The organism is Nocardia sp. NPDC005978 (assembly GCF_040614455.1).
In the GTDB taxonomy this organism is placed as follows: Bacteria; Actinomycetota; Actinomycetes; order Mycobacteriales; family Mycobacteriaceae; genus Nocardia.
This window is the reverse complement of sequence record NZ_JBEXUS010000009.1, coordinates 1-113,628: the sequence shown is the minus strand read 5'-3', so window position 1 is coordinate 113,628 and position 113,628 is coordinate 1. Positions and strand designations below refer to the sequence as shown.

Sequence of the window (113,628 nt, the reverse complement as noted above, 5' to 3'; positions counted from 1 at the left end):
CGCCGCACCCGCGGACAGACTGGCCAGACCGGCGGTGACGGCCGCGAGCTGCTCGCCGCGATCGGAGGGCAGATGCGGGCTGGTCGCCTGCAGCAGACCGTCGGCCGAGACCAGCACGGCGTGCGAGACGCCCGGCACCTCTCGGGTGAAGCGGGTGACCAGCCAGTTCAGATTCTCATCGGTCTGGGTGCGCTGGGTGTCGGTCATGCATGCCCTCCGTCGTTGTACTGCGAGTCGGCTCGCCCGGAGCGGACGCCGCTGAGATGCCTGGTCAGGCTGTTGCGGATCTCGTCGGGGTTACGCGCGCCGCCCTCGTCCTCTTGCGCCGCGGCGCCGGGCACCAGCTGTGCGCCGGGCCGCCGGATCGGCAGACCACCCTGGGTCTTGGAGCTGCTGGTGGGGTTCGCGGCCTCTTCCGCCGCGGCCCAGCCGGCATCGGCGTTGGATGACCATTCGGTGCTCATCGGGGACTGCCCGCCCGCAGCGGGCTCGACCAGCCACTCCGAGACCATCCGCTGGTAGATCGGACTGCCGCCGCCGTTGCCCCCACCGGCACTACCGATGGGCTTGCGGTCCGCCGCGGGGTTGCCCGCGGTGAGAGTGCCGCCGGGGTTCGCGACCGTGTTCGCACCATTGCCACCTGCTCCGACGCTGTTCGCGCCATTGCCGTTGGATCCGTTGCTCTTGCCGTTGGCGCCGTTCGCATTGGCGCCGTTGCCAATACCCGCGCCGTTCTTGCCGTTGGCGTCGGCTCCCGCGGGAGCGGGCTCGGGCGCATTGCCGAAACCGCTGTAATCACTGGAGAAGAAGCCGCCGTCGTTGTCCGCGGGACCGCTGCCGCTGCCGCCGCCGAAACCGCCGCCTGCGCCACCGAAACCGCCGGTACCGCCGCCGCCGAAGCCGCCGGGTGCACCGAAACCGCTGCCGCCGGCGGAGACCGGCTGTACCGGTTCGGGCCGCTGCGGCGCCTCGGGCGCGGGCGCCTCACCCCAGAAATCGACCTGCCGGGCCTGCGGCGCCACCGGTTCGGGCCGCTGGGCCGCGAAGGCGTCGGAGAAGCTGTCCTGGGACGGCTCGGCCGGGTAGCCACCGCCGAACACCGGCTGTTCACCGGTGTCGAGGCCGGGCGTGCGGCGTTGCGGCAGACCGGTACTGGTCACCCCGAAGCGCGCGGGCGGATCGGCCGGCGGATTCGGGACCGGCGTGAGCCGCGGCGGGGTGATGACCGGCTGCGGTGCCGAGATCGGCGCGAACGGCGTGGCCGGGGCCAGTGGCGGCACCGGGGTCAGCGCCGCCGGAGCGGAGGCCATGACCAGCGGCGCGCCGTGCTGCGGCGCGACCGGCAGCGCGGCGGTCACCGGGAACTGCCCGGTGTCGCTGCCGTTGTTGCGCTCGGGAGCGGGCGAGACCAGGGTGCCCGGCAGGTGCACGCTGGCGGTGATGCCCGGCTGCTGCACCATGGCCGAGGTCCGGCGCAGGCTCACGGTGATGTTGTGGCGCTTGGCCAGTCGGCCGACCACGAACAGGCCCATGCGGCGTGCGGTCTCGACGTTGACCTCGCCGCCGGAGGCGAGGCGATCGTTGATGGACTGCAGGTCTTCGGCATTCATGCCCAGGCCGCGGTCGGTGATCTCGATGAGGTAGCCCCCGTCCACGGCGCGTGCCACCGAGACCGCCACGGGCGTGGACGGCGGCGAATACCGCAGTGCGTTGTCGATGAGCTCGGCCAGCAGATGTTCGATGTCGACCGCGGGTTCGCCCGCGACGATGCCGTCGGGCACGGTGCCGATCTCGACGCGCTGGTAGTCCTCCACCTGCGAGACCGAGGACCACAGCATGTCCGAGAGCGGAACCGGCGCGAGGTGGCCGCGGCGCAGCGCCGTTCCGGCCAGCACCAGCAGGTTGTCACCGTTGCGGCGCATGCGCGTCGCGAGGTGGTCGAGGCGGAACAGGCTCTGCAGCCGTTCGGAGTCGTCCTCGTCGCGCTCGAGTTCCTCGATCAGGCTGAGCTGCTGCTCCACCAGCGATTGGCTACGCCGCGAGAGGGTTTCGAACATGTTGCCGATCTGCAGTCGCAGCCGGGCCTGTTCGGCGGCCAGGTGCAGCGCCTGGGTGTGGATGTCGTCGACGGCTCGGGCGAGCTGGCCGATCTCCTCGGTGGTGTGCACGTCGACCGGGGTGATCTCGGGGATCGCGCCGCCCGAGCGCACGACGTCGAGCTCGGCGGGCAGGTCGATGTGCGCGACCTGCAGGGCGTCCCGGCGCAGGCGGCGCACGGGGACGACCAGGGTGCGCGCCACGACCAGCGCGAGCGCCAGGCCCGCGAGCAGCATCCCGATGACGACGGATGTGTCACGCAGCACCGTGTTGCGGGCTTCGGTGGTGAGCTCGGCGAGCTTGTTGGTCAGCGCGGCCTCGATGGCCTCGCTCTCCAGCCGGTAGGCCTCGATGCTGGTGGCGATGGAGGCCTGCATGGGCGGCAGACTCGCCGGGTCCGGCGCGCCGGACGCGAGGATGCCGATGCGCGCGCCCGCGGCGTCCTTGAGCGTGGCGTAGTTCTGCGCCTCGGTCGGCAGGATGCCCTTGTACACCTCGATCATGGTGATCTCGGCGCCGATCGCGGTGAGCAGCCGGATCTTCATCGCCGGGTTGGTGTCGATCGTGGGGTCGATCAGCAGGGTGCGCTCCTGCGTGAGCAGGCGGGTCGAGGTCATGACCGTACCCAGCTGCAGGAACAGCTGCTGCACTCGCAGATCGCTGAGCGACTGCGAATTGGTCAGCGCGCCCTGGATCTTGGCGGACACCGCCGAAGCCTGCTCGGCGACGGTCGCGACCGAGCCGTTGCGCAGACTGTTGCGCATGGTCTTGCCGATCGCGATGGCCTCGTTCATCCCCTGGATGACGTCGGCCTCGACCTTGGACGCGCGCAGCAGCGTCTCGAGATCGGCAACCGTCTGATCGAATTTCATCGTCGCGGTGTCCAGCGCCGCGTCGCGGTCGGGGTTGCCCCAACCGGAGATTGCGGAAATCGCGAGTTCCTGTGTGGCGCTCTCGTACCTGATTGTGGGGCCCATGACGGCGGCCTGTTCGGAACCGGCGCTCAGGTTGTTGATCGTCTGCAGCTCCGAGTTGATGCGCAGGACCGCGAAGGTCGACGCGAGCAACACCGGGAGCACCAGGACGATGCCGACCTTGCGTGTGACGGGCCAGTTGGACAGGCTGAATTGCCAGGACCGGGGTGTCGCTTCCATCCCGCTTCCGTCGCCTCCGCTTTCAAGAGTTGACCCCGGGTCTTATGCGGTTGTACGGCGTTGGGGCCTGAACCCGCGCAGAACCAACTAGAGGTCTTTTTGTACGGCCTGCAACATACCGCGTGAGCTGGGTAACGGCAATTCGAGCAACTCGTTGTACATGACTCCGAATGCAGCCGCGCGCAACGTCTTTCGCATATCGAAATGAGCGGGTAGGGTGGCCGCGCGTAAGCTGTTTCTGAAAATCGCTGGTCACCCGCTCGGGTCGTCCGGCGTGTCGAAGGCGGCCTTCTCAGTCGCCTCTCAGTCGCTGTGGGCAGACTGGAGCCCATGCGCATTCTGGTAGTCGACGACGACCGCGCGGTCCGGGAATCGCTGCGTCGTTCATTGACCTTCAACGGCTACACCGTCGAGCTCGCCGTCGACGGGCTCGACGCCCTCGAGAAGACCGCCAGTCAGCGCCCCGACGCTCTGGTCCTGGACGTGATGATGCCGCGGATGGACGGCCTCGAGGTGTGCCGCCGGCTCCGCAGCACCGGCGACGATCTGCCGATTCTGGTACTCACAGCACGGGATTCGGTCTCCGAGCGCGTCGCGGGCCTGGACGCCGGGGCCGACGACTATCTGCCCAAGCCGTTCGCGCTCGAGGAATTGCTCGCCCGTTTGCGCGCGCTGCTGCGCCGCACCACGGTCGACAATTCCGAGGCCTCGGAGATGATGAGCTTCGCGGATCTGTCCCTGGATCCGGTGACGCGCGAAGTGTTGCGCGGCGATCGGCAGATCAGCCTGACGCGCACCGAATTCTCGCTCCTGGAAATGCTGATGGCCAATCCGCGCCGCGTGCTCACCCGCAGTCGCATTCTGGAAGAGGTGTGGGGCTACGACTTTCCGACCTCCGGCAACGCGCTCGAGGTGTACATCGGCTATCTGCGCCGCAAGACCGAGGCCGAAGGTGAGCCGCGACTCATCCACACCGTGCGCGGCGTCGGGTACGTGCTGCGCGAGACCCCGCCGTAGGAGCCGGATCCGTGGCTAGATCAGTGCCGCGGCGGCCCGTGGTCGCCGGACTCGCGCAACGGCCGGACGCCGACATGCGCCCACCGACCCCGCTCACGCGGTCGGTGTCGCTGCGCTGGCGGGTGACCCTGCTGGCCGCGTCCGTGGTGGCCGTGGCCGTCGCCTTCACCTCCATCGCCGCCTACGCGATGGTGGCCCGTTCGCTGTACGCGGATGTGGATTCGCAGCTGCGCGCCCGCGCGTCGCTGATGATCGACAACAACTTCGACAGCCTCGGCTTCCAGTCGATCGTGCTGGCGGGCCTCTACTCCAGCGACGTCGGCGTGGCGCTCATCTTCCCGGACCTGTCGCCGTACGTGCCGCCGCAGACCACCAATCCGCCCGTGGGCAGCCAGGAATTGGCGGTCGCGCGCGGGGAGATCGGCTTCTCGCTGCGCACCGTCGACAACCAGCGCGTGCTGGCCCGGCGCACGCATTCCGGTTCCACCCTGGTGGTCTCGCAGCGCCTGCAGCCCACCCGCGAGGTGCTGGACCGGCTGGCGTGGCTGCTGTTCGTGGTCGGCGGCTGCGGCGTCATGCTGGCCGCCGCGGCCGGAACAGCCGTGGGCCGCACCGGATTGCGGCCCATCGCCAGGCTCACCGCGGCCACCGAACGGGTGGCCCGCACCGACGACCTGACACCCATTCCGGTGACCGGTGACGACGAACTCGCCAGGCTCACCGAGAGTTTCAACACCATGCTGCGCGCGCTGGCCGAATCGCGGGAGCGTCAGCGGCGGCTGGTGGCCGACGCGGGCCACGAACTCAAGACCCCGCTCACCTCGCTGCGCACCAACATGGAACTGCTCATCGCCTCCTCCCGGCCCGGCGCCCCGCGCATCCCGGACGAGGACATGGCCGAACTGCGCTCGGACGTCATGGCGCAGATCGAGGAGTTGTCCACCCTGGTGGGCGATCTGGTGGATCTGGCGCGCGAGGACGCCCCCGACACCGTCTACGAACAGGTCGACATCGGTGAGGTGGTCGAGCGGGCGCTGGAACGGGCCCGGCGGCGGCGCAGCGGCATCGAATTCGACGCCCAGCTGCGGCCCTGGTTCGTCTACGGCCACGAGGCCGGACTCGAACGCGCCATCCTCAACGTGCTCGACAACGCCGCCAAATGGAGCCCGGCCGGCAGCAGCGTGCAGGTGGCCATGCGCGAGAACGGCCGCGGCCTGCTCGAGCTCACCGTGGACGACGCCGGTTCCGGCATCCCGCCGAACGAGCGCGAACTGGTCTTCGAGCGTTTCTATCGCACCACCGCCTCGCGGTCCATGCCCGGCTCCGGCCTGGGCCTGGCCATCGTGAAGCAGGTGGTCACCAAGCACGGCGGCACCATCACCATCGACTCGTCCGAACGCGGCGGCGCTCTGATCCGTATCGTGCTACCCGGAGAAAGCGCACCGTTCGTGGGTACCGAAACCTAGCTCGCCGGCCGCGCGACCGGCATCTCCCGGAAAGCTCCGGAAAAAGCAAGCACGGTCTCAGTCCGCTCTCAGTCGTCACCGCCACGCTTGGCTACGAGACTCGAGGAGAAACGAGAAACATGACCGAGGATTCGCAGGACCCGCGGGGCACCGAGCCCACCTCCGGCGCGGACGCCGTGCCGAACTCCGGCGCGCAGGCCGTGCCGAACCCCGGCGCGCCGGGCGCGCACGATCCCGCCGGGCCCGCCGCGCCGCAGCCCGATCGGGCCGGTTTCGGCGGACAGGCGTCCTCGGCTCACGGCGGCGCCCCGGCGCCCGGTTCGGCCGAACCCGCCGGATCCGTTCCACCGCGCGACCCCTACGCCCGCCCCGTCGAGGGCGGGCACGACCGCTCGCAGCCGGGATACGCACCCGGCGGCCCCGCGGCCTCCGGCTACGCCGGGCACGGCTTCGGCGGCCCCGGAACCGGGCCGGGACAGCACGGCGGCACAGTCGGCCAGTCGGGAGGCGTTGCGGGACATACCGGTTCGTTCGCGGCCTACCCGAACGCGCCGCACGGCGCGCAGCCCTACACCGGCGCCGGATACACGGCGGCGGCGAACGGCCCTGCCACCGAACAACTTCCGGCCGGCGGCTACGGCCCGGCATATGCGGCGTCGGGGGCCGGATACGGTCCGGCCGGATCGCACACCGAGCCGATGTTCGGCGGCCCCGGCGGCCCGATCGGCCCCGGCGGTCCCGGACAGCCCGGCGGGTATCCGGGCGGCCCGGCTCCCAAGCGGTCCGCGCGCACCGGCCTGGTGGCGGGCGCGGTCGCGCTGGCCCTGTTCAGCGGCGGCATCGGCGGTGCGGTCGGCGCGCTCGCCACCCGCTCGGACAACGGCGGCACCACGATCACCAATGCACTGGACGCCCCGCGTCAGGTCAACGAGGTGGCCAATGCCCCGGCCGGTTCGGTCCAGGCGGTGGCGCAGAAAGTGCTGCCCAGCGTGGTCATGATCCGCGTCCAGGGCAATCAGGCCGAGGGCGAGGGCTCGGGCGTGGTCCTGTCCACCGACGGCAAGATCCTCACCAACAACCACGTGGTCAGCGGTGCGGGCCCGAACGCGCGCATGGAGGTCGCCTTCAGCGACGGCAGCACCGCGCCCGCGACGCTCATCGGCGCGGACCCGGTCTCGGATCTGGCGGTCATCAAGGTGACGGACAAGAAGGGCCTGGTGCCCATCGAATTGGGCGCGTCGTCGAACCTGCAGGTCGGACAGTCCGTGGTGGCGATCGGCTCGCCGCTGGGCCTGGCGGGCACGGTGACCACCGGTATCGTCTCCGCGCTCAACCGGCCGGTGTCCACCAGCGGTGAGGCCAACTCGCAGGGCGCGGTCATCAACGCCGTGCAGACCGACGCGGCCATCAACCCCGGCAACTCCGGTGGCGCGCTGGTCGACATGAACGGCAAGCTGATCGGCATCAACACCGCCATCGCCACCCTGGGTGTCTCGGAGTCCGCGGGCGGCCAGAGTGGTTCCATCGGACTCGGATTCGCCATTCCGGTGGATCAGGCGCGGCGGGTGGCCGACGAGCTGATCAAGAACGGCCGCGCGACCTACGCCCAGATCGGCGTGAAGGTGCGCGGACAGGACGACGTCAACGGCGCACGGGTGCTCGAGGTGACCCCCGACGGCCCGGCGGCCAAGGCGGGTCTGCCCAACGGGGCCATCGTCACCAAACTCGATGACCAGGTGATCGATTCGGGCAACGCGCTCATCGCGGCGGTGCGGTCGCACCGGCCCGGCGACAAGGTCAAGGTGACGTACACCGACGAGCAGGGCAACAACCAGAAGACAGTCGAGCTCACCCTCGGCGAAGCAGCTGCGGAGGGCGGCCGATGATGCGACGTACAGACAACAAGAAATCCACCCCCGCGATCCGGGTGACACCCGACGGCGGCTGGGAGGTGTTGTCCGGCAATGGCGCAGTGCTCGATCGGGTGGCGGTGCTCGAGGGTGCGGCCCTGCTCGAAGGTGAGATGAACAAGACCGCGGCGATGTCCGTCCGGGGCGCTACGGTGAGCAGCATGGAAATCGATGCCGCTGTTGCGGGCCGTGCTCTTGTCGTGGTCGTCGACGACCGAACCGCACACGGCGGAGTGGATTCGCTGGGTCCGCTGGTGACCGAACTACTCACCGAGGCCGGGTTTCTGGTGGACGCCTCGGTCTCGGTGCAGGCCGACGAGGTCGACATCCGCAATGCGCTCAACACGGCCGTCATCGGCGGCGTCGACCTGGTGATCTCCGTCGGCGGCACGGGCATGTCGCCGCGCGATGTGACCCCGGAGGCGACCGAGGAGGTGCTGGATCGGGTGCTGCCCGGTATCAGTGAGGCACTGCGCGCCTCGGGCCTGTCCTCGGGCTCGCTGGACGCGGGTCTCTCGCGTGGGCTGGCCGGTGTGTCGGGCAGCACGCTGGTGGTGAACCTGCCGGGCTCGCGGGCCGCGATCCGCGACGGCATGGCGACCCTGGGCCCGCTGGCGAGCCGGGTCATCGATGAGCTCTCCGGTCTGGCGGAATGAGTTCGACGCCCGACAGCAATTCCGACGAACCCCGTCCGGCCGCGCGCCGGGCGGGGTCTCGCCGTCTGACGGCCGCCGATCGCGAGAAGCTGGCCCGCGTTTTCGGTGACGCCTTGCCCGCGACCACCAATGACGAACGCGCGCCGGAGCCCGAATCCGGTTCCTCCGGTGACGATTGGCTGCGCTCGCAGGTACCCCCGCACCACGGGTAATTCGTTTTTCGCATAACTCCGGGAATTGGAGTTCGAGAGCACTTCGCGACCGTGCTCACTCGCGAGCGACCGCACTCATAATTCCTCGTCCGCCGCTCGGCGGGCCCGAATCACGGTGTCCGTGATTCATTCCGTATTCGCATTAATCGATGCCGTTGCCACTCGATTGCTGTTGTGGCTATCGTCCCCGGCAATTTTAGAAAGTCGCTTGTCCAACACGTTTTCTCCAGCTGCTCGAGTTTTGCCCGGTTCGCCGTGTGCGCGGGTGGCCGGCTGCATCGCCGGCCGCCGGGGCGACATCGGTGGCGGCGCCGACGGTGCGGGTGGCGCGGAGGTCGGCAGCCGGCAAGCTCTCGGGCGCGCCCGCGCCGACGGTGGCAACTCTGACGTCGGACCCGGGGCGGGGCAGGGTCTTCCGCCTGCTCGATCGGGAAGCCGCACCGCGGTCACCCGCTGGGGGGCAGCCCTTCGGCCTCGGCTGATTCGTCCCGGCAAGCGGAACCCGAAGAGGCTCGGCGCGATTAGCGCCGGGCCTCTTTTGCTATTCATAGCCTTCCCGACATATGTGCGGGAAGGCCTGCATGTTGCACCGGATCCTCTTCTCTCACACCTCAAAGGCCAGAGCGGTGATGTAAAGTGCCCTGCGTCGCATCACATTAAGAATTTGTTAGCAGTAACACAGCGGCAACAATGTGGCGACAAACTTACCTGGGTTCGCGAGGACCCAATTCAGCCTCGGTGGTCGAGGCTGACGCTAGAAACCTGATGAGGGGAAGTATGAGCGAGAACCGGACCAACGGTCTTCGTCGCGGTGCCCGTATTGCGGGTGCAGGCGCGGCGGCGGCCGTGGCCATGGGACTTTTTTCCACTGGCGCCGCAAATGCCGATACCTTCGTACCGTTGCCGGACGGTCAGAAGGTCGCTCCGAGTGGAGCTGTCACCATCACCCGTACGGGCGAGCGCGCCATCATTTCGCCGTCGCTGTCCGCCAATGGCGCGGGCCGCGTCGTGTGGGTCAGCGGCAATGCGACCGCTGAAGTCACCGTCACTCCCGAAGGCGAAGTCGGCCCGAACAATGGACCCGCCAACGGGAATGGGTCCAACAACTCTTCCACCCACGGCGCGTCGCAGCTGAGCACCGGCTACATCGTCGGCTGCCAGGTCAGCATCGGCGAGGATGCCATCTCCGCGGGCGTGTCCGCCGGCGTCTCGCTGAGCGACGGCTCCATCGGTGGGTCCATCGGCATCAACCTCGGCCCGGGTGAAGTCAAGTTCGTGCAGATCGATTACAAGGACATCCTCAAGGCGGGCACCTACTCCGTCGAGTACCAGGATGCCGAGATCGGTATCGAAGGTTGCGCGGGTTACGCCCAGGCGCGGGCGTACACCGTCGTCGAGGTCATCGGCGACCACTACTCGAAGACCACCCTCTACGGTCAGCCGTTCAGCCTCGGCTGATAGTGGTCCTCCCCGCCAAATACTTTCTCGCGCAAGCGAACTCATACCCTGAGGGAAAAAGAGCATGAACCTCCGTAAGACCGTGGCACGGATGGCCGCGACCGGCGCTGTCGCGACCGCCGCCCTGGGCCTGTTCTCCACCGGCGCCGCCAACGCCGATACCTTCGTTCCGCTGCCGGGCGGCGAAATCGTCAAGACCCTGTCCGACGGCACCGTCGTCACCGTGAAGCTGGTCGGCGAGTCCGCCAACATCTCCGGTTCGATGGGCGCCACCCCCGTCCACCGCAACGCCTGGGTGTCGGCCTCGGCGCAGGTCGAGATCTCCGGCAACAACACCGATGTCGGCGGCAAGATCTTCCCCGGCTACCAGGTCGGTTGCCAGGTCAACATCGCCGGTGGCGGCGTGAGCGGCGACGCGTCGGCCGGTGTCACCTGGGAAGACGGCAGCCCGAGCGCGTCCGGTGGCGGCGGCGGCAACCTGACCCTGGGCCCCGGCCAGGCGAAGTCCTTCTACATCCTGGACATCGAAGAGGCCGACGACTTCGGTTCCGAGGCGCACAAGGTCCGCAACAAGTTCAGCGGTTCGAACGGTTCGGTCACCTGGGCCGACTCGACCATCGGCCTCAGCGGTTGCGGTGGCTACGCCCAGGCGCGTGCCTTCGTGAGCGTCGAGATCGAGACCGAGAACGTGGTCACCTGGATCACCCTGTGGGGCCAGCCTTTCAGCCTCGGCTGATCGGTCACCTCTGATCCGCGTTTTCATCAGCTGAACGGGCCCGGCGCATTTCGCGCCGGGCCCGTTCGCCGTCTCTATCCGGAATTCGAGAATGCTTGCCGGCGATCAGCTTTCGTGCCGGCCGCCGCCGGGGCCGTTCGCGCGATCCTCGGCGAGCAGATCCCGAATCTGATGCAGCAGATCGATTTCGGTGAGTGCGTCATCGGCATTGCCCCAGCGTGCCTTGGCCCGGGTGGCCGGAACCACCAGCACGAAGTACAACAGCGTCGCGATGATCAGGAAGTTGAGCCCCGCGGTGATGATGGGGCCGATCGCCACGAAGGTCGCCGGTTTGTCGGCGATCAATTGGAATCCGAGCCCGATGGGGTTGGTACCGCCGAACATCGCCAGCAGCGGATTGATCACGCCCTCGCTGAATGCGGTGACGATGGCGACGAATGCGGTGCCGAGCACCACCGCCACCGCCAGGTCGACGACATTGCCGCGTAGCAGAAACTCCTTGAAACCCTTGAGCATTGCCGAAAACTCCTCTGCGTGATGGGCGCGTGCGGCGGCCCGGTTAGCGAGTGTCGGACGGCTGGTCCGGGTGATGCGGGATGGGGTATTGCGGTATCGGAATGCTAGTTCACCCTGGGTCCGCGACCCCGGAAGCGAAGCGCCCAGGCGGGTCAGCGCACGACCACGGTGAGGGCGGTGCGCAGTGAGGCCGCGGCGATGACGGTGGCGTGCCGGGCGTCCAGGGCCACCAGCACCAGCGGCTCGTTACGCCCGCGCGCGCTCGGCCCGCCCCCGGCGGATCCGCCGGACACGAGCACGACCGCGGCGTCGGACGCCAGCAGCCGGGCGGGGCGGCCCGCGCCGCCGTTGTCCGCGGCGGCCACCACGTCGACCCGGTCGCCCGGGCGCAGTACCTCGGCAACGCCGTTGTCCGCCAAACGAATCGGAACGATGCGAGCATCGGGGGAACGGGCGGCCACCGTGGCCAGCCGGGGGCCGAGCACGCGCAGTTCGGTGAGAATCTCACCCGTCGTGACGCCGCCGCCGAGCGTGGATCCCACGAGCGCGCCCGGGTCGCGCAGCGTCCCCGCCGGCAGTCCGGCCGAATCGCGTGGCGCCCGCACCACGTCGTCCGCGCCGAGCACGTGGCCCGGCGGCAGTTCGCGGGCCGCGACCACGACCTCGGTGTGCCGCCCGCCGGGATCGGCCCGCAGGGCGAGTGCCGCGGCGAGCGCGAACAGTGCCGCCGCCGCGATCCGGCGGATCAGCACCCCGTCCGCCCACAGGGGGAGCCCGAGCTCGCCCGGCCATCCCGCGCGCAATCGATGCATGGCGAAAAGCCTAGGGGCGCCGGTGGTTACGGCCGCTCGTCCGAGGGCGTGCTGTGGATAACCGGGAGCCTGTGGACAACCTGTCCCGGAACCAGAAATCCCCGGCCGTCAGGGGCCGGGGATTCGGGAGAGCGCGGTGCGGTTCAGGCCGCGGAAGTGCTCGACGGGGTGCTGGGGGCGGCGGCGGTGCTCGCCGGGGCGCTGGGGGCGCTCGCCGTGCTCGAGCCACCGTCGGTGCTGGTCGAGGGCTTGGCGGGCTCGCTCGACGTGCTGCCGTTGCGGCTGTCGGTGCGGTAGAAGCCGCTGCCCTTGAAGACGATGCCGACCGAATTGAAGAGCTTGCGCAGCTTTCCGTTGCAGCGATCGCAAGTGGTCAGCGCGTCATCGGAGAAAGACTGCACGATGTCGAACTTGTTGTCGCACTCGGTACACGCATACGAGTAAGTTGGCATCGCAAATCCTCCACGGTCTCCGTCGGTCCAGCACTCTACAGACGACAGTGCCAACACTGCCAATCGGGTGTCAATTCCCGCCCGTGTCGCCCAGCCGCCGCAGCCCGCCGAACGGCGTGAGCGCCCAGCCCATGCGGTGGTCGTGCGCCTCTTCCGGCAGTTCGGCGACCACCTCGTCGTCGCGCACCACGGCCACGAGTCGCACGTCGGCCCGGCACGCGCCGAGGCTCCGATCGTAGTAACCGGCTCCCCGCCCCAGCCGCACCCCGCGCCGGTCCACCGCCACCGCGGGCACGAGCACGACCCGCGCCAGTCCGATCGCGTCCGGGATTCGGTCACCATTCGGCTCGCGCAACCCGAAACGCCCCCGGACCAGCCCCGCCGCCCCGGTGTATTCGGCCCACTCCAATGCCCCGGGATCCCCGGTGACCGGCAACAACACTCGCGCCCCGCCCGCTCGCAGCGCGTCCAGCATCGCCGCCGACCCCGGCTCCCCGCCCACCGGAACGTACGCGCAGATCCACGGGTCATCGGACCCCGCGCTGTTCCCGGCGATGGTGCCGCCGGCCGGCGCCGGTGGGATGGACGTGCTCGTCGATGTATTCCGGGCCGAGTCCCGGGGATCGGCTGCGCTCGGTGCCGCGACCGGCCCACTCGCGCCTCGGCACGCCAGCTCGAGCACCGCACCCATGCTCGCCGCGAGCCCGGCGGCCTCCCGATCCCGCTCGTCCGCCGCCACCCGCGCTCGCCGTCCGAGGATCTCCGCCCGCCACTCCTTCTTTCCCCACGCCCGCGCATCCACGCCCCCACGATAGGTGCGTGAACGAGGCGGTCGTCAACGTCTCGGCCACGGAAGGCGTGTTCGGCCGCGCGCAACGGCACCCCCTGCACCCGCTACACGCCACCGCCCGCCAGACGTGTCCGTGGCGGACACCGGCTGGGCGCACGCACCCCGGATGTCACCCGTCTCGTGTGTGGAGGGGTGGTGCCGTGTCCGGCGGTGCGACGGCTGGGAACGTGCCGCTGCCGCGGATACCGGTCCGGGCGTTCACGCGCCGGGGTGTCGCGAAGTGGGTCGTGTCCGGCGGACCACGTGCTGAGACCTGCGCCACTGCTTCGGAACTCGGCGGCCTTCACGATCCCGGGGTGGCATCGGGGCAGGTCGTGGCGTCGAGTGTTCGTGCGTCGGCGTGAGTTCGGAGGCGGCCGGCGCGGATCGGCGGCGGGATCCTCGGCATTCGGTCAATTGACGCGGCTCCGGGCGGGCGGGCATCCGCGGTGCGGATGGTGCCGAATCCCTGTCGACGGGCCGCGGCTGAAATCGGCTGGGAGAGAGCTTTTTCCGTGCGCCGCGTGTGGGGTGTTCGCGTGTTTCGGTGGGGTTGTCGGCCGCGGTGGCGGGCCGGGTCGCGATGCCGTGCCGAATCGGTCGTCCGGTGGGCGACAGAGGCCTTTCTCGTATCTCGACTGTGTCATTTTGCACGGTTTGTGTCATCGTCCAGCGGTTATCGCATGACAAAGGCGTTCGGTGGGCTCGGTTGCTCCGGGACCCTTAGGCTCTCGTGGATATCGGGACGGTTCGTGGCCGCCCCGGTGGGTGAGACGGATGGATAGGGTGAGTTCATGACGGCTATTGGCAGCGGGGCACCGGCGTGCTTCCGCACCGCGGTGGTGCCCGCGGCGGGGCTCGGTACGCGATTCCTGCCGGCGACCAAGACGGTGCCCAAGGAGCTGCTCCCCGTGGTGGACACCCCGGGCATCGAATTGGTCGCCGCGGAGGCCGCCGATTCCGGCGCGAGCCGGCTGGTGATCGTGACCTCGCCCGGAAAAGACGGCGTGGTAGCGCATTTCGTCGAGGATCTGGTGCTGGAGGGCACGCTCGAGGAGCGCGGCAAGTTCCACCTGCTCGAGAAGGTGCGCAAGGCCCCGGGCCTGCTGGACGTGACCTCGGTCGTGCAGGAGGAGCCGCTCGGCCTGGGGCACGCGGTGGCGCAGGCGGAATCGGCTCTGGACGCGGACGAGAGCGCGCTGGCCGTGCTGCTCCCCGATGATCTGGTGCTGCCCAGCGGCGTGCTGACGGTCATGGCACGGGTACGCGAGACCTACGGCGGTTCGGTGCTGTGCGCCATCGATGTGCCCAAGGACCAGGTCAGCGCGTACGGCGTCTTCGACGTCGAGCAGCTGCCCGGCTCGCCCGCCGATGTCCTCAAGGTCAACGGCATGGTGGAGAAGCCGGCCCTGGACGAGGCGCCCTCGACCTACGCGGCCGCCGGCCGATACCTGTTGGACCGGGCCATCTTCGACGCGCTGCGCCGGATCACCCCCGGCGCGGGCGGCGAACTGCAGCTGACCGACGCCATCGCGCTGCTGATCGCGGAGGGTCATCCCGTTCACGTCGTGGTGCACCGTGGGTCGCGGCACGATCTGGGCAACCCGGGCGGTTATCTTCGTGCAGCGGTCGATTTCGCTTTGGAACGAGAGGAATACGGTCCGGCGCTGCGCGAGTGGCTCGAGCATCGGCTCGGACCGGGCTGGAATCCGCAGCTCACCTCGTACGAGTGACAGCAGCCGGGACGGTGTGGGCAGTGCGCGATACCAGGGAAGGGCGGCATGCGCTCGGTTGAGGATCAGCAGATCAAGGTGACCGCGGCGGCTGTCGCGCCGCGGCCCGTCCGGGTCGCGATCTCGGAGGCCCAGGGCCTGCTGTGCGCCGAGGACGTGGTCACCGAGCGTCCGCTGCCCGGGTTCGATCAGGCCGCCATCGACGGTTACGCCGTACGCAGCGTGGATGTCGCCGCCGCGGGCGCGGATATCCGCGGTGAGGACGGCGAGGCCGTCGATCTGATGCTCCCCGTGGTGGGCGAGGTCGCGGCCGGTTCGCGCCAGCCCATTCGGCTGCAACCGCGCCAGACCGTGCGCGTGGACACCGGAGCCCCGCTGCCCACCCTGGCCGACGCGGTGCTGCCGCTCGATTTCACCGACGGCGGCCGCGCCAAGGTGAAGGTCTACGAGCCGGTGCGCTCGGGCGATTACGTGCGCCGCATCGGCGACGATGTGCAGCCCGGCGATCTCGCGGTGCGCGCGGGCACGATCATCGGCCCGGCCCAGGTGGGTCTGCTCGCGGCGGTCGGGCGGGACAAGGTGCTGGTGCATCCGCGCCCGAGACTGTCGGTGCTCTCGGTCGGCGGCGAACTGGTCGACATCGATCGCACGCCGGGTCCCGGTCAGGTCTACGACGTGAATTCCTACGCGCTGGCCGCCGCCGCGCGGGACGCGGGCGCCGATGTGAATCGGGTCGGCATCGTCAGCGGCGATGCCAAGCGGTTGCGCGATGTCGTGGAGGGGCAGCTCGTTCGCTCGGAGGTCGTGGTGATCGCGGGCGCGGTCGGCGGCTGGGCCTCGGAGCAGGTGCGCGAGGCCCTGGAAGGCCTGGGGGAGTTGGAGATCACGAGGGTGGCCATGCACCCGGGGTCGGTGCAGGGTTTCGGCCTGCTCGGCCGCGACGAGGTGCCGACCTTCCTGCTCCCGTCCAATCCCGTTGGCGCGCTTGTGGTTTTCGAGGTCATGGTGCGGCCGTTGATCCGCATCGCGCTGGGCCGCCGCCAGCCCATGCGGCGGGTGGTCCGGGCGCGCACGATTCTGCCGATCGCCTCCATTCCCGGTCGCCGGGGCTATCTGCGCGCGCAGCTCATGCGCGACGAGCAGACCGGCGACTATCTGGTGCAGCCGCTGGGCGGTCCCAACGGCGCGTCCTCGCATCTGCTGGCCACGATGGCCGAGGCCAACAGCCTCATCGTGATCGACCCGGATGTGACCGAGGTGCGCACCGGTGACGAGGTTCGGGTCGCTTTCCTCGCGCAGCGAGGCTGAGGCGTGGACATGAATGTCTTCCGGGCCACCCAGCATCCGGGCTGGCCGGCGCATCTGGGCCCGGTGCGGGTGGCGGCGGGCCAGGTGACGCTGCGGCCCATCCGGTTACGCGATGCCGCGGCGTGGTCGCGGATCCGCACCCGTGATCGCGCGTATCTGGAGCAGTGGGAGCCGACCGGGCGCGGGGCGTGGGAGGCGCGCAATCACGCCGGGAACTGGCCGTCGCTGTGGTCGAGCCTGAAGGCGGAAGCCCGGCGCGGGGCCATGATTCCGCTCGTCATCGAGGTGAACGGCACGTTCAGCGGGCAGTTGACGATCGGCAACATCGTGCGCGGGGCGTTGCGTTCGGCCTGGATCGGTTACTGGGTCGCCAAGGACGTGAGCGGTCAGGGGGTGGCGACCGCCGCGCTGGCGCTGGGGCTCGATCACTGTTTCAGCGAGGTGGGCCTGCACCGGGTGGAGGCGACCGTGCGGCCGGAAAACCTTGCCAGCCAGGCGGTATTGCGCAATGTGGGCTTCCGTCAGGAGGGTCTGCTCGAGCGCTACCTGGATGTGGACGGGGGCTGGCGCGACCATTTGCTGGTGGCGATGACCGTGGAGGAAGTCTCGGGCACGGTGGTGGACAGGCTGATTCGCGCGGGGCGGGTCGCGCAGCAGTAAGTCCGGGGCGCTCCGGCGGGGAAAGCGCGGCCGTGCGCCGGTCGCTCGGGCGTAGCTCGCGGATCCGTACGGCCACTAACTTGTGTGACTACTGTGGCAGGTGTTGACGGCGCGCCTGCGGGCCATTCCTGAGGTGTCGAATTAGCCTACGGACGTCGGTGGTGCGCCTTTGTATCGCCGATAGGTGCCACGGTGCACGTCGAAGGGAAAATGGGCCAGGCGGGGACGGAGGTGAGCGCATGCCGAATTCGATCTTGTGGATCGGGCTGGTCGTGCTCTGGATTTTCGTCGTTTTCCCCATGCTGACCTCCCGGCATCCGCGCATTCGCCAGCACACCGACGCCGCGCTCTCGACGCGGGTGCTGCATCGCGGGGATGCCAAGCCCCTCGCCAGAAAAGGTCCGGCCACCGGGCACGAGACCGATCCGGACTACGTGCCGGTTCGCAGGAAGCATCACCACAGCGATGATCCGGAGGATCGGATGACCAGATCGGACGACAGCACCACAGCTGGATCGGACGACGAGGATTTCGACACCGACCGTGAACGTGACTCCGCGAAAGCGCCTTCGGCGACCGCGGTGACCGAGCCGAGTGGCGATGCCGCCGAAACGGCCGCATCCGAGCAGGATCCGGCAGACAATGACCTCGACGTCGCGGACCAGGAGCACCCGCGCGCCGAAAACGAGCACGAGACAGCGGAATCCGAGGACGTGGCCGCCGAATTCGACGACCGGGACGAGTACGCGGGCGAACGCGCGTCCGAGACGTCCGACGAGTCCGACTACGACGACGCGGAGCCCAGGCCCCGCGGCCGGGCCGACACCATGCGCACCCGGGACGAGACGGCGCGTTCGCGGGTCCCCGCACTGCGTGACGAGGATCTGGATCGGGAAGCCGACGAATCCGATTCCGAGGACTCGGATTTCGTGCCCTCGCGGCGCGGGCGCGGCGGCTACGACCCCGAGGCCGACGCGATCGCCCGCGCCGCCCGCTACACCTTCCGCCAGCGCGCGGTGCTCGGCCTGCTGCTCACCACCCTGGCTCTGGCCGCGGCCGGCGTGGCCGTGTCCTCCGGCCTGTGGGGCCTCGCTGGTCTGTCCGGCGCGGTGCTCGTGGCCTACCTGGCCTACCTGCGCCGCCAGGTGCGGATCGAAGAGGACATCCGCCGCCGCCGCATGTCCCGCCTCGGTGGCCGCACCCGCGACCACGACGAGGAGGAGGAGTTCGACCGCGAGCCCGAACGCCCCCGCCCCGACCGCGATACGACCCGCAGCCAGCTCCGCCGCGCGGTCCTGGTGGAACCCGACGACGAGGACCCCGTCTTCGAGAACCTGGAGCTCTTCGACGCCGCGACGGCCCGCGCGGTCCGCGCCCGCGCCTCCGGCAACCGCGTCCGCCACGCGGCGGTAGGCGAGTAACCGAACGCTTCCGCCCGGCCCCGGTTGGCACGCCAACCGGGGCCGCTCACGTATCCGGCCCGCTTTCCCAACCCGCAATGCCGGTGCGCCCAACCGGATGCCGGTGCGCCCAACTGGACTTGCCCGCCCAACTGGACTTGCCCGCCCAACCGGACTTGCCCGCCCAGCCGGACTTGCCCGCCCAGCTGACCTTGCCCGCCCAGCTGACCTTGCACGCGCAAACGGCTTGCACGTCGCCGGGCATCTGCACCCAAACGGACTTGTATGCCCGGCGGGCCCTTCGCATCCGTCAATGCCCTGCGCGCCCTTCCCTCAGCGCCGCCCCGCCTGCTCGACACGGTCCGGCTGCCACTCGGGGCCGAAGATCTCCCGCTGTTGCACCGCGGAGAGCAGCAGCCCGCTGAACCTGCGCCGAGATATGCCTGTGCGGATGGATGGGAGCGTGCACGCTGATTGCGCGACGGTCGAACATCCCCGGCACGGCGGCTTGCTCGCCCAGACACAAGCGTCCGATTGGTCACTACAGCCGCGAATCCAAATGCCGCCGGAACCACCGCCACAACCCATACGAGTGTGGGTTCTGCGGCGCCGGCGGTGCACCACACAGGCGGTGAGTGCCGTACCGGCGGCCGCCCGTCCGGCTCCGGCGAGCCCGCAGGTCTCCATCCCGGCCAGAGGTCACCGCCTCGGTTCCGAACTAAGGCGAGGTTCGCCAACTATGTTGGGCTGCAACGAATCTCAACGTCGAGCGCTGGCGAGAATGCGAGACGTCATGAATGATAATGAAATCTGCAGGTGGACAACAGTTTTCGCCACCAGTCGAGGGCGGTCAATGCTGCGTCCAGGGGCAGGGCGGGTAGCAACCCAGGCGGTCGACGCGATCGCGCTGCTGTAGGGGTCCGAGTTGCCGAGTACGTCGTACCCGGGTAGGCCCAGGTGGTCGTCAAGTTTCGCTGCGAGCAACGTGCCTCCGCACTCGGGGTGACGTACTCAAAACATCCCGGGGACAAGCGAACACGCGCACGGCGCACACGCGCGAGGACTGCGCGCGGCGGGAGCCCCGGCGGGTCGAGAGGAGCCGGCCGGGGCCTGGGCCGCGCCATGGCGGGAATCCGTCTGTGCTGCTCGGCCGGTGCGATCCGGTCGGCGGTAGTGGCCGGGTCCGTGGGGCTTGGTCGCGCCGGGGCCGGGCGGCTATGGGGGGTGTGCGGGCCGGTCGGATATGGGTGAGGGCCCGGCCGTGGCCGAGCCCTCGGGGTGTGGGGGAATCGCTAGTTGGGTGGCGCGGCGGGGTCGGCCGGGGCGCGGTCGGAGGCGGGGATCTGTTGCTCGATCAGTTCGGCCAGGCCGCGGAGTTTGGCGGCGAAGTCGCGGGCGGCCAGGGGGTCGCGGCTCGAACCCTTGACCAGGCGGCGGGTCAGGACCGCCAGGCGGGTCTCGGCGGTGCTGAAGACGTTCGGGTTGCGGGGCGGCAGGCCGCTCAGGTCGCCGCGGAGCCAGGCCTGCAGGCGTTCGACGGCCTCGATCTCGTCGTAGTGGGCGGGCAGCACGGCGAGGGCTTCGCGGAGCTTGTTCGCGGTGACTTTCACGTCGGCCGCGAGGGTGGTGTAGACGGTGACCGCCGCGTCCTCGCCGTGCGCGACGGCGATGGGCAGCAGCTCCCGGATCTGGCCCTCGTTGATGGACGGCGCCACCGGGTGCAGCCGCGCCGCCAGCGGCCACGCGCGAATCAGCTTGTGCGCGTAGGACCGCTGCATGTCCCAGCGCTTCTCCACGTAGTCGTCGAAATTGGCGTGGTCGGCCCGGTAGAGCCGCCCGTCCCGCACGATCTGCAGCGCCCGCCCGGCGGTCCAGAACGCCACCCGCAACGCGTCGATGGAGCTCTCGCACGCTTCGAGCTGTGCGAGCTCGCCGCTGCTGAGCGGACCGTCCCCGGCCTCGGGTAGCTCCATGCTGAGCACGCTCCCCGCACCGGCCGCGCCGGTCGCATCGACCGTACCGCCCGCGTCGGCCGCATCGACCGCACGGTTCGCGGGTATACGGCCGCGTGATTCACCGCCGCCCGCGCCCTCGCCCGTCGACCGGACGGGTGCGACCGTGCCACCGTAGGTCTCGGCCGCCGTCGGTTGCCCGCCCACCTGCTCGGCCGGCTTGCCACCCGTGGCCGTGGCGGGACCGACCACGATATCGGCGGGCGTGGCCGGACCGACCACGATGTCGGCGCCCGTGGTGTTTCCGGCCGGCTTTCCCAGGGAATCCGCGACCCGCGTCGCGACCTTGGCGGCCTTGGTGCCCGAGAGCGTGGTATTCGCCGGCGGTGTCGTCGCGGGCCGCGCGGTTGTGGAAGTCACCGGAGCCGGTTGTGCGCCCGGCCCGGTCGCGGCATCCGGATCGATCTTCGGGGCCGGGATGCGGGGCTTGATCACCGCCGTGCGCGAATGCGGCGCGGCGGCGCGGGATTTCGCGGCCACCGCGGCCTGCACGGCCTTCGCCGTCTTCGTGGCGCTGGTTTCCGTCGCGCGGGTGGCGGCCGGATCGACCGGGCGGGCCGGGATCGGTTCCATCGGGTGGACGGGCCCGTTCATGCCGCGCCATTGCGCGTCGCGCAGCGGGGACACCGGCGGGGTGTGCTCGGCCTCGTCCGCGAGCGGATTGCGCGCGGGGACGGCGATTCCGCCGCCGATGGTGTTCTTGCGTCGCTGCGGTGGCATCAGGCGGAAACCTCCAGTGCGGTCCGGGTGTTCAGGTCGTCGGTCAGGTACGGCGCGATGAGCTCGTCGCCCACCTGCCGGTATTCGCCGAGATCGGCGAGCGGGTTCTCCGCGCCGTCGCCGACCTCGCCGTCGGCGGCTTCGCGGTACCACTTCCACGCGCTCACACAGGATTCGAAGACGTCGTAGCCCGCGCCTTCGAGATTGCCGCGCTGCGTCCGGTACTCGGTGGAGACGTTCACCCCGTTCTTCATGGTCACCGGAACCTTGGTCATCAGCACCCGCACCCGAATGGCCCGGTCGTTGCCCGCCGCGGCTTCCTCCGCGGCCTTGTAGGTGCTGGGCACGCGCTTGACCTCGGAGGGACTCACGCTGGTGATCAGCACCAGTTCGTCGGTCTCGGGCACCGCGGCCTTGAAGATCTCCGCCGATTCCCCGCCGGCGTCCACGATGATGACGTCGTACTTGGCCGCGTTGTCGGTGATGCAGTCATCGACGTGCCGCGACGGAAAGGCGATGAGCTCGAAGGGAACCGAGATGTTCTCCTTCCGCAGCCGCCGATACCAGGAGTACCCGGTCTGGCTGAGCGGGTCCGCGTCGATCACCAGCACCCGCAGTTCGTACACCGTCGCGAAATAGGCGGCCAGAAAGAAGGCCGAGGTGGTCTTGCCGACGCCGCCCTTGAGATTTCCCAGGGTTACCACGAGGGGCTCGGGAAGGGCGGGCCGCACAATGGATTCGGTCATGAAAGATCCTCCGGTCCAATGGGGAGGGCATGTGTGTACAACGGTCGCACCGTGCGCGTTTCAGTCTCACACGCTGGTGTTTCGGAGTCGCGGAACGCGCCCGCGATTCGCCGAATCGGCATGCGAAAATTACTGTGTCCAATTGGATACAGTTTTCGACGCTACGATTCCGTTGAAATCCAGCCGACCGCTGCCGCGCGATTCGCGAACTCCGCGTACGGAACACCGCCGGCGCCCGACCACAGGTGCTGCGCCATGATGGGCAACCGCGCACGCACCGGTGCGATCAATTCTCCGGGCGTCATCGCGTCGGGGTCATCGCACCACAGGAACACCATGGACCCCCGCAACAATGGCAGATCCGAGTCGGGCAGGCGCTGGCCGTTGACGAAAAGCCCGGGGTCCCAGGCATACAGCAATTCCGGCGGCGCGTTGAGCGCGGCGGAAGGCCCGCCCGAGGCGAAGTACGTGGGCGTGAACGCCGCGTTGAGAATCGGGTGCCCGGCGGCGGTGAGCTGCGCGGGCGTGCGGCCCCCGGGCAGCCACGGCAGCCCGCCGGCGCTCGACGACCAGTACTGCATGACGATGCCGGGGCGGGGCGCGAGCACGCTCGCGTGGTCGAAACCGTCGTTCCAGGCCCGAGCGGTCTTGCCGAAGGATTCGACGATACCGGTGGCCCAGTTCGCGAAGGCGACGATCACGTCGCCGGCCGCCGCGCCGGGACCGATGGCGCGCGTGGCGTATTCGCTCAATTGCGGATAGCGGCTGTAGTCGGCGACGTACTCGTCGCAGCCGATGTGCCAGTACCGCCCGGGGAACATCGGCACGAATTCGCGCAGGATGTCCTCGATCAGCCGGTAGGCGTCCGGGTTGGTCAGGTCGACGCGGCCGCCGACGCCGCCGCCGATGATGCTGTCCTGAATGGCGTCCTGCGGTCCGGTGCGCTGCGGTCGCAATACCAGATCCTGGTGCTCGGCGAGAATGGCGTTCATATGGCTGGGCATATCGATTTCCGGCACGATCTCGATGCCGTAGGAATCCGCGTAGTCCACGATGTCGGCGATGTCGGCGGCGGTGTAGTGCTGCGGCGAGGTGATTTCCGGATGCACCCGGCTGGCGAGCCGGAACCCCTGGGTGTCCGAGAGGTGCAGCTGCACCATATTCATGCGCAGATAGGCGGCGTCGCGAATGCGGGCCTTCACCCAGTCGACGGAGAAGAATTCGCGCCCGGTGTCGAGCATGAGGCCGCGTTCGGCATACCGCGGCCAATCCTGCGCGATACCACCGGGAATGGCGGTGTGCCGGCGCAGCCACTGCAGAACGGTCTGGGCTCCGTGTAGTACACCGAGTCGATCGCGGGCGGCGACGTCCAGCTGCTCGCCGGCCGAAATCCGATAGGACTCCGCGGCTTCGGGTGCGTCGTCCGCGACGCGCAGCACGATATCGCCGGTCCGGGCGCCGCCGCTCGCGACGGGTACGACGCGCCCGGCCCGGGCGAGATCCGCCGAGAGCAGCAGCGCGGCCTCGGACAGTTCGCCCGCGGCGACAATGCGCGACTCCGCACTCAGCGCGAATCCCGTTCCGCCCGGCGTCCATTCTCGAATGCTCGGCACCGTGATCGGAAGTTGTTGTGCCGCAACAGGATTCGCTGCCGCACTCGGTATCGCCCAGGATATCGCGGTCGCCGCGGCAACCAGGATCGCGAAATATCCACCGCGTTTGCCCGCCCCGCGAATTTGCCCGCCGACCGTTGCCGAACCACCGAACACGCTGATCCCTTTCGGTACGGAGTCGCGACCGGCACAAATTACCAGGACGATGGCAGACTGATGCTGCGTCAGCCGATATTCCACTCCAATCCCACTCCATCCGGAACGATTTCGAGGTGCGAAATGACCACATGGCAATCAATGGCCATGGCCGTTGCGACGCTCGCCTTCGCGGGTGTTTCCGTGGCCGCCGCGCCCGCCCAGGCCGCGCCGGTCTGCGCCGGCGCGGGACAGCCCACCTTCACCGTGGCGAACGTGGGCGGCGCGCTCGAGGGGCTGACGGTCGATGCCCGCGGCCGCGCCTTCACCACCGATCTGACGACCGGCCGGGTCTTCCGCATCGACGCCCCGGGCGCACCCGCGGTGCCGATCGCCACGGTCCCCAGCGGTGGCGCGGGCGCGCTGGCCTGGACCCCGGACGGGCGGTTGCTCGTCGGCTACGGCGCGGACGCGCGCGTGGTGGCCGGTGACAGCCTGCGGCACGCCGGCATCGTGACGGTCGATCCCGACACCGGTGCGACCGTCCCCTATGCCTCGGGCCTGAGCGCCGCCAACGGCATGGACGTCTCCCGCGACGGAATCGTATACGCCACCAATGATTTCGCCACCCTGGTGGGCCGGGTGTACCCGGATGGCGTCGTGCAGCCGGATTGGGCCGTACTCCCCAGCGCCAACGGCGCGGTGCTGAGCAGCGACGACGAGTTCCTCTACGTCTCGCGGACTTTCGCCGCTCCCGGGGTGAGCCGGATCCCGGTCGCCGCGCCCTGGGCCCCGCAGTCGCTGCTGGATCTGGGCGGCGCCGACTATTTCGCCGCGCCGGACGGCCTGACCCTGGACGCCGCGGATCGCCCCGTGGTGCCGCTCAATCCGTCCGGCCAGGTGGTGCGGATCGACGCACCCGGGCAGTTCTGCGTGCTCGGCACCGGCGGAGCGCTGACCAGCGTGGTGAGTTACGGCCGTGGCGACCAAGGGTTCTCGGCCGGGCGGCTGTTCGGCGCGACTTTCACCGGGGTGATCTACGAGATTCCCGGCGGGTTCGATCCCGGCGCCCGGACCGCGACCCCGTAAACATTCGTGCCTCGGGCCGGGGATTCGATTTCCGGCCCGGCGTATGTTCGGGAGAGCTCGAACGCTACTTTGCATTCGCAACCGGGCCTATCGCGTAATGCGCACGAAAAGCGGATAACACCAGGTTAATACGAGTGTAAAGGTGACGGTACGGTTCAGCCCCCTACGCGCGGGGCTTCGCTGTGTTGCAATAGGAGAGGCGGTTGCGACGAGCTTTTCCGACGGGCTCCCCCTGGGCGCGTGCCGGCTGCGGCGAGTGTCTCCGCCACCGGCCGCAACCGATGAAGGAGGTGTCCCGATGCCCGGAGGACGACTCACGCCGGACGACCGTCGGCGTATCGCAACAGGTTTGACGCAGGGGCTCGGCTACGCGGAGATCGCACGCAGGCTCGGCCGCCCCACCTCCACGATCAGCCGCGAGGTGACCCGCAACGGCGGGCCCGGCCACTATCGCGCCGACCTGGCGCACGCCGCCACCGTGGTTCGCTCGCGGCGCCGGGTCATCCGGCCCAAGCCGATCGAAAAGCTCACCGGGGCCGACGAATACGGCCGCGATCCCGACGTCGTCGCGGACTTCCGCGATCGCTTCGCGGAATTGTTCGTCCGCTCGGGCATCCCCAAAATGGCGGCGGCCGTGCTCGCCTGCCTGTACGCGGCCGATTCCGGCAGTGTCACCGCCGGTGAGCTGGTGCGCCGGCTGCGGGTGAGCCCGGCGACCATCTCCGCCGCGGTCGGCGACCTCGAAGGCCGCGAACTCATCCGCCGCGAACGTGACGTGGGCACCCGTCGCGACCGCTACTTCATCGACGAATCCGCCTGGTATCGAGCCACTCTCGCAGGTGTGCGAGCCAATGAGCAGCTCGCCGCCACCGCCCGCGCCGGGGCGGGCACGCTCGGCGCGGAGACGCCGGCCGGGGCCAGGCTGCTCGGCATGGGGGAGTACCTGGAGAAAGTTGGGCTGGACGTCACTCGCGCGGCCGATCGCTGGCGGGCTGAACTCACCCGCTGATTCGCGCGTATGTCCTGCTGGAGCGTCGGCCGATACCCCTTCCTTTCGGCCGGCGCTCCACTGTCGTTCGGTGTCCCATAGACATACATACGGTATGTATGTAAAAGTTGACCGGTACCGACCGCATTGGAGACGAACCATGGCAACCAGTACATCCCTCGGACCCGCGCGCGAAGTGGACCTGCCCGGAGGCCGCGTCCGCTACCACGACACCGGTGACGGGCCGCCCGTCGTATTCGTGCACGGCCTGTTGGTCAACGCCGATCTGTGGCGCAAGATCGTGCCCGACATCGCCGCGGCCGGCCACCGCTGCCTGACCCCGGACTGGCCCTTCGGCGCACACGAGATTCCGCTGCCCGCAGCCGATCTCACCCCGGCCGGGATCGCCGATCTGATCGCCGCCTTCCTCGAAGCGCTCGATCTCACCGATGTGACGATCGTGGCCAACGACACCGGCGGCGCCATCACCCAGATTCTGCTGACCCGGGATCGCTCCCGGATCGGCCGGGTGGTGCTGGCCGCCGTGGACAGCTACGGCAACTTCCCGCCGCAGCCGTTCAAGATCCTGCCCTATCTCGCCCGGGTGCCCGGGTCGATTCGCCCGCTCACCGAGGCGCTGCGCTGGCGGGCGCTGCATCGGCTGCCCTTGGTGCTGGGCTGGGTGGCCAAGCGACCGGTGCCGCCCGAGATCGGCGATTCCTATCTGCTGCCCAGCCGCCGGTCGGCGGATATCCGCCGGGACCTGCGGCGCGTGCTCCGGACGCTGAACAAGAGCTACACCCTGGCCGCGGCCGCCGAATTCGCCGAGGTGAAGGTCCCGGTGCTGCTGGTCTGGGCGCGCGAGGACAAGCTCTTCCCGCTCGCCGACGCCGAACATCTGGTCCGTGACCTGCCCGATGCCACCCTCACGGTGATCGACGACTCCTACACCTTCCTGCCCGAGGATCAGCCCGAGTTGCTCACCAGGTCGATCCTGGAGTTCACTCGGCTGCATGCCACGCCGTAGCCAGGAGGATCGCTCGCGCGCCACCCGGGCCGCGCTCGAGGAGGCCGGACGCCGGCTCTTCATCGAGCGCGGCTTCGCGGGCACCTCCGGCGCGGATCTGGTGGCGGCCGCGGGCGTCACCCGCGGCGCGCTGCACCACCACTACGGCGACAAGCGCGGGCTGTTCCTGGCCGTGCTGGAGCAGATCGAGGCCGAGGCCATGGCCGAGATCGAAACCGCCATGGCCGCGGGCGATCCCGCGGATGTGATGGGCGGCATGGCCGTGGGCGTCGGCCTGTTCATGGAGATCTGCACCCGGCCCGCCATGGTGCGGATCGCGCTCATCGACGCCCCGACGGTGCTCGGCTGGCAGGCGTGGCGCGAGTTCGAGAACGCGCACGGGCTGGGCCTGATCACCACGCAGCTCGAACGCGCCCGCGCGGCCGGGCTGATCGGCGACGTCCCCGTCCAGGTCCTGGCGCAACTGCTGCTCAGCGCGCTGAGCGAGGCGTCGCTGATCGTCGCGCACGCGGCGGATCCCGACACCGCGCGGGCACAGGCCCAGCACTCGATCATGCTCTTGATCGCCGGCATCCTGCGCCCCTGAGCGCGGTCGAATCAGGTCGTCGCGTGCCGTCGCAGGAATTCGTGCGCGGCCGTGAACACCGCGTCCGGCGCTTCCAACTGCGGCCAGTGGCCGATGTTCTCGAGGCTCACCACGTCCGGGTCCGGAATCACCTCGCGATAGCGCGCGGCCATGTGCGCACCCGAATTGGGATCCACCGGCCCGTTGATCAGCCGCAGCGGGGCCGGCGTCCGCAACAGCGCCCCGACCCAGCGCTCCCGGAACTGCTTGCGCTCCTCGATGAATCGGCCCACCAGGTGTGAGACGAAGCGCCCGCGGTTGTGGAACAGCACCTCCAGCAGCACCCGCATCTCGTCGTCGGTGGGCTTGGTGTCCGGGCCGAACATCTCGCGGGTGGCCGCGGACACGACGGAATCGGTCATGAGCGGCCCGAGGACGTACCCGAGCGGCGAGGTCAGCAGTCGCTGCACCAGGCGGGGCCGGTAGACCTCGATGAACAGCCCGCCGTTGAGGAAGACGACCGCGTCGATCCCGGCCGCCGGGACCCCTTCGTTCCGGCGGGCCAGGAGTTCCTGCGCCACACTGACTCCCAGATCGTGGGCCAGCAGCAGGGTGTGTTCCACCCCCAGATGCGCGAGCAGCGCGTCGTGCATGTCGGCGTGGTCCAGGACGCTGTACTCGTGCCGGACGGGCTTGTCGGAGAAGCCCATTCCCAGCATGTCCGGCGCGATCACGTCGTAGTGCGCGGTCAGTTCGGGCCAGATGCGGTGCCAGTCATAGGAGTTGTACGGGTATCCGTGCACCAGTAGCAGGGTGGGGCCGCTGCCCTCCCGGATGTAGAAGATCCGGTTGCCGCCGTACTCGAAATACTCGCCGCGCTCGATCCAGTCCACGAGTTCGGGTCTCATACGATCTCCTGCCGCACTGCGAAGCCATCGGACGTTCCGATCCTGCCCGACTCGATGCGGTCACCGCGAGCGCGGGGCGTCGTGAGCGTGCTCGCCGCCGATTTTCAATCAGTGATTGAACCGCCGATTGAAACGTGTTCTACTGGGCGGGTGGTCCGAGTGAACGATGATCTGTCGACGCGGCAGAAACTGCTGGCCGTCGCCGAGCGGCTGCTGCTGGAATCTGGGTACGACGCGGTGTCGGTGCGGGCGGTGAATGCCGCGGCGGGTATGAATCCGGCCTCGGTGCACTACCACTTCGGCTCCAAGGAGGCGCTGGTCGCGGCGCTGCTGGAGGATCGGCTCGCGCCGATCTGGCGGCAGCAGCTCGACGCGGTGAGCGAGCGCCGGGCGCAGGGCTGGATGCCCGCGATCACCGAGCTGGTGGACGTGGTGGTGGACCCACTGGCCGAACTCGCCGACGACCCGGTCGGCAGGCTGCGCCTGCACCTGCTGGCCCGCGTCGTGCTGGGCGGTCGCGAACAGGCGTGGAGCGCCGAATGGTTCGCGCTCGAACCGTGGGCCGATCTGCTCTGCGCCATCCGCCCCGAGCTGTCCCCGCGCGCGGCCGCGGCCCGCTGGGGGCTGGCCTTCACCCTGGTCCTGGAGTACTTCGGCGACCCGCTCTCGGCAGCACCGCGCACCCGTCAGGTCCCCGTGGACTCCCTGAAAACCTTTGTAGTGGCAGGACTTACGCACTGATGACCGAGATCTTCGCACCGGCCCGGCTGGGCCCGGTGCTGCTGCCCAACCGCATCATCAAGGCCGCGACCTTCGAGGGCGCGACCCCGCGCGCACTGGTCACCCCCGAACTCATCGACTTCCACGTCCGGCACGCGCGCGGCGGGGTGGGGATGACCACGGTCGCCTACTGCGCGGTCCTGCCCGAGGGCCGCACCGACCGGCATCAGATCTACATGCGGCCCGAAGCCGTTGCGGGCCTTCGGGAATTGACCGACGCGGTGCACAACGCCGGAGCCGCGGTATCCGCTCAGCTCGGCCACGCCGGACCGGTGGCCAACGCCGCGTCCAACCGGCTGCCCGCGTACGCACCGCATCGAATTCCGAGTCCGCTGGGCATGCGAATGATGCGCCGCGCCAGTGCGTCCGATCTGCAACGCGTGGTCACCGCGCACGCGGACGCGGCGCGGCTGGCGATCGAGTCCGGATTCGACGCGGTGGAAATACATTTCGGGCACAACTATCTGGTGAGTTCGTTCCTGAGCCCGCGTTTGAATCGCCGCCGTGACGAATACGGCGGCTCCGTGCGCAATCGCGCCCGGCTGGCACTGGATATCGCACGCGCGGTGCGTGATTCGGTCGGCGATGCCATCGCGGTCACCGCCAAACTCGGCATGGACGACGGCGTGCCCGGCGGTTTCGCCATCGACGACGCCGTGCAGGTGGCGCAATGGCTGGAGGCCGACGGCAGCGTCGATGCCCTGGAATTGACCGCGGGCAGCTCCCTGCTCAATCCCATGTACATCTTCACCGGCGAGGCGCCGCGCCGGGAATTCGCGGCCGCCTTCCCGCCGCCCATGAGCTGGGGGTTGCGCCTGGCCGGCCGGCAGTTCCTGCGCGAGTACCCCTTTCGGGAGGCGTACCTGCTGGACCGGGCCCGGCGCGTGCGCGCGGAGACGAAACTCCCGCTCATCCTGCTCGGCGGCATCACCCGCCGCGAGACCATCGAACAGGCGCTCGGCGAGGGCTTCTCGTTCGTGGCCATGGCCCGCGCGCTGTTGCGCGAACCCGATCTGCCCAACCGCCTGCGCGCCGAACCGGGCACCGCCTCCCTGTGCATTCACTGCAACAAATGCATGCCCACCATCTACTCGGGGACCCATTGTTTTCTGGCCGCGACGCCGGGGTGAGAACGACACCCCGGGAATCCCGGTTATCGGCGACGGCCGATAACGCGACATAGACTGCTCCACCGGCGGGGTGCTGCTCGAATCCGAATTCGGTTAGTGACGCTGGGAGAATTGCATGGCGCGACGGCGTATTTGGGCTGCTCTCTCCGTATCGATCGCCTGTCTGGCCGGAACGCTCCTCGGCGTCCCGGCCGCGGCGCAACCGCCGGTCGACGATTCACCGGGTTCGCGGCTCGTGCTCGGTGCGGCCCATCTCCCGCCGATGCAGGCGCTGTTGCAGATCTCCCGGCAGCTCTTTCCCGAGGGCGGTCCCTACCTGCCCTGGACCTATCAGCTGCCGCCGGCGCCGATTCCGCACACGCCCGCGCACGGCGTCTGCCCGAGCGGCTCGGATCAGTGCATCGACGACACGATCGCCGAGATGGAAGCCCGTGCCGCGGTCATGCGCCGGGAATGCGACGACAACGCGCCGCTGCTGCTGAGTTATCTGCACACGACCAAGGGGGAGCGGGAAATCGCGAGGGCCAGTGGCGGTTTCCAGTATCCGGCCCATGTGAACGATTGGTCCACCAGCTACGCGCACCACTATTTCGACGCCATCGACAATTACTACCGCAACGGCCGGCCCGACCTGGTTCCCGAATCCTGGCGGCAGAACTTCCGCGCCTCGGATGACCACTCCCTCACCGTGTTCGGCAACGTGGCCGCCGCCTACAACGCGCACATCACCCACGATCTGCCCATCGTGATCGCCGAAATGGGCGTGACCGCCCCCGACGGCGCGTCCTACAAACCCGACCACGAGAAGATCAACGCGCTGCTCGCGGCGGCCGAACAGGGCACCGTCCAGGAACTGGCCGTCCTCTACGGCGCGGCGGATCCCGCGATGGCGGCGCCCTACGAGACCGAGCCCCTGACCGCCGTGGCGTTCGGACAGGTGATCCAGATCTGGCGCGAATACGCCTGGCGCGGAGCCGAACAGCTGCTGCTGGCCCCGACCCCGGCGGCGAAACAGGAGGTGGAGAACCAGATAGACGCCCTCTCCAACCTGCTCGGCGACATCATCCTGCGCCTGTTCGCCCGCACCGACCCGGCTCCGCACCACTCGCACTGCCCGGCGTCCTGAGCCGGTGTCCGTCGATCTCGTAACCGCCCGCCTGGCCAGCCGGGCGGGCGGGAGATCGGGAGCGGGGATAGATTGGCTCGTTCAGTATTCCTATGCGAAAGGGGTCACTCCCATGTCGATCGCCGCCAACAAGGTCGTATCCATCGAGTACACCCTGACCGATGACGAGGGTGAGGTCATCGACACGTCCGTCGGCGACGCGCCCCTGGAGTACCTGCACGGGGCGGAGAACATCGTGCCCGGACTCGAGCGCGCGCTCGAGGGCAAGGCCAGCGGCGACGAGGTCAAGGTCGTCGTCGAGCCGGAGGACGGCTACGGCGAGTACCTGGCCGAGCTGGTGAGCACCGTGGACCGCAGCGCCATCGAGGGCGTGGACGAGATCGAGGTGGGCATGGAGCTGGCCGCCGAATCGCCCGACGGTGAGATGGAGATCCTCACCGTGCGCGAGGTGGCCGGTGACGAGGTGACCCTCGACGCCAACCACCCGCTGGCCGGGCAGCGCCTGACCTTCGAGGTCCGCGTGGTCGACATTCGCGATGCCAGCGCGGACGAGCTCGCCCACGGCCACCCGCACGGTGACGACGACCACCACCACTGATCGGCTCGGCCGACCTGCTGCGCCGATCGCGTGGCGCGGGTCGGCTCCGCTGCCCCGCGCCGGCCGCGACCGCCTCGCGGGCGTAGTCGGCGACATCGACGGGTTCGCGCCCGAGCAGGTCGCGGACCGTGCCGATGACCCCGGAATTCCGCCCGCCCAGCAGGTCGCGGCGATGACGTGCACGAGCGTCTCGGCGTCAGAGCGGCCCGAAGAAGCCGACGACCCGGGCGATCCGCCCCGCGGCGTCGACCTCGATGAAGTCGATGCCGGTCGGCAGCCGGTTGCCGTCGGCCTCGACCACCCGCCACTCGAATCGAGCGACCCCGTGATGCCCGTCGATCCGGCTGGTCCGGATGACGATCGCCCCCGGCCGCTGCGTCAGCACCGAATCGATATGCGCCAGCAGCTCTTCGGCCCCCGCCGCGTGCACCAGCGGGTCGGTGTACGTCGCCCCCTCGCCCCACACCTGCGCCAGGATCTCGCGCCGCCGCGCCGGGTCGGGATCGCTCCACGCCGTGCAGTAGGTGTCCACCAGCTGTTCGAGAGTTGAAGAGGGCTCGGTCATGTCGACATCCTCGGGCTCGCAGGTACGTCCGAATTCTCCCACCACCGCCCGGTCCGAATCGCGTTCCGGTTTCCGGGTCCTCGATGGCGCGCGCGAATTCCTCAGGCGGGGAACAGAATTTTGGTGAGCAGACCGGTCAGGGTCGTCCGCTCGGCGGGGGTCAGGGCGGCGAAGGTCTCGTCCAGGAAACCGGGGATCTCGCGCTCGGCGGCGGCCAGGGCGCGACGACCGGGGTCGGTGAGCGTCACCGCGTAGGCGCGGCGGTCGGCGGGATCGCGTTCGCGGCGAACGTATCCGGATTTCTCGAGGTCGTCGGCGATGCCGACCATGACGCTGCGGTCGATGCGCAGTTCGGCGCTCAGGGCCTGCTGGGAAGAAGGGCCGACGGCGGCGAGCATCTTCAGCACCAGGTGCTGGCCCACCCCCAGTTCGGTATGCGCGGCGGCGGCTTCGGCCGCCCGCGCCACCAGCGCCGAGGCGCGGCACAGTGCGATATCCGGTCGTTCCGCCGCGAGTTCGGGGAGGTACGGGGACTGTGCGCGCGGATCGGTCCTGGCCATGGGCGCATTCTAACGCAATCATCTGTGTGCAGATCATTTGACGGCAGATGATCGCCGTCCTATGGTCATATCGTCTTGGTGCAGATGATTTGTGAGCAGACGAAATTGAGGCATGCGATGTCGTTGAACCTGTCCGCCGATGAGGTCCTGTCCACCACCCGGGCCGTGCGCCGCCGCCTCGACCTCACGCGGCCCGTGCCACGGGCGCTGATCGAGGAGTGCGTCGACCTCGCGACGCAGGCGCCCACCGGGCGCAATCGCCAGCGGTGGCACTTCCTGGTCGTCACCGATCGCGATCAGCGCGCGGCGGTGGCCGACATCTACCGCAGGGCGGTGCATCTCGCGGAGGGGATGCCCCTGACCTCCCGCGACGTGTATCGCATGAACGCGCACGGATCCTGGCCCCGGATCGCCGAAGGGGTGGACCACCTGTACCGGCACATCCATCGGGTACCCGCCATCGTGATCCCCGCGGTCGAGGGCCGCACCGACCGGACCTCGGTGACCGAACAGGCCGGGACCTGGGGTTCCATCCTGCCCGCGGTCTGGAGCTTCATGCTCGCCGCGCGCGCCCGCGGCCTCGGCACCGTGTGGACCACCGCGCAGGCGCCGCTGGAGCGGGAACTGGCCGGGGTTCTCGGGGTCGACCACGACCGGGTCATGCTCGCCGCGTTCATCCCGCTGGCGTACACCGTCGGCACCGATTTTCGCCCGGCGCAACGTGTTTCCCGAGACGAGGTGCTGCACTGGAACACCTGGTGAGCCGAACGCGCGGCCGTGCGCTGCCGCTCGCACCGAGCCCCGAAACCAACAATGCCCCCGACCGGAATCCGGTGGGAGCATCGCTGTCACGGCACTTCGGGGGTGGAGCCGGTGGTTATCGAGCGGTGCGAGTGTGCCTTACGCGCAGCAGCGCGAAGCCCAGTGGCAACTCGTCACAGGTGGTGATTTCCAGGCCGACCGCGCCCAGCAGTTCCCGGAACTGCGTGGTGGTGCGTTCGCGCCCGCCGACATTGCAGAGCATGTGCAGATCCCAGGCCGGCGTCAACGACCGTGAATCATCTTCGGGGAGCAGCCTTTCGATGATGTACAGCTGCGCGTCCGCGGTCATCGCGGCGGCGCAGCGGCGCAGGATCGCATCGCATTCGGCATCGGCCCAGTCGTGCAGCACCCGCGAGAGCAGGTAGATATCGCTCCCGGAAGGCACGGCCGTACCGAAGAAGTCGCCCGCGACCAGCTCGCACCGGCCCGCGACATCCGCCCGTTCGAAGGTGACGCGAGCGCGGTCCAGTGTGCTCTCGCGTTCGAAGAGCACCCCGCGCAGTTCGGGATTCACCGAGAGCACCCGCGCCAGCAGCTCACCGTTGCCGCCGCCCACGTCGACCACCGTGTGCGCCGCGGCGGTATCGATGAGATGCCCGACCCGTCCGAAGATCGCCGCACTGGCCGCCATCGCACTGTCGAACAGCGCCGCCCGCTTCGGATCCGCGGCGAAGTACTCGAAATGGTGCCTGCCGAAATGCTCGTCGAACGCGGTGTTCCCGGTGCGCACCGCGAAGTCGAGCGCCCCGAACGATTCGTAGAAGGCTCCGCCGTACAACCGGGCCAGCGCGTGCAGCGAATGTTCCCGTTCATTCGCCAGCAGCGCCCCGGTGTCGGTGAGCGCGAACCCCGGCCCGGCGGGCTCGACGACCTCCAGATCGTGCAGGTATCGCAGTAGACGGCCGAGCGCGTCGGAATCGGTGCCGGTCAGGGTGGCCAGCTCGGCGACGGGGAGCCCCGGTGCGACGGCGAGCCGGTCGGCGATGCCGAGTTCGGCGGTGACCGCCAGCGCCTGGGTGGTCCACGCCCCGGTCAGCAGGCGCAGCAGGCGATGGCCCGATTCCTGGGTCTCGCCCAGATGCGTGCCCAGCACCTCCGGATGGTGGCCCGCCACATGCAGTTCCAGCCGCCGGTAGGACAGCGCTCGCCCGCTCGTACACGCGAAGTAGAGAATCGTCGCGTCCTCGTGCGGGTTGTAACCGCCGCCGTCCGAGCGCATCTTGCCGCGACCGGTCAGCACGGCCCGCAGGCCGTTGAGGGTGATGTCGTCGATCTCGCCGGTGGCGAGCGCGAGATGCGATTCGGCGGAGTCGGCCCGCTCGACCGCCGCGATCTGATCGTGCTGGCCCATGAGCACGAAAACCTCTATCTCACAATCATTTCCGTCAGCGGCCGGAATGTCCGCCCGGACGATGCGGACGGGCAACCGGTCGTCCCGGACGCCGTGCCGCACGGCTAGTCTGCGCCGTACGACGGTGCTGGGTCCGTCGGCGACGGGGACGAGGCCGTGCGCGGTGAACAACTTGTCGAGTTCCCCCGCGTCTTCGGGGAATACCAGGACCGCCGTATGCGCGAATGTGCAATGCCCCGCCACCGCCGCGTGTTCGGCCGCGGTCAGTTCGGGCAACATCTCGGCCAGTACCGCGGCGGTGTCATGGGTTCTGACGAATCGCACAGCCGCGCCGAAGCGTTCGCTGTCGATCGAATCCATCCGGGACGGTACTGCCAGCGAACGGGTCACGCATCCTCCTGTGTCAAATGCCGACGTAGTTCTCCGCGAAGAAGTCCTGATGTGTTCTCGAGCCGGCCAGGCTGTGCAACCGGGCACGCTGTAGCTCGCGTTCGAAACCGGGATTGGGTCCGGTGGGCGGGTGCAGCAGCCCGATCATCCAGTGCGAGAACTCGTGCGCCCGCCGGATACGCGGTACGCAGTCGTCCGAATAGCGTTGCAGCGCCGAATCATCGGCGGACCGCAACGCCGCGGTGAGCGCCCGGGCCAGGGTCTGCGCACCGAGAATCGCGAGATTGGCGCCCTTGGCGGCGGACGGGCTGATCGAAGAGGCCGCGTCGCCCACCAGGAACAGTCGCCCCTGCTGAATCGGATCGAGGATCTCCGATCGCAGCCGGACCAGCCCGCGTTCGATGATCGGCCCCTCGCGCAGGGCCCCGTAGCGCTCGGCGCCCAGCCGGGCGGCCAGCGACTCCCAGATGCGTTGCTCACTCCACTGATTCGGCTCCTCGTTCGATGCGCACTGCAGGTAGTAGCGGGTGATGCCGGGGCTGCGCGGCATCTGCCCGGCGAAGCCGTCGGGGTGCACGCCGTAGATGACGGTGTCGCTGGTCGGGGGCGCCTCGGCCAGCAGCGCCAGCCAGGTGATGCCGTACTCGCAGGTGGACCGGGGCGTGGTGATGGTCGCGCGGGCCAGGCCGCGCGCGCCGTCGCAACCCGCGAGGTAGCCTGCGGTGAAATGGAGTTCGCCGCCGTCGGCCGTGCGCGCTCGCACGCGCGGCCGATCCCCGCGATGGTCGAGAATCTGCTCCGCGGTCGTGTCGCAACGCAGTTCTCCACCGCGTCGCAGATATTCTGCTACCAGATCGGTGACAAGCTGCTGTTGCGGATACACCGTGTGCACTTCCCGCCGTCCGAGTTGCCCGTAGGACAGCTCGAAACGATCGGTGGTGCTGCGGAATTCGCAGGTCTCATGGGTGCGCCCGCGCGCCCGCAGACCGGCGTCGAGGCCGTGGGCGCTCAGCACCGCGACACTGCCGGGGGCCAGGAATCCGGCACGCGCACGCTGCTCGATGTGCGCGCGACCGCCGCGCTCCAGGATCACCGTGGTGATTCCGGCGGCCTGCAGGATATTGCCGAGTACCAGACCGGCCGGCCCGGCTCCGAGGATGAGGACCTCGGTGGTGTGATCGCTCCGCCCCACAGACATGGGATCGGAGCCTAGATCAACTCGGGCCCTTGGACCGTGCTGCGTCGTGCCGCGTGTCGCGGCGTGATTCCAGCCTTCTACCTGCACGGAATCCCGACCGAGCGGTTCGTATCGCGGGTCGGCGCGGCCGTTCTCGAATGGCGGCGGCCCCATCGCAATACACTTCGAGTGTTCTCGTTCGTTCAGGCAGACGCCGTGTCTCGACCCTCTCGAGAGGGGTAACGACCGAAATGATCATCGCCAGATTCACCGCCGCGCTCGCGGCCGTCATCACGCTCACCGGGGGACTGCTCACCGCGGGCTCCGATACCGCCGCGGCGTACGGGCCCGCCTCGTGCGATCCCGCGGATCCGTTGCGGCCCACCGCCGAACTGTTCGGCACCTGGAACACCGCCACGATCACCGATCCCGCCGACCCGCGGCTGAACGACCCCCTGGCCCAGTTCGAGCTCGAGGTGAACCTCACCGCGGCAATGGAACTCGGCTTGACGGTGCACTCCGAACCCGTCGACGGCGTCTTCTGGTCCCAGGATTCGCAGCGGATCACCTACGAGCCGGCCCGCCGCTTCGAGCTGGCCTGCACCGGCCGCGACAACCTCTGCTGGATCGCCGACGACCTGAAGGTGCGGTACGGGCAGGAAGCGGTGCTCGGGATCGAGTTCCTGCCCGCCGATCACGAACGCGCGGACGGCTTCCTGGTCCGGGTGCCCGGCGTCGACCTCGCCCGTTTCCACGACGCGCTGCTCGCCGATCCGGTGGCGCGCGACCGCCTCGGCGGCGGTTCCCTGACCGAGGACGGCACGCTGATCCTGGTCGCCGATCGCGCCGATCTCGATGTTGCGCGGACTTTCGTGGAAAGCATGGGCGCGCACTGGGATTCGAACTCGGTGCGCTACGGCGACCGCCAGCTCGTCACGGGCTACTGCTTCCCCGGCGTCTATTTCTGATCGGCCTTCCGGCGCACCATCTCGCCGATCCAGCTGGGCGCGAACGGTGAGGTGCACCCCGGTGCGGTCGGGTAGTCCTTCAGCACTTCGAGCCGTTCACCGATGTCGACGGCCCGCGCGCGCAGTTCCGGGCTCTCGATCCCGATCTGCGCCAGACAGTGATTCATGGCCCACTGCAGGCGTTCCGGCGCGTCCTTCATCTCGGCCTCGATGACATCGAGCAGTCCGGGCAGATCCAGTCCCGCGGGCCGCTTCGCCACCCGCTCGACCGTCAGCGCCCACCCCGCGCTCGCCACCACCGGGTCCGGATCGGCCAGCCACGCCACCCGCAATTCCTCCGCGTGCGGGTTCTTGCTCACCACGTAACTCACCAGCCACCCGTGCACCTTCGGCGTCCGCGCCGCGCGCAGCATGACGTCCAGCTCGTCGCGGTCGAAGGCCTTGGGCCGGCAGATCAGGATGCTCAACAGCCGCGCCGCGCCGTCCCCGGTGTCCCAGAGTTGCCGCGCCAGGTCCGGCTGGGTCTTCAGGCGCTTGGCGACCGCCCGCAGCTTGGTCAGGTTCACCCCGTGATCGTCACCGTGGCGCTCGTTGACGGCCCGGACCTTCGGCTCGTCCAGCGCCCGCAGTTCGGCCACGACCTCGGCCACCGTCACCTCGGGCATCCCGGCCTCCTGTTCCTCGACGTACGACCGGGTCCAGCCTACGAGCCCGCCCGCGTGACCTGCGCGCCCCGGTGTTCGCGGACTCGCGGCGGTTCCGGGCTGAACATTCCCGGGCGGCTGGATAGAGTGGGGCGGTTTGATCTTTGATTAGGAGAAGCGCGCCCATGGGATTCCGGCCTCGCCGATTGCTGTCGCGTCCTGAAGTCGTTGCGGCGCTGTCGTTCTCCGGTGTGCTCACCCTGGGCGTCGCGCTGGTCCCGGCCGCGCCCGCCCTCGCGGCGCCGACCCGGCCGTGGGCCGCCCCGCCGGTGAACGAGTGCGGGGAGACGGGATTCGACCCGCTCGCCCGGCAGCCCCAGCCCGGATCGGTGACGCCGCAACCGGATATCAAGATCCCGGTACCGGTGCCGCAGCTGGTCCCCGTGCAGATTCCCGGCCCGAAGCCGGACGCCACCCGCATCGACCCGGTGGCCCTGCCGTCCGACCCGTGCGCGAACCCGTGCCCGGAGGTCCGGTCCGACGCGCCCGCGAATCCGGCCACGGATCCCGGCAGCGGGAGCGGGAGCGGGGCGAGCCTGCCGCGGGTGGAGATTCAACCCGATCCCGAGCCGATCCCGATTCCGGTCCCGGGCGGGGAGGGCCCCGAGCCGCAGGAACCGCCCGCCGCGGCCCGGCAGCCCGACGCCCCCGCGCCCGCCGCCGCTCCGGTGGCCGCGCCACAGCTGGACTCGGTGCGGCTGGTCAATCAGGTGACCGGGCACGGGTCGCCCAATCGCACCGATATGCGCTGGTCGGTCGACGGCACCGATCTCGGACTGATGTGGGAGACCAGGCCCGGCCAGGTCGCGGTCGTCTTCGGCGACACCTTCGGCAAGGGCTGGAAACCGATCGGCGCGGGCACCGATCAGCAGGACTGGCGCAGCAACGTCATCGGTTACAGCAGCAACCCGGACCTGTCCGCCGGCCTGATCCTGGACGATTTCGTCCAGGACAGCAGCTGCCACGCGACCGAGATCCTGGACAGCCGCAAGATCAAGAACTTCGAGCACACCACCATTCCCACCTCCGGGTTCGCCGTCGGCGACCGCCAGTACCTGACGTACATGTCGATCAATCGCTGGAGCAAGATACCGGGCATGTGGTGGACCAACCACGGCGGCATCGCGTGGTCCGACGACAACGGCCGCACCTGGACGAAATCCCAATGGGCGCGCTGGGACAACCTGTTCGGCGCGGGCCGCTTCCAGGTCGCGACGATGGTCCCGCACGGCGATTACGTCTACATGTTCGGCACGCCCAACGGCCGATTCGGCACGATCGGCCTCGGCCGCGTCCCCGCGACGCAGGTCCTGAACAAATCCGCCTACCAGTACTGGATCGACGGCACCTGGGTGGCGGCCGACGGCGCGAACGAGTTCCGCGCCACCCCACTGGTTTCCGGCACCGCCAGTGAACTCTCGATCCGCTACGACCGCGAATCCGACCGATGGCAGATGGTCTACCTGGACTCGGCCACCCAGTCGATAGTTTTGCGCACCGCCGCCGAACCCCAGGGCGCCTGGTCACCCCCCACCACGCTGCTGACGACCGAGGACTATCCCACCGCCTACGGTGGCTTCCTGCACCCCTGGTCCACCGCGAAGGACCTCTACTTCACGATGTCCGCCTGGAACAGCTACAACGTCTACCTGATGCACGCGACGCTGAAGTGACCCGCGGCGGCCGGTTCGACGGCCGCGGGTCACTCAGTGGGAATCGTTGGTGTGCACAGCTTTTCGGATCAGGTACAGCAGGGCTCCGACGGTTACCACCGCCGCGCCGGTCAGGACCGCGGGGGTGGGGAGGGTGCAGGACAGGGTCAGACAGCCCAGGAGGCCGAGCGCGGGAAGCGCTCGGGGCGGGCGGTTTTCGGCGGGGGTGAGGGTCCAGGCCGCGGCGTTGGCTATCGCGTAGTAGAGAAGGACGCCGAAGGACGAGAAGCCGATCGCGGTGCGGAGATCGGCGGTCGCGGCGGTCGCGGCGACCAGCAGGCCGATCGCCAGTTCGGCGCGGTGGGGAACCCCGAAGCGGGGGTGGACGGCCGACAGGGCGTGGGGGAGGAAGCGGTCCCGCGCCATGGCCAGGGTCGTGCGCGAGACGCCGAGGAGCAGAGCCAGCAGGGTGCCGAGGGCGGCGACCACCGCGCCGGCGCGGACCACGGGCGCGAGCCACGATGCGCCGGCGGCGTCGACCACCTCGGTCAGCGGGGCGGTCGCGGTGGCCAGGCCCTGCGGGCCGAGAACGCTCAGCGCGGCGACGACGACGGTCGTGTACACCAGCAAAGTGATGCCCAGCGCGAGGGGAATCGCGCGCGGGATCGTGCGGGCCGGATCGCGCACCTCCTCGCCGAGGGTGGCGATGCGGGCGTAGCCCGCGAAGGCGAAGAACAGCAGGCCCGCCGCCTGCAGCACACCCAGGACGGTCAGGTCGGAGTCGGTCTCCAGGCGGTCGGCGTGCGCGGCGCCGGAGGCGAACACCGCGACGACCACCGCCGCGAGCACCGCCAGCACGACCGCCACGATGATCCGGGTCGCCAGCGCCGACTTCTCGACCCCGCGATAGTTCACCGCCGTCAGCGCGACCACCGCCGCGACCGCGATCACGTGCGCGTGCTCCGGCCAGGTGTACGCGCCCACCGTCAAAGCCATTGCGGCACAGGACGCGGTCTTGCCGACCACGAAACACCAGCCGGCCAGGAAACCCCAGAACTCGCCGAGTCGCTCCCGTCCGTACACGTACGCCCCGCCCGACACCGGATACCGGGCCGCCAGCCGCGCCGACGAGGTCGCGTTGCAGTACGCCACCACCGCCGCGATCCCGAGCCCGAGCAGCACCCCCGACCCCGCGGCCCGCGCCGCCGGCCCCAGCGCGGCGAAGATCCCCGCCCCGATCATCGACCCGAGTCCGATCACGACCGCGTCGGTCAACCCCAACCGGCGGCGCAGTTCGCCGCTCGCGGGCGTCGGTGCAGTACTGGGCGCCATGCCAAGAGTCTCGCCGAAACCGGCAGCTCGCGCGCCCCGAGCGACCCTCCGGCCGGTGCCGCCGTCGTGGGCCCGGTCGGCGGATGCCGCTGCGGCGCCGGCGGGCCCGGGTCCGCCGCGCCTCGGTCGATCATTCGCCGAGGTCGAATCGGATTCCGGCGCGGAGCATGGTCGTGGCGGGCAGCCCGATCAGGTCGCGGAAGGTCTCGCTGAAGTGGGAGGGGGTTGCGAAGCCCGCGTCGATCGCGGAGCGGGTGAGGTCGGTGCCGGTTATCGCGTCGCGAATGGTGCGGGACATGCGAACCCAGCGCTGGTACCCACGGAACGTGGTGCCGTACTGCTCGGCGAACAGCCGCAGGAAGTGCGTGGTGGACAGGCCGAGGCCGGCGGCGACCCGATCGGCGCGGAACGTGCGGGCGGGGTGGGCGCGAATCGCGTTCGCCACCGCCTCGATTCGCGGATCGGCGGGCCGGGCCTCGCCCGTGATCGCCAGCCGGTAGATCCGATCCGGATCGGGGCGCTCGGCGGCGCACAGCCGGATCAGCTCCCGCTCGCGGCGGTGGTGCAGGCCGAAAGGGCCTGCCGTGCGGTTCATCTCGTCCGCGATGGCCGGAATACCGGCGGGCTCCACGAACAGCGCGAGAATCCAGCCCGCGGTGGCCACGATGCGATGGGGCGTGCGCGCCGGGGCGAACGAGCTGCGCGTGCGAATCACCCCGTGCGCGCCGGTGTGAAGTTCCAGTGGCGCGTCCAGCCCGACGCTCAGCATCGCGACCGCGGGCGCATGCCGGTCGACCCCGAGATCCGGTCCTACGTATCCGATATGCCCGGGTCGCATCCATGCCACCGGCGTTCGCGCCGGGCTAACCGGTTCGATCCGCACTTCCGCCAGGGTAGCGCCACCGCGCCCCGCCGCGGCGACGCACGGGCATCTGCCCCGCGTCCGAGCAAAACGCCCACGCGGCGCGGCCCGAGGTCCGATAGTCGAGATGCCACTACCAACGCTTTGCCACCTGATGATCCGCACGGCGGGAGAAGCACGATGACAAGCCTTGATAACGCAGTGACCGGTGAGATCGCCCCCGCCGCGGGCGCGGCCGCGGATGCGCTCGGCGAGATTCCGCCCGGAATCCTGAACGGGCCGAGCGGGCTCGGCACCCAGCTCGCCCGCCGATTCTCACCACGCCCCCCGGACGCCGAAACCGAACCCGCCACCGCCGCAACCGCTTCCGGCGACCACTGCGCACCCGGCGTACAACGCCTGGGCGAGAGCGCCTTTCACATCCCGCTGCGCCGCCCCACCGCCGACATCGAACCGTATCGGCTGGTCGAATGGGGCGACGGCTCCGGCCCCCCGCTCTACTGCGCACCGGTGGCCCGCGTCGACGATCGCCTCGCCGCGGAGGTCGACGATCGCCTCGCCGCCTGGGCGGCGTCGATCGGCTGCACCGAGGACGAGGTCGGCAAACTGCGCCGGACCGGATACGGCCGCCTGGTCACGCTGACCCACACCGATTCCGAGGATCCGGACCGCCTGCTCGTCGCCGCGCAGATGAACACCGCGTGGTGGATGGCCGACGACTACTACGCCGACGATTCGGCCCTGGGCGCGGAACCGACCCGGCTCCCGCAGCGCCTCACCCTGGCCATGGCGGCCCTGGATCCGGTCCCGGACGCCGGCGAGTTCAGCACGCCCCTGAACGAGGTGCTGCGCGAGGACAAGGTGCTGCGCGCCTTCGGTTCCGCGGTCTCGCACCTGCGCAGGCACGCCACCCCCGACCAGGTGCAGCGCGCCTGCTACGCCACCTTCTCGATGTTCGTGTCCTGGACCGCCTACGCCGCGTGGCGGCACACCGGCCAATCACCCACGGCCTGGGAGTATCTCGCCGCCCGTCAGCACGACAGCTTCTACACCTCGATGACCCTCATCGACCCCGTCGCGGGCTACGAACTCCCGGCCAACCTCTTCTACGACGACCGCGTCCGCCGCGCCGCGTTCCAGGCCGGGACGATCGCGGTCCTGGTCAACGACCTGCTGTCGGTGAAGAAGGACGCCGCCGACGAGAACCCCGTCTGCAACATGGTGCTCCAGATAGCCGCCGACCGCGCCTGCTCGGTGGCGACCGCCGTGGAGATCACCGTGGAGCTGCACAACAGGATGGTCCGCGAGTTCGAGGCCGGACACCTTGCCCTGCGCGCGATTCCGTCCCCGGAACTGCAGCTGTTCCTGCACGGCGTCCGCAATTGGATGGGCGGATCCTTCGAGTGGCACAACACGAATCCCCGGTATCGCTGAGATCGCAGACGACGGAAAACCCTCGTCCGCACAGAATTTCGGTGCGGGCGAGGGGAATCCGGGACTGCCGAACGGTGCGACCTTCCGGGTATGCCGAATCGCGTTGTCCCCGTGCGTCACTCGCCATTCAGATACGTCACCAGCTCCCGGGGCAGCCCGTGCGTATCGTGCAGATACCGGTAGTCGTCCTCGGTCAGCGATCCGCCGAAGCGACCGCGGGACAGTACTTTCCGCCCGCGTCGCAGTAGCAGCTCGAACCCGCGCTCCTCGTTCAGCAGCAGGGTGCGAACATCGTCCGGCCGCATCGACTGCCCGAAATGATCCAGGGTGTGGTCGATGAGCTCCACCGGCAGGTCGGACAGCGTGCGCGTGGGATCGTCCCGCCACAGCGTGGTCAAGGTGCGGCGCAGCAGTCGCCGCAGAATATGACCGCGCCGGGTGGGGGAGGGAACGACCCCGTCGCCGAGAATGACGATGCTGGAGCGCACATGGTCCGAGAGCACCCGCACCGACCGCTCGTCCAGCGTGTCCCAGAGTCGTGGCAGCGTGCGCACCCACGGCCGGAACAGGTCGATCCCGTAGACGGAATCGCTGTGCCCCAGCACCCGGACCAGGCGTTCCAACCCCAGCCCGGTGTCGACCCCGGGCCGCTCCAGCGGCTCCAGACTCCCGTCGGAATGCCGGACGTAGCGCATCATGACGTGATTCCAGACCTCCAGCCAGCGGTCGTCGGTGGTCGGTGTCCCGCACGGCGTTCCCGCGCCGGTCCAGACGAAGAACTCCGAATCCGGGCCGCACAACCCGGTCGGCCCCGACCACCAGTTCTCCCGCGTGGTCGGCTCTACCGGCAGGCCGAGTTCGCCCCAGGTGTCCCAGGATTCGTGATCGGGCCCGACCTCGTCGTCACCACCGAACACGGTGACGTGCATCCGCCCGGGATCGATGCCGAACCCGTCGCGCAGCAGTTCCAGCCCCCAGCGCAGGCTCCGCGAGCCGTCGTAGTCGCCCAGCGACCACGAACCGAGCATCTCGAACACGGTCAGATGGGTGTCGTCGCCGACCTCGTCGAGATCGGTGGTGCGCAGGCATCGTTGCAGATTGGTGAGCCGCCGGCCCAGCGGATGCGGACGGCCGCGCAGGTACGGGGTCAGCGGATGCATGCCCGAGGTGGTGAACAGCACCGGATCGCCCGGCGGCGGCACCAGCGAATCGCCCGGAGTGAACCGGTGCCCGCGGTCGCGGAAGAAGTCGAGAAAGGTCCGGACGGTTTGATCGGTCGTGATCACGGTTGCTCCATCGAGGGGAAGACGACCGGAAACGACCCGAATACCAGGTACGGCAGGCACACCGACAGCGGACCGTTTCCGGTCGCGCGGCGGGGAGAATCAGGTCAGGCAGCGGCGACCGGCGAGCTGGAAGCTCGTGCGGCCGCGACAGCGCTGCGTTGATTGACCTGCATGGCCCCACCGTAGCAACGACCGCACGGGTGGGACGACCGAATTTCGGCGGGGTGGCTCAGCGGATGGGACGGGTGGTGGCGTTGGGATCCTGCCAGTGGCCCAGGTCGAAGTAGAGCGTGGTCATGGTGTCCCACATGGACGACCACGGCTGCTTCGGGCCGCTGCACTTCCAGACCGCGATCATGCGGTCGATGCCCGGGATGCCCATGGGATCGTCGTGTTCGGCCACGCGCTCGACCCGATCGAACCGCGAGCGCAGATCGGCCTCGGCGGTATTGAGCCCGAAGTAGATCACGGTGGTGGCCGAGTCCGGCGGCGGGCCGAAGAAGCCGAAACCCCGGCTGGGACTGTAGACATCGGGCAGGTCGTGCTTGCCGCCGAACTCCTCGACGGCTCCGGCCTGCCAGTAGCCCTGCGAGACGATGACCGCGTCTTCCTTCTCCTGCGGGGTCAGCGTCTCGTACCCGTCGGCGACGGTGTCGACCAGCGTCGTCCAGTTGGTGGTGCCGAACAGGCCGGACCGCACGCCCAGGTCGATGGCGTCCTCGGTCTGGGTGCGCCACGAGGGCGACAGCGGCAGCATGGTGAGCGCCAGGACGTAGGTCAGCGCGGAGAACACGACGATCGGAACCAGCAGCATGTTCATCCACCGTCTGCGGTCGAACTGCCACAGGGTGACCGCGCCGATCGCGAACATGGCCGGGAAGAAACCGGTCGGGTAGTACGGCCGCCCGTGCGTGGCGATCACGAAGGTGGTCATGATCACCAGCGCCACCACGACGAAGCGGTACGGGCGCAGCGATTCCTGCTTCCACACGCCCCAGAACGCGAAGCCGATCAGCACCGAGCCGAGCATGCCGGCCAGCGCCAGCCACTGCGGCATGAAGCCCAGCGGACCGAAGCCCGTGGCGTCCTGCTCCGCGCCGATGATCTTGCCCATCGCCAGCTGCGGCCAGTTGTTCTGCGATTGCCAGTAGAGGATCGGCACCAGCGACAGGGCCAGGATGCCGGTCGCCACCCACAGCGCGGGGCGGCGCAGGATCTCGCGCGGACCGCACAGGATGACGCCCAGGCCCAGGCAACCCCAGACCAGCGGGACCATCCACTTGACCTGCATGTCCAGCGCGGCCACCAGGCCCGCGGCCACGATCAGCCAGTCCTGCCGGACGCGCACCCAGCGCACGAAGAGCCAGGTGATCACGGCGGTGAGGGTGGCGTCGAAGGAGAACGTGCTCAGCGCGACCTGGGTGGTGATCAGGCTGGTGGTCGCGTAGGTGAAGGCCGCGGCGAGCTGGATCCGGCGATCGGCCCGCAGCTCGTAGGCGATCAGCGCCGAGACGACGATCGCGCCGACGCACATCACCACCGCGGGAAAGCGCAGCGCGATCGTCGATCCCGGCGCGGCCAGGTCGGCGAGCCAGGCGAAGAACGGCACCACGACGCCCTGATCGGCGTAGGTGTAGTCGAGCCTGCGCCCGGCCGAGAGGAAGTAGAGCTCGTCGCCGAAGAACTCGTAGCGGCCCGCCGTCACGGTCAGCACCACCGCGGAGAGCGTCGCGACGAGCGCGACTTCGCGCCAGGCGAACCGCGGATGGGGAGCCGGAATTGCTTCCGGCTCGGTATGAACCGCAAGTACGGCTGTCATGTACTTCCCCTTGCAACTTTCCGATCGACGCGCTCGACGTCACCTTGCGCAGGTGGCGTCACCCTCTGTTCGCTGGTGAACCGATTCCTCCCGGCAGCGAACAATGTGAGCGCTGGGCGCTCGCGGTCCTGTCGGATTGCGCAGTTTTGCGAAACGTTAGTGCTTATCACTAGAGTGCGCAAATGCTCTGGCGATAGCGGCAATAGCGGATTGCTTTCAATTGGTAGCGTAGGCCAGGCTTGCCAATGTGACCCGGGTCATGAGTGGCGCGTGAGATGAATGCCTCCGCTAAATTCCGTGCTGATCAGCAATGATTTGGCAATAGTGGGGCGCGGTGTGGTAGCGGCTCGAACTCGGCTGGTGAGCGTGCTGAACCGGGGGCGGTGGTGTGGTGAAGAACGCACTCGGACGCCCGCATGCCTGTTCCACAGCAACCGCTCCAAGATTCAAGCCCCGGAAACCGGGAATCCCCCTACTCGCCAGTATCTATTCACTTCCGGGAATTGCGCATGCCGCTTCGGCGCGGCGCTCCGGAAGCCGCCGTGCTCGTTCCGTGATCTGCAAGGTTTCACCCTGAGCCCATGGTTTTGGGGGCTTGCCCATTCAATTGCCATGCAAATGCGGGCATCACCGAATTGGTGACGGTCTTAGCTTCAACCGGTCACTCGGAGTGCGAACGGAAGTGGACGGCGCACTTCGCCGGTCCGAACGTACACCCGCTCCTCGATCACGCCCCCCACCGGCCGATACGATGACCGATTCATTCCCCCTATCCGCCTCTCACAGTAGCCGAGCCCGTGCGTGCGGGCGGCACTCGCCCGGGGTCGTGGCGCTCGCCCGCCCCGGGGTCACCGCGCGGCCGGGGTGCGCGGGAACGATTGCGCCGCCTCGGCATTGGGATCGCCGCCCGCTCTGGGGCCGGGATCGCTCCGCGTGAACGGGTTCCGCTCGATTCCGTCAGTCGCCGGCCGAGCCAATGGGGCACGACGCGATCGGACGTCGCGGGGCGGTCTCCCACGCGGGACGCGGTCGGGGGTGGGATCAGGTTGTTGCCCTTGCCTGGACGGCGGTGTTGAACGGCGGTGTCGAACCGAATCGCGCACCGCACAGGTCCTCCCGATTCGACCAGAGGCAGGCCGCGGCGAAAACAGTTGTGTTCTAACTGATTTCATCTGGGCCTCGGCGGAACAGTGTGCCGCACCGTCCTGTTCCCCGGGTATGACTCTCGGAATCGCACTCGCCGCCACCGACGCGGACAACTATGTGGATGCCATCGTGGCCCGTGCCCGGACGGTGCACGAACTCGGCGTCGGCGCCGTCTGGTTCGGGCAGCGCATGGACTACGACTCGCCGTTGCTGGCCGCTGTCACCGGCCGGGAGGTGCCCGGGCTACAGGTCGGCACCTCGGCCATTCCGGTCACCGGCCGCCACCCGCTGATCGTCTCCGCGCAGGCCCAGACCGCGCAGGCCGCCACCCACGGGCGGTATCACCTGGGACTGGCCGTGGGATCGACGCTGGTGTCCGGCGCCTTCGGCGTCCCGTTCGACCGGCCCATCGCTGTGCTGCGAGAATTCCTGACCGCGCTGACCGGCCTGCTCGGCAACGAGGCGGCCGGATTCACGGGTGAATTCCTCACCGCCACACCCGCTCTGCCGACCGCCGTGCCCGGAGCCGAGTCGCGGACGCCCGTGCTGGTGGCCGCCATGGGTCCGCAGGCGCTGCGGGTCACCGGTGAACTGGCCGACGGGATCCTGCCGTATCTCGCCGGGCCGCGGACCCTCGCCGAGCACATCGTCCCGGCGCTCACCCGGGCAGCTGCCAAGCCGCAGCGTGTGGTCGCCTTCGTCCCGGCCGTGGTCACCGCCGATCCCGAGGCGCTCCGGGCCGCCGCGGTGGGCAAACTCGCGTTCTACGAAGGGATTCCGTCCTATCGCCGGGTCATCGACCTCGAGGGCGCCGACCGTGCGGTCGATCTCGCGCTCATCGGTGACGAGGAGGCCGTCGCGGCGGGGATCCAGCGCTACTACGACGCCGGAGCCACCGAAGTGGTGCTCACCAGCACCGACCTCGGTACACCCGAGGACGAACTGCGCACCTGGGCGCTGGCCGGCCGGCTCGCCGCCGACCGCGTGCCCGCCGCCTAGCTCGTCCGCCGCTGCCCTGCCGAATCGCGGTCGCCCGGCCCGTTTTCGCCGCCGTGTCACACTTGCCGGCCGTACGTCGTCAACCCTGTGAAGCCGAGAACGGCACCGGTCGACACGAGACAGGACAGAGGAATGGGTATCGAGGATCTGCGGGGAATGATTCGCGGCGGCGTGCTGCTGCCGGGCGACGCGGGGTTCGACGAGGCGGCGCGGCCGTGGAACGTCGCTGTGACACAGCCGGTGTCGGCCGTGGTGAACGTATCGGACGCGCAGGACGCGGCCGAGGCCGTGCGGTACGCCGCCGGCGCGGGGCGGCAGGTGGTGACGCAGACGACCGGGCACGGCGCGACCGGCGGGATCGAGGACGCGATCCTGCTGCGCACCGCCGCCCTGAACCACATCGAGATCGACGCCGAGCGCCGGGTGGCGCGCGTCGGCGCGGGCGTGCAGTGGGGCGCGGTGCAGACCGCCGCGGCCGCGCACGGCCTGACCGGACTGGCCGGCAGCAACCCGGTGGTCGGCGTGCCCGGGTACACCCTCGGCGGCGGCTTCGGCTGGTTCGCCCGCAAGTACGGCTGGGCCTCGAACGCGGTGCGCGCCTTCGGCATCGCCGACGCCTCCGGAACGCGCACCCGGGTCACCGCGGATTCCGATCCGGACCTGTTCTGGGCACTGCGTGGCGGCGGCGGCGATTTCGCGGTCGTCACCGACCTCGAGTTCGAGCTGTTCCCGCTGCCGCGGCTGTACGGCGGCCGGGTGATGTGGTCCGCCGACCGCACCGCCGCGGCGTTCGACCTGTTCGCCGAACTCACCGCGGACGCGCCCGCCGAACTCTCGGTGTGGTTGCAGCGCTACCAGATTCCCGGGGCCGCGCCCACGGTGGCGCTGGACTTCGCCTACCTCGGCGACGCCGCCGAAGGCCGCGAACTGACGAAGCGGCTCGACAGCATCGACGGTGTGATCGCCGATACCCGGGGCGCCCTCACCCCGGCCGAGATCGGCCGAATCACCGCCGAGCCAACCGATCCCAGCCCTTCGCTCTCACGCGGCGAGCTGCTCACCGACCTCGGCGACGCGGTGGTCAAAACCCTGATCGAAGCGACGACGGCCCCGCTGCTCAACATCCAGCTCCGCGCCCTCGGCGGCGCCCTCACCACCGCGAGCCCCCACGACGGCGCACGCGGCCCCGTCACCGAGCCCTACGCCCTCTACCTCCTGGGCCTGGGCCTGCCGCACCTGCTCGCCGACATCCGCACCCGCTTCACCGAAATCACCGACGCCCTGTCCGACCACATCACCGGCTCGAAGCCCTACACCTTCCTGGCCCCCGGCGAGTCCGCCTCCGCCGCCTTCGATCCCGAGACCCTGACCCGCCTCCGCGAGATCAAGCAGGCTCGCGATCCCCACAACGTGGTCCGCGCCAACTTCCCGATCAACGACTGAGCGGCCACGCACTCACAGCACCGCCCCGCCTTCGAACTCGAAGGCGGGGCGGTGTTTTCCGGGCTCAGACTCGCCGCAGCGCCAGTACCGGGATGGTCCGGATACCCGCGGTCTTCTCCGCGTATCCCGCGAATCCCGGGTAGCGCCCGGCCTGTTCGGCGTAGATCCGGTCCCGGTCCGCCCCCGTGATCTCGGTGACGGTGACCGGGTACCGCTCGGTCCCGACCTCGACCTCCCCGGTCCCCGCGGTGGTGAGGTTGTAGTACCAGTCCGGGTTGGTGGGCGCTCCCGCCTTGGACGCGAAGACGTAGATAACGGCCTCGTCGTCCGCGTCGGCCAGATACATCATGGGGCTCACCAGTTCCCGCCCGGTCTTGCGCCCCCGGTTGTGGACCAGCACCATCGGCGCCCCCTCGAAAGGCCCCCCGACCCGGCCCTGGTTCTCCCGGAATTCGGCAATGATTTCGCTGTTCCAGTCACGAGGCTCACTCATGGCACGGATTCTTCCGGCGCGGCCGGGCACGGGCACGGATCCGCACGTCGTGGGAGGTCGGCACGCGTGTCTCGGGTCGGCCGCCGCCCGCCGGATCAAGACCGCAGGCGGCCCCACGGCGATTATGTCCCCGCGCACTTCCTCGATCGGCCGCGTGATCCAACCGTCCCGCGTGCTCCGAACCCTCGACATAGCTCCTGACCTCCCGCCGAGGCGTTCCTGCAACCCGGCCGCGGTGCTGCTCGCCAACCGGCCCCCAATTGGGTTCAGTGGAGAAAGAGCATCGCTCGACAACGCCACGAACTCGGGGTCGAGTGGCTCGATTGCTTCGATGCCGAACCGTCGGAGTATCAGCCGGCCGGCCGAGGGCGGCCCGGTAGTGGGTGCATCCGGCGGCGTGCGGTGCCACCGTGAAAGTCTTGTCGCACTACAGATTCGGTGGCACGCGTGCCGCAGCCGCGTGCTGAGGTTCGGGAACGCGGCAGGATGTCGGATGCCGCCCCACTCGATCGAAGTCCCCGGGGCGATGCCCGGGGACCCGATCGAGCAGTCCTACTGGGTGTTGGCCGTGCAAGCCGACTTCGCGAGCTGGGGGATGCTGAAGGCGCCCATGAAGCCGGTGTCGGGGCCGAGGGCGGTTACGGCGTTGCGTTCGGCGTCGGCGCGGGTCGGGCCCACCGCCCAGATCGAGGGGTGGCCCTTGTAGCGGGCGATGGCGGCGCACTCGTTCACGAAGGTCAGGACAACCTTGCAGTTCGAGGAACCGCATTCGTTCAGTGCGGTGGCCGACGCGGAATCGGGGTCGGTGGCGACGCCCCAGCCGTAGCCGACCATCTGGCCGGTGGGGCCGTCGATCACCGCGGCCAGGGCGCCGAAGGAATCACCCTCCGCGTGGGCGGTGCCGGCAACCGCGGTGGTGGTGGCGAAAGCGGCGAGGACGGCGGCGCCCACAGCGATCTTGCGTGCGAAAGACATTCTGATAACTCCCCAAATCGAATTCGTACCCGGCGATCATGCACGATGTGATCGGAGTCTCAAAATCGCGAGTTCCGCTGAGGCTCAATGTCTTTGAGTTCGGGCCTGCCGAGCGTGTGCGCCGGGGCCCCGACCTACGCCGCCGCCGCTCGCGCGGAGGTTCTTCGAGCGGGTCATCCGTCGGCGGGCGGGCTCGTCGCCCGGCCCGGGTGGAACGGGAAAAGCCCGCGGTCTCCGGGAGACCACGGGCTTTCCGATGCTGTGGAGCTAAGGGGAATCGAACCCCTGACCTTCTCGATGCGAACGAGACGCGCTACCAACTGCGCTATAGCCCCAGCCGCTCGCCGTTTCCGGCTTGCGATGGAAGACTTTAGCAGGTCGGTTGGCCGGTCAACGAATCGGCTGGTTACGGGGGGTTTCTCGGGTTGGAGAACGGGTGGGGGCGACGGGTGGAATCGGGGAGCGTGGCGGGGTCGGCCGGGTTCGGTGGAGAGGTGTCGATGCCGGCGGGACGGGAGTGAGGGTGGGGGAGGTGGCCGGCCGTGTGAGTGGGGTGGATCCGATCGGAGGTGGGGAAGGCTCGGGAACGTGCCTGCGGTGGGAGGGTGCTCGGTTTCGGTGGGTGGGGAAGGTCGGGAACCGGTCCTCGGGGTGACAGCGTGGGTTTCCGAATTCGGTGGTGGCGGGGAGGGGCCGGGGACGCGCGCGTGGGGGTGCGAAGTTGGTGAGGGCATGAAATTCGGCGGGTGCCGTCGGTATTTTCGAGGGGAGTGCGCGGGGGTGGGGATGGAGGTTGTGGATAAGTGTGGAGAGTTTCCCGATGGCGGGGTGGGAATGGTTCGGGCCCAGGTGATTCCGGGCGCTATTGGGGATGAATGGAAACTGGTCGGTCTGGGAACGGGGGTGGGTTCGGTTGGGGGAGAGATCGATTGCCGCGAGGGGGGAGTGGAAGGGATGTGGGTGTCCGGTCCGTGAGGAGTCGAATTCGTTCGGGGCGTATAGAACTGCCGTTCCGGGGCGGGGGTGAAGCCTGCATCGCGGGGCACGCGGATTGCAAGTGTGCGCGGGACGCTCGGGGATATCTCGACGGAGGTGAAAGTGAAATAGCCGAATTTCAGGGGCTTGGCGCGCGAGAGGGTTATGTGCTGGTTCGGGAGACGGTGCGGATCAGTGCCCGACGGGTTCGGTGTACGACTCCAGAACGCGCAGGAATAGGTCCAGGCGATAGGCGCGTAGCTCGGCGCTGTCCGGCTCCAGCAGACACTGCACCAGCGTGCCGTCGTGCACCGCGATCAGGGCGCGGCCCAGGGCGGGCGGATCGGTGACACGACGGCCGGCGCGCTCCAGCAGCGTGCTGACCACCGGCGTCAGGGCCGCGCTGATGGCGGCCTCGCGGGCGACCATCAACCGGCGCAGCGGCGGGGTGCGCAGCGCGTGCGCGGTGAACTCGGAGGTGATGCGAAACCACTTGTCGTCCACCGGAACCGCGTCGAGCACGTGTTCCATCACCGCGCGCGGGTCGGTCACCGCCAGGTCCGCGTCCAGCACCGCGCGCACCTGGTCCAGCATGGCCGCCGAACGCTGCTCCCACATGGCCAGGAACAGCTCCTCGAGGGAGGTGAAGTTGGAGTAGAACGCGCCCCGGGTGAATCCGGCGCGCTCGCAGATCTGCTCGACCGTGCATCGGCCGAGCCCGTCGTCGGCGAACGCGTCGAAGGCCGCGTCCAGCAGGCGCTGACGGGTCTGCGATCGCCGCCGCTTCGTCGGCGCTGTGGTCTCCGCGCCCCCCGGCGCACTATCGGCCCTGCTCACGACCGCATCGTACCGGTGCGCCACGCCCGGCGAACGCGCGCCGGAGCTCAGCGCGTCAAGGCCGGGCCGAGACACCCCGCGCGCGGCCCGGGCCGATGAACCGCGCGCGGCTAGCGCCGAGCACCCGCACGCCCACCGCCGCCCGCGTCCCGCGCCGCGCCGAGCACCTGCTCGAGCATCGCGGGCGTGAGCCGCCCGGTGAAAGTGTTCTGCTGGCTCGGGTGATAGCAGCCGAACAGCTGCACCGGCGCCCGATCCGGCCGCGACCCGGCCAGTTCGTACCGCACACCGTGCCCGAAGCGCGGCTTGGGTTTCGGTACCGCCCAGCCGGATTCGGCCAGCGCGGGCAGCAGCGCCTGCCAGCCCCAGCCGCCCAGCACGACGATCGACCGCAGCGTCGGCGCGAGCAGGCCCAGTTCGGTGACCAGCCAGTGCCGGCAGTTGTCCCGCTCGTCCGGCGTGGGCTTGTTGTCCGGTGGCGCGCAGTGCACGGGCGCGGTGACCCTGGTGTCGATGAGCCGCAGCCCATCCCCGGGCCGGACGCTGGTGGGCTGATTGCTCATCCCCGCCGCGTACATGGCCGCGATCAGCACGTCGCCCGCGCGATCCCCGGTGAACATCCGCCCGGTTCGATTGCCGCCGTGCGCCGCCGGCGCCAGCCCCACCACCAGCACTCGGGCGTCGTCCGGCCCAGCCCCGGAACGGGCTTCCCCCAGTAGTTCTCGTCGCGGAACGCCGCGCGTTTGTCCCGCGCCACCAGCTCCCGCCACGCGACCAGACGCGGGCAGGCACGACACGCCGTGAGCCGGTCGTCCAGCTCGGCAATTGTGCGGCACACGAGAGTGACTCAAGCACATCCCCGTTCCGACCGGGCCGCAGCCCTCCGGCGTGGCGAAGATGGATACTGTGAGCCGGTAGCGGAGGGTTTGCGACGGGAAGGACGCGGGTCGGATGGCGGATATCGGCGAGCTGGGCAACGCCGTCAGCGAGGCCCAGTCGATCGGAAACCTCCTGGGCGTGTTCGCATTCGGGGTGTCGGGCGCGCTGCTGGCGGTGCGCCGCAACTTCGACGTGGTCGGCATCCTGGTCCTGGCCATGTGCACCGCCACCGGCGGCGGCATCCTGCGTGATCTCATCATCGGCAAGACCCCGCCCTCGGCCTTCGTGCACCTGAGTTACGGCGCCACCGCACTGCTGGCCGCGGTCGTCATCTTCTTCTGGCATCCGCCGCGCCGGCTGATCCGCGTGCCCCTGCTCGTCACCGACGCCGTCGGCCTCGGCCTGTTCTGCGTGACCGGAACCGTCACCGCCTACGAGGCCGGGCTCTCGGCCACCGCCTCCGCGGCCCTGGGCGTGGTCACCGCGGTCGGCGGCGGTGTGATCCGGGACGTGCTCGCCGGGGTCACCCCCAGCGTCCTGAGCGACGGCGAGCTGTACGCGGTCCCCGCGCTGCTCGGCTCGGTCGCGGCCGCGCTGCTGCTGCACTACGGCCAATACACGTTCTGGACAGGTGGTTTGGCGGGAGTGGGTGCGGTGACCCTGCGCCTGCTGGCATTGTGGCGGCACTGGCGCGCACCGCTGGCCCGCCCGCATCGCCGTCGCGAGGCGGCGTGAGCGGGGCGGTCGTGTCTCCCGAGTACCCCGAACATGGTTGATAGCATGGCGAAGGTTGGCCGCCGGGCTGTGCATCACACCCAGAGAGAGTTCCTACCAATGCGGTTTGAGATCGTCGAACGCGACGAGATGTGGGTCGCCGGACTGCCGGTGCGCAGCCCCAAACGGGCCCTCGGCGAACTGCGTGATCACGATCTCGAGGTGGCCTGGGCCGCGGTCCTGCATCAGGAGCTGGGCGGCCCGCTGGCCTCGGCGTACATCGACTACGCGGCCGATCTGAACACCTACAACACCCAGATCGTCGGCTACCAGTGCGAGTCGTTCGACGAGGTCACCCGCGGTCACATCGTGGCCAGGCTGCCGCGCGGCACCTACGCTCGCTTCTCCTCGGTCGGCAGTTTCCCGCAGGTGATGACGGATCTGTGGACGCAGATCGCCTTCGCCGAGGAACACAAGTACATCCGGCGCACCCACACGGGGGATTTCGAGACGTACCCGCACGCCTACAAGATCGAGCTGTACCTGGCGGTGGAGCCCTCGTGACCTACTCGATCGTTGTCCGGCCCGGTGGCGTGTACGGCGGGCTCGTGGTGCCGCGGGTACGCCCGTCGTTCAAGGTCAGCAACAGCGACCTCATCGAATTCCTGCGCGACCGGTTGCGCGATCGTGATGGTGATCCTCGTCCCCTCGCGACCGTCTACGTGCCCGATCCGGCCGGGAATTACAACGTTGTCGTCGCCTACGAGTACCGCACTCCCGATGACGCGCCCGCGGGCGATGTACTGATCCGGGTGCCCAAGGGCGTGTACGCCCGATTCCAGCCCAACGGCGACTACCACGACCCCGCCGAAGACGTATGGGCCCAGGTAGACGACGCGACGGCGTCCGCGGAGATCACCCGTGCCTACCGCGAGGAGATCGAGATCTGGTCCGGCCCCGCCGAGTTGGAGCTCTTCATCTCGATCCTGATCTGATTGCTGATTGTTAGCCAATTGAGAACCAACCGGTCTTGTCATTGGGTTACATGACTGATAGCAATGGTTTGACCAGGGGTGATTTCTAGATGTCCATTCGGGTTTCGGGAGATTTGCCGGACGCCTGGACAATTTCTTGCGGCTGGCGGATACTCCCTAGGTGCCTGTACCGGGTGCGGTTGATACATGACCGTATCGGTCGGGGGCTCGGGAGTAGCGCGGGGGCCCGCGCAGCAACGGAGTAGGGAACTGTATGGCTGTGGAAGTAGTCGCAGTCGTCCCGTCGGATTTGGGCGATGAGGACTTGCTGCGATTCCAGGATGCGTCGTCGGGGTGCACCTTCTGGATAGGTACACCGCACGCGCATCCCGGCCTGTGGCGCCGGAACATGGCGGGTGCGCTGCGCGCTTACCGGCGGTACGGAGTCGAAGCCGCGCTCGATTACGACAAAACTGCCGATGGTCGTTCCAGCGCACTCTTCGTCACGGCAATCGACGCTTTCGGAGAAGTGGTCGCGGGCTTGCGAGTTCAGGGCCCTTACACCCATGTGGACGAGGTCAACGCACTTTCCGCCTGGTCCGGACATCCCGGGGAAACCGCACTGCGTAAACGGGTTGCCGATCGGATACCGCAGGGTGTCGTCGAGGTGAAAGCTGTGTGGGCCGATCGGTCCCTGGACCGCATCCAGCGCCGCTCGCTCGGCGCCGCCCTGGACCGGTGCGTTGTGCACGTCACCAACCTGCTGGACGCTCGGTACGGCTTCGTCACAGCCGGCGAGCACGCCGCGTCGGGTTATCGCACCAGCGGGGCGCGTTCGGACTGGTGGATTCCGGCGGTACCGTTCCCCGACCAGCGTTATCGGACTATTCCACTGTGGTGGGACATGGAGTCCTACCGGTCAGTAGCTGACGAGTCGCAGCTCGCCCTGATCGATGCGGAACACATAGCCCTTTCGGCCGGTGGTGACCAACTGACGGCCGATCTGTCCGGTATCGGAGGAACCGCCTAGATATGAATCCCGACAATGCCGCGGTTGCGTCCTATCGACCGCAGTTTTTCGATGAATCCGATGCGCGGGATGCGCGCCGGCTGGCCGAATTGCGGGCCGACGCCACAATCGAATTCACGGATTTACGGGATTCGCTCGGCAAGGAATTCGCGGAATTGGTCGCGCCGCCCGAATTGTCGGAAGGACCGGAAGCGGATCGGTGGGTTTTCTACCCCTGGCGCAATTCGGTTGTCGGACTACCCGGGCCGGAATTGCTACGAACGGTTCGATTGGATCGAAACCGCAACAAACTGACGCGAGCCGAACAACAAGAACTCGTGAAACAGACAATTGGAGTCGTCGGCCAGAGCGTCGGACACGCCATTGCGCACACGCTCGCCATGGAAGGTAGCTGCGGCCGAATCAAGCTGGCCGACTTCGACACCATCGAGCTCGCGAACCTGAACCGAATTCCCGGTTCCCTCTTCGATATCGGCGTCAACAAAGCCGTGGTCACCGCGCGCAGGATTGCTGAGATCGATCCCTACCTGCCGGTCGAGGTCTTCACCGACGGTCTGACCGACGCGAACGTCGACGCCTTCTTCGAGGGCCTCACCATCGTGGTCGAGGAGTGCGACTCCCTCGATATCAAGCTCGCTGTCCGCGAAGCCGCACGGCGCTATGAGATTCCGCTGCTGATGGAGACCAGCGACCGCGGCCTGCTCGATATCGAGCGCTTCGACCTCGAGCCCACGCGCGAACCCTTTCACGGTCTGCTCGGCGGCGTCGGCCGGGCGGATCTGCGCGGCCTCAGCACCCGCGACAAGGCCCCGTACGTGGTGCGCATTCTCGACGCCTTCGGACTCTCCGACCGATTCGCCGCCAGCCTGGTCGAAATCGACCAAACCCTGGACAGCTGGCCGCAACTCGCGGGCGACGTGCAACTCGGCGGCGCGACCGTGGCCGCGGCCGTCCGCCGGCTCGGGCTCGGCGGCGCGCTGCCCTCGGGCCGCACCCGGGTCGACCTGAGCACCAGCCTCGACGCCATCGCCGAGCCCGAACCCGTCACCGAGCTGGTCTGGCCCGCACAGGACGTCCGGGCGGTGCCGCAGACCGACGTGGACGCCGTGCTGGCCTGCGCACAGCTCGCGCCCTCCGGCGGCAACGTGCAGCCCTGGAAGCTGCGCCGCGAGCCCGCGGCCATCGTCATCGAACTCGATCCCGCCCGGTCCTCGGGCATGGACATCGGTTATCGCGGCAGCGCGGTCGCGGTCGGCGCGGCGCTGTACAACGCGCGGGCCGCCGCGGCCGCGCGCGGCCTGCTCGGCGAATCGGAACTGCGGGCCGGCGCCCCCGGCCGGCACAGCATCGATCGCGCGCCGCTGACCGCGGTCCTGCACTTCAGCGATTGGAGCGAACCGGAGCTGGCCCGCGCCTACCCGGATCTGCTCACCCGCGTGACCAACCGGCGCCTGGGCACGGGCGAGCCCGCCGACCCGGGCGTGCTGCATCAGCTGGCCACCACCGCCGCCAAGGCCGAGGGCGGGCTGCGCTGGATCGCCGATCCCGGCGACCTGGAGACCGCCGCGATCCTGCTGGCCGCCTCCGACCAGTACCGCTACCTCACCCCGGTCCTGCACGCGGAGATGTTCTCCGAGCTACGCTGGCCGGCCGACGACCTGCGCACGGGTCTGGACCTGCGCACCATGGAGTTCGCCCCGGACGAGTTCGCCAAGCTCGACATAGCGCGCCGCGCCGATGTGATGGATCGAATTCGGGAGTGGAACGGCGGTGTCGCGCTGGGTGAGCCGACCCTCGATCGGGTGCGCTCGGCCTCGGCCCTGGCGGCGGTCACCTTCCCCACGCCATCCCTCGGTGATCCGGCCGAATTGATCGCCTACGCCCGTGCCGGGGAGACCCTGCAGCGGGTCTGGATAGAGGCGCAGCGGCACGGCCTGACCGTGCAGCCGATGTCGCCGGTGTTCCTGTTCGCCCGACGAACCGAGGATCTACGCACGGTTTCCCCGGAGTTCGCCGATACACTAACGTCACTTCAAGGCCGTTTCCTGGACCTGTTGGGAGTGCCCGAGCACGAGACCGTGGCGTTGGTACTTCGCCTGAGCTATGCGGCGGAGGTCACGGCCCGGAGCCGGCGGCTCCCGATACCGGGTGCGGAAAGCCGCTGATGGGATCGGAGACAAGGTGCCTCGGCAGACGCTCGACTCACTGGTAACCCAGGTTGCCTCCGAGTTGATGGGTGTCGACGCCACCACGATGGTGGCGGCGAGTGAGCGGGTGCTGTCCTGGCTTGTCACTCATTTCGATGTCGACTTCAGCTATCTACGGCACACCGATCGGGAGCGCCGTGCCTCCATCCTGATCGCGGAGTGGCCGCGACGCGCCGTGAACATCGACCCGGATCCGCTGCGCGTCACCTACTTCGAGAGCGCGGACTCGGTCTTCGCCCGGCTCGAGCACGCCACCGAGCCGCTCATCGTGCGGCCCATTCCCGAGCACGCGGACTACCAGCAGACCATCCACCTGTCCTCCGGCATTCCGCAGGTGTCCATGGCCGCGGTGCCGCTGGTCTCGCGGGACGAGTCGACCGGGGTGCTCGGCTTCGTCAAAGAGGGCGACCGCGAGTGGAGCACGCGAGAACTCAATGTGCTCAAGGCGATTGCCGCGCTGTTCGCGCAGCTGCAGGCGCGCGTGGTGGCCGAGGAGCGGCTGCGCTACATAGCCATGCACGATGATCTGACCGGGCTGGCCAATCGCCGGGCGCTGCTCGAGCACATGGAGGACAGGCTGCGCGCGGGCAGTCCCGGGCCGGTGGCCGCGTTCTTCCTGGATCTGGATCGGCTGAAGGCGCTCAACGACTTCCTGGGCCATACCGCGGGCGACAATTTCATCCGCACCCTGGCCACCCGGCTGCGCGATCACCTCGATCGCGGTGACATGATCGCGCGCCTGGGCGGCGACGAATTCGTCATCGTCCCGGCCAAGCCGATGGACGCGGTCGCCGCCGATCTCGAGGCCACCCGCATCCAGCAGCTCATCGCGCGCCGGGTCACCGTGGGCGGGGAGACCGTCAGCCGCGGCGCGAGTGTCGGTGTGGCGGTGGGTATTCCGGGTGAGACCACGGTCGCCGACGTGCTGCGCCGGGCCGATCACGCGCTGCTGTCGGCCAAGTCCAGCGGCGGCAACGGGGTCGCGGTCTTCACCGACGCCATGCGCGCGCAGTTCGAACTCCAGGACGATGTGGAGCTGAACCTGCGCGGCGCGGTCTCGGACGGCTCACTGCTGCTGCACTATCAGCCGGAAGTGGATCTGCGCACGGGCCGGGTCGTGGCGCTGGAGGCGCTGGTGCGCTGGCAGCATCCCACCCGCGGACTGCTCCCGCCGGGCGCGTTCGTCGGCGTCGCGGAGGCCACCAACCTCGCGGGTGAGCTGGGGCGCTGGGTGATTCGCTCGGCGTGTGAGCAGTTCGCGCAGTGGCGCAAGCGCGGGCTGGCCTCGAACGTGGTCATCCGCATCAACGTGTCGCCGGTGCAGTTGGTGAGCCTGGACTTCGTGGAGACCATGGAGGGCATCCTGCGCCGCTACGGCATCGACGGCAGCTCGGTCTGCCTGGAGATCACCGAGCACGTGGTGGTGCAGGATCTCGCGCGCACCCAGGTCACCCTGCGCGGGCTCAAGCGCATGGGCGTGCAGATCGCCATCGACGACTTCGGCACGGGGTATTCCTCGCTCTCGCATCTCAAGGCGCTGCCGGTGGACGCGGTCAAGATCGACCGTGGTTTCGTGCAGCGGCTCGGCGCCAGCGCCGACGATCTGGCCATCGTCAAATCCATTGTGGGACTGGCCGGTTCCTTCGGCCTCGGGGTGGTCGGCGAAGGGGTGGAGACCACGGTCGCCGCCCGGACCCTGGTGGCGCTGGGATGCTATCGGGCACAGGGCTTCCTGATCGCGCGGCCGATGCCGGCCGATGAGGTGGCCGAGCATCTGGCGGCCGGCCGGATCGCGCTGGACCTGGATCTTCCGGGCGCCGGGCGTCCCGGCGCGCCCTAGAAATTGGGGGCGGGCTCTGGGCGTCGATGCTCGCGGGAGCGCGCTACCGCGTAGTAGCGTGCGGGGAATAACAGGGGCAATCCATCGAGGGATGTGGGAACCGGCGTGCGTGATCGAAGCTTCAGCGGCAAGAAGACTCTGATTACCGGGGCCGCCAGCGGCATCGGTCGTGCCACGGCCACCGCGGCGGCGAGCCGGGGGGCGCGCCTGGTGCTCACGGACGTGAACGCCGAGGGACTGGACTCGACCGTGGCCCTCATCCGCGCGCAGGGCGGCATCGTGGATTACGCGCAGGCCCTGGACGTCAGCGACTACGACGCGGTCACCGCCTTCGCCGGGCAGGTGCGCGAGCGGGTCGGCGATTCGATGGACGTGGTCATGAACGTCGCGGGCGTCTCGGTCTGGGGGACCGTGGAGAACCTCGAGCACAAGCACTGGAAGCGCATGGTGGACGTCAACCTCATGGGCCCCATCCACGTGATCGAGAATTTCGTGCCGCCGATGGTCGCGGCCGGGCGGGGCGGGTCGCTGGTCAACGTGTCCTCCGCGGCCGGGCTGCTGGCGCTGCCCTGGCACGCGGCCTACAGCGCGAGCAAGTTCGGCCTGCGCGGGGTCTCGGACGTGCTGCGGTTCGATCTGGAGCGGCACGACATCTCCGTGCACCTGGTGGTGCCGGGCGCGGTGGACACCCCGCTGGTACACAGCGTCGACATCGTCGGCGTCGACCGGGAGGACCCGCGAATTCAGGCGTGGATCAGCCGTTTTCGCCGGCACGCGAAATCGCCGGAGGACGTGGCCAAGTCGATTCTGCGCGGGGTCGAGAAGAACCGCTACCTGGTGCACACCCAGTTCGACATCCGGTTCGGCTACTGGTGGGCGCGCAAGTTCGCCTGGCCCTACGAGTTCGCCATGCGCAAGGCCAACGGCCTGTTCACGACGTTTCTGCCAAGGGGCTGACGCAGCCGGTCGAGGTGTCGACGCACGGCTCGGCGGCCTGCGGCTCGGTGACGTGCACGTCCAGCACACGCGCGCCCGGGCCGTCGTCGCCCATGTGGTCGTGCGCGTTGACGATCTTGCAGGTGCCCAGGGACAGGCAGCCGCAGCCGATGCAGCCGGTGAGACTGTCGCGCAAGCGAATCAGCTGCTCGATGCGCTCGTCGAGATCGGTGCGCCAGGCGGTGGACAGCGCCTCCCAGTCGCGGCGGGTGGGGGTGCGGCCGTCGGGCAGCCGGTCCAGCGCGCCGCGGATTTCGCCGAGCGGAATTCCGACACGCTGTGAGATGCGGATGAAGGCCAGCCGGCGCAGGGTTTCCCGGGGGTAGCGGCGCTGGTTGCCACTGGTTCGGCGGGCTGTGATCAAACCCTCACGTTCGTAGAAATGCAAGGCGGACACCGCAACTCCGGCGCGTTGTGCCAGCTGGCCCGGTGTCAACTCCTTCGCCTGCCACGGGGTGGTCTGCATAGCTGAAGGTTACTCGAGGTTTTTCCCGGCGTCGAATTGCATGCCATCTCTGTCCCGGGCAACTACCGTCAGATCATGGGAATCAAGGCTGCGCCCCCGGCGCGACCGCTTTCCGTGACCTCGGAGGTCGGCGCACTGCATACGGTGCTCCTGCATCGACCCGGCGACGAGTTGCGCCGTCTGACCCCGCGCAACAACGATCAGCTGCTCTTCGACGCCATCCCGTGGGTGGAGCGGGCGCAGCAGGAGCACGACACCTTCGCCGAGGTGTTGCGCGGTCGTGGCGTGGAGGTGTTGCTGCTGGCCGATCTGCTGACCCAGACCATCGGGGTCAGCGGCGCCGCGCGCATCCAGGGCATCTCCGGTGCGGTGGACGCGCGCCGGCTCGGCCACGCCCTGGCCGACGAGCTGGCCGCCTATCTGCGCACCGTGCCCGCGCCGGAGCTGGCGCAGATCCTGATGTCCGGGATGACCTTCGACGAGCTGCCGTTCGGGAACACCGCCTCGCTGGTGCGGCGCATGCACCACGGGCACGACTTCGTCATCGATCCGCTGCCCAACCTGCTGTTCACCCGCGACTCCTCGTTCTGGGTCGGGCGGCGGGTGGCGATCACCTCGCTCGCCCTGCCCGCGCGGGCGCGCGAGACCTCGCTGACCGATCTCATCTACGCCTTCCATCCCCGCTTCCTCGGCGTGCGCCGGGCCTACGAATCGCACACCGCGCCCATCGAGGGCGGCGACGTGCTGCTGCTGGCCAAGGGCGTGGTCGCGGTGGGGGTGGGCGAGCGCACCACCCCGGCGGGCGCGGAAGCGCTGGCGCGCAGCCTGTTCGAGGACGATCTGGCCCACACCGTGCTGGTGGTGCCGATCGCCCAGACCCGGGCCACCATGCATCTGGACACCGTCTGCACCATGGTCGACGTGGACGCGGTGGTCATGTACCCGGCGGTGCAGGATTCCCTGTGCGCGTTCACCATTCGCAAGGAGGCGGACGGGACGGTGACCATGCTCGGCCCGGATCCGTTCCTGCCCGCCGCCGCCGAGGCCATGGGGATCGAGAAGCTGCGCGTCATCGACACCGGTCTCGACGGGGTCACCGCCGAGCGCGAACAATGGGACGACGGCAATAACACCCTCGCCCTGGCGCCGGGCGTGGTGATCGCCTACGAACGCAACGAGATGACCAATGCGCGCCTGGTCGACGCCGGCATCGAGGTGCTGCCCATTCCGGGATCCGAACTGGGCTCGGGCCGGGGCGGACCACGGTGCCTGTCCTGCCCGCTGTCGCGTGACGAGGTGTGAGAAGACATGCTCGACATACCGGTCGACCACCATTCGACGGTTCCGCCGTACGAGCAACTGCGCCAGGGCATCGTGGCCCGGGTGCGTTCCGGGGAGCTGGCGGCGGGAACCAAGATACCGACGGTGCGCGCACTGGCCGCGCATCTGAAGCTGGCCCCCAACACGGTGGCTCGCGCCTATCGGGAGCTGGAACAGGACGGGGTGCTCGAAACCCGGGGCAGGCTGGGCTCTTTCATCGCGTCCTCGGGTGACCCGACCCGCGATGTGGCCGGGCGCGCGGCGACCGAGTACGTCGCGGTCATCCGCCGCCTCGGTCTCGACGACGAGGCCGCGGTGCGGTATCTGCGTGCGGCGCTGGGGGAGAGCCGGGGCTAGCGCCAGCTGTCCAGCCAGAGCCGGTCGTGCCAGTCCGCCGGGGTGATCGGCATGCCGGTGAGGATCGGCCACAGCCAGATGAAGTTGGCGATCACCAGCGCCAGATAGATGCACACCAGGAGCAGGCCCAGGCCCTGGCGTTCGCTGGGCGGGGTGAACTGCTGCCAGTGCGGCGAGCCGGACAGCCTGCGGCCGCGGGGCGGGGCGTGCCCGAGGATGTCGCCCAGGGCCAGGGCCACACCCATCACCAGGAAGGGCGCGAGCGGCAGCGCGTAGAAGAAGTACATCTGCCGGTCCAGGGTCAGGAACCAGGGCAGCAGTCCCGCGCCGTAGCCGACCAGGACGGCCGCGTAGCGCCAGTCGCGGCGCACGATGCTGCGCCACAGCGCCCAGGCGAGCATGGGTAGCGCCAGCCACCACAGCGCGGGCGTGCCGATCAGCATGACGGCCTTCACGCATTGCGATGCGTCGCAACCGGTCACGTTGGTGTCGGCGTAGTAGTAGAGCATGGGGCGCAGGCCCATCGGCCAGGTCCACGGCTTGGATTCCCACGGGTGGTGGTTGCCCGCGGAGTTGGTGAGCTCCTTGTGGAAGGTCAGGACCTCGCCGCCGTAGAACCACAGCGAGCGCAGGGCGGCGGGCACCCAGGAGAACATGCCGTCGTTGCCGACGCGCACCCCGACCGCGTACCGGTCGTAGCCGGTCTCGTTGGCGAACCAGGCCCAGAAGGTCATGAGGTAGACCGCGATCGGCACGATGGCCAGGGCGTAGAAGGCCGGTCCGAGATCGCGGACCGCGGTGCCGGCCCAGGGGCGCCGGACCCGGTACCCGCGGCGCGCGGACAGGTCGAAGGCCAGGCTCAGGGCGGCGAAGGCGACCACGAAGTAGATGCCGGACCATTTGGTGCCGCAGGCGAGCCCGAGCAGGACGCCCGCGCCGAATCGCCACCAGCGCACGCCGAATCGCGGTCCGTACTCGCTGTCGTCCAGGCGGCCCTCGGCGGCGACCAGGGCCATGCGCGCGCGTATCTCGTCGCGGTCGACGATGAGGCAGCCGAAGGCCGCGACCACGAACAGCGTCTGGAAGATGTCGAGCATGCCCAGGCGGGAGGAGACGAAGGTGACCCCGTCGACGATGAGCAGGATGCCCGCGAACGCCCCGATCAGGGTGGAGCGGGTCATGCGCCGGGTTATGCGAATCACCAAGAGCACCAGGATGGTTCCGCAGATCGCGGCGGTGAAGCGCCAGCCCCAGCCGTTGTAGCCGAAGATGGCCTCGCCGATGGCGATCATCTGCTTGCCCACCGGCGGGTGCACGACCAGCCCGTAGCCGGGATTGTCCTCGGTGCCGCCGCCGGTCAGGACCTGCCAGCCCTGCGGGGCGTAGTGCTTCTCGTCGAAGACCGGGGTCTTGGCGTCGGTGGGGTAGCCCAGCATGATGAAGCGGGTCAGCGCGGCCACCGTGGTCAGCACGATCGTGACGACCCAGCCGCGTGCCCAGTCGGTGGGCCCGTATTCGGCTGACGGTCGTAGTGGCGCGGGACTCGACAACGCCACCCCCGCCTCACTCGCTGGCGGTCGCGCCTCGGTCACCTGGGTCACGCCCCCGATGTTATGCGGTCACCGCCCGGCCGGTCGCGCCCCGGTGAGTCCGGCGGCGCGCCCGCACGGGCGGTTCGCCATCCCGCCGGGCTCGCGTCGGCTCGGGTCGCCGGAGATGCCGCTGGTTCGGCGGGTTCGTAGTCGGCTGGCGCTCGCCGGGTGCGTGCCACCCGCACGCCGCGCTGGGCACGGTGATGCGGGAACTGCCCCGCGCCGGGCGGTTCGCCGCACGCCGACGGTCGATCGCCGCGGTGGCGCACGGCCGCCCGGGCGGTGCGGCGGCCCGCCGTATGCTGGGCGAGCGCCGGGATGCGGGCGCTGCCCGCCGCCGTTCGCGCGGCGGCCGGAACCACGACGAACGGGAGTGCGATGAGTGCGGAGCCGATCCGAGCCGGACGGCTGGTGCTCGCCGCTACGCCCATGGGCGACATCGGTGACGCCTCGCAGCGGCTGCGGGACGCGCTGGGGTCGGCGGAGATCGTCGCCGCCGAGGACACCCGCCGGACCCGGTCGCTGGCCAAGGCGCTCGAGGTGGAGATCACCGGGCGGGTGGTCAGCTTCTACGACCATGTCGAGACCGCGCGCATCCCGATGCTGCTCGAGGAGATCGAGTCCGGCCGCACGGTGCTGCTGGTGACCGACGCGGGCATGCCGTCGGTGAGCGATCCCGGCTACCGCATGGTCGCGGCCTGCGTGGAGCGCGACCTGCCGATCACCTGCCTGCCCGGCCCGTCGGCGGTGACCACCGCGCTGGCGCTGTCCGGGCTGCCGGTGGAGCGCTTCTGCTTCGACGGTTTCGCCCCGCGCAAGTCCGGCCAGCGCAAGGAGTGGCTGCGCACCCTGGCGACGGAGTCCCGCGCCTGCGCCTTCTTCGAGGCCCCGCACCGCCTGGCCGACTGCCTGGCCGACGCGGTGGAGGTGCTCGGCCCCGACCGCCGCGGCGCGGTCTGCCGCGAGCTCACCAAGACCTACGAGGAGGTCGTGCGCGGCACCCTGGCCGAGCTCGCCGCCTGGGCGGTCGAGGGCGCGCGCGGTGAGATCACCGTGGTACTCGAAGGCGCACAACCGGTTTCGATGGATCCGGCCGACCTGGTGGAACGGGTGGAGGCCCTGGCCGCCGCCGGCCTGCGCCTGAAGGACGCCTGCGCCGAGGTTTCCCAGAACACGGGCACCGCCCGCAAGGCGCTGTACGACGCGGTACTCGCCGCTCGCGCCGCGGAGTAGCCACGCGCCCAGCTCACGAGTGATCGGCGCGAGCCACCCCGGCCCGCTTCGCCGGGCCATTCATCGTGCCCGATGAGAGCGCCCGCTGCCCCACACCCCGCCGCTGCCCCCGGCAATTGCCGGTCTTCTTCTCGTCGCCTGCCGCCGGAAGCGGCTCTGTTACCTGTTGGGCGCGAGCGGGTTCGCGCCCGGCCGGTTCGGGCCTGGGCCGGCGGGGAGTCGGTGACGTTCGGGCGGGCTGCGCGAGCTCAGCGTTTGCGAGCGCGGGCCTGTTTGGTCAGTTCGGTGATCCGGTCGGGGCGTTTCGCGCCGTTCAACTCGGCCACGAGTTCGTCCGGGCACAGTTCGTAGAGGTCGCCCCACCAGCGGCGAATCTTGTTGTCCCGGATGCGGTATCCGCCGGGGACGCCGCGCGGGACGAAGCGGCGGCCGATCAGACGGCCCTGGACTCTTCGGTTTTCACGAGCGGCTGCACCTCCGTGCTGCGGGGGCCGGGGCGGAACGGGGTCCACCAGTTGGCCGGTCCCATCAGCTTCACCAGCGCGGGGACCAGGAGCATGCGGACCAGCGTCGCGTCGATGACCAGGGCGATCACCATTCCGAGGCCGAGGAACCGCATGGGGGTCAGCGGGGAGATCGTGAACGCGCCGGTGATCAGCACCAGAAGTGTTGCGGCGGCGGTGATCACGCGGGCCGTCTGGACCGTGCCGACGCGCACCGCTTCCTCGGTGTCCGCACCGGCGTCGTGCGCCTCCACCATGCGTGAGAGCAGGAAGACCTCGTAGTCGGTGGAGAGGCCGAAGACCACCGCGATGATCAACACCAGCATCCCCGCCGAGAGTGGTCCGGGACTGACGCCCAGCGCATCTGCCAGGTGGCCCTGATCGAATATCCAGGTCAGCACGCCGAAAGTGGCCGCGAGACTGAGGAAGGCCATGAGCACCGCCTTGACCGGCAGCACCACCGAGCGGAAGGCCAGCGCCAGCATCAGCAGCGTCACGCTCACCATGACCACCAGCATCAGCGGGAGCTTGGAGAGCACGGCGGTGACGCTGTCCGCGGTCACCGCGCTTTCGCCGCCGACCTGCAGTTCCGCGCCGTCGAGGCGAATCTCCCGAATGGATTTCACGATGTCCTGCGCGGCGGGGGAGCGGTCGGGTGCGGCCAGCGCGGTATGGATGATGGCCGCGTCCTCGCGGGTACCCAGCGACAGCGCCTGGCGCACACCGGGAACCGCGCTCAGCTCGCGCAGGGCGACACTGATGTGCGCGGGAGTCGGTGTCCCGCCGCCGGTTTCGCGCAGCAGCACGGTCGCACCGCTGTTCGCGGCGGGGAAGTTCGCCGCCAATTCCTCCACCGCGACGCGGGTTTCGTTGCCCGCGGGCAGCGCGGTGTGGTCGATGTCGCCCAGGCGCACGCTGGTCAGCGGCGCGGCCAGCACGAGCAGCAGCGCGCCCACGGCGATGGCGACGGTGCCGGGACGGCGCATGACGGCGGTGACGACCCGGCCCCAGAAGCGCTGCGCGCGCGCCTCGGCGTGCTCGAAAGCGTCGGCGCGCCAGCTCCATTTGCCCACGCGCGGGCCGAGCAGCACCAGGATGGCGGGCAGCACGGTCAGCGAGAGCAGCGCGGCCAGGGCGACCGCCGCCATGGCCCCGAAGCCGAGCGAGCGCAGCACCGCATGCGGGAAGACGAAGGTGCCGGCGAACGCGCACATGAGCAGCAACGCCGAGAACAGCACGGTGCGCCCGGCGGTGGCAAGTGTGCGGGTCAGCGCCTCGGGCACGGTGCGGCCCGCCGCCAGTTCCTCACGGAAGCGACTGACCACGAAAAGCCCGTAGTCGATGGCCAATCCGAGCCCGAGCAGCGACACCACGTTCATGGCGAAGATGCTGACCTCGGTGAACCGGGCGATGAGCCCGACCGCGCCGAGCGCGCCGATGACGGCCAGCGTGCCGACCAGCACCGGCAGCAGCGCGGCCACCACCCCGCCGAAGACCAGCACCAGCACGATGGCGGTGAGCGGAATCGAAATGGATTCGGCGATCACGAGATCGCGGCGCGACTGGTTGCTGATGGTGTCCGCGAGCGCGCTGTAGCCGGTCAGCTGCGTCTCGACGCCCGGTACCCGAAGGTGTTCCGCGATATCGGGATACACCGCGATGCGCCGGTTGTCGTCGCCGGCCGCGAACACCGCGGCCACCGCCTGCCGCCCGTCGGGCGAGCGCAGGTACTGCTGCCGCGTGCTGTTCCAGTAGGTTTCGACCGGGCGATCCAGCAGTGCCGGATCGATGCGCTGCACCGACTCGAGCACGCGCGGGCCGATGTCGGCCAGCGTCTGCCCCTCCGGCGCGGTGTAGATGGCGAGGATGTCCGGGTTCTGCGGTCCGAGCTGCTCTTTCACCCAGCGATCGACCGCGCTGGATTCGCTTGCCGGATCACTGAATCCGGCCGCACTGACCTTGTCCGCCAGGCCGGTCGCGAAGAGCCCGCACGCGAGCGCGAACAGGATCGCCGCCGCAAGAACCGTCTTCGGCCACGAAACAACCAGCCGCGCCCAGGTGTTCATCGGTTCACAACTCCGTTTCGGTGGTGCCGAGATTCGTGGCCGCCCGTGCGCCTGCCGCCTGGCACCGGAATCACGGTGCCGCCGCTGCGTGTCGGGCTGATCGGTGCAGGGGTCGCCGGGCACCCGGCAACGGTTTCCCAGGCGACGTATGCCGGATCCCCGGTTGGGATCGGTTGCTCCCGTGTGGAAAATCCCGCCGATGTGCGCGCCGCTGTCGCGGGTGGGGACCCGGCGGCCCGGAGTACCCCGCCCGCGGCCGCTCGCAGCGCCCGGCGGATTCCGATCATCGCCCGGTGGTACCCGCCGCGTCGGCCGCCGGGCCCGCCGTCCGGGGCGATGCCGAATCCGCGGGTGTCAGTTCGCTTTCCAGGGTGCGCACGATCCGGTCCAGCAGTGCGTCCAGCCGATCCGGGATACCGCGCCCGCTGCGCACCGAGACCGTCAGCTCGGTGCGGCCGCCGCCCTCGGTCAGTCCCATGAGAATCGGCATCGCCACGCTGTGCTGGGGCAGCACCCGGACCGAGGTGGGTGCGAAACCCGGCACCGCCAGGGCTTCGAGGTCGTAGCGGCCCATGTGGGAGACGGTGGCCGAGGCCAGGTTCCGGCCCAGCCGCGCGCCCACCCAGTTGAGCGAGCGGGCCAGTGCCCGGCCCGCCGCGGGCGGGAGCTTGGTCAGCCCGGTGTTGTCCATCTGGTTGAGTTCGCGGCCCTCGGCGAGGCCCGCGCGCTTCTCGGCGTTGAGCTGCTTCCAGTCCGTGCCGGGCCGCGCGTCCAGGAACAGCGGCAGCGCCAGATTGCCGGTGGACCGCAACGCCGGATCGTGCCGCCGCAGATCGACCGGAATCATGATGCGCGAGAGCGGTCCGCCTTCGTCCGCGAGAATGGCCGCGACCCGCATGAGAGCACCCGGACCCGCGGCGTGAATGGTCCGGTGCCGCAACAGGTGCCGGTGCTCGCCCGCGTCCTGACGCCCGCGCCCGAGGGCGGATCCGAAGCGCGGCACCATGAGCGCGGGCTTCCCCGGAGCGCCCACCTTCGCGACGAGTTCGGCGTCGGCCACGGGATCGGCCGCGCCGACGGGCTCCTGCCCGCGCAGCACGCGCAGGATGTCGGTGGCCCACATGACCATGCCCATGCCGTCCATGACCCCGTGGAACACGCGGAACACGATGGTCACCGGATCGGCGGTCAGCAGCAGCACCTCGGTGGTGGACTCCGGCGTCGGCCCGATCGGACTGGTGAGCACGGGATCCGCCTCGAGCGCCGGGAACTGCAGCGCGTGGTGCACCTCGCGCACGGTCGGCGCGACCCCGCTGTCCACCCAGTACGAGCCGTCACGCACCAGTCGCGCACCGGGATTGGCCGCGGACGCGATGGCGACCGCGCGCCGCAGCCGTTCGGCGTCGAGGCTGCCCTCGCCCTCGATGGCCAACTGCATCAGGAACGGCGGCGCGAGGTCCCGCATGGGGAAATAGATGAGTTCGGTGGGAGAGATGGGCCGGCGGAAGGTGCTCATAACTGCCTCTGCTGCGCGCGGACCGCCGGCGTGCTTACCGTAGGTCCTTGGTCAATTCGGTAACGCCGCCCTGGGTTTCGAGCCAGGCCAGGAATTCGGCGAGCCCGGTCGCACGGTCGATGACCGCCCGGTACTCGAAATCCGCTGCGGCGGCGCCGGTGTCGTAGGTGGCGGTGCGGGTCATGAGCGCCACCACGTAGCGGGACAGCGGCGGCGACCAGCGGGTGGCGACGTAGGGAATCCGCCAGACGGTGTCGATGACGGCGACCGCGGCGTTCAGCACCTTGGGGTTGGGCTGCCGGCTGGGTCGTTCGTACCCCAGGCCCTCGGCGACCTCGCCCAGGAAGCCCCACACGTCGGTCTGCTCGGCATCGGCGATGAAATACGCCTTGCCGCCGACCTTTTCCGAGCTCGCCGCCTTGACCGCGGCGTCGGCGATGTTGTCGACGTGGCACAGCGAGGCCAGTACCTGCTTGCCGTACGACAGATCCGGCAGCGAGCCGGTTGCCGCCCGGCTCAGCAGCCGCACGATCGGCCCGGACCGGTCGCCCGCGCCCCAGATGGCCCGGGGCCGCAGCGCGCAGGTGGTGAAACCCGGTGCGTCGGCGGCCAGTACCGCCCGTTCGGCGGCGGCCTTGGTCTCGGAGTACAGGTTCAGATACCGGTGCGGGTAGGGCACCGACTCGTCGATGTTCACCTGGTCGCCGCCGTCGCGATCCATGAGCGCGCTGGGGCTGGAGATGAACACGAAACGGCCGGCGCCGTTGCGGCGCGCGGCGGCCAGCAATTGCTCGGTGGCCGTGAGGTTCTCGGCCACGAACTGGGCGCGGGTACCGCGCTCGTCGACGCGGGCCGCGCTGTGGAAGACCGCGTCCACGCCGCGGGTGGCGCGATCCAGCGATGCCGGATCGGTGAGATCGCCGGTGACGATCTCCACCCGATCGATGACAGCGTCCAGATCGCGCAGGTTGCTGGTGGGCCGCGCCAGGATCGCGACCCGGTAGTCGCCCTCGGCGAGCAGACGGCGCACGATGGCGCCGCCCAGGAAGCCGGACGCGCCGGTGACCAGTGCCTTCTTGGTGCTCATCGGGCGGCCTCCTGCGTCTTCCACCAGGTGAGCCCGAAGATCTGGGTCAGTACCGCGGTCTGGACCGGGGAGCGGCCGGTGCCCGCGCTCGCGCGCAGGGCCGCCGGAATCTGGGCCGCGTGCACCACGATGCTGAGGAAGGCGTCGATCCAGAAGATCGCCCGCAGGAACCGGTTGGCCGGCGCGCTGCCGGTGAGGGCGGCCAGCACCCCGGCGGCCAGATACAGCCAGCCCAGGATCGGAATCGCCCGCAGTACGGTCACCTTCATCGTGCCCTGTCCTCTCCGAGCTGCTCGGTTGCCCAGACGGCCAGCTGCTCGCGGCCGATCTTGGCATTGTGACGGATGTCCACGGGGAACTTCGGATGGAAAAGGAAGTGCCGCACGGGTGCGGTGACCTCGAATTCGGCTGCGCGATCGCGCAGTTCGGCGGTCAGGCTCAGCGGGTTCGCGCCGGCCTCGACCTCCACGCACAGCACGGGCTGCTGGTCGCCGCGCGGGCCGACGCCGACCAGCGCGGTCCTGGCCACCCCGGGCAGGGTGTTGAAGACCTGTTCGACCTGCACGCTGAACATGGGGCCGCCGGCGGTGTGCACGCGCTGACTCTTGCGCCCGCAGAACCAGATCCGGCCCTCGTCGTCGATCCACGCGAGATCACCGGTGCGGTGCCAGACCACGCCGTCCTCGCGGATCTTGCCCGCGCGATTGGCTTCGCGCGGCCAGTAGTAGCGGGTGCTCACGTTCGGGCCCGCGACCACGAGTTCGCCGATGCCGCGGGTCGCGATCAGTTCGTCCGCGCGGGCCTGCGCGTCGGACCAGTCCGGCAGCGGATCATCGGTGATGGCGACCAGCCGGGCGCGCACGTTCTCCGCGGGACGCCCGATGCAGGTGCCCTCGCCGCGATGGGCGCGTTCCACCAGACCGCCGAGCAGTTCCCGGGATTCGATGGTCGACATGGGCAGGGCCTCGGTCGAACCGTAGCCCGCGTGCACCTGGGCATCGGGCTCGAGCACCTCGCGCAGGCCGGCGATGCACCAGTCCGGGACGGGTGCGCCGCCGGAGTAGATGCTGTGCAGCGTGGGGATCTTCACCCCGGCCGATTCCAGATGCCGCAGCAGCGGAATGAGCACGGCGGGGGAGGCGAACATGGTCCGCACCCCGAACCGGTTGATCGCGTCCACCACGTGCGCCGGGTCGGTGGAGCCGACCTGGCTCGGAATCAGCGGCGGCAGTACGCATCTCGAGCCCAGCAGCATGTCCAGGATGCCGACCAGGGGCAGGGTGATGAGCGAGGTGCCGGGGGCGACGCGCTCGCGGGCGGCGTCGACCTGATCGACCATGGCCGAGAGGTTCCCGTGCGTCATCTCCACGGCCTTGGCCGGTCCGGTGCTGCCGGTGGTGAAGGCGATGAGCAGCAGCTCGTCCGCGGGCGCGGGGGTGCGCTGGACCGCGGTGTAGGCGGTGGGCAGCGAGGCCGAGCCGCGCTCCCATTCGGCGCGCGCGCCGACCACCCTGGCGCGCAGGGACCGAACACGTGCCCGGGCTGCGCCGCCGCGGCCGGACTCGGCCGCCGGGGCGGCCCCCGCCGCCACGGCCGCGGGTCCGCCCCAGCTCTGCAGGGTCTCCCCACCCCAGAACCAGCGCGGCCCCACCGTGATCGGGACGCGAATCCCGCGGAAGTACTTGCGGAACAGCACGCGCGCGGCATGCGCCTGCGGAATCCCGATGAACGCCTCGGCGTCGGCCGCGCGCAGGCAGTTGAGCATCTTGCGCAGTCCCATGCCCGGATCGATGACGACCGGAACCGCGCCGATCTTCAAGAGCCCGAACATGATCGCGTACAGCTCGGGGCTCGGCAGGACCAGCACGATGGTGCGAGTGCCCCGGCCCACCCCGGCGGCGACGAGGTGCGCCGCGATGGAGTCGGACCACTCGTCCAGTTCGCGATAGGTCAGGTGGCGGTACTCCGGAAGTCCGGAGGCCGCCGTGCCCGCCGGGAAGATCACGACTTCCCGGTCGGGCTCCGCGGCCGCGACCGCGCGGAAGCGGTCGATGGCCTGCCAGTAGGTAGCGGTCGTCACGCCGCGGCTCCGACGACGGCCGGCAGTCGGTAGAGCACCGCCGCGGCCGAGGGGCCCGCGCCGGCGGCGACGAACAGCACGTGGGTGAACGCGCCGAGCGAATCCTGCTGTGCCGCCAGGTCGTACGCGAGGGTCAGGGCCGCGGTGTGCGGGTCGCCCTGCGACAGATCCGGGAGCAGCACCGCGTTGGGGGCGATGCCCAGCTCGGCCGCCAGCCGCTCGCCGAAACCGGCGGTCGGGGTGGAGGCGATGAGCGCGGTGCGGGCCTGATCCGGCTCGCCGTCCGAGAGCGCCAGCCGCGCCGCGTCGGCGGCCACGGTCAGCAGGCGGTCCTCGGCGTCGGGTTCGCGCACCACGGTCATGAGGTCGCGGCCCCGGGTACCCATCGTGGCCACATCCACGTAGGACTCGATGACGGGTGTGCCCGCGCCCGAGACGGTGTGCACCCGGCCGAACCCCTCGGGTTCGTCCGTGCGCTCCAGCAACAATGCGGCACCGGTGGTGGCATAGGGGAATTCGGCGTCCGCCGCGCCCCGCTTGGCCGAGGGATGGGTGTCCCCCGAGACCACGAGAACGTGCTCGGCGCTGCCGGTTTCCAGGATCGACTGGGCCACCTGCACCGCATTGAGCGATCCGACGCCGGCGTTCATGAGATCGAAGGAGAACGAACGCGGATCGTTCTTCTCGTAGTCGAGCCCGATTCCGGCGGCCTTCTGAATCAGCGCGGACACAGCGGGTTCCACGGTATTGGAGTCCCGGAAGATGCCGGCGTTGATGAGCACGCCGACCTGATCGGGGCGTACCCCGGCCCGCTCCATGGACTGGCGCGCGGCCTGCCCGCTGAGCTCCACGATGCTGAAAGTGTCTCCGGCCCGGCTGGTTCCGGTGGATTTGATGCGCACGCCCATGTCAGACCTTCAGGGATGAAATCGTGGTGGACAGGAAGCCCCCGACGACGCCGGAGGCGGCGGGGACCATCAGGATCTTGGAGCCGGCCGGGATGGCCTCCTGGCTCAGCTGATCGTGGAGCACGATGAAGTGCGAAGTGGTGGAGGTGTTTCCGTACTTCTCGATCACGTTCAGGTCCGGCGGCATGGGGCTGCCGAACTCGCGCTCGGCGATGGCGTTCATGAAGGGAATCGCGCCCGCGCCGAACTGGTGATGGATCATGTAGTCGAAGTTCTCCTCGGCGAAGGTGTTGCCCTGCTGCTCGAGGTGGTTGCGCTGCGAATCGGTCCACAGCAGGAAGCGCGACTCGTTGTGCATCTTGCGGTTATCGGTGTAGAGCGCGACGCCCTGCGACTTCTCGCTCGGCATGCCCAGGCACAGGTGCGAGAACTCCGAGGCGGTCATCAACTCGATGTAGTGGATCTTGTCGTTGTCGTCGACGGCTTCGTCCAGTACCACGGCCGCGCCCGAATCGCCCACCGTGAGTGACGCGAATTGCAGATCATATTTCTCGGTGATTTCGGTGACAGCGGTTTCCGCGATGGGGGTGATGGCCTCGCCACTCACCACCATTCCGCGGCGCACAGCACCGGAGCGAATCATGCGATCCAGAATGTAGGTGCCGGTCATCATTCCCGCGCACGCATTCGAGAGATCGAACGAAATAGTGTCTTCGCGAGCGCCGAGTTCACGCGCGATGGAACCGGCGAAGGACGGCTCCATATACATCTTGGTGCCGTCCTTGCTGCGCGTGATCGAGGTCGAGATGATCACGTCCAGGTCGGTGGCGGCATACTGTGACCTGGAAAGACAGTCCTGCGCCGCGTTCATCGCGAGCGTGAAGGAGTCTTCGGTGTTCTCCGGGCTGGTGTCGCGGAATCGTCGTTCCTGAACACCCGTGATTCTTTCGAGATCGAATGGAGGGGCCTGCTTCAATTGCGCGACCAGCTCTTCTGTGGTGACGCGTTTCGACGGCAGATAAGCGCCGATCGACTCGAATCGAGAATGCGGCACAGGGACTCCTGAAAGTGCGAAGAAAAGCAATCTGAATCGGTGACGGATTGAGGCTACCCGACGGTAATGACGCGAGCGACCGCTCCGTTTGCCGGATGCTGTCTGGGACACCGACCCCGTCGACCATCTGCGCCGGTGAGAACATAGATACCGAATGGTTCGCTGTGAGGGACTTCACCTGATCACCCGTCCGACGAAAAATGTAACTGACAGTTACATCTATGTCGTAACGAAACTGTCTGAGCGGCACTGGATTTCGAATGTCGGCTCCGGTTAGGTTGGGCGCATGCACTTTGCGAAGGCCCTCGTGAGCGGGGTGGTCACCGCTCAATCGATAGCGCTGCTGACCCTCGGGGCGAATGGAATCGCCACTGCCGCAAACGAAGTCGGAGGCTGTACGGTCCGCTCCGCGTCCACCGTCGCGAGCGGCTTCGGCGTCCTGGAGAACCTGGCCTTCGACGGGACCGGCGGTCTGCTGCTCTCGGAGACCTCGTTCGGCGGCGCCGGCGGCGGGCTGGTTCGCCTGACGCCGGACGGTAGCCGCGTCACCGTGGCCCCCGTCGAAACGCCGGGTGGCCTGGTGGTGTCCGGCGGCACCGCGTACGTGAACACCGGGAATACCTTCGCCAGCGGCGTCTCGGACACCCCCGACGGCGCGATCGTCGCCGTCGATCTGGCCACCGGCGCCGTTCACACGGCCGTCACCGGCCTGCGCATGCCCAACGGCCTGGCGCAGCTACCGGACGGCGGCTTCGTGGTGAGCCGGGACGTGGGCGGGGCGACCACCCTCACCCGGGTGGCCGCCGACGGTTCCGGTGCGCACACCCTCGCGCCGGAGCTGACCTCCACCAACGGCCTGGCCTACGATCCGGGCCGCCGAAAGCTGTTCGTCTCCACGACGTTCGACGCGGCCACCGTCATCGCCGCGGTGGACCTCGAGCATCCCGACGCCGCCCCGGCGCGCATCACCCTGCCCGGTTTCGGGCCGCTGAACTCGGCGGACGACCTGACGGTCGGCCCGGACGGCGCGGTCTACGTGGCGCTCAACACCGCGGGCACGGTGGTCCGCGTGGATCCGGAGGCCGGGACCTACTGCACCATCGCGCGGGACCTGCCGTTCGTCACCTCGGTGCGCTTCGGCGCCGGACCCGGCTGGGATCCGAAGTCGTTGTACGCCACCGGCTTCCTGGGGGCGGTGACCCGCCTGGCACCCTGAGCGCGCACCGGCAACGCGCGCGCACCGTACCGAGAACGGCGGCCCCGCATCCGGAATCCGGATGCGGGGCCGCCGTCATGAATTTCTCGTTAAGCCTTGGGCTCCACGTACTTCGGGAACACGACCTCCGGCTCGGGCAGGGCCAGGCCCGGGGTCAGCGGGGTGGCGACGGCGGCGAAATCGCGATCGGTCTGGCCCAGCAGATCCAGGATCCGGCCGGCGGCGGCCGGAATCACCGGCTGCACCAGCAGGGTCACGATGCGCAGCACCTCCATCGTCACGTAGAGGATGGTGCCCTCGCGCGCGATGTCCTCGGGGGTACCCGACTTCGCCAGCGTCCACGGGGCCTGCGCGGAGAAGTAGCGGTTGGTCTCACCGAGGGTCAGCCACAGGTGCTCCAGGCCCAGATGGATGAGCTGCTGGTCGAATTCGGCGCGCACCTTCTCCGGCAGGCCGTTGGCGCGCTCCAGCAGCGCCTTGTCCTCGTCGGTGAAATCACCGGGCGCCGGGACCACGCCGCCGAAATCGCGGAGCACCATCTTCAGGCAGCGCTGGGCGAGGTTGCCGTACTCGTTGGCCAGGTCGGTGTTGATGCGGCTCACGATGCCCTCGTGGCTGTACGAGCCGTCCTGCCCGTAGGAGATCTCGCGCAGCAGGAAGAAACGCACGGCGTCCAGGCCGTAGGTGTCCACCAGTTCCATCGGGTCGACCACGTTGCCCGTCGACTTCGACATCTTCTCGCCCTTGTTGTACAGGAACCCGTGCGCGAAAATGCGCTTGGGCAGCGCGATTTCGGCCGACATCAGGAACGCGGGCCAGTAGATGGCGTGGAAGCGAGTGATGTCCTTGCCGATGATGTGCACGTCGGCGGGCCAGAACTTCCGGAAACGCTCGGACTCGACGTCCGGGAAGCCCGCGCCGGTGAGGTAGTTGGTGAGCGCGTCCATCCACACGTACATCACGTGCGCCGGATCGCCGGGCACCGGAACGCCCCAGTCGAAGGTGGTGCGCGAGATGGACAGATCCTTCAGGCCCGACTTCACGTACGAGACGATCTCGTTGCGGCGGGTCGCGGGCGCGAGGAACTCGGGGTCCTTCTCGAACAGCTCGAGCAGCCGGTCCTGGTACTTGGACAACCGGAAGAAGTAGTTCGACTCCTCGGTCCACTCGACCGGGGTCCGGGTCTCGGTGGACACGCGCGTGCCGTCGTCGAGGACGGTGGTCTCGTCCTCGGCGTAGAACGCCTCGTCGCGCACGGAGTACCAGCCGGCGTAGGTGTCGAGGTAGATGTCGCCGTTGGCGGCGATCTTCTCCCAGAGCGCGATGGACGCGGCGTGGTGATCGGCGTCGGTGGTGCGAATGAACCGGTCGTAGGAGACGTCGAGGGCCTTGTCCAGGCGTTCGAAGACGTCGGAGTTGCGCGCGGCGTACTCCTGCTCCGGAACGCCGGCGGCCTTCGCGGCCTGCTGCACCTTCTGCCCGTGCTCGTCGGTGCCGGTCATGAAGAACACATCGAAACCGTCCAGCCGCTTGAAGCGGGCCAGGGCATCGGTGGAGATGTATTCGTAGGCGTGACCCATGTGCGGTGCACCGTTCGGGTACGCAATGGCCGTGGTCACGTAGAAGGCGGGGCGGTCGGATGCACTCATGGTGGTGACTACTCTAATCTGCGTGCCTTCAGCCACTCGCGTGAATATCCCCGTCGCAGGTGTCGACCATGCGTAACACCCGACCGGCCCCCGAACCGCCGGAGCCGCTGTTCCCGCTCATCGACGCGCATACGCATTTGGACGCGTGCGGTGCGACCGACGCGGAATCGGTTGCCGCGATTGTGGATCGGGCCGAAGCCGCGGGTGTGCGCGAAGTGGTCACCATCGCCGACGATCTCGACGCCGCGCGCTTCGCGGTCCGGGCGGCGAATTGGGACAGGCGGGTATACGCGGCCGTCGCGCTGCATCCGACCCGGGCGAACGCGCTGGACGAGGCGGCCAAGACCGAGCTCGAAGCCCTGGCCGCCGACCCGCGGGTGGTCGCGGTGGGGGAGACCGGGCTCGATTACTACTGGCCGGGCAAGCTCGACGGGTGCGCGGATGTCGAGACGCAGGTCGAGGGTTTCCGCTGGCACATCGATCTCGCCAAGCGGCTGGGCAAACCGCTCATGATCCACAATCGCGAAGCCGATCATGATTTGCTCACCGTGCTGCTGGACGAGGGCGCGCCGGAGACGGTGATCTTCCACTGTTTCTCCTCCGACGCCAATATGGCCATGGCGTGCGTGGACGAGGGGTACGTGCTGAGTTTCTCCGGCACGGTGAGTTTCAAGAACGCCCACGAATTGCGGGAAGCGGCGAAAGTCGTTCCGGACGACCAGATTCTGGTGGAAACGGACGCGCCCTTTCTGACCCCGCATCCGTTCCGCGGCGCACCGAACGAGTCGTACATGCTGCCGTACACCGTGCGCGCGCTCGCGGAGATCCGCGAACAGGATCCGTTGACGCTGGCCAAGATCACGACCGCCAATGCGAGGCGGGTTTACGGCATCTGACCGCCCGATTCGCGAGGTGTGGCGTCGCTCACTATGATTGGGCCGCGCCGTGACCCACCTGCGGCGCTATACGACTTCGTAATATTCGCAACCGCGGGTCACCCCGTTTCCATTGTCAATTTCCGATGCCCTCGTTATCGTACTGTGACCATGCCGAGACTATCGATGAAGCCACTGACGAAGATCAATTCGTCGCGATCGCCGCTGCTGTACGGCGCTATCGCGGCGATGCTCGTCACGCTCATCGTCGGTGCGGGCGTGGCGATCGTGAACAAGAAGACGGTCACCGTGGTGGTCGACGGGCTGACCATCACCCAGCACACCATGTACGGCGACGTGCGCGGCGTGCTCAAGGACGCGGGCTACGGGATCGGCGGTCGTGACGACGTATCCCCTTCCGCCGGTGCGAAAGTCAGCGACGGCGGGACCATCACGCTGAATCGCGCGCGCGAGGTCGCCATGATCGTGGACGGCCGGCCGTCCAAGGCGTGGACCACCGCGCTCACCGTGGCCGAGGCCATCGTGAAGCTGAATCTGCCGGGCGACGTGTACACCTCGCCCGCGCGGCCGTCGCCGCTGCCGCTCGAGGGCGCGTCGCTGCTGATCACCAATCCGCGCACGGTGGAACTGGCCGACAACGGCGGCGCACCCGGTCTCGTGCGCCTGGCCGCGCCGACGGTCGGGAAGCTGCTCGAGGAGCAGGGCCGTCCGCTCGCGAATCAGGATTCGGTGGTGCCGGGCGCGGACACCGCGCTCACCGACGGCATGAAGATCGTCGTCACCCGCAAGTACGTCGAAAAGCGCACCGAGCGCTTGCCTTTGGAGCCCGAAGAGAACGTCATCGAGGATCCCTCGCTCAACCAGAGCCGAACGGTCGTGGAGAACCCGGGCGTACCCGGCACCCAGGACGTGACTTTCGCGGTCTCGATCGTGAACGGCCATGAGGCGGCCAAGGATCCGGTGACCCACACCGTCATCGTCGCCGCCGCGCCCAAGACCGTCCGCAAGGGCACCAAGCCCGGCACCGAGGTCCCCGAGGTCCGGGACGGGCACACCTGGGACGCCCTGGCCAAGTGCGAGTCCAACGGCAACTGGGCGATCAACACCGGCAACGGCTACTACGGCGGCATCCAGTTCGACGCCAGTACCTGGGCCCGCCAGGGCGGGCTCCGCTATGCCCCCCGCGCCGACCTCGCGACCCGCGAGGAACAGATCGCGATCGCCGAGGTCACCCGCGCCCGTCAGGGCTGGGGCGCGTGGCCGGCCTGCACCAGCCGCCTCGGCATCAGCTGAGGGTGGTTCGACTCTCGGAACTCTCAGGGGCTCCGCCCCTGAAACCCCAACGGCCGAGTGCCCCGGGCCGGTGACCGGTCTCCGTCGGGGCTCGGGCCCGTGGGGGTTCGGGGGCCGTGCCCCCGAACCTGTTCCCTCGCAGGGGTTGTAAGGGCGGCCCCCCTTACATCAGTGCCCCACCGTCCACGCGGATCTCCGTGCCGGTGATGTAGCGGCCGTCATCGGACGCCACCATCGCCACCGCGCCCGCCACATCCTCGGGCTTGCCGAGCATGCCGCCTTCGATCCAGCCGGGGAGGCGGGCGAGCAGGCTCCAGTCGGCGTCGGCGGGCAGGTCCAGGCCCGCGGTCAGGCCGGTGCCGATTCCGCCGGGCACGATGTTCACCGCGCGCAGACCCTGTTTCACGTATTCCAGGGCGATGGCGTGGGTGAATGCGTTCACCCCGGCCTTGGAGGCGGCGTAGGCCGACATGTACGGCACCGAGCCGAACGCCGAGGTGGAGGAGAAGTTCACCACCACGCCGCGCTGGGTCTCGATGAGGTGCGGCAGGGCCTGCTGGGTCACCAGGAAGGTGCCGGTGAGATTCACCGCGAGCACCTTGTTCCAGACGTCCAGCGGCAGTTCGTGGGTGTGCCCGGCGCGCATGATGCCCGCCGCGTTCACCAGAACGTCCAGGCCGCCGAGGAATTCGACGGCCGCGCTCACGGTGGCGCTCACCGACTCCGGATCCGCGACGTCCAGGGTCAGGGTGTGCAGCCGCGCGCGCTGCTCCTCGGTGGCGGCCTCGATGGTGGTCTTCAGGCCCTCGTCGTTGATGTCCGCGGCGACCAGCTGTGCTCCCTCGGAGAGCAGGCGCAGGGCGATGCCCTGGCCGATGCCCGAACCGGCTCCGGTGACGAGTACTCGACGTCCGTCGTATCTACGCAACATGACGGGAAATTAGAACAAGTTTCACTTGGCGTCAATGGCGGGCGGTACCGATGACCGGTCGATTTGTCCCGAATTCGCGCGTGGTCGCCGATCATAGAGTTCTCTTAATCGCGTTATTCGTTTCGATGGCTAAGCTTTCCGGCGCGCGACACACGCGAGAGGGCCATCTGATGGAGGTTTCATGCGGTTGTTCGATTGGCGTACCCGAGTTGTCACCGCCGCGGTGGTGGTGGCGAGCGGCCTGCTCGCCCTGCCGATGGCCCCGGCACAGGCGGCCGACAGCGGCACGCTGATCGATGTCACCGCACAGGCTCCCGGCTGGCGCGGGCTCGCGCACGGCTACGCGGTGAACTACTGGACCGAACGCTCCAACGGCGCTCCCGTGCAGGCCAGCGGCGCGCTCATCCTGCCCGACGGCCCCGCCCCCGAGGGCGGCTGGCCGATCATGGCCTACGACCACGGCACCTCGGGCCTCGGCCCCAACTGCGGCGGCCAGAGCGACACGACCAGGGTCAAGCGCGCCAAGGAAGATCAGTTCCTGCAGTACCTGGTGTCCAAGGGCTTCGCCGTCGTCGCACCGGATTACCTGGGGCTCGGCGGTTTCGAGACCGGCCCGCACCCCTACCTCGAACTGCGCAGCGAGGCGACCGCCACCATCGATCTGGTGCAGGCCGCCCGCGCGGCGCGGCCCGAACTCTCGCGCACCTGGTCGGTGATCGGCTTCTCGCAGGGCGGGCACGCGGCGCTCGGCGCGGCGCACCTGCAGTCCACGCGCGCACCGGAATTGGACTTCCGCGGCACCATCGCCGTTGACCCCGCCTCGGATGTGGAGAAGTTCGTCCCGCTCGCCGGACCGTACGTGCCGGACATCCCGGGGGACAACGGCAACGCCGTGGACACCTTCATCGTCAGCATGCTCGTCGGCCTGCGCGAGACCCGGCCGGACCTGGATCTGGACAGCTACCTCACCCCGCGCGGGCGCGAGGTCTTCGACCAGGCGGGCAGCCTCTGCTTCATGGACATCATGAAGATCACCAACGGCCTCTCCATCGGCGATCTGCTGAACCGCCCGCTCACCGACCCGCGCTTCCGCGCGGCCATCACCGACTACATGGCGGTGCCGGTGAACGGCTACGACGAGCCGATCCTGCTGCTGCTCAACCTCACCGACGTCACCGTGCCGTCCCCGCTGCACGTCGCCCTCGCCGGCCAGTTCGCCGCCAACGGCGTCGACTTCACCACCGTGACCGGCACCGGCAGCCACACCGAACTCAATCCGCCGATGTGGGCCGCGATCGACGCCTTCATCGCCCGCGTGCTCGCCACCCCGACCCAAGCCTGACGCGCGGGATGACCCGCCGCGGCCGGTGCAGCGACCGGCCGCGCGCGATCCCGGATCGTCGCGGTCCCGCGCCGCCGCGACGGCCGTGCAGCGTCCCGGCCGTTCCCGCGCCGGGGTGTCGGGGCGGTGACCGGGGGCAGGTTGATAGGTTTCCCAGGGTGTCCGAACCAGAGAACGCCGGTCGAGGAGAAGCCGCCCTGCTGGGGCCCGCCGAAGTGCGGGTGCTCGCGGAGCGATTCGGGGTGCGCCCGACCAAGCAGCTCGGACAGAACTTCGTGCACGACGCAAACACCGTGCGGCGCATCGTCGCGGCGGGCAGCGTCGGCCGCGACGACGTGGTGCTCGAGGTCGGCCCCGGCCTCGGCTCGCTGACCCTGGGCCTGCTCGACGCGGCCGACCGGGTCATCGCCGTGGAGATCGACCCGAACCTGGCCGAGCATCTGCCGCAGACCGTGAAGGACCGCGCGCCGACCCTGGCCGACCGGCTCACCGTCGTGCAGGCCGACGCGCTGCGGGTTCAGGCCGCCGACCTGCCCGCCGCCCCCACCGCCCTGGTCGCGAACCTGCCCTACAACGTCGCGGTGCCGGTGCTGCTGCACCTGCTCGCCGAATTACCCAGCATCCGAACCACCCTCGTCATGGTGCAGCTCGAGGTCGCGGACCGGCTCGCCGCGGTACCCGGCGGCCGTATCTACGGCGTGCCGAGCGTGAAAGCCGGATTCTTCGGCACCGTGAAGCGCGCGGGAACCGTTGGCCGCCAGATCTTCTGGCCGGTCCCGCAGGTCGAATCCGGCCTGGTGCGCATCGACCGCTACACCGAATCCCCCTGGCCCATGGACGAAATCCATCGCAAACGCGTCTACGAGGTCGTCGACGCCGCCTTCGCCCAGCGCCGCAAAACCCTGCGCGCCGCCCTGGCCGGCTGGGCCGGTTCCCCGGTCGAGGCCGAAAGGCGCCTGGTGGCAGCGGGAATCGCGCCGACGGCCCGCGGCGAGACCCTGGACACCGCGGCCTTCGTCCGCCTGGCCCAGCAGGCTCCCACGGAGTGACGCTCGGGCGATCGCGCAATCGCGCGCTCGCCGTGGCGTTCCGGCGGACAAACCGGCCGGGGAAGTACCTGTCGTACCGCCCCGGCGGCGCGGGCGGATGGCCCGCGCGACATGTCAGACGGTGACCTTCAGGCTGTCGATGGTGGCCGGGTCGATGCCCGGACCGTCGGCGCGGGCGGTGAAGGTGGACTGCACCAGGTATTCGTAGGTGCCCACGGCCACCAGCACATAGCGGGTGTGCACCCACAGGGTGAGCGCCTCGACCGCGTAGGTGCCGGAGACCGAAGCCGACGGATACCCCTGGTAGTCACCGATTTCCGCGCCCGTCTCCTGCCACTGCGGCAGCTGGCGGGCATCGGAGAAGGAGCATTCGAGCAGCTCGGCGGCGTTGACCGGCTTGGAGAGCCGGCCCAGCAGCAGCACCGCGTTGTCGGCCCAGCCGTCCTCCGGCGGCAGCGTCCACACCCCGTACGCGCCCGGGAACATGGCGGTGTCGACGGTGAGCCAGTCCTCGGGCACCGAGATCGAAATCTCCGGCGCCCCGGCCTCTCCCACCGCCACCGGGGTGATCTGAACATCCCCGCCGACCAAATACTCGGCAATCGTCGTCACGAAACGCGCTCCTCGGCATCACGGGCGAGGCGGTCCCCACCGCGGTCGCAGCCATTGAACACCAGCACACCCGCGGGTGACCAGCCACCCGCGTAATCCGGTCGCCCCGCCGGCCGCTCGCGCCGGAACCGCGCGGCCGCCGCTCGACGGCATCGAGATCCGCCCATCGCGTGGGTCGCCGCCCGATGACCCCGGTGGCGGTGCGCCCTACCGACTCTCGTGCCGTGCTTGCGGTCAGCCGCTCCGCTCGGCCGGCCCCTCCCGGGAGCGCGCCCGCGTGCGGTCGGGCGGGCGCATGCGAAAGGGCCGTTCGGATCATCCGATCCGAACGGCCCCGTGCGGTAGGCGATCTCGGCCGCCGCCCAACCGGGCTCAGCCCTTGAAGCGGCGCAGCCGCAGACTGTTGCTGACCACGAACACGCTGGACAGCGCCATGGCGGCGCCGGCGAGCATGGGATTCAGCAGGCCCGCCGCGGCCAGCGGAATCGCCGCCACGTTGTAGCCGAAGGCCCAGAACAGGTTGCCCTTGATCGTGCGCAGGGTGGCCCGGGACAGCTTGATGGCGGTGGGCACCGAGCGCAGATCGTCGCGCACCAGCGTGAGATCGGCGGCCTGGATGGCCACGTCGGTGCCGGTGCCCATGGCCAGGCCCAGATCGGCCTGGGCCAGCGCGGCCGCGTCGTTGACGCCGTCGCCGACCATGGCGACCACCTTGCCCTGCTCCTGCAACCGCTTGACCACGTCGAGCTTGTCGCTGGGCAGCACCTCGGCGATGACCTCGTCGATGCCGACCTGATCGGCGACCGTCCGCGCGGTCGCGGCGTTGTCGCCGGTCAGCAGGACCGGGGTGAGCCCGAGCTCCCGCATCTCCGAGATCGCCTGCGCGCTGGTGGGTTTGACGGCGTCGGCGATGACGAGCACGCCGCGCGCCGTTCCGTCCCACGCCACCACGATGGCGGTCTTGCCCTGCTGTTCGGCCTCGGTCTTGGCCGCGGCCAAGTCGTCCGGGAGCGCGATGGACCAGTCCGTGAGCAACTCGGTGCGCCCGATGACGACCGCGCGCTCACCGACCAGACCCTGCACGCCCTTGCCACCGTGGCTGACGAACTGCTCGACCGGTTCGAGCGTGAGCCCGCGCTCGGCCGCACCGCTCACCACGGCCTTGGCCACCGGGTGTTCGGAGCCGTGCTCCACCGCGGCCGCGACCGCCAGCAGTTCCGCCGCGTCCACGCCGCCGGCCGTGATCACCCGATCCAGCGACATGCGCCCGGTGGTGACGGTGCCGGTCTTGTCCAGCACCACGGTGTCGATGCGCCGCGTCGACTCCAGCACCTGCGGACCCTTGATCAGAATCCCCAGCTGCGCACCGCGACCCGTGCCGACCAGCAGCGCGGTCGGGGTGGCCAGGCCCAGGGCGCACGGGCAGGCGATGATCAGCACCGCCACCGCCGCGCCGAACGCCGTCGAGACCGCCGCTCCGGTGCCGAGCCAGAAACCCAGGGCGGCAACGGAAATCCCGATGACGATGGGCACGAACACCCCGGCCACCCGATCGGCGAGCCGCTGCACCGGGGCCTTGCCGTTCTGCGCGTCCTCCACCAGCGACGCCATCTGCGCCAGCTGGGTGTCGGACCCGACCCGGGTGGCGCGCACGGTCAGCAGACCGCCCGCGTTCACCGTCGCGCCCACGACCTGATCGCCGGGCCCGACCTCGACCGGCACCGATTCGCCGGTCAGCATGCTCATGTCGAGCGCCGAACTGCCGTGCACGACAACGCCGTCGGTGGCCACCTTCTCGCCCGGGCGCACCCGGAACTCGGCGCCGACGCGGAGTTCGCCGACCGGGATGCGGACCTCGACGCCGTCGCGCAGCACCGCCACATCCTTGGCGCCGAGTTCGAGCAGCGCCCGCAACGCCGAGCCGGCCTTCTCCTTGGATCTGGTCTCGAAGTAGCGGCCCGCCAGGATCGCGGTGATCAGCGTCGCCGCGACCTCGAAGTACAGCGCCGAGGACGAGTCGCCGCGCGCGATGGTCAGGGTGAAGGGGTGCTTCATGCCCGCCATGCCGGCGTCGCCGAAGAACAGCGCGTACACCGACCACCCGAAGGCGGCCGCGGTGCCCAGCGAGATGAGCGTATCCATGGTCGCCGCACCGTGTTTGGCGTTGACCCAGGCCGCGCGGTGGAACTGCGCCCCGCCCCACACCACGATGGGCGCGGTCAGGGTCAGCGAAAGCCACTGCCAATTGGTGAATTGCAGCGCCGGGATCATGGCCATGGCGACTACGGGAACGGCCAGCGCCAGGCTCACCAGTAGCCGATGACGCAGCTGCTGGGTCGCGCTCGGCGCCGAGTCACCCTCCGGAGTAACCGTTTTCACCGGTTCGGGGCTGTGGACCGCGGCGGTGTAGCCGGTGTCCTCGACCTTGGCGATGAGGTCGCCGGCGGTCACCGAATCCGGGAAGCTGACCTTCGCCTTCTCGGTGGCGTAGTTGACCGTCGCGGTGACGCCGTCGATTCTGTTGAGCTTCTTCTCGATTCGGGACGCGCAGGAGGCGCAGGTCATGCCACCGATCTCGAGTTCGATCGACCGTGCTGGTGCCGGTGCGCTCATCAGTGACCTCCTCCGTGTTGCGCGGGCCCACCCGTGGTGGATGCGGCCGGTGCCGTCTCATCGGTGAACTCGGCGGTGTGCACCGAGCCGTTGTGCGAGAAATCCAGGTACAGACGGTATTTCCCGTCGCTGGGCGCCTGGGCGTGGAACGACACGTCCGGTCCCGGCGGGGTCTTGCCGACCTCGCCCTGCGGATGCACGTGCAGGTAGGCGAGATCGCTCGCTCGCAGCGCGACCAGGTGCGCGTACGCGCCCAGGTACGGCTGCAGATCGGTGACCGGCTTGCCGTCGCGGCTGATGGCGAACTTCAGTTCGCTGCCCGCGGTCGTCAGATCACCGGTGAGGGTGACCCGGTAGCCGTCGACCGTCGCGGTCTTGGATACGGGCGGCAGCGGCACCGCTGCCGCGTCCCCGGCGACGTTCACGGTCCGGCTCAGCACGAGCTCGCCGGGACCGCCGGCGGGGGAGAAGTCGGCGAAGACGCGGTAGGCGCCCGGCTCGGCCCACTTCCAGTCCAGGGACCAGGTGCCGTCGCCGGCGAGTTTCGGGTGTACGTGCCGGTACTGGGTGGCGTCCGAGCGCACCACGATCAGATGCAGTTTCTGCTCGTGCAGCGTGTCGAACTCGGTCACCGTGCCCTGCGGCCCGTCGACCCGGAAGCTCAGCGCGCCCGGCTGATTCGGGGTGGTGGGCGCGGCGATCTCGCTCAGCGTGTAGCCGGATTCGCTCTGCCGCAACCCGTTCGCCGCGTCGCTCTCGCCGGAGCCGGACCCGGTCGGATCGCCGACCAGGGCGCCGATGCCGAGCGCCGCGCCGAACAGGACGACCAGTCCGGCGCCGAAGGCCGCGAACTTGAGGCGATCGTTCATTTAGACCGCCACCTCGTAGCCCGCTTCGTCGACGGCCGCCACGATGTCGGCGTCGGCGACCGGCGCGGCCGACTCGACCTGCACCCGGCCACTGGCCAGGTCGACATCGACGCTGGTCACACCATCGATCTTGCCGATCTCCTTCTTGACCGACCCGACGCAGTGGCCGCAGGTCATGCCGGTGACGGTGTAGGTGCTGGTGGCCATGATTCGACTCCTCGGCTCGCGCTTCATACGGTGTGGGGGTATCCCCGACACCGAAAACATACCCCCCATGGGTACCTGGCGCAAGTGCCTCGAGGTCGCGGTCTCAGCCCCCGGCGGCCGGCTCGTCCCAGGCCCGCAGGGCCAACTCGGCCACGGTCAGCAGTTCCGCGCGGTCCGCGCCGTCGCGCGCGGACTGGGACATGCCCTGCATGACCGTGCCGACATAGCGTGCCAGCGCGGCCGCGTTCGTCTGCGCGGGGAGTGTCCCGGCCGCCATGTCGGCGCGAATGCGCTGCTCGAAGGCGTCGACGTTGGCGTTGCGCATGCGCTCGAGCCGGGCGGCGACCTCGGCGTTGGTCGTGTTGATCCCGGCGCTGATCACCATGCATCCGCCCGGCTGTCCCGGGGTCGTGTATTCGATCGCGGCCTCGCGCAGGGTCCGGGCGACCGCGGCCCGGGCCGTCGGCTCCTCGGCCAGGGCGCGCGCGGCGAACCCGCCGTAGCGCGCGCCGTACGCGGTGACCGTCTCGTCGAAGAGTTGTTTCTTGTCGCCGAACGCGGCGTACAGGCTCGGCGCGCCGATGCCGAGCTCGCCGGTGAGGTCGCTGATCGAGGTGGCCTCGTACCCCTGCCGCCAGAACAGGCGTAAAGCCTTGTCCAGGGCGGCATCTCGATCGAAGGAGCGGGGGCGTCCCCGGGTGGGCGGTGCCATGGAAACTATTCTATAGCGCTCACTAAATAATGTGCTACGGTCCCTTTCTGTAACGATCGATAGAGAAAGGGATGGGGCGACATGAGCGCACTCACCGGCAAGACGGCACTGGTCACCGGCGGCGGACGCGGCATCGGCCGGGCCATCGCGTTGCGCCTCGGCCGCGACGGCGCCCGCGTGGCGGTGCACTACAACAGCAACGCCGACGCGGCCAAGGACACCGTCGCGGCCATCGAGGCGGCCGGGGGCACGGCCTTCGCCATCGCGACCCCGCTCGGGGTGCCCGGCGACGCGCACGCGCTGTGGACCGCCTTCGACGCGCACGCCGACGGGCTCGACATCCTGGTCAACAACGCGGGCACCGACGGCATCCGCGAACCCATCGGCGGCACCGACGAGCAATCCTTCGACCGGGTATTCGCCGTCAACACCAAATCACCGTTCTTCGTCACCAAGCTCGGCCTGGACCGGCTGCGGGACGGCGGGCGCATCGTCAACGTCTCCACCGGCCTGACCAGGGGCGCACACCTGCCCGAACTGATCGCCTACACCATGACCAAGGCCGCCATCGACGCGCTGACCGGCACGCTGGCCAAGCAACTCGGCGCGCGCGGCATCACCGTCAACGCCGTCGCGCCCGGCGCGGTCGACACCGATATGAACGCCAGCTGGCTGCGCACCCCCGAGGGCCACGCCGCCACCGCCGCGCGCTCGCCGCTCAACCGGGTGGCCCAGCCCGCCGAGATCGCCGATATCGTCGGCTTTCTCGCCTCGCACGACGCGCGCTGGGTGACCGGGCAGTGGATAGACGCCACCGGCGGCGCACTCCTGTGACGGCGCAGCGACATTCGGGTGCGGAGTTCGTCGGAGCCCCGACGTCCCGGTGAACTTCGGTGAACTCCGCACCCTGCGCGCACCCGGACCCGGTTTCCCCGATTAGGCTGAGAGTGTGCTGTCTGTCGTTCCCCGTCCCGTCGTCGTGCGCGCGCCCTCGAAGGTGAATCTGCACCTCGGGGTGGGCGACCTCCGTCCCGACGGATACCACGACCTCACCACGGTCTTCCAAGCTCTTTCGCTCAGTGACGATCTGGAGATCGCCCCGGCCTCCGCCCTCGCGGTGACGGTGAGCGGCGAAGGCGCCGACCAGGTGCCCACCGATCAGGGCAACCTGGTGTGGAAGGCCGCCGTGCGACTGGCCGATCTGGGCGAGCGCGCGCCGCTGGTGGAAATGGCCATCGCCAAAGGCATTCCGGTCGCGGGCGGCATGGCCGGCGGCAGCGCCGACGCCGCCGCCGCGCTGCTCGGGCTGAACGAGCTCTGGGAGCTCGGCCTGGTCCGCACCGAATTGTTCGACATCGCAGCCGAACTCGGCAGCGACGTGCCCTTCGCCCTGCACGGCGGCACCGCGCTGGGCCGCGGCCGCGGTGAGGAACTGCTACCGGTGCTGTGCCGCAATACCTTCCACTGGGTGCTGGCGCTGGCCAAGGGCGGGCTCTCCACCCCGGCGGTCTTCCACGAGCTCGATCGACTGCGCGCGGCCGGTGATCCGCCCCGCCTGGACAGCCCGCAGGCGCTGCTGCAGGCGCTGGCCTCGGGCGATCCGCGCCAGCTCGCCCCGCTCCTCGGCAACGACCTGCAGGCCGCGGCGCTCTCGCTGAAGCCCGAACTCCGGCGGACCCTGCGCGCGGGAGTGTCCGCGGGCGCGCTGGCCGGCATCGTGTCCGGGTCCGGCCCCACCTGCGCCTTCCTGTGCGAGAACGAGGAGGCCGCCGTGGAGGTTGCCGCCGAACTCTCCGGCGCGGGTGTGTGCCGTAGCGTGCGCACCGCGTACGGCCCGGTTCCCGGCGCCCGCATTCTCAGCGGCTCCCTGAACGCACCCGGGCGCTGAACCTCACTGCCGGACAGCCCGCGAGGCCGAACCGATAGGGTTGGGGCAGGCAAGCGGCCCCGTGATCCGGCGACAACCGATCTCGTGAGGTCGGGGTAACTCGCCGGGTACGCCCCAGAATGGTCAACGCGCTTGACCGCCGGCACGCATGCAGGAAAATCGACGGCTCTCACCCGTGCGCAGAAGTGGCGGGGAGGCGGAGGAGTGTCATGTCCAACCTCATCAACCTGGAACAGGTCTCGAAGAGCTTCGGGATCACCCCGCTGCTGGACAACGTCTCGCTCGGGGTGCACGCCGGGGAACGGATCGGGGTGGTGGGCCTCAACGGCGGCGGCAAGACGACGCTGCTGGAGGTGCTGACCGGGCTCGAGGAGCCCGACAGTGGACGAGTCAGCCGGGTCGGCGGCCTCCGCATCGCCGTGGTCACCCAGCGCGGGGTGCTGCCCGAGGGCGCGACTGTCGGCGAGGTGGTGCTGGCGGGTCTGGCCCAGGATCAGATGACCGACGGCGTCGCCGAGCACGAGTGGGCCTCGAACACCCGCATCCGGTCCGTGGTCGAAGGCATCGGCATCGCGGATCTGGGCATGGACACGCTGGTCTCGAACCTCTCCGGCGGCGAGCGACGCCGCACCGCCCTGGCCGCGGCACTGGTTCGCGACCTGGATCTGCTGGTGCTGGACGAGCCCACCAACCACCTCGACGTCGAGGGCGTGCAGTGGCTGGCCGAGCACCTGGTGGCCCGCCGTAGCGCGCTGGTGGTCGTGACCCACGATCGCTGGTTCCTGGATACCGTGGCCACCCGCACCTGGGAGGTGCAGGGCGGCAGGGTCGAGACCTACGAGGGCGGTTACAACGACTGGATCTTCGCTCGCGCCGAGCGCACCCGCCAGGCCGACGCCAGCGAGGCCCGCCGCCAGAACCTGGCGCGCAAGGAACTGGCCTGGCTGCGCCGCGGCGCCCCGGCCCGGACCTCCAAGCCGCGCTACCGCATCGAGGCCGCCGAGGCGCTGATCGCCAATGTGCCCGCGCCGCGCGACAAGGTCGAGCTGGCCTCGTTCGCGCGGAAGCGCCTGGGCCGCGTGGTGATCGAACTCGAGGACGCCACCCTGGCCACGCCCGACGGCCGGGAACTGGTGCAGGACCTGACCTGGCGGCTCGCCCCGGGCGAGCGCGTGGGTCTGGTCGGGGTCAACGGCTCCGGCAAGACGACGCTGCTGCGCGCGCTGGCGGGGGAGCAGCCGTTGAAGAACGGCAAGCGCATTCAGGGCCAGACGGTCAAGATCGGCTGGCTGCGCCAGGAACTCGACGACCTGCCGCTGGATATGCGCGCGCTGGAAGCGGTTCAGGACGTCGCCATGCGAACCATGCTCGGCGACAAGGAGATCACCGCCAGCCAGCTCGCCGAGCGGCTCGGCTTCAGTCCCGCCAAGCAGCGCACGCCGGTCGGTGACCTGTCCGGTGGCGAACGCCGCCGCCTGCAACTGACGCGCATCCTGATGGCCGAACCCAACGTGCTGCTGCTGGACGAGCCGACCAACGACCTGGACATCGACACCCTGCAGCAGCTCGAGGATCTGCTCGACGGCTGGCCCGGCACCATGGTCGTCATCTCGCACGACCGCTACCTGGTCGAGCGCGTCTGCGACACCACCTGGGCGCTGTTCGGCGACGGCAAGCTCACCAATCTGCCGGGCGGCATCACCGAGTATCTGACGAAGCGCGCCGCGATGGCCGCCGCCAAGTCGGGCGTCTCCGCCGGCACGGCCGCCGCGAGTTCCGGTGCGTCCGGCACGGATTCGGCGACCTACCGCGCCGCCCGCAAGGAGCTCTCCAAGCTGGAGCGGTCCATCGCCAAGCTCGACGAACGCGAGGGCAAGCTGCACACCGCGCTCGCCGACGCCGCCACCGACCCGGACAAGCTGATCAGCCTCGGCACCGAGCTGAAGCAGGTGCAGGCCGAGAAGGAAGCGGCCGAAGAGCGCTGGATGGAATTGGCCGAACTGGCCGAGAGCTGAGGCGGGCCGGGGCCGACACCCGGCCGCGGTCGGTACCCCGCAACGCCGAACGCCGCCCTGCCGGGGGGGCGTTCGCTGCGTTCGAGAAGGCTGGTCAGCCGTGCTGTTCCAGCGCGGTCCGATCCAGGGCCGGAACCGGCAGGCAGGTGCGCACGAAGCCCGCGCCGAACGAGGTCAGTTCGATCGTCCGGTACAGCACCTTGGTGCCGAATCCGGCGCGCTTGAGCATTTTCCGGACCTCGGGCAGCGCTTCGAGCAGCTGATACCGATTGGGATTGCCGAGCGGTTCGCGCGCGATGTCGATCAGCCCGAGCCGGTCGAGATTGGTCAGGTACTCCTGCACCCGGTTGGGGTAGCGCAGCGCGGCGTCGTCGCCCAGGAGATTGAATTCGCCGCCGGATCCGGTGCGGCCGGTGCGGACCACCAGGATCGGCTGCGGGCCGTCGAGATAGAGGAATCGAATGATGCGGGCCTCGTCGGGGGCCAGCTCGCCCAGGATCCTGGCGTAGGCGGGGTGGTGGCGGGACTCGTCCTCGGCGTGGAAATCGGCCGAGCGTCTGAGCAATTCGGCGCCGCGGGCGCGCAGGACGGTGGCGGGGGCGATCTCGGGAGTGATCTCGGCGGCTCGAGGCACGGGCACCCCGAGCGCCTGTCTGACCGAATGTCTCACCTGCGCATGGGCTTCGGAGAGGATGTCGCGCGGCGGCTGACCGGCGATGCTGCCGCGCAGCACGACCGAGGTGACCCCGAGCGCGGTGCTCAGGCCCCACGCACCGGCCTCCACCGCGGCGGTCACCGCCACGCGCACCACGCCCGTCGCGGTGCGCACCGGTCCGGCAGCGGGCTCGCGCGCCGGCACCGGTACCGGCAGCGGCGCGTTCCGGCGCACCAGCAGCTCGGTGGAGGTATCCGCGGGTTCCGCGTCGCCCGAGTCGGATTCGGTCATATCCATGTGGTAGCCACTCCTGTTCCGAAGATCAGGAGGTGAGCGTAACCGGCGAGCAGCCCCAGCGCGCCGCCATGGACAAACAAGAGCCATTCATCTTGTTTGATGGCCGATCGCAGCATGTCGACGAACTCCGGCGGGGCCAGCGCCGACATTTGTTTGGCGATGTAGTCCTGGACCTGTTTGCCCTGCTGCACATTGAACGCCGGGTCCGCGAAGGCGATGGGCGCGATGTTCATCGCCTCGGAGGTGAAGCTGTCCTGCAGCGAGTCGTATTCGCGACTGCCCAGCATGAACTTGACCGCACCGCGCGCGGGGCCGAGCGCCCGGTCCGCGGCCGGTTTGAGGGTGTCTTGCAGCATCTGCATCGTGCGGTCCGAGCGCGGGCCGTTGAGCAGTTCGTCGCCGATGTTCGCGACGGTCATGACCTGGCTGGCGACCATCTCCGCGTAGCCCTCGGTGATCTCGGGCTGCCGCTTGATGAGCAGGCCCTGCCGCCACGGGCACCACCACTTCGGATACGCGGGAGCGAAGATCATGTTGATGCCGACCCAGTTGACCACCCAGCCGATGACGATGCCGCCGACCGGCAGCACCACCAGGGCCGACCAGCCGGTCCAGTGCAGGACGCCGACCAGCAGCAGGCCCATGGGCGCGCCGAAGTAGAAGCCGAAGTTCTGCATGAAGCGCAGTTCCTTGGCCCCCAGCACCTGGAAAAGGCTGTTGAGGAGTTGCGGCCGCGCTTGGAAGTAGCGAATGACCATCTGCTTGACGTCCAGCAGTTGATCGATGTTGTTGCCGAGTTCGTCGGTGAGTTCGCGCAGAATATCGGGCAACTGTTCGCGAACTCGGTTGTGGACCATGTCCCGAATACCGCTCGGGAGGTTGTACCAGAGTTGCGGATGTTCGCGTCGCAGGATGTCCTCTACGATGTCGCGAATCTGAGTTTCCGCTATTTCAGTCAAGTGTTCAGCAAGCTTGTCGGGTTCGAGTTCGCGATAGAAATCCGCGACACTCCCGAGTTTCGCCAAACCTTTATCAACGGCAATGCTCGCCATCTTGTCCGCGCGGGACGGGACGATCCCCTGCCAACCCATCCGCCCGTCGTACTGCAGCAACGGCAGCACCTGAATCCGCTTGGGCAGGTAGGGAAACAGCGCCGCCAACCCCGGCAGCCGGAACCCGTGAAACCGGATCGGCTTGAACAGCATGAGCACGCCGGTCCAGTTGGTGATGTACCCGATGACCCCTGTGAACAACGGAATCGTGAGCAGTTCCAACAATATTGTCGGGTGCACTCCGAAGACACTCTCTAACAAGTTCACCCTCCTGCCGACCCGCACCCGGAACCGCCGCCGGCGTACGCACCCCTCGGCGCCTCGGACCTTACTGTGAATTCAGGAAGCGAGTCCAGCGTGGCGCTGTCTGAGTCGGAGATCTCGGTCACACTGGGCTGTCCCGATGTCCCTGTACTTCGGCGTGGGCACAACAATGGCGGGAGCCACATCCATATCCTCTGCGGTACGGGGGTGTCAGGGGTCATGCTCAGCGCGTGTAGCCGTCCTCGCACCGGGTAGCCTTCGGGTGGCTTGTCCGGGTCAAGATTGTCCGGTTCGAGGTGCTCGGGGGTCGGGCGGCGGCAATAATCTGTGGACGGTTAGTTCACCTGGCGATATTCGGAGATGGACGTGGCAGACGATAGGACCGGCCAGGACGTGGTCCGCCCGGGTTCGCGCGCCGTGGAACGCAGCTCGGATGTGGAGCAGCGGCAGATCAGCAATGAGGCGCGCCTCATCCGAGGGGCCTTCCGGGCCGCCGGGCTCGCGGTCGGCACCGCCGTGCGCGGGACCGAGTGGGCGGTCGGCACCAGTGTCGAGATCACCAAGCAATTGACTCAGGCGGCGCTGGACGGCGATTCGTCGGCCGATATCGCCGAGCGCACGGGGGCGGCGCTGCGTTCGATCGCCAGAAGCGCGCTCGGGGTCACCGAGGGTTCGGTCCGCGAGATCGTCAGTTACGTGCCGACCCCGGTCGGCGGGCCGAGTCATCCCCAGCCCACCCTGAACGGGAGCAACGGCCTGGTCCGCTCGGCCTCGGGTGCGGACCTGCGCCGGCGCGGCGACGCGCTGCTCGCGCGCTCGGCCGACGTGTACTTCACCGAGGATGTGCATCCGGCCTACGACCGGATCCTGGATCAGCTCGCCCCGGACGAAGCGCGCATCCTGCGTTTCATGGCCCTGAACGGCCCGCAGCCCTCGGTGGACGTGCGCACCAACCGGCCGCTGGGCATCGGCTCGGAGCTGGTGCAGGGCGATCTGACCTCGGTGCCGGAGCAGGCGGGCGTGCGCTACCCCGATCGCGCCCGGCACTACCTGATCAACCTCAGCCGGCTCGGGCTCACCGCGACCTCCGACGATCCGGTGTTGCTCTCGCGCTACATGGTGCTCGAGGTGCAGCCGGTGGTGGAGTCCGCGCTCAAGAAGGCCGGCCGAGTTCCCAAGATCGTGCGAAAGAGCTTGCGCCTCACCGAGTTCGGCGAGGATTTCTGCACCACCTGCTTCACCATCAACAGCTGAGGGCGCTCGCGCCCCGGCGCGATCCGGGGCGCGAGCGTGCGCGGCTTATAGCAATACGGTACAAATCTGCGCTAAATGGGGCGGTATCGCACATCCCTGATGGGATTGTGGGAGGCATGGATTCCGATGCGGTTGCCGCGATCAGCCGGCTGAAGTTCCGGTATCTGCGTGCCCTGGACACGAAATCGTGGGAGGAGTTCGCCGACACCATGATTCCGGAGGCGACCGCGACCTACAGCGAGTACCTCCAATTCGAATCGCGCGACGCGTTCCTGGCTTTCATGCGCAACACCCTGGGCCCGCACGTGATCACCGAACACCGCTGCGACCACCCGGAAATCGATATCGCCGGCGACAAGGCCACGGGCACCTGGTACCTCGCCGACACGGTCCTGATCCCCGGCCACAACATGCTGCTGCGCGGGGCGGCCTTCTACACCGACCAGTACGTCAAGTGCGATGACGGCAAATGGCGGATCGCCCACACCGGCTACGAGCGCACCTACGAGGTGGTCCTGTCCCTCTCGGACCTCCCGAGCCTGCGCCTGACCTCGAGCCGCTGGGGCCTGATCGCCCGCGACCCCGCCGACGCGCCCCGCACCGACCCCGAATCCACCGGCACGATGGGCTGATTCGCGGGGTGTGCCACCCGGCTCAGTCGGTGCCGGCGACCAGGTGCTCGAGGGTGAGCTTCGGGAACTCCTTGAGGATGTACTGCAACCGCCACTTGTCGCTGAACAGCGCCAGGATCGCACCGTCGGTGCGGGTGAAGACCTCGACCCCGCGCTGGCGATCGAGCTCGGCGGCCGACTCGGCGTCGGTGCGCCGCGCCAGGCCGTAGGGGAGGCCGTCGAGCTGGGTCTCGACGTTGAACTCGCTCTTCATGCGGGCCGTCACGACCTCGAACTGCATGGGTCCGACCGCCGCGAGCACGGGCGAGGCGTCGCCGCGCATGTCGTTGCGCAGCACCTGCACCACGCCCTCGGAGTCGAGCTGGTCGATGGCCTTGCGGAACTGCTTGTACTTGCCCGCGCTCTGGGCGCGCAGGGTCGCGAAATGCTCGGGCGCGAAGGACGGGATCGGCGGGAACTCCACCTTCTTGTCCACGAACAGCGTGTGCCCGGGCGCCAAGGCGGTGGCGTTGACCAGGCCGACCACGTCGCCCGGGTACGCGGTGTCGACGGTCGTGCGCTCGCGGCCGAAGACGGTGAGCGCGTACTTGGTGGCGAAGGGCCGCCCGGTCTGCGCGTGCGTCACGACCATGCCGCGCTCGAACTCGCCGGACACGATGCGCATGAACGCGAGCCGGTCGCGGTGCGCGGTGTCCATGCCGGCCTGCACCTTGAAGATGACGGCGCTGAACGGGTCGGTGATGTTGCGCGGTTCGCCCTTGACGTCGACGCGCGCGGCAGGCGCGGGAGCGAGCTCGATGAGCGTCTCGAGGATCTGGCGCACACCGAAATTCAGCATGGCCGAGCCGTAGATGACCGGTGAGGTGTGCCCGGCCAGGAACAGTTCCTGATCGTGGTCCTGCCCGGCGGCCGAGAGCAGTTCGCTCTCCTCGACCGCGGTCTCCCACACGTCGCCCTCGCGCTCGGCGGCCTGCTCGGGGGTGTAGCGCTCCTCGGGCGCGATGGTCGCGCCGCCCGCGGTGCGGGTGAAGTGGATGTATTCGGTCGGCGTGCCCTCGGCCCCGCGCCGCAGCAGCCCGCGGAAATCGCCGGCGATGCCGACCGGCAGGAACAGCGGGGTGGGGGTCAGGCCGATGCGATCGGTGATCTCGTCGAGCAGTTCCAGGGGCGCCTGGCCCGGCCGGTCCCATTTGTTGATGACGGTGATGACCGGGATTCCGCGGTCGCGGGCGACCTGAAAGAGCTTGAGCGTCTGCGGTTCCAGGCCCTTGGCGGCGTCGATGAGCATGACCGCGGCGTCGACCGCGGTGAGCACCCGGTAGGTGTCCTCGGAGAAGTCGGAGTGACCGGGGGTGTCGACCAGGTTGATGACGCAGTCGCCGTATTCGAACTGCAGCGCGGTGGAGCTGACGGAGATGCCGCGCGCCTTCTCCATTTCCATCCAGTCCGACACGGTGGACTTGCGCCCCGCCTTGCCGTGGATGGCGCCCGCCTCGGAGATGACCTTCGCGTGCAGCGCCAGCGCCTCGGTCAGCGTGGACTTACCCGCGTCCGGATGGGAGATCACCGCGAAGGTGCGCCGCCGGGCCACCTCGTCGGCCACTCGCCCCGAATTGGGGGTGGTCGCGCTGGCAGTCGGGGAACTCACGGGAAACTCCTTCGCAGACGGCAACCGAACCAGGGTACGCGACGCGCTCCCCACCCCCACCAGCCGGTTCCCCGGTCGCACGCGGTCGATGGACGGGGCCGCGCGGTGGCCGCCGCACCCGCCCCCGCACGGTATCGACCGGTCGCGCGACCGGCATCTCGATTCGCGGTGGCGGGCAGTGGTTCGTGAGCGGCGCTCAGGGGGCGCCGAGATGCCTGGTCACGGCCTGCGTGACCAGCGCGGACGGGTCGGCGCCGGGCGCCACCGCCTCGAGACTGCGGGTGGCGACGACGGTGGCGATGCCGTGGAAGTGGGTCCACAGGCTCAGCGCGAGTTCGTTGACCTGCGTCCGGGAGCGGCCGGGCGCGGATTCGCCGACCAGGTCGCGCCAGCGGTGGAACATCGGGAGGGTCACGGTGGCCCGGAGGTTGCCGCCCGCGCCCTCGAGGAGGTCGTGCCGGAACATGAGCGCGAACATCTCCGGACGCCGCGCGGCGAAACCCACGTATTCCAGGCCGGAGTCGGCGACGCGCGCCCGGGCCGATTCGCCCTGTACCGCAGCGAGTCTCGTGCCCAGTTCGATGTATCCGCGCGACGCGATAGCCGCCAGCAGCGCGTTGTGGGTCGGGAAGTAGCGCCGGGGCGCGCCATGGGACACCCCGGCTTCGCGGGCGATCGCGCGCAATCCCAGTTGCGCGGCGCCGGTTTCCTCCAGCATCGCGACCCCGGCTGTCACGAGTCGTTCCCGCAGCGGCTCGACCACAGTCATGCCCTCATCCTCCCGTGTCGCCGAACACGTTCGCGCAGGGGCCTATACGGGTGTTTCGCCGCTGTCGGCCACCCGGCGCGTTTCGCTGTAGACACTGTCTACGCCCTCGTGTAGACAGTGTAGACAGTGTCTACGAACGATTTCGGGGAGGCGTATATATGTGGTACTGGTTGTTGAAACACGTGCTGGTGGGTCCGGTGCTCCGGGTCATGGGCCGGCCGAAAGTCGAAGGGCTGCACAATATTCCGGCCGATGGTCCGGTGATCATCGCGGCCAATCATCTGGCCGTGGTCGATTCGCTGTACCTGGCGCTGATCCTGCCCCGGCGCATCACCTTCATCGCCAAACAGGAGTACTTCACCACCGGCGGCTGGCGCGGCCGGGTGAACAGGTGGGTCATGAACGCCACCGGGCAGGTGCCGGTCGACCGCTCCGGCGGCGCGGCGGGCGGGGATTCGCTGGCCGCCGCGGCCGGGATCCTGGAATCCGGCGGCATCTGGGGCATCCACCCCGAGGGCACCCGCTCCCCGGACGGCCGCATCTACCGCGGCCGCACCGGCGTGATCCGCGTGGCCATGCGGACCGGAGCGCCGGTCGTTCCGGTCGTGCTCTCGGGCACCGATAGGGTGAATCCGCGCAACCGGCGGTTCCTGCGGCCGGCGAAGGTGCGGATCGCCATCGGATGTCCCCGCTACTTCGTTCCGGCCGATCGGCACGGGGTGCGCCGCGCGACCGATGAGCTCATGGCGGATCTGGTGCGCCGTTCGGGGCGGCCCTATGTGGACTGCTACGCGGCGACCTTCGCCGAACGCGCCGCGGCGGCATAGCTCGAGGTAGGGGCGGTGTAAAGCGGTTCCGAGCGCGTGTTAGAGTCTTCAGGTTGTCTCGGCGAGGGTGCGACACCCCCAAATGTCCACCGTGATCGACGCGGCTCGGCTTATTCGGCCGTCCATGTTGGTCTTCGCCCGACGAGCAGACCAAAATTCGCGCCAGGGCGGCAAGATCCCCTGGCCAGCACGCTGACATCAGCCCGGACGAGCCCGTAGGAGTAGACAGTCATGTCCGACGCCAACCTTCTCGAAACCACCGTACGCACCGAGTTCGGTAAGGGTGCCGCGCGTCGTACCCGCCGCGACGGCAACGTTCCCGCCGTGCTGTACGGCCACAACGAGGAGCCGCAGCACCTCTCGATCAACGCCCGTGAGTTCTCCGCCATCCTGCGTGAGCACGGCACCAACGCGATCCTGAACCTGAACATCGGCGGCAAGAAGCAGCTGGCGATGACCAAGTCCGTTGTCGTGCACCCGATCCGTCGTTACATCGAGCACGCCGACCTGCTGATCATCCGTCGTGGCGAGCGCGTCACCGCCGATGTGCACGTCGCCGTCGTCGGCGAGGCCGCCTCCGGCACCCTGGTCACCCAGGACGCCACCGTGCTGTCCATCGAGGCCGACGCGCTGAAGCTGCCCGAGTCCATCGAGGTCTCGATCGAGGGCGCCGAGGCCGGCACCCAGATCCTGGCCGGCGCCATCGAGCTGCCCGAGGGCGTCACCCTCGCCGGTGACCCGGAGGCCCTGATCGTCAACGTCATCGCCGCCCCGGCCTCCGCGCAGGAGACCGAAGAGGCCGCCGCTGCCGCCGAGGAAGCCGCCGCCGCCGAGGAAGCCGCCGAGTAATTCGGCCCCTCGCAACGGTTTTCGATGACCGAGGCACACGCCGGGCCCGCGCTCGTGGTCGGACTGGGTAATCCCGGAACCGAATACGAGCGCACCCGGCACAATGTCGGTTTCCTGGTCGCCGATGTGCTCGCGGAGCGCGTGGGCGGCCGTTTCACCGTGCACAAGAAGTCCGGTGCGGATCTACTGGAAGCTCGTCTCGACGGGCGCAAGGTATTGATCGCCAAACCGCGCAGCTATATGAATCTGTCCGGGCGGCCCGTGGCCGCGCTGGCCAAATTCTTCTCGGTGCCCGCCACCGAGGTCATCGCCGTCCATGACGAACTGGATCTGCCGTTCGGCGTGATCCGGCTCAAGCAGGGTGGCGGCGAAGGTGGTCACAACGGACTGCGCTCGATGTCGCAGGCTCTGACCACCAAGGACTATCTGCGGGTTCGTTTCGGAATCGGCCGGCCCCCGGGCCGCCAGGATCCGGCGGACTTCGTGCTGAAACCCTTTTCCGCCGCGGAGCGCAAAGAGGTTCCGGTGATCGTGGAACAGGCCGCGGACGCCGTGGAGACACTGCTGCGGGTCGGTCTGGTCGACGCCCAGAATCGGCTGCACTGAGCCGCAACGGCAGACGAGACAGCGTGCCCCCGTTCGATTTTCGGACGGGGGCACGTTCGCGTCCGGGGCCCGTTCAGCCCAGCTGCTGGATGGTGGCCGAGCGGCGCAGCTTGCCCGAGGAGGTCTTGGGCAGCGCGCCGGGCCCGAGAATGGTGACGCTGCGCGGGCGCACGCCCACCTCGGAGAACACCGCGTGCACGATGTCGTGTTCGATGCGCTTGACCTCGTCCGGATTCTGATGGTCGTTGCTCTCGGCGACGACCGCGAAGCTCTCGCGCTTCTGGCCCGCGTCCAGGCGCACCGCGACCGCGTTGCCGGGGCGAACGCCCTTGACACGCAAGGCCGCCCGTTCGATATCGGTCGGGAAGATGTTGCGCCCGCCCATGATGATGACGTCCTTGATGCGCCCGCACACCACGACCAGGCCGTCGTCGGTGAAATACCCGATGTCCCCGGTGTCGAGCCAGCCCTGCGCGTCGAGCGCCGGGGTGAAGCCGTCGATGGTGACGTAGCCGGAAGTCACGGCGGGGCCGCGCAATTCGATGACGCCGACGCTGCGCACCGGGAGCGGCTGCCGGTCGGCGTCGACCACCCGGCCCTCGAGATTGTCGACCAGGTAGCCCAGGGTGGGCAGTCGGCGCAGATTGCCGTAGTGGTGTTCGGGATGGCGGACCGGCACCGCCTTGCCGATGGCCTCGAGCAGGTCGGCGTCGACGATGTCGAGCACCTGGCCCAGGCCCGGATCCGGAATCGACACCGCGAGCGTGGTTTCGGCCATGCCGTAGACCGGGGTGAGCGCCATGGGGTTGAGCCCGAAGCGTTGTCCGGCGGTGGCCAGGGCGACCATGGTGTCGGCGTCCACCGGCTCCGCGCCGTTCCACATGTAGCGCACGCTGCTCAGGTCGAAGGCGTTGTCCTCGGCGTTGCGTAACCTGCGCGCGAGCAGGGAGTACGCGAAATTCGGTGCGGCGGTGACGGTGCCGCGGTATTTCGAGATGAGCTCGGCCCAGAGAATGGGCCGCAGCAGGAAGTCCATCGGGGTCACGCACACCACTTCGGCGCCGAATTGCATCGGCACGCTGAGGAATCCGACCATGCCCATGTCATGGAACAGCGGCAGCCAGCTGATCATCACGTCGTCGTCGAGCTGGAACTTCACGCGATCGAACATCGCGTAGGCGTTGACGAAGAAATTGCCGTGCGTGATCCGCACTGCCTTGGGCGAGCCGGTGGAGCCGGAGGTCAACTGCTGCAGCGCGATATCGGCCTCGCCGGTCGGCAGCGGGTCGATGTCCCGGCCGCCGCGCAGGGTGTCGATGGTGACGACGGCGATGCCCCGCTCGGCGAGCAGGGGCGCGGCGGCCTCGAAGGGCGCGCCCAGGATGACCGCCCGCGCCTCGATCATGCGCAGCACGGTTTCGGTGTCCCGGGCCCAGACCTGCAGGTCCGTGCGCGGGGTCGGCTGATGCAGCATGGTGATCGACGCGCCCCGCATCCACACGGCCTGACAGGCCGGCGCGATGTCCACCGGCATCCCGGCCAGCACCCCCACCGCGTCCCCGTGCCCGATCCCCGCGTCGGCGAGCCCACCCGCCATAACTCTGGCGATCCGGTGTATTTCTCCCCAGCTCTGCCGCAGCGGCGCGTCCGGCTCCCCGGTCACCAACCCGTGCCCGGATGTGCGAGCGGTTGCATACATTTCGTCGGTGAAGCGGCTCACGATCGACTCCTCAAACGCTGGCCAACATGTCAACTATCCCGGCCCCCGCACCGCCCTGTCGACCGTTTGAAGTTTTCCGCCGCACCGTGCGCCGCCGGCCCCGTGCGGTGCGTCAGGGCAGGGCGGCCACCGCGTGGCGGAAGCGGTCGAGATCCTCGAAGCTGACGAAAGCGTGCGGAGAAGCTCGGACCACGGCGGGTAGCGCGCGGTCGGTCATGTCGAGCAGGGTCGAGGAGCGGTGGCTGACGGTCACCGTGATGGATTCGGTGGCGAGGCGGTCGCGGATGGCCACCGGATCGAGGCCGTCGACGGTGAACGAGACGATGCCCGCGTGCTGGGTGCCGCGATCGCGGACGGTGACCCGGGGGATTTCGGCCAGGGTTTTGCGCAGGTAGGCGGCGCGTTCGGCGATGGCCGCGTACACCTCGGCGGGGCCGTTCTCGAGCAGATAGCGCACCGCCGCGCCCAGGCCGAGGCGGGCCGCGACATCGCATTCCCAGAACTCGAAGCGGGCGGCGCCGGCGGCGAGGGTGTAGTCGCCCGGTGCGGTCCAGGCGGCGCTGTGCAGATCCAGGCGCTCGGGTTCCATGGTCGCGGCCAGGTCGGGGCGCACGTAGAGGAAGCCGGTGCCGCGCGGGCCGCGTAGCCATTTGCGGCCGGTGGCAGAGAGGGCGTCGACGCCGAGTTCGGCGACGTCCAGGGGGAGCTGTCCGGCGGATTGGCAGGCGTCGAGCAGAACCAGCGCACCGGCCCGGCGGGCGATGCGGGCGGCTTCGGCGACCGGGTTCACCAGTCCGCCGTTGGTCGGAACATGAACCAGGGACACCAGTTTCACGCGCTCGTCGATCATCGCCGTCAGGGCGTCGAGATCGAGCTGCCCGCTGCTGTCGCTGGGCACGGCCTCCACGACCGCTCCGCTGCGCCGGGCGCGCTGCAGGGCCGCGATGGCGTTGCTGGCGTAGTCCGCGCCCGAGATGAGAATGCGGTCGCCCGCCCGCAGCGGCACCGAGTAGAAGAAGTCGGTCCAGGATCGGCTGGCGCTGTCGCTGAGCGCGATGCTGCCGGGATCGGCGTTGATCAGGGTCCCGATGGCCGTCTTGACCGCGGCCAGATCGTCGAGCCGCTCGTTGGCCGCGCGGTAGCCGCCGATCTCGGCCTCGCGCCGCAGATGGTCGATCGCGGTGTCCACCACGATCCGCGGCGGCAGCGAGGAGCCGGCGCTGTCGAGGAAAACCTGGCCTTCGCAACCCGGGGTATCGGCCCGCAAGCGGGAGATGTTCACCATGTAATCGACCATATCGGTTGGTGTGTTCTCCATTTCGTCAGATTTCTTGTCGGAATGGGTCGCTATTCTGGTTGGGGTCGCCGTGCGTCCGGTCGGCGGCGGTTCGGGTGAGTGGAGGTTGGTATGGCGATCACGACGTCTCCTGCCGGTTTGCCACGAGTTGCCGGGCCACCGGCCCCGGCGGGCGCCGAGCACACCGGCCGGGTGGCGCGGGCCCCCGGGAGCGAGTTCTCCTCCAGAGCCGCGGCCGAGGCTTACGTCGGCAAGGTCTGTTTCAAGCAGGGCCCACCCGCGCTGATCGGCGCCGAACTCGAGTGGCTCACCGCGATCGGGGAGCGTTCGCCGTCCGCCCCGCGTCCGGAGTTGACCGTGCTCGCCGACGCACTCGGGCCCTATGCGCCACAGTCGATTTCCCCCGCGTCACCGGCCCTTCCGCTGCCGGGCGGGAGCCGGGTCACCATCGAACCCGGCGGTCAGATAGAACTCTCCAGTGCCCCGTTCGGCGCCGCGGCCGAACTGTGTGAGCGCTTGCGGGCCGATGCGGCCCACCTCCGGGACCTGCTGTCGACCCGGGACATCCACCCCTTCGCCCTCTCGGCCGACGCCCATCGCCCGCCCGAGCGGCTGCTCCAGTTGCCCCGCTACTGCGCCATGGAGAAGAGTTTCGCGGGCATCGGCCCGTTCGGCGCGCTGATGATGTGCAACACCGCCGCCGCCCAGGTCAGTGTGGACGCCGGTACCGATCCGGCCGACATCTCCGCCCGCTGGACCGCCCTGTACGCCATGGGCCCCGCCCTGCTCGCGGCCTTCGCCTGCTCCCCGGCCCTGCACGGTGCGCCACCGGGGGAGTGGGCCTCCCAGCGCATGCGCGCCTGGCTCCGCCTGGACAATCAGCGCACGCGCCCGCCCGTCCACCACTGGCCGGACCCCATCACCGGCTACGCCCGCTGGGCCCTGGACGTACCGCTGCTGTGCGTACGCCCGGCCCCCGCCTCGAACCACCCGGCCGCCGCCGCGGGGAACGGACACGCGGATTCGGCCGCCCGGAACGCGTCGCGCTCGAACGGCTCGCGCCCGGGCGCCGCGTCGGCGCCGAACGGCTCGCATCCGGGTGGCAGGGGAGCTTCGAACGGCACGAACGGTGTGAACGGGCCGGATTCCGCCGGACGCGGCGCCGTCGTCCCCTCGACCGGCCCCGCCGTGGCGGACTGGTCGGCCCCGCCCGGCGCGACCTTCGCCGACTGGCTGTGCGGCGCTCTCGACGAGGAGATCGGCCGCCGTCCCGACCGCTCCGACCTCGACTACCACCTGACCACCCTGTTCCCCCTGGTCCGGGCCTCGGGCCACCTGGAGGTCCGCTATCTCGACGCCCAGCCCGGCGACACCTGGACCACCCCGGTCCACGTCTTCGACGCGCTGCTCTCCACCCCCGAGGTCGTCCGGGAAGCCACCACCCTCGTCACCCCCACGGCCGACCTCTGGTCCGAGGCCGCCCGCCACGGCCTCGCCGACCCCGAGATCCGCACCACCGCAACGGCCCTGCTGGAACTGGCCGCCGCGCACGCCCCCACCCCTACGGCCGCAACGGAATTGGCCGCGGCGGCCGCCCGCTGTGCCCGAGGAATCAGCCCCACGGAAGGGCACGGACCCGAGGCCGGACGATGAGCCGGCCCCGGCCCGACGCCCGTGCCGTCGAGCGGCGTCATGCGCCGGCGACCGGTCCCGCCGCGGTGCCGGACCGGCTTCCGATCCACCGTCCGCAGCCGCGGAAGGTGGTGCGACGGGCACGACGCGCCGCCGGAGTTCGCCAGGGACGCACTGCCATTCGGGCAGCGCAGCCCGCCGGTGGGCCGCATCGGCCCGAGCTCGGTTCGTGCGCGGACCACGGCGTGCGTTCGGGCGTGACCGAACCCGTCGCCGCCGCGCGGTGCGGTGCGCCGGCGGTGACGTCGCGCCCCCGGAATCCCGCGGCGGCGCACCGGCCGCCGCGCACAGTCGTCGAATTCGGAGTTCTCTCATGAGTATTCACTTGCCCGGCACGGATCGGTCGGAGACCGAGCGGCTGCGGGGGCGGATCGCCGAGACCCTCGAGCGGGCGCGAGCCCGGACGGTGGGGCTGGTCGAGTGTGTCGACGAGGCGGAGCTGGTGGCGCAGCACTCGCGGATCATGAGCCCGCTGGTGTGGGATCTGGCGCATATCGGGAACCAGGAAGAGCTGTGGCTGGTGCGTGATGTCGGTGGGCGCGAACCGGTTCGGGCCGACATCGACGAGCTGTACGACGCGTTCAAGCACGCCCGCGCCAACCGGCCCGCGCTGCCGCTGCTGAACCCGCGCGAGGCCAGGGACTACGTGGGCACAGTGCGGGACAAGGTGTGGGATGTGCTCGAGCGCAGTCCGTTACGCGGTGATGCCCTCGTCTCGGGCGGCTTCGCCTTCGGGATGATCGCCCAGCACGAGCAGCAGCACGACGAGACCATGCTGGCCACCCATCAGCTGCGGGCGGGGGAGGCGGTGCTGACCGCGCCCGCGCCGCCGGCGGTGAGCGCGCCGGTGCACGGTGAGATCGTGGTCCCGGCCGGGGAATTCACCATGGGCACCGATGACGACCCCTGGGCGCTGGACAACGAGCGCCCCGCCCACCCGGTGCACGTGCCCGGCTACGCCATCGACATCGCACCGGTTACCAACGCGCGGTATCTCGAGTTCATGGCGGGCGGCGGCTACGACCGCCCCGAACTCTGGTCCGAGGCGGGCTGGGCGCATCGCGTCGAGGCCGGGCTGGCGTCCCCGCAGTTCTGGGAGCGTGACGGCGGCGGGCAGTGGTGGCGAAGGGTTTTCGGGGAGATGCGCCCGCTGCGCCCGCACCAGCCGGTGCTGCACGTCTGCTATTTCGAGGCCGAGGCGTTCGCGGCCTGGGCGGGCAAGCGCCTGCCCACCGAGGCCGAATGGGAGAAGGCCGCGCGTTTCGACCCGGCCACCGGCCGCTCGCGCCGATACCCCTGGGGTGACACCGATCCTACCGAGCACACCGCGAATCTGGGCCAGCGCCACCTGGAACCGGCCGACGCGGGCGCGTACCCCGCCGGCGCCTCGGCCCTGGGCGTGCACCAGCTGGTCGGCGACGTCTGGGAATGGACCTCCTCCGGCTTCACCCCCTACCCCGGCTTCCGCGCCTTCCCCTACCGCGAGTACTCCGAGGTCTTCTTCGGCGGCGACTACCGCATCCTGCGCGGCGGCTCCTTCGGCGCCGACCAGGTCGCCGCCCGCGGCACCTTCCGCAACTGGGACCACCCCATCCGCCGCCAGATCTTCTCCGGCTTCCGCCTGGCCCGCGACCTCACCCCCGGGGAAAACTGATGCCCCGCCGGGCTCACCCCGACCTGTCGATTCCGTTGCGTGGCACATCGTCTCGGACGCGGTGGTCTCGGCACACCGGCAACGACACGCTGCGCACGCCCGTCGATGTGCGGGCCGATGCGCCGCCGCCCGGCTCCGCCCGGCTTGCGGACGTACCCCCGCAACACCTCGCCTCGGGCCCCGCGCGCGGTTGCCATGGGTTGCGGCGGGTCGAACGTGCTCGCGGTGGAGGTGCACCAGCGTACCGCCACCGGGCGTCCCCGGGTTCGCGGCAGGGTGCCGGCGGCCTGCCGCCGTGCGGGCGCGGCACCGCGCGCGTCGGCGTACGCGACGGTCGTGAGATCGTTCGCGAGGTGCGCTGATGTGCCGTCACCTCGCCTACCTCGGCCCGCCGGTTCCGGTGGCCGACCCGATCATCCGGGGTCCGCACTCGCTGCGCACGCAGTCGTGGGCGCCGCGGGAGATGCGGGGCGGGGGGACCATCAACGCCGACGGGTTCGGGGTGGCGTGGTGGACGCCGGTGCTGCCGACTCCGCCGAACCGGGGACCCGGTGTCGCATGGCACGGCGGGAGCGCGATCGGGTCCGAGTCACCGGGGATCGTCGTCGGCGAATCGGACTCCGAAGTACGGGGCCGAAGTTCGGGCTCCGCGGCGACCGTGCGCACCGGGGAGCCACCCTCCGCCGCCCGGGGAGTGGGTTCGCTCGGGGTCACGCGCTACCGGAACGCCGCCCCCATCTGGAGCGATCCGGCGGTGGACGAGGTGCTGCCGCAGCTGTTTTCGGGTGCGGTGGTGGCGGCGGTGCGGTCGGCTACGGCGGGACTGCCGGTCGAGCGGGCCGCGTGCGCGCCGTTCACGCGGGGCCGGTGGGCATTCAGCCACAACGGTGCGATTCCGGACTGGCGGCGGGCGCTGACCGCGGTGGCGACGGAGTTCGGCGTATCCGGCCTGCTTGAGGCCGAAGCGCTGACCGACTCGGCGGTGCTGTGGGTGATCCTGCACGCGCTGCTGGAACGGTCGGACCCGGAAACCGCGCTGCGGCAGGTGGTTCGGGCCGTGCTGCGGGAAGCGCCGGGCGCGCGGTTGAATCTGCTGCTCTGCGACGGGGAGACGGTGTGGGCGACCACGCGGTATCACTCGCTGGCCGTGCTGGCGGACGGGGATTCGGTGGTGGTGGCCTCCGAGCCCTACGACGACGATCCGCGCTGGCAGCCGATCGCGGACGGGCAATTGGTGGTGGCGCGCGCGGGGCGAAGCACCTCGGCGGCACTGGATATCGAGATCGAAAGGGCACCTTCATGACTGCTGCGACGCTGGAGATCCATCTAACCGACGACGACCTGACCGCGGCACTGCGGTCCGACGTCCGCCAAGGGCTGACCGCGAGCCCGAAATGGCTGCCGCCCAAATGGTTCTACGACGCACGCGGCAGCGAGCTGTTCGAGCAGATCACCGAGCTGCCGGAGTACTACCCCACGCGCACCGAACGCGCCCTGCTGGAAAGCGTCGTCGGCGAGATCGCCGCCGTCGCCCAGGCCGAGGTTCTGGTCGAGCTGGGCGCGGGTTCGGCGGCCAAGACGCGCCTGCTGCTGGACGCGCTCACCACCGGCGGCCCGCTCAAGACCTATGTGCCCCAGGATGTCTCGGTGTCGGCCCTGCGCGCCTCCGCCGACGAGGTCGCCGCCGAGTTCCCGGGCCTGGCCGTGCACGGCGTGGTCAGTGATTTCACCGCCACCCTGGACAATCTCCCGCGCGGCGGCCGGCGCATGATCGCCTTCCTGGGCGGCACGATCGGCAACCTGGTGCCCGCCGAGCGCGCGCAGTTCCTGTCCGGCGTGCACGATGTGCTCGAACCGGGCGAGCGCCTGCTGCTCGGCGCGGGCCTGGTCATCGATCCCGCGATCCTGGTGCCCGCCTACGACGACGCCGCGGGCGTCACCGCCGAGTTCAATCGCAATGTGCTGCACGTGCTCAACTCCCGCCTGGCCGCGAATTTCGCGCCCGAGAAGTTCGCGCACGTCGCCCTGTGGGACGAGGAGAACGAGTGGATCGAGATGCGCCTGGAGGCCACCGAGGCCATGTCGGTCACCATCGCCGATCTGGATCTGACGGTCGACTTCGCCGCCGGTGAGCGCCTGCGCACCGAGATCTCCGCCAAGTTCCGGCCCGCCGGGCTCGAGAAGGAGCTGGCCGCAGCGGGTTTCGGCACCGAGCGGGTGTGGACGGATCCGCGGGACCGCTTCGCCCTGGTCCTCGCCGAACGTCGCTAGCAAACCGGCAAATCCGGCAGTGGCGGTGCGGCGCGCGCCCTAGGATCGAAGGCAGTGAAGCCGTGGGAGATTTTCGGCCTCTGTCTCGGAGTGGCCGCGTTCTGCATCGCCCTGCCGCTGTTGCTCGGCTGGAGCCGGGATCGCCTGTGGCTGGCGGGCGGTCTGCTCCTGCTCACAGGCGCGCTCGCACTGCTGGTGCTGCCGCTCCCGCACCCGGCCGGATACGTGGACTGCGGTTCCCTCGTGCATCCCCGCAACGCGTGGACCGGTCCGGCGATCTGTTCAGACAGTTCGGACTGCACCGCACCGGATTTCGGCCCCCAGTGCGCCCGGAACCGCACCGAACGGATTCAGGCCACCGCCCTCATCGCCGTGAGCGCGCTGGGGGTGACGGTGCTCTGCGGCCGCCGGGTGCTGCGCGAATGGCACCGATCGGTCGGTCCGGCCGACTGAGCCCGGTGTGAACTACTTCTGCGCGGTGACCGCCGCCAGCCATTCGACCACGGGCCGCAGCTCTTCCCACGCCGAGCGCACCCGCGCGGCCGCCTCGGGCCCGGTCAGCCACTCCGGCGCCCCGTACGAGCGGCTCACCACCAGCGTCTTGTGCCGCAGCAGCTCGATTCGCGGGTGATCGATGGCGAAACCCTTGGGTTTGGTCTTGAGCTGGTCCCCGCCGACCGTGTAACCCGCCGAGACCAGTTGTGCGAGCAACCTTTCCAGCTCGGTCCCGCGCACCTCGTCGTCGACGGCGGTGCGCAGCGCGGCGAGCTGCGCGGGCTCGGTCGCGTATTGCCCGCCCGCCACGAACAGTCCGGAGGCGTCGATCTGCACGTACCAGCCGTTGGACGGCGCCGCGTGCACGACCGCGCCCTGACTGGTCTTGTAGGGCGTCTTGTCCCGCGCGAACCGCACGTCCCGGTACGGCCGGAAGATCTTGCCCGTCCCGAAGCCGGGTTCCAGTTCGGCGATCAGCGCCTGCATGGGCGCGCGCACCGAGGCCTCCCAGACCGGCTTGTTCGCGGTCCAGAAGGCTTTGGAGTTGTCGGCCTCGAGGTCTTCGTAGAAGTCCAGGCCGGTGAGCGGGAATCCGGTGAAGGGCACCGGACCAGGTTAATTGTCCGTCGGCACCAGCCCGTCGCTGCCCAGCACGATGAAGGCGAAGATCAGGCCGAGCACCATGCAGACGCCGCCGGCGATGGCCGCCCACCTGCCGAGCTTCTCGCCCTTGCTGTTGCCGACCAGGCCCAGCACGATGGCCGCGATGCCGAATCCGAACGGGCAGAACAACAGTGCGATCGCGGCGCAGACGAACCCGATGATCGAGAAGACCTGGGTCCCGGTGTGCGGCGGCGGTGCGCCGAACGGCTGATAGGGCTGGCCGGGCTGTTGCGGGTAGCCGGGGTACCCGCCCTGCGGCGCGTACGGCTGGCCCGGCTGCTGCGGATACCCCGGATATCCGGGCTGCCCGCCCTGCGCCTGCCCGCCCATCGGCGGATAGTTGTACACCCCGCCCGACGGATACTGATCGCCCTGCGGATACGGCGCACCCTGCGGATACGGCGCACCTTGCGGAGGGTACTGCCCGCCCTGCGGATAGGGCTCGGGCGCACCCTGCGGGTACTGCCCGCCCTGCGGATCCGGATATCCCGGCGGCGGATACTGTCCCGGCGCACCTGTCGGATACGGCTCCGGCGCACCCTGCGGGTACGGCGCGGCGGCCGGTTCCTGTCCCGCGGGCGGCGGGGTCGCGGCAGGCTCCGGCGACTCGGCCTTCTCCTTCTTCAAGAAGTCTCCGGATCCGGACTGCGGTTCGTTCGGCGGTGTACTCATGCAGCGCCCTCCTATGTAGTGGTGTGAACGCTCTTCATGGGTATCACCCGGCGGGTCCCGGCGCGCAACATCCCGCTCTGCTCGCCGCCCCCGGATGATCGGCTCAGTCGTCGGGCTCGTCGACGATCTCCATGGCCGCGACCTCCGCGGGCCGGTCGTCCTCGGAACGGGTCTCCTCGCGCCGGCGGCGGCGGGTCCATTCCTGGTCGAGCTCGGCCTCGATCCCGAGGCGGCCGGTGTCGTCGTTCTCGCGATTGCGGATGATCAGATCCTCGGGCGGGTCGGCGATATAGCGCTCGTACTCGCGGACTTCGTCGGCCTGGTCGTCGTCGCCCAGGTCGTAGTCGAGGTTTTCGACGTCGTCGGTGTCGAGTACCTCGTCCATGAGCTGGTCGTCGTCATCGTTGCGCCGCTCGTCCATCCGGCACCGCCTCTCCTCCGCGCTCCCGTACCAAACCGCTGACTCCGTTCACGCTACCGCCGCCGCCGGGTGGCTTCACCCATTGCCGTCCTTTCACAGCAGCGCGCCCCCGCCGGAATCGGCGGGGGCGCGC

101 protein-coding genes, 1 tRNA gene and 2 pseudogenes (1 of these 104 only partly in view) are annotated in these 113,628 nt (G+C 69.4%); 54 read left to right on the top strand and 50 right to left on the bottom strand.

Features of this window, described 5'->3' with window-relative positions:
• Nucleotides 1–207: the 5' portion of a roadblock/LC7 domain-containing protein gene (locus tag ABZ319_RS06350; protein ID WP_354985267.1), read on the bottom strand. The gene continues 201 nt to the left of window position 1, outside the view; only the first 207 of its 408 coding nucleotides appear in the window; the start codon lies at nt 205–207; its stop codon lies off the left edge, out of view.
• A complete protein-coding gene (locus tag ABZ319_RS06345; RefSeq protein ID WP_354985266.1) occupies nt 204–3,251 on the bottom strand; it encodes an ATP-binding protein in 3,048 nt (1,015 codons plus the stop codon). The genes ABZ319_RS06350 and ABZ319_RS06345 overlap by 4 nt, the downstream gene beginning before the upstream one ends.
• 330 nt (nt 3,252–3,581) lie before the next feature.
• Between ABZ319_RS06345 and ABZ319_RS06340 the strand changes: the two genes are divergently transcribed.
• The 7 genes from ABZ319_RS06340 to ABZ319_RS06310 all read left to right on the top strand — a co-directional run bounded on the left by ABZ319_RS06340 (nt 3,582) and on the right by ABZ319_RS06310 (nt 10,706).
• Entirely contained in the window at nt 3,582–4,268 is a 687-nt protein-coding gene (locus tag ABZ319_RS06340) for a response regulator transcription factor (RefSeq protein WP_354985265.1), read from the top strand.
• A 74-nt stretch (nt 4,269–4,342) separates the two neighbouring features.
• On the top strand, nt 4,343–5,734 hold the full coding sequence (locus ABZ319_RS06335; protein ID WP_354985299.1) for a HAMP domain-containing sensor histidine kinase: 1,392 nt from the start codon (nt 4,343–4,345) through the stop codon (nt 5,732–5,734).
• 698 nt (nt 5,735–6,432) lie between these two features.
• Nucleotides 6,433–7,620, top strand: a complete 1,188-nt coding sequence (locus tag ABZ319_RS06330) for a trypsin-like peptidase domain-containing protein (protein WP_354985298.1) — start codon at nt 6,433–6,435, stop codon at nt 7,618–7,620.
• A gap of 137 nt (nt 7,621–7,757) precedes the next feature.
• Nucleotides 7,758–8,300, top strand: coding sequence for a MogA/MoaB family molybdenum cofactor biosynthesis protein (locus ABZ319_RS06325; protein ID WP_354985297.1), 543 nt, complete (start codon nt 7,758–7,760; stop codon nt 8,298–8,300).
• Nucleotides 8,297–8,512: a hypothetical protein gene (locus ABZ319_RS06320; protein WP_354985264.1), complete on the top strand. Its 216-nt coding sequence runs from the start codon at nt 8,297–8,299 to the stop codon at nt 8,510–8,512. Before ABZ319_RS06325 ends, ABZ319_RS06320 begins: the two co-directional genes overlap by 4 nt.
• Nucleotides 8,513–9,289: 777 nt before the next feature.
• Complete coding sequence (locus ABZ319_RS06315) at nt 9,290–9,970, top strand: MspA family porin (protein WP_354985263.1); 681 nt, start codon at nt 9,290–9,292, stop codon at nt 9,968–9,970.
• A gap of 64 nt (nt 9,971–10,034) precedes the next feature.
• Nucleotides 10,035–10,706 (top strand): MspA family porin, encoded by a 672-nt coding sequence (locus ABZ319_RS06310; RefSeq protein WP_354985262.1) that lies wholly within the window; start codon nt 10,035–10,037, stop codon nt 10,704–10,706.
• 105 nt (nt 10,707–10,811) lie between these two features.
• Here ABZ319_RS06310 and mscL read toward each other — a convergent pair whose 3' ends face one another.
• From mscL to ABZ319_RS06290, 4 genes are all read right to left on the bottom strand, one after another.
• On the bottom strand, nt 10,812–11,222 hold the full coding sequence (gene mscL / locus ABZ319_RS06305) for a large conductance mechanosensitive channel protein MscL (protein WP_354985261.1): 411 nt from the start codon (nt 11,220–11,222) through the stop codon (nt 10,812–10,814).
• A gap of 152 nt (nt 11,223–11,374) precedes the next feature.
• Nucleotides 11,375–12,034, bottom strand: a complete 660-nt coding sequence (locus ABZ319_RS06300; protein ID WP_354985260.1) for an RcpC/CpaB family pilus assembly protein — start codon at nt 12,032–12,034, stop codon at nt 11,375–11,377.
• Between the two features lie 143 nt (nt 12,035–12,177).
• Entirely contained in the window at nt 12,178–12,486 is a 309-nt protein-coding gene (locus ABZ319_RS06295) for an FmdB family zinc ribbon protein (RefSeq protein ID WP_354985259.1), read from the bottom strand.
• 70 nt (nt 12,487–12,556) lie between these two features.
• On the bottom strand, nt 12,557–13,288 hold the full coding sequence (locus ABZ319_RS06290; protein WP_354985258.1) for a 5-formyltetrahydrofolate cyclo-ligase: 732 nt from the start codon (nt 13,286–13,288) through the stop codon (nt 12,557–12,559).
• 821 nt (nt 13,289–14,109) lie between these two features.
• Here ABZ319_RS06290 and ABZ319_RS06285 point away from each other — a divergent pair.
• The 4 genes from ABZ319_RS06285 to glpR all read left to right on the top strand — a co-directional run bounded on the left by ABZ319_RS06285 (nt 14,110) and on the right by glpR (nt 18,437).
• On the top strand, nt 14,110–15,048 hold the full coding sequence (locus ABZ319_RS06285) for a UTP--glucose-1-phosphate uridylyltransferase (RefSeq protein ID WP_354985257.1): 939 nt from the start codon (nt 14,110–14,112) through the stop codon (nt 15,046–15,048).
• Nucleotides 15,049–15,096: 48 nt separating this feature from the next.
• Nucleotides 15,097–16,356 (top strand): gephyrin-like molybdotransferase Glp, encoded by a 1,260-nt coding sequence (gene glp, locus ABZ319_RS06280; protein WP_354985256.1) that lies wholly within the window; start codon nt 15,097–15,099, stop codon nt 16,354–16,356.
• Nucleotides 16,357–16,365: 9 nt separating this feature from the next.
• Complete coding sequence (locus tag ABZ319_RS06275) at nt 16,366–17,016, top strand: GNAT family protein (protein ID WP_354985255.1); 651 nt, start codon at nt 16,366–16,368, stop codon at nt 17,014–17,016.
• 239 nt (nt 17,017–17,255) lie between these two features.
• Complete coding sequence (gene glpR, locus ABZ319_RS06270) at nt 17,256–18,437, top strand: gephyrin-like molybdotransferase receptor GlpR (RefSeq protein ID WP_354985254.1); 1,182 nt, start codon at nt 17,256–17,258, stop codon at nt 18,435–18,437.
• 46 nt (nt 18,438–18,483) lie between these two features.
• Here glpR and ABZ319_RS06265 read toward each other — a convergent pair whose 3' ends face one another.
• The 4 genes from ABZ319_RS06265 to ABZ319_RS06250 form a co-directional block, all read right to left on the bottom strand.
• The gene (locus ABZ319_RS06265; RefSeq protein ID WP_354985253.1) at nt 18,484–18,669 is read right to left on the bottom strand and encodes a hypothetical protein; all 186 of its coding nucleotides are present in this window, start codon (nt 18,667–18,669) and stop codon (nt 18,484–18,486) included.
• Nucleotides 18,670–19,708: 1,039 nt separating this feature from the next.
• On the bottom strand, nt 19,709–21,148 hold the full coding sequence (locus tag ABZ319_RS06260; protein ID WP_354985252.1) for a hypothetical protein: 1,440 nt from the start codon (nt 21,146–21,148) through the stop codon (nt 19,709–19,711).
• Nucleotides 21,148–21,894: a ParA family protein gene (locus ABZ319_RS06255; protein WP_354985251.1), complete on the bottom strand. Its 747-nt coding sequence runs from the start codon at nt 21,892–21,894 to the stop codon at nt 21,148–21,150. Before ABZ319_RS06255 ends, ABZ319_RS06260 begins: the two co-directional genes overlap by 1 nt.
• 161 nt (nt 21,895–22,055) lie before the next feature.
• Complete coding sequence (locus ABZ319_RS06250; RefSeq protein ID WP_354985250.1) at nt 22,056–23,747, bottom strand: family 20 glycosylhydrolase; 1,692 nt, start codon at nt 23,745–23,747, stop codon at nt 22,056–22,058.
• Between the two features lie 39 nt (nt 23,748–23,786).
• Between ABZ319_RS06250 and ABZ319_RS06245 the strand changes: the two genes are divergently transcribed.
• The 5 genes and pseudogenes from ABZ319_RS06245 (at nt 23,787) to ABZ319_RS06225 (ending at nt 27,332) form a co-directional block, all read left to right on the top strand.
• Nucleotides 23,787–24,731 carry a hypothetical protein gene (locus ABZ319_RS06245; RefSeq protein ID WP_354985249.1) on the top strand — a complete coding sequence of 315 codons (945 nt, stop codon included), beginning with the start codon at nt 23,787–23,789 and terminating at the stop codon, nt 24,729–24,731.
• 298 nt (nt 24,732–25,029) lie between these two features.
• A pseudogene (locus tag ABZ319_RS06240) lies at nt 25,030–25,221 on the top strand (helix-turn-helix domain-containing protein); the annotation flags it as partial.
• Entirely contained in the window at nt 25,210–25,740 is a 531-nt protein-coding gene (locus ABZ319_RS06235; RefSeq protein WP_354985296.1) for a helix-turn-helix domain-containing protein, read from the top strand. The pseudogene ABZ319_RS06240 and the gene ABZ319_RS06235, both read left to right, overlap by 12 nt.
• 139 nt (nt 25,741–25,879) lie before the next feature.
• Nucleotides 25,880–26,746: an alpha/beta hydrolase gene (locus ABZ319_RS06230; protein ID WP_354985248.1), complete on the top strand. Its 867-nt coding sequence runs from the start codon at nt 25,880–25,882 to the stop codon at nt 26,744–26,746.
• Nucleotides 26,733–27,332 carry a TetR/AcrR family transcriptional regulator gene (locus ABZ319_RS06225; RefSeq protein WP_354985247.1) on the top strand — a complete coding sequence of 200 codons (600 nt, stop codon included), beginning with the start codon at nt 26,733–26,735 and terminating at the stop codon, nt 27,330–27,332. The genes ABZ319_RS06230 and ABZ319_RS06225 overlap by 14 nt, the downstream gene beginning before the upstream one ends.
• Before the next feature lie 11 nt (nt 27,333–27,343).
• Here the strand turns inward: ABZ319_RS06225 and ABZ319_RS06220 are convergent, their stop codons facing one another.
• Nucleotides 27,344–28,219 carry an alpha/beta hydrolase gene (locus tag ABZ319_RS06220; RefSeq protein ID WP_354985246.1) on the bottom strand — a complete coding sequence of 292 codons (876 nt, stop codon included), beginning with the start codon at nt 28,217–28,219 and terminating at the stop codon, nt 27,344–27,346.
• A 159-nt stretch (nt 28,220–28,378) separates the two neighbouring features.
• On the opposite strand from ABZ319_RS06220, the gene ABZ319_RS06215 reads away from it, so the two are divergent.
• From ABZ319_RS06215 to ABZ319_RS06200, 4 genes are all read left to right on the top strand, one after another.
• Nucleotides 28,379–28,960 carry a helix-turn-helix domain-containing protein gene (locus tag ABZ319_RS06215; RefSeq protein ID WP_354985245.1) on the top strand — a complete coding sequence of 194 codons (582 nt, stop codon included), beginning with the start codon at nt 28,379–28,381 and terminating at the stop codon, nt 28,958–28,960.
• Nucleotides 28,960–30,129: an NADH:flavin oxidoreductase gene (locus ABZ319_RS06210; RefSeq protein ID WP_354985244.1), complete on the top strand. Its 1,170-nt coding sequence runs from the start codon at nt 28,960–28,962 to the stop codon at nt 30,127–30,129. The genes ABZ319_RS06215 and ABZ319_RS06210 overlap by 1 nt, the downstream gene beginning before the upstream one ends.
• Nucleotides 30,130–30,244: 115 nt before the next feature.
• Nucleotides 30,245–31,255: a DUF5995 family protein gene (locus tag ABZ319_RS06205; protein ID WP_354985243.1), complete on the top strand. Its 1,011-nt coding sequence runs from the start codon at nt 30,245–30,247 to the stop codon at nt 31,253–31,255.
• A 112-nt stretch (nt 31,256–31,367) separates the two neighbouring features.
• Entirely contained in the window at nt 31,368–31,853 is a 486-nt protein-coding gene (locus ABZ319_RS06200; RefSeq protein WP_354985242.1) for a peptidylprolyl isomerase, read from the top strand.
• 196 nt (nt 31,854–32,049) lie between these two features.
• Here the strand turns inward: ABZ319_RS06200 and ABZ319_RS06195 are convergent, their stop codons facing one another.
• Together ABZ319_RS06195 and ABZ319_RS06190 are read right to left on the bottom strand one after the other, a co-directional pair.
• Entirely contained in the window at nt 32,050–32,418 is a 369-nt protein-coding gene (locus ABZ319_RS06195; protein ID WP_354985241.1) for a nuclear transport factor 2 family protein, read from the bottom strand.
• Nucleotides 32,419–32,519: 101 nt separating this feature from the next.
• Nucleotides 32,520–32,978: a MarR family transcriptional regulator gene (locus ABZ319_RS06190; RefSeq protein WP_354985240.1), complete on the bottom strand. Its 459-nt coding sequence runs from the start codon at nt 32,976–32,978 to the stop codon at nt 32,520–32,522.
• A gap of 117 nt (nt 32,979–33,095) precedes the next feature.
• On the opposite strand from ABZ319_RS06190, the gene ABZ319_RS06185 reads away from it, so the two are divergent.
• On the top strand, nt 33,096–33,740 hold the full coding sequence (locus ABZ319_RS06185; protein ID WP_354985239.1) for a nitroreductase family protein: 645 nt from the start codon (nt 33,096–33,098) through the stop codon (nt 33,738–33,740).
• A gap of 115 nt (nt 33,741–33,855) precedes the next feature.
• Here ABZ319_RS06185 and ABZ319_RS06180 read toward each other — a convergent pair whose 3' ends face one another.
• A complete protein-coding gene (locus ABZ319_RS06180) occupies nt 33,856–35,541 on the bottom strand; it encodes a methyltransferase (RefSeq protein ID WP_354985238.1) in 1,686 nt (561 codons plus the stop codon).
• Nucleotides 35,542–35,554: 13 nt separating this feature from the next.
• A complete protein-coding gene (locus tag ABZ319_RS06175) occupies nt 35,555–36,739 on the bottom strand; it encodes a 4-hydroxybenzoate 3-monooxygenase (protein WP_354985237.1) in 1,185 nt (394 codons plus the stop codon).
• 230 nt (nt 36,740–36,969) lie between these two features.
• Between ABZ319_RS06175 and ABZ319_RS06170 the strand changes: the two genes are divergently transcribed.
• The gene (locus ABZ319_RS06170) at nt 36,970–37,686 is read left to right on the top strand and encodes a hypothetical protein (protein ID WP_354985236.1); all 717 of its coding nucleotides are present in this window, start codon (nt 36,970–36,972) and stop codon (nt 37,684–37,686) included.
• On the opposite strand, the gene ABZ319_RS06165 is transcribed toward ABZ319_RS06170, so the two are convergent.
• Nucleotides 37,677–38,351, bottom strand: a complete 675-nt coding sequence (locus ABZ319_RS06165; protein WP_354985235.1) for a DNA alkylation repair protein — start codon at nt 38,349–38,351, stop codon at nt 37,677–37,679. The two genes, ABZ319_RS06170 and ABZ319_RS06165, sit on opposite strands and share 10 nt — an antisense overlap.
• A 164-nt stretch (nt 38,352–38,515) precedes the next feature.
• On the opposite strand from ABZ319_RS06165, the gene ABZ319_RS06160 reads away from it, so the two are divergent.
• Nucleotides 38,516–40,063 carry a DUF4185 domain-containing protein gene (locus ABZ319_RS06160; protein WP_354985234.1) on the top strand — a complete coding sequence of 516 codons (1,548 nt, stop codon included), beginning with the start codon at nt 38,516–38,518 and terminating at the stop codon, nt 40,061–40,063.
• Nucleotides 40,064–40,096: 33 nt separating this feature from the next.
• On the opposite strand, the gene ABZ319_RS06155 is transcribed toward ABZ319_RS06160, so the two are convergent.
• The gene (locus tag ABZ319_RS06155; RefSeq protein ID WP_354985233.1) at nt 40,097–41,374 is read right to left on the bottom strand and encodes an APC family permease; all 1,278 of its coding nucleotides are present in this window, start codon (nt 41,372–41,374) and stop codon (nt 40,097–40,099) included.
• A 130-nt stretch (nt 41,375–41,504) separates the two neighbouring features.
• Nucleotides 41,505–42,212 (bottom strand): AraC family transcriptional regulator, encoded by a 708-nt coding sequence (locus ABZ319_RS06150; RefSeq protein WP_354985232.1) that lies wholly within the window; start codon nt 42,210–42,212, stop codon nt 41,505–41,507.
• Nucleotides 42,213–42,416: 204 nt separating this feature from the next.
• On the opposite strand from ABZ319_RS06150, the gene ABZ319_RS06145 reads away from it, so the two are divergent.
• Nucleotides 42,417–43,670 carry a family 2 encapsulin nanocompartment cargo protein terpene cyclase gene (locus ABZ319_RS06145; protein ID WP_354985231.1) on the top strand — a complete coding sequence of 418 codons (1,254 nt, stop codon included), beginning with the start codon at nt 42,417–42,419 and terminating at the stop codon, nt 43,668–43,670.
• Nucleotides 43,671–43,786: 116 nt separating this feature from the next.
• On the opposite strand, the gene ABZ319_RS06140 is transcribed toward ABZ319_RS06145, so the two are convergent.
• Together ABZ319_RS06140 and ABZ319_RS06135 are read right to left on the bottom strand one after the other, a co-directional pair.
• Complete coding sequence (locus tag ABZ319_RS06140; RefSeq protein WP_354985230.1) at nt 43,787–44,956, bottom strand: alanine--tRNA ligase-related protein; 1,170 nt, start codon at nt 44,954–44,956, stop codon at nt 43,787–43,789.
• A gap of 229 nt (nt 44,957–45,185) precedes the next feature.
• Nucleotides 45,186–46,775, bottom strand: coding sequence for a glycosyl transferase family 39 (locus ABZ319_RS06135; protein ID WP_354985229.1), 1,590 nt, complete (start codon nt 46,773–46,775; stop codon nt 45,186–45,188).
• Nucleotides 46,776–47,993: 1,218 nt separating this feature from the next.
• On the opposite strand from ABZ319_RS06135, the gene ABZ319_RS06130 reads away from it, so the two are divergent.
• Entirely contained in the window at nt 47,994–48,920 is a 927-nt protein-coding gene (locus ABZ319_RS06130; RefSeq protein WP_354985228.1) for a TIGR03564 family F420-dependent LLM class oxidoreductase, read from the top strand.
• A 132-nt stretch (nt 48,921–49,052) separates the two neighbouring features.
• Nucleotides 49,053–50,363 carry an FAD-binding oxidoreductase gene (locus ABZ319_RS06125; RefSeq protein WP_354985227.1) on the top strand — a complete coding sequence of 437 codons (1,311 nt, stop codon included), beginning with the start codon at nt 49,053–49,055 and terminating at the stop codon, nt 50,361–50,363.
• 64 nt (nt 50,364–50,427) lie between these two features.
• Here the strand turns inward: ABZ319_RS06125 and ABZ319_RS06120 are convergent, their stop codons facing one another.
• The 5 genes and pseudogenes from ABZ319_RS06120 to ABZ319_RS06100 form a co-directional block, all read right to left on the bottom strand.
• The gene (locus tag ABZ319_RS06120) at nt 50,428–50,856 is read right to left on the bottom strand and encodes a nitroreductase/quinone reductase family protein (RefSeq protein WP_354985226.1); all 429 of its coding nucleotides are present in this window, start codon (nt 50,854–50,856) and stop codon (nt 50,428–50,430) included.
• Between the two features lie 552 nt (nt 50,857–51,408).
• On the bottom strand, nt 51,409–51,831 hold the full coding sequence (locus ABZ319_RS06115; RefSeq protein WP_354985225.1) for a DUF4189 domain-containing protein: 423 nt from the start codon (nt 51,829–51,831) through the stop codon (nt 51,409–51,411).
• 262 nt (nt 51,832–52,093) lie between these two features.
• A tRNA-Ala gene (locus tag ABZ319_RS06110) sits at nt 52,094–52,166 on the bottom strand.
• An 832-nt stretch (nt 52,167–52,998) separates the two neighbouring features.
• On the bottom strand, nt 52,999–53,643 hold the full coding sequence (locus ABZ319_RS06105; protein ID WP_354985224.1) for a TetR/AcrR family transcriptional regulator: 645 nt from the start codon (nt 53,641–53,643) through the stop codon (nt 52,999–53,001).
• A 110-nt stretch (nt 53,644–53,753) separates the two neighbouring features.
• Nucleotides 53,754–54,481: pseudogene (locus tag ABZ319_RS06100) on the bottom strand (uracil-DNA glycosylase).
• Between the two features lie 113 nt (nt 54,482–54,594).
• On the opposite strand from ABZ319_RS06100, the gene ABZ319_RS06095 reads away from it, so the two are divergent.
• The 7 genes from ABZ319_RS06095 (at nt 54,595) to ABZ319_RS06065 (ending at nt 62,244) form a co-directional block, all read left to right on the top strand.
• On the top strand, nt 54,595–55,257 hold the full coding sequence (locus tag ABZ319_RS06095; protein ID WP_354985223.1) for a trimeric intracellular cation channel family protein: 663 nt from the start codon (nt 54,595–54,597) through the stop codon (nt 55,255–55,257).
• Nucleotides 55,258–55,356: 99 nt separating this feature from the next.
• The gene (locus ABZ319_RS06090; RefSeq protein ID WP_354985222.1) at nt 55,357–55,800 is read left to right on the top strand and encodes a GyrI-like domain-containing protein; all 444 of its coding nucleotides are present in this window, start codon (nt 55,357–55,359) and stop codon (nt 55,798–55,800) included.
• The gene (locus tag ABZ319_RS06085; RefSeq protein ID WP_354985221.1) at nt 55,797–56,231 is read left to right on the top strand and encodes an effector binding domain-containing protein; all 435 of its coding nucleotides are present in this window, start codon (nt 55,797–55,799) and stop codon (nt 56,229–56,231) included. The genes ABZ319_RS06090 and ABZ319_RS06085 overlap by 4 nt, the downstream gene beginning before the upstream one ends.
• A 253-nt stretch (nt 56,232–56,484) precedes the next feature.
• Nucleotides 56,485–57,240, top strand: coding sequence for a hypothetical protein (locus ABZ319_RS06080; RefSeq protein WP_354985220.1), 756 nt, complete (start codon nt 56,485–56,487; stop codon nt 57,238–57,240).
• 2 nt (nt 57,241–57,242) lie between these two features.
• A complete protein-coding gene (locus tag ABZ319_RS06075; protein WP_354985219.1) occupies nt 57,243–59,405 on the top strand; it encodes an Rv1355c family protein in 2,163 nt (720 codons plus the stop codon).
• Nucleotides 59,406–59,421: 16 nt separating this feature from the next.
• Nucleotides 59,422–61,287: a sensor domain-containing phosphodiesterase gene (locus ABZ319_RS06070; RefSeq protein WP_354985218.1), complete on the top strand. Its 1,866-nt coding sequence runs from the start codon at nt 59,422–59,424 to the stop codon at nt 61,285–61,287.
• A gap of 105 nt (nt 61,288–61,392) precedes the next feature.
• Complete coding sequence (locus ABZ319_RS06065; protein ID WP_354985217.1) at nt 61,393–62,244, top strand: SDR family oxidoreductase; 852 nt, start codon at nt 61,393–61,395, stop codon at nt 62,242–62,244.
• Here ABZ319_RS06065 and soxR read toward each other — a convergent pair.
• Nucleotides 62,219–62,749, bottom strand: a complete 531-nt coding sequence (soxR, locus tag ABZ319_RS06060) for a redox-sensitive transcriptional activator SoxR (RefSeq protein ID WP_354985216.1) — start codon at nt 62,747–62,749, stop codon at nt 62,219–62,221. The genes ABZ319_RS06065 and soxR overlap by 26 nt on opposite strands.
• A 75-nt stretch (nt 62,750–62,824) precedes the next feature.
• Here soxR and arcA point away from each other — a divergent pair, with 75 nt between their 5' ends.
• Together arcA and ABZ319_RS06050 are read left to right on the top strand one after the other, a co-directional pair.
• Nucleotides 62,825–64,051 carry an arginine deiminase gene (arcA, locus tag ABZ319_RS06055; protein ID WP_354985215.1) on the top strand — a complete coding sequence of 409 codons (1,227 nt, stop codon included), beginning with the start codon at nt 62,825–62,827 and terminating at the stop codon, nt 64,049–64,051.
• 6 nt (nt 64,052–64,057) lie between these two features.
• Nucleotides 64,058–64,426 (top strand): GntR family transcriptional regulator, encoded by a 369-nt coding sequence (locus tag ABZ319_RS06050; RefSeq protein WP_354985214.1) that lies wholly within the window; start codon nt 64,058–64,060, stop codon nt 64,424–64,426.
• Here the strand turns inward: ABZ319_RS06050 and ABZ319_RS06045 are convergent.
• Nucleotides 64,423–66,027 (bottom strand): phospholipid carrier-dependent glycosyltransferase, encoded by a 1,605-nt coding sequence (locus ABZ319_RS06045; RefSeq protein WP_354985213.1) that lies wholly within the window; start codon nt 66,025–66,027, stop codon nt 64,423–64,425. The two genes, ABZ319_RS06050 and ABZ319_RS06045, sit on opposite strands and share 4 nt — an antisense overlap.
• A 369-nt stretch (nt 66,028–66,396) precedes the next feature.
• Here ABZ319_RS06045 and rsmI point away from each other — a divergent pair, with 369 nt between their 5' ends.
• Nucleotides 66,397–67,251 carry a 16S rRNA (cytidine(1402)-2'-O)-methyltransferase gene (gene rsmI, locus ABZ319_RS06040; RefSeq protein WP_354985212.1) on the top strand — a complete coding sequence of 285 codons (855 nt, stop codon included), beginning with the start codon at nt 66,397–66,399 and terminating at the stop codon, nt 67,249–67,251.
• Nucleotides 67,252–67,684: 433 nt separating this feature from the next.
• On the opposite strand, the gene ABZ319_RS06035 is transcribed toward rsmI, so the two are convergent.
• The 7 genes from ABZ319_RS06035 to ABZ319_RS06005 all read right to left on the bottom strand — a co-directional run bounded on the left by ABZ319_RS06035 (nt 67,685) and on the right by ABZ319_RS06005 (nt 76,465).
• Nucleotides 67,685–69,820, bottom strand: a complete 2,136-nt coding sequence (locus tag ABZ319_RS06035) for an MMPL family transporter (protein WP_354985211.1) — start codon at nt 69,818–69,820, stop codon at nt 67,685–67,687.
• Between the two features lie 283 nt (nt 69,821–70,103).
• Nucleotides 70,104–71,336 carry a peptide synthetase gene (locus ABZ319_RS06030; protein WP_354985210.1) on the bottom strand — a complete coding sequence of 411 codons (1,233 nt, stop codon included), beginning with the start codon at nt 71,334–71,336 and terminating at the stop codon, nt 70,104–70,106.
• A 34-nt stretch (nt 71,337–71,370) separates the two neighbouring features.
• A complete protein-coding gene (locus ABZ319_RS06025; RefSeq protein ID WP_354985209.1) occupies nt 71,371–72,423 on the bottom strand; it encodes an NAD-dependent epimerase/dehydratase family protein in 1,053 nt (350 codons plus the stop codon).
• A complete protein-coding gene (locus ABZ319_RS06020) occupies nt 72,420–72,692 on the bottom strand; it encodes a hypothetical protein (protein ID WP_354985208.1) in 273 nt (90 codons plus the stop codon). Before ABZ319_RS06020 ends, ABZ319_RS06025 begins: the two co-directional genes overlap by 4 nt.
• A complete protein-coding gene (locus ABZ319_RS06015; RefSeq protein ID WP_354985207.1) occupies nt 72,689–74,503 on the bottom strand; it encodes a fatty acid CoA ligase family protein in 1,815 nt (604 codons plus the stop codon). Before ABZ319_RS06015 ends, ABZ319_RS06020 begins: the two co-directional genes overlap by 4 nt.
• Nucleotides 74,500–75,411 (bottom strand): hypothetical protein, encoded by a 912-nt coding sequence (locus ABZ319_RS06010; protein ID WP_354985206.1) that lies wholly within the window; start codon nt 75,409–75,411, stop codon nt 74,500–74,502. The genes ABZ319_RS06015 and ABZ319_RS06010 overlap by 4 nt, the downstream gene beginning before the upstream one ends.
• A gap of 1 nt (nt 75,412) precedes the next feature.
• Nucleotides 75,413–76,465, bottom strand: coding sequence for a 3-oxoacyl-[acyl-carrier-protein] synthase III C-terminal domain-containing protein (locus ABZ319_RS06005; protein WP_354985295.1), 1,053 nt, complete (start codon nt 76,463–76,465; stop codon nt 75,413–75,415).
• 286 nt (nt 76,466–76,751) lie between these two features.
• On the opposite strand from ABZ319_RS06005, the gene ABZ319_RS06000 reads away from it, so the two are divergent.
• Nucleotides 76,752–77,681 carry an SMP-30/gluconolactonase/LRE family protein gene (locus ABZ319_RS06000; protein ID WP_354985205.1) on the top strand — a complete coding sequence of 310 codons (930 nt, stop codon included), beginning with the start codon at nt 76,752–76,754 and terminating at the stop codon, nt 77,679–77,681.
• An 89-nt stretch (nt 77,682–77,770) separates the two neighbouring features.
• Here the strand turns inward: ABZ319_RS06000 and metG are convergent, their stop codons facing one another.
• Nucleotides 77,771–79,330: a methionine--tRNA ligase gene (metG, locus tag ABZ319_RS05995; RefSeq protein WP_354985204.1), complete on the bottom strand. Its 1,560-nt coding sequence runs from the start codon at nt 79,328–79,330 to the stop codon at nt 77,771–77,773.
• 68 nt (nt 79,331–79,398) lie between these two features.
• Between metG and ABZ319_RS05990 the strand changes: the two genes are divergently transcribed.
• Entirely contained in the window at nt 79,399–80,226 is an 828-nt protein-coding gene (locus tag ABZ319_RS05990; protein WP_354985203.1) for a TatD family hydrolase, read from the top strand.
• A gap of 165 nt (nt 80,227–80,391) precedes the next feature.
• The gene (locus tag ABZ319_RS05985; protein WP_354985202.1) at nt 80,392–81,519 is read left to right on the top strand and encodes a transglycosylase family protein; all 1,128 of its coding nucleotides are present in this window, start codon (nt 80,392–80,394) and stop codon (nt 81,517–81,519) included.
• Between the two features lie 163 nt (nt 81,520–81,682).
• Here the strand turns inward: ABZ319_RS05985 and ABZ319_RS05980 are convergent, their stop codons facing one another.
• Nucleotides 81,683–82,447, bottom strand: a complete 765-nt coding sequence (locus ABZ319_RS05980; protein ID WP_354985294.1) for an SDR family oxidoreductase — start codon at nt 82,445–82,447, stop codon at nt 81,683–81,685.
• Nucleotides 82,448–82,631: 184 nt separating this feature from the next.
• Here ABZ319_RS05980 and ABZ319_RS05975 point away from each other — a divergent pair, with 184 nt between their 5' ends.
• Together ABZ319_RS05975 and rsmA are read left to right on the top strand one after the other, a co-directional pair.
• Nucleotides 82,632–83,792, top strand: a complete 1,161-nt coding sequence (locus ABZ319_RS05975; protein WP_354985201.1) for an alpha/beta fold hydrolase — start codon at nt 82,632–82,634, stop codon at nt 83,790–83,792.
• A 158-nt stretch (nt 83,793–83,950) separates the two neighbouring features.
• Nucleotides 83,951–84,841: a 16S rRNA (adenine(1518)-N(6)/adenine(1519)-N(6))-dimethyltransferase RsmA gene (gene rsmA / locus ABZ319_RS05970; protein WP_354985200.1), complete on the top strand. Its 891-nt coding sequence runs from the start codon at nt 83,951–83,953 to the stop codon at nt 84,839–84,841.
• A gap of 114 nt (nt 84,842–84,955) precedes the next feature.
• On the opposite strand, the gene ABZ319_RS05965 is transcribed toward rsmA, so the two are convergent.
• The 5 genes from ABZ319_RS05965 to ABZ319_RS05945 form a co-directional block, all read right to left on the bottom strand.
• On the bottom strand, nt 84,956–85,453 hold the full coding sequence (locus ABZ319_RS05965) for an LpqN/LpqT family lipoprotein (protein ID WP_354985199.1): 498 nt from the start codon (nt 85,451–85,453) through the stop codon (nt 84,956–84,958).
• A 372-nt stretch (nt 85,454–85,825) separates the two neighbouring features.
• The gene (locus tag ABZ319_RS05960; protein ID WP_354985198.1) at nt 85,826–88,066 is read right to left on the bottom strand and encodes a heavy metal translocating P-type ATPase; all 2,241 of its coding nucleotides are present in this window, start codon (nt 88,064–88,066) and stop codon (nt 85,826–85,828) included.
• Complete coding sequence (locus ABZ319_RS05955; protein ID WP_354985197.1) at nt 88,066–88,935, bottom strand: hypothetical protein; 870 nt, start codon at nt 88,933–88,935, stop codon at nt 88,066–88,068. The genes ABZ319_RS05960 and ABZ319_RS05955 overlap by 1 nt, the downstream gene beginning before the upstream one ends.
• Complete coding sequence (locus tag ABZ319_RS05950) at nt 88,936–89,142, bottom strand: copper ion binding protein (protein WP_354985196.1); 207 nt, start codon at nt 89,140–89,142, stop codon at nt 88,936–88,938.
• Between the two features lie 103 nt (nt 89,143–89,245).
• Nucleotides 89,246–89,854, bottom strand: coding sequence for a TetR/AcrR family transcriptional regulator (locus tag ABZ319_RS05945; protein ID WP_354985195.1), 609 nt, complete (start codon nt 89,852–89,854; stop codon nt 89,246–89,248).
• An 81-nt stretch (nt 89,855–89,935) separates the two neighbouring features.
• On the opposite strand from ABZ319_RS05945, the gene ABZ319_RS05940 reads away from it, so the two are divergent.
• From ABZ319_RS05940 to ABZ319_RS05930, 3 genes are all read left to right on the top strand, one after another.
• Nucleotides 89,936–90,688 (top strand): SDR family oxidoreductase, encoded by a 753-nt coding sequence (locus tag ABZ319_RS05940; RefSeq protein WP_354985194.1) that lies wholly within the window; start codon nt 89,936–89,938, stop codon nt 90,686–90,688.
• A gap of 115 nt (nt 90,689–90,803) precedes the next feature.
• On the top strand, nt 90,804–91,742 hold the full coding sequence (locus ABZ319_RS05935; RefSeq protein ID WP_354985193.1) for a 4-(cytidine 5'-diphospho)-2-C-methyl-D-erythritol kinase: 939 nt from the start codon (nt 90,804–90,806) through the stop codon (nt 91,740–91,742).
• A gap of 209 nt (nt 91,743–91,951) precedes the next feature.
• On the top strand, nt 91,952–93,757 hold the full coding sequence (locus ABZ319_RS05930) for an ABC-F family ATP-binding cassette domain-containing protein (RefSeq protein ID WP_354985192.1): 1,806 nt from the start codon (nt 91,952–91,954) through the stop codon (nt 93,755–93,757).
• Between the two features lie 94 nt (nt 93,758–93,851).
• Here ABZ319_RS05930 and ABZ319_RS05925 read toward each other — a convergent pair whose 3' ends face one another.
• Both ABZ319_RS05925 and ABZ319_RS05920 read right to left on the bottom strand, forming a co-directional pair.
• A complete protein-coding gene (locus ABZ319_RS05925) occupies nt 93,852–94,703 on the bottom strand; it encodes an Abi-alpha family protein (RefSeq protein WP_354985191.1) in 852 nt (283 codons plus the stop codon).
• Nucleotides 94,700–96,001 (bottom strand): hypothetical protein, encoded by a 1,302-nt coding sequence (locus ABZ319_RS05920; protein ID WP_354985190.1) that lies wholly within the window; start codon nt 95,999–96,001, stop codon nt 94,700–94,702. Before ABZ319_RS05920 ends, ABZ319_RS05925 begins: the two co-directional genes overlap by 4 nt.
• Nucleotides 96,002–96,385: 384 nt before the next feature.
• Here ABZ319_RS05920 and ABZ319_RS05915 point away from each other — a divergent pair, with 384 nt between their 5' ends.
• Together ABZ319_RS05915 and ABZ319_RS05910 are read left to right on the top strand one after the other, a co-directional pair.
• Nucleotides 96,386–97,279 carry an Abi-alpha family protein gene (locus tag ABZ319_RS05915; protein ID WP_354985189.1) on the top strand — a complete coding sequence of 298 codons (894 nt, stop codon included), beginning with the start codon at nt 96,386–96,388 and terminating at the stop codon, nt 97,277–97,279.
• A 116-nt stretch (nt 97,280–97,395) separates the two neighbouring features.
• Entirely contained in the window at nt 97,396–97,911 is a 516-nt protein-coding gene (locus ABZ319_RS05910; protein ID WP_354985188.1) for a nuclear transport factor 2 family protein, read from the top strand.
• Nucleotides 97,912–97,933: 22 nt separating this feature from the next.
• Here ABZ319_RS05910 and ABZ319_RS05905 read toward each other — a convergent pair whose 3' ends face one another.
• Nucleotides 97,934–99,514: a peptide chain release factor 3 gene (locus tag ABZ319_RS05905; RefSeq protein ID WP_354985293.1), complete on the bottom strand. Its 1,581-nt coding sequence runs from the start codon at nt 99,512–99,514 to the stop codon at nt 97,934–97,936.
• 241 nt (nt 99,515–99,755) lie between these two features.
• Nucleotides 99,756–100,328: a TetR/AcrR family transcriptional regulator gene (locus ABZ319_RS05900; RefSeq protein ID WP_354985187.1), complete on the bottom strand. Its 573-nt coding sequence runs from the start codon at nt 100,326–100,328 to the stop codon at nt 99,756–99,758.
• 158 nt (nt 100,329–100,486) lie between these two features.
• Between ABZ319_RS05900 and ABZ319_RS05895 the strand changes: the two genes are divergently transcribed.
• From ABZ319_RS05895 to pth, 3 genes are all read left to right on the top strand, one after another.
• Nucleotides 100,487–101,155 carry a lysophospholipid acyltransferase family protein gene (locus ABZ319_RS05895; RefSeq protein WP_354985186.1) on the top strand — a complete coding sequence of 223 codons (669 nt, stop codon included), beginning with the start codon at nt 100,487–100,489 and terminating at the stop codon, nt 101,153–101,155.
• Between the two features lie 231 nt (nt 101,156–101,386).
• Nucleotides 101,387–102,004: a 50S ribosomal protein L25/general stress protein Ctc gene (locus ABZ319_RS05890; RefSeq protein WP_354985185.1), complete on the top strand. Its 618-nt coding sequence runs from the start codon at nt 101,387–101,389 to the stop codon at nt 102,002–102,004.
• Nucleotides 102,005–102,028: 24 nt separating this feature from the next.
• Nucleotides 102,029–102,610 carry an aminoacyl-tRNA hydrolase gene (pth, locus tag ABZ319_RS05885; protein WP_354985184.1) on the top strand — a complete coding sequence of 194 codons (582 nt, stop codon included), beginning with the start codon at nt 102,029–102,031 and terminating at the stop codon, nt 102,608–102,610.
• 73 nt (nt 102,611–102,683) lie between these two features.
• Here pth and ABZ319_RS05880 read toward each other — a convergent pair whose 3' ends face one another.
• The gene (locus tag ABZ319_RS05880) at nt 102,684–104,330 is read right to left on the bottom strand and encodes a fatty acyl-AMP ligase (RefSeq protein WP_354985183.1); all 1,647 of its coding nucleotides are present in this window, start codon (nt 104,328–104,330) and stop codon (nt 102,684–102,686) included.
• A 112-nt stretch (nt 104,331–104,442) separates the two neighbouring features.
• Nucleotides 104,443–105,615, bottom strand: a complete 1,173-nt coding sequence (locus ABZ319_RS05875) for an aminotransferase class V-fold PLP-dependent enzyme (RefSeq protein WP_354985292.1) — start codon at nt 105,613–105,615, stop codon at nt 104,443–104,445.
• Between the two features lie 123 nt (nt 105,616–105,738).
• Here ABZ319_RS05875 and ABZ319_RS05870 point away from each other — a divergent pair, with 123 nt between their 5' ends.
• The 5 genes from ABZ319_RS05870 to ABZ319_RS05850 all read left to right on the top strand — a co-directional run bounded on the left by ABZ319_RS05870 (nt 105,739) and on the right by ABZ319_RS05850 (nt 111,697).
• Nucleotides 105,739–107,280 carry a glutamate-cysteine ligase family protein gene (locus ABZ319_RS05870; protein WP_354985182.1) on the top strand — a complete coding sequence of 514 codons (1,542 nt, stop codon included), beginning with the start codon at nt 105,739–105,741 and terminating at the stop codon, nt 107,278–107,280.
• A 352-nt stretch (nt 107,281–107,632) separates the two neighbouring features.
• Nucleotides 107,633–108,973 carry an ergothioneine biosynthesis protein EgtB gene (gene egtB / locus ABZ319_RS05865; RefSeq protein ID WP_354985181.1) on the top strand — a complete coding sequence of 447 codons (1,341 nt, stop codon included), beginning with the start codon at nt 107,633–107,635 and terminating at the stop codon, nt 108,971–108,973.
• A gap of 361 nt (nt 108,974–109,334) precedes the next feature.
• Nucleotides 109,335–110,276, top strand: a complete 942-nt coding sequence (locus ABZ319_RS05860; protein WP_354985180.1) for a class II glutamine amidotransferase — start codon at nt 109,335–109,337, stop codon at nt 110,274–110,276.
• Entirely contained in the window at nt 110,273–111,244 is a 972-nt protein-coding gene (gene egtD / locus ABZ319_RS05855; protein WP_354985179.1) for an L-histidine N(alpha)-methyltransferase, read from the top strand. The genes ABZ319_RS05860 and egtD overlap by 4 nt, the downstream gene beginning before the upstream one ends.
• Nucleotides 111,245–111,298: 54 nt before the next feature.
• Complete coding sequence (locus ABZ319_RS05850) at nt 111,299–111,697, top strand: hypothetical protein (protein WP_354985178.1); 399 nt, start codon at nt 111,299–111,301, stop codon at nt 111,695–111,697.
• 12 nt (nt 111,698–111,709) lie between these two features.
• On the opposite strand, the gene ABZ319_RS05845 is transcribed toward ABZ319_RS05850, so the two are convergent.
• The 3 genes from ABZ319_RS05845 to ABZ319_RS05835 all read right to left on the bottom strand — a co-directional run bounded on the left by ABZ319_RS05845 (nt 111,710) and on the right by ABZ319_RS05835 (nt 113,495).
• Nucleotides 111,710–112,345: a DUF2461 domain-containing protein gene (locus tag ABZ319_RS05845; protein WP_354985177.1), complete on the bottom strand. Its 636-nt coding sequence runs from the start codon at nt 112,343–112,345 to the stop codon at nt 111,710–111,712.
• Nucleotides 112,346–112,354: 9 nt separating this feature from the next.
• On the bottom strand, nt 112,355–113,074 hold the full coding sequence (locus ABZ319_RS05840; protein WP_354985176.1) for a hypothetical protein: 720 nt from the start codon (nt 113,072–113,074) through the stop codon (nt 112,355–112,357).
• Between the two features lie 103 nt (nt 113,075–113,177).
• Nucleotides 113,178–113,495: a hypothetical protein gene (locus tag ABZ319_RS05835; protein ID WP_354985175.1), complete on the bottom strand. Its 318-nt coding sequence runs from the start codon at nt 113,493–113,495 to the stop codon at nt 113,178–113,180.
• Nucleotides 113,496–113,628 lie beyond the last annotated feature (133 nt).

Bases quoted from the DNA above. Each gene is read 5' to 3' on its own strand.
- ABZ319_RS06125 (WP_354985227.1), top strand. From the start codon at position 49,053: ATGGGTATCGAGGATCTGCGGGGAATGATTCGCGGCGGCGTGCTGCTG.
- ABZ319_RS06195 (WP_354985241.1), bottom strand. From the start codon at position 32,418: ATGACCGAGCCCTCTTCAACTCTCGAACAGCTGGTGGACACCTACTGC.
- ABZ319_RS06175 (WP_354985237.1), bottom strand. From the start codon at position 36,739: ATGTCTGTGGGGCGGAGCGATCACACCACCGAGGTCCTCATCCTCGGA.
- ABZ319_RS05890 (WP_354985185.1), top strand. From the start codon at position 101,387: ATGTCCGACGCCAACCTTCTCGAAACCACCGTACGCACCGAGTTCGGT.
- ABZ319_RS06155 (WP_354985233.1), bottom strand. From the start codon at position 41,374: ATGGCGCCCAGTACTGCACCGACGCCCGCGAGCGGCGAACTGCGCCGC.
- ABZ319_RS06035 (WP_354985211.1), bottom strand. From the start codon at position 69,820: ATGAACACCTGGGCGCGGCTGGTTGTTTCGTGGCCGAAGACGGTTCTT.
- ABZ319_RS06030 (WP_354985210.1), bottom strand. From the start codon at position 71,336: ATGAGCACCTTCCGCCGGCCCATCTCTCCCACCGAACTCATCTATTTC.
- mscL (WP_354985261.1), bottom strand. From the start codon at position 11,222: ATGCTCAAGGGTTTCAAGGAGTTTCTGCTACGCGGCAATGTCGTCGAC.
- ABZ319_RS06285 (WP_354985257.1), top strand. From the start codon at position 14,110: ATGACGGCTATTGGCAGCGGGGCACCGGCGTGCTTCCGCACCGCGGTG.
- ABZ319_RS05915 (WP_354985189.1), top strand. From the start codon at position 96,386: ATGGACGTGGCAGACGATAGGACCGGCCAGGACGTGGTCCGCCCGGGT.
- ABZ319_RS06185 (WP_354985239.1), top strand. From the start codon at position 33,096: ATGTCGTTGAACCTGTCCGCCGATGAGGTCCTGTCCACCACCCGGGCC.
- ABZ319_RS06310 (WP_354985262.1), top strand. From the start codon at position 10,035: ATGAACCTCCGTAAGACCGTGGCACGGATGGCCGCGACCGGCGCTGTC.
- ABZ319_RS06145 (WP_354985231.1), top strand. From the start codon at position 42,417: ATGACAAGCCTTGATAACGCAGTGACCGGTGAGATCGCCCCCGCCGCG.
- ABZ319_RS06020 (WP_354985208.1), bottom strand. From the start codon at position 72,692: ATGAAGGTGACCGTACTGCGGGCGATTCCGATCCTGGGCTGGCTGTAT.
- ABZ319_RS05910 (WP_354985188.1), top strand. From the start codon at position 97,396: ATGGATTCCGATGCGGTTGCCGCGATCAGCCGGCTGAAGTTCCGGTAT.
- ABZ319_RS06300 (WP_354985260.1), bottom strand. From the start codon at position 12,034: ATGCATCGATTGCGCGCGGGATGGCCGGGCGAGCTCGGGCTCCCCCTG.
- ABZ319_RS05875 (WP_354985292.1), bottom strand. From the start codon at position 105,615: ATGGTGAACATCTCCCGCTTGCGGGCCGATACCCCGGGTTGCGAAGGC.
- ABZ319_RS05975 (WP_354985201.1), top strand. From the start codon at position 82,632: ATGCGGTTGTTCGATTGGCGTACCCGAGTTGTCACCGCCGCGGTGGTG.
- ABZ319_RS06090 (WP_354985222.1), top strand. From the start codon at position 55,357: ATGCGGTTTGAGATCGTCGAACGCGACGAGATGTGGGTCGCCGGACTG.
- ABZ319_RS05985 (WP_354985202.1), top strand. From the start codon at position 80,392: ATGAAGCCACTGACGAAGATCAATTCGTCGCGATCGCCGCTGCTGTAC.
- ABZ319_RS06050 (WP_354985214.1), top strand. From the start codon at position 64,058: ATGCTCGACATACCGGTCGACCACCATTCGACGGTTCCGCCGTACGAG.
- ABZ319_RS06340 (WP_354985265.1), top strand. From the start codon at position 3,582: ATGCGCATTCTGGTAGTCGACGACGACCGCGCGGTCCGGGAATCGCTG.
- glpR (WP_354985254.1), top strand. From the start codon at position 17,256: ATGCCGAATTCGATCTTGTGGATCGGGCTGGTCGTGCTCTGGATTTTC.
- ABZ319_RS06275 (WP_354985255.1), top strand. From the start codon at position 16,366: ATGAATGTCTTCCGGGCCACCCAGCATCCGGGCTGGCCGGCGCATCTG.
- rsmI (WP_354985212.1), top strand. From the start codon at position 66,397: ATGAGTGCGGAGCCGATCCGAGCCGGACGGCTGGTGCTCGCCGCTACG.
- glp (WP_354985256.1), top strand. From the start codon at position 15,097: ATGCGCTCGGTTGAGGATCAGCAGATCAAGGTGACCGCGGCGGCTGTC.
- ABZ319_RS06000 (WP_354985205.1), top strand. From the start codon at position 76,752: ATGCACTTTGCGAAGGCCCTCGTGAGCGGGGTGGTCACCGCTCAATCG.
- ABZ319_RS06335 (WP_354985299.1), top strand. From the start codon at position 4,343: ATGCGCCCACCGACCCCGCTCACGCGGTCGGTGTCGCTGCGCTGGCGG.
- ABZ319_RS05945 (WP_354985195.1), bottom strand. From the start codon at position 89,854: ATGGCACCGCCCACCCGGGGACGCCCCCGCTCCTTCGATCGAGATGCC.
- ABZ319_RS06210 (WP_354985244.1), top strand. From the start codon at position 28,960: ATGACCGAGATCTTCGCACCGGCCCGGCTGGGCCCGGTGCTGCTGCCC.
- soxR (WP_354985216.1), bottom strand. From the start codon at position 62,749: ATGCAGACCACCCCGTGGCAGGCGAAGGAGTTGACACCGGGCCAGCTG.
- egtD (WP_354985179.1), top strand. From the start codon at position 110,273: ATGACTGCTGCGACGCTGGAGATCCATCTAACCGACGACGACCTGACC.
- ABZ319_RS05895 (WP_354985186.1), top strand. From the start codon at position 100,487: ATGTGGTACTGGTTGTTGAAACACGTGCTGGTGGGTCCGGTGCTCCGG.
- ABZ319_RS06200 (WP_354985242.1), top strand. From the start codon at position 31,368: ATGTCGATCGCCGCCAACAAGGTCGTATCCATCGAGTACACCCTGACC.
- ABZ319_RS06115 (WP_354985225.1), bottom strand. From the start codon at position 51,831: ATGTCTTTCGCACGCAAGATCGCTGTGGGCGCCGCCGTCCTCGCCGCT.
- ABZ319_RS05900 (WP_354985187.1), bottom strand. From the start codon at position 100,328: ATGACTGTGGTCGAGCCGCTGCGGGAACGACTCGTGACAGCCGGGGTC.
- ABZ319_RS05950 (WP_354985196.1), bottom strand. From the start codon at position 89,142: ATGGCCACCAGCACCTACACCGTCACCGGCATGACCTGCGGCCACTGC.
- ABZ319_RS06120 (WP_354985226.1), bottom strand. From the start codon at position 50,856: ATGAGTGAGCCTCGTGACTGGAACAGCGAAATCATTGCCGAATTCCGG.
- ABZ319_RS05955 (WP_354985197.1), bottom strand. From the start codon at position 88,935: ATGAACGATCGCCTCAAGTTCGCGGCCTTCGGCGCCGGACTGGTCGTC.
- ABZ319_RS06320 (WP_354985264.1), top strand. From the start codon at position 8,297: ATGAGTTCGACGCCCGACAGCAATTCCGACGAACCCCGTCCGGCCGCG.
- ABZ319_RS06190 (WP_354985240.1), bottom strand. From the start codon at position 32,978: ATGGCCAGGACCGATCCGCGCGCACAGTCCCCGTACCTCCCCGAACTC.
- ABZ319_RS06075 (WP_354985219.1), top strand. From the start codon at position 57,243: ATGAATCCCGACAATGCCGCGGTTGCGTCCTATCGACCGCAGTTTTTC.
- ABZ319_RS06315 (WP_354985263.1), top strand. From the start codon at position 9,290: ATGAGCGAGAACCGGACCAACGGTCTTCGTCGCGGTGCCCGTATTGCG.
- ABZ319_RS06095 (WP_354985223.1), top strand. From the start codon at position 54,595: ATGGCGGATATCGGCGAGCTGGGCAACGCCGTCAGCGAGGCCCAGTCG.
- ABZ319_RS06150 (WP_354985232.1), bottom strand. From the start codon at position 42,212: ATGCGACCCGGGCATATCGGATACGTAGGACCGGATCTCGGGGTCGAC.
- ABZ319_RS05835 (WP_354985175.1), bottom strand. From the start codon at position 113,495: ATGGACGAGCGGCGCAACGATGACGACGACCAGCTCATGGACGAGGTA.
- metG (WP_354985204.1), bottom strand. From the start codon at position 79,330: ATGAGTGCATCCGACCGCCCCGCCTTCTACGTGACCACGGCCATTGCG.
- ABZ319_RS06325 (WP_354985297.1), top strand. From the start codon at position 7,758: ATGAACAAGACCGCGGCGATGTCCGTCCGGGGCGCTACGGTGAGCAGC.
- ABZ319_RS05870 (WP_354985182.1), top strand. From the start codon at position 105,739: ATGGCGATCACGACGTCTCCTGCCGGTTTGCCACGAGTTGCCGGGCCA.
- ABZ319_RS06025 (WP_354985209.1), bottom strand. From the start codon at position 72,423: ATGAGCACCAAGAAGGCACTGGTCACCGGCGCGTCCGGCTTCCTGGGC.
- ABZ319_RS05930 (WP_354985192.1), top strand. From the start codon at position 91,952: ATGTCCAACCTCATCAACCTGGAACAGGTCTCGAAGAGCTTCGGGATC.
- pth (WP_354985184.1), top strand. From the start codon at position 102,029: ATGACCGAGGCACACGCCGGGCCCGCGCTCGTGGTCGGACTGGGTAAT.
- ABZ319_RS06205 (WP_354985243.1), top strand. From the start codon at position 30,245: ATGGCGCGACGGCGTATTTGGGCTGCTCTCTCCGTATCGATCGCCTGT.
- ABZ319_RS05960 (WP_354985198.1), bottom strand. From the start codon at position 88,066: ATGAGCGCACCGGCACCAGCACGGTCGATCGAACTCGAGATCGGTGGC.
- ABZ319_RS06080 (WP_354985220.1), top strand. From the start codon at position 56,485: ATGGCTGTGGAAGTAGTCGCAGTCGTCCCGTCGGATTTGGGCGATGAG.
- ABZ319_RS06345 (WP_354985266.1), bottom strand. From the start codon at position 3,251: ATGGAAGCGACACCCCGGTCCTGGCAATTCAGCCTGTCCAACTGGCCC.
- ABZ319_RS06135 (WP_354985229.1), bottom strand. From the start codon at position 46,775: ATGACAGCCGTACTTGCGGTTCATACCGAGCCGGAAGCAATTCCGGCT.
- ABZ319_RS06130 (WP_354985228.1), top strand. From the start codon at position 47,994: ATGACTCTCGGAATCGCACTCGCCGCCACCGACGCGGACAACTATGTG.
- ABZ319_RS06160 (WP_354985234.1), top strand. From the start codon at position 38,516: ATGGGATTCCGGCCTCGCCGATTGCTGTCGCGTCCTGAAGTCGTTGCG.
- ABZ319_RS06010 (WP_354985206.1), bottom strand. From the start codon at position 75,411: ATGGGCGTGCGCATCAAATCCACCGGAACCAGCCGGGCCGGAGACACT.
- ABZ319_RS06330 (WP_354985298.1), top strand. From the start codon at position 6,433: ATGTTCGGCGGCCCCGGCGGCCCGATCGGCCCCGGCGGTCCCGGACAG.
- egtB (WP_354985181.1), top strand. From the start codon at position 107,633: ATGAGTATTCACTTGCCCGGCACGGATCGGTCGGAGACCGAGCGGCTG.
- arcA (WP_354985215.1), top strand. From the start codon at position 62,825: ATGGGAATCAAGGCTGCGCCCCCGGCGCGACCGCTTTCCGTGACCTCG.
- ABZ319_RS05940 (WP_354985194.1), top strand. From the start codon at position 89,936: ATGAGCGCACTCACCGGCAAGACGGCACTGGTCACCGGCGGCGGACGC.
- ABZ319_RS06170 (WP_354985236.1), top strand. From the start codon at position 36,970: ATGATCATCGCCAGATTCACCGCCGCGCTCGCGGCCGTCATCACGCTC.
- ABZ319_RS06165 (WP_354985235.1), bottom strand. From the start codon at position 38,351: ATGCCCGAGGTGACGGTGGCCGAGGTCGTGGCCGAACTGCGGGCGCTG.
- ABZ319_RS06225 (WP_354985247.1), top strand. From the start codon at position 26,733: ATGCCACGCCGTAGCCAGGAGGATCGCTCGCGCGCCACCCGGGCCGCG.
- ABZ319_RS06295 (WP_354985259.1), bottom strand. From the start codon at position 12,486: ATGCCAACTTACTCGTATGCGTGTACCGAGTGCGACAACAAGTTCGAC.
- ABZ319_RS06230 (WP_354985248.1), top strand. From the start codon at position 25,880: ATGGCAACCAGTACATCCCTCGGACCCGCGCGCGAAGTGGACCTGCCC.
- ABZ319_RS06245 (WP_354985249.1), top strand. From the start codon at position 23,787: ATGACCACATGGCAATCAATGGCCATGGCCGTTGCGACGCTCGCCTTC.
- ABZ319_RS06255 (WP_354985251.1), bottom strand. From the start codon at position 21,894: ATGACCGAATCCATTGTGCGGCCCGCCCTTCCCGAGCCCCTCGTGGTA.
- ABZ319_RS06260 (WP_354985252.1), bottom strand. From the start codon at position 21,148: ATGCCACCGCAGCGACGCAAGAACACCATCGGCGGCGGAATCGCCGTC.
- ABZ319_RS05860 (WP_354985180.1), top strand. From the start codon at position 109,335: ATGTGCCGTCACCTCGCCTACCTCGGCCCGCCGGTTCCGGTGGCCGAC.
- ABZ319_RS05840 (WP_354985176.1), bottom strand. From the start codon at position 113,074: ATGAGTACACCGCCGAACGAACCGCAGTCCGGATCCGGAGACTTCTTG.
- ABZ319_RS05990 (WP_354985203.1), top strand. From the start codon at position 79,399: ATGCGTAACACCCGACCGGCCCCCGAACCGCCGGAGCCGCTGTTCCCG.
- ABZ319_RS05925 (WP_354985191.1), bottom strand. From the start codon at position 94,703: ATGACCGAATCCGACTCGGGCGACGCGGAACCCGCGGATACCTCCACC.
- ABZ319_RS06220 (WP_354985246.1), bottom strand. From the start codon at position 28,219: ATGAGACCCGAACTCGTGGACTGGATCGAGCGCGGCGAGTATTTCGAG.